The sequence below is a fragment of the Thalassovita taeanensis genome (assembly GCF_900110775.1).
GTDB lineage: Bacteria > Pseudomonadota > Alphaproteobacteria > Rhodobacterales > Rhodobacteraceae > Litorimicrobium > Litorimicrobium taeanense.
The window spans coordinates 1-100,129 of record NZ_FOEP01000015.1 but is presented as its reverse complement, the minus strand read 5'-3'; the positions used below and the strand labels follow the sequence as shown (position 1 = coordinate 100,129).

97 protein-coding genes and 1 tRNA gene are annotated in these 100,129 nt (G+C 58.4%); 38 read left to right on the top strand and 60 right to left on the bottom strand.

From position 1 onward, the window contains the following. Nucleotides 1-322: 322 nt before the first annotated feature. Together BSF79_RS16580 and cysQ are read right to left on the bottom strand one after the other, a co-directional pair. Nucleotides 323-1,123 (bottom strand): 3-deoxy-manno-octulosonate cytidylyltransferase, encoded by an 801-nt coding sequence (locus tag BSF79_RS16580; RefSeq protein WP_090270942.1) that lies wholly within the window; start codon nt 1,121-1,123, stop codon nt 323-325. Then, nucleotides 1,123-1,941, bottom strand: coding sequence for a 3'(2'),5'-bisphosphate nucleotidase CysQ (gene cysQ, locus BSF79_RS16575; protein ID WP_090270941.1), 819 nt, complete (start codon nt 1,939-1,941; stop codon nt 1,123-1,125). Before cysQ ends, BSF79_RS16580 begins: the two co-directional genes overlap by 1 nt. 115 nt (nt 1,942-2,056) lie before the next feature. Between cysQ and BSF79_RS16570 the strand changes: the two genes are divergently transcribed. Continuing rightward, the gene (locus BSF79_RS16570) at nt 2,057-2,878 is read left to right on the top strand and encodes an ABC transporter permease (RefSeq protein WP_090270940.1); all 822 of its coding nucleotides are present in this window, start codon (nt 2,057-2,059) and stop codon (nt 2,876-2,878) included. Here BSF79_RS16570 and BSF79_RS16565 read toward each other — a convergent pair. Then, nucleotides 2,875-3,480, bottom strand: a complete 606-nt coding sequence (locus BSF79_RS16565; protein ID WP_090270939.1) for an alpha-ketoglutarate-dependent dioxygenase AlkB family protein — start codon at nt 3,478-3,480, stop codon at nt 2,875-2,877. The genes BSF79_RS16570 and BSF79_RS16565 overlap by 4 nt on opposite strands. 221 nt (nt 3,481-3,701) lie before the next feature. Here BSF79_RS16565 and dnaK point away from each other — a divergent pair, with 221 nt between their 5' ends. The 3 genes from dnaK to radC all read left to right on the top strand — a co-directional run bounded on the left by dnaK (nt 3,702) and on the right by radC (nt 7,835). Next, on the top strand, nt 3,702-5,615 hold the full coding sequence (gene dnaK, locus BSF79_RS16560) for a molecular chaperone DnaK (protein ID WP_090270950.1): 1,914 nt from the start codon (nt 3,702-3,704) through the stop codon (nt 5,613-5,615). Nucleotides 5,616-5,687: 72 nt separating this feature from the next. Then, entirely contained in the window at nt 5,688-6,839 is a 1,152-nt protein-coding gene (gene dnaJ, locus BSF79_RS16555) for a molecular chaperone DnaJ (protein ID WP_090270938.1), read from the top strand. 231 nt (nt 6,840-7,070) lie between these two features. Further along, nucleotides 7,071-7,835, top strand: a complete 765-nt coding sequence (radC, locus tag BSF79_RS16550; protein ID WP_090270937.1) for a RadC family protein — start codon at nt 7,071-7,073, stop codon at nt 7,833-7,835. On the opposite strand, the gene BSF79_RS16545 is transcribed toward radC, so the two are convergent. From BSF79_RS16545 to secA, 3 genes are all read right to left on the bottom strand, one after another. Continuing rightward, nucleotides 7,832-9,391, bottom strand: a complete 1,560-nt coding sequence (locus BSF79_RS16545; protein WP_090270936.1) for a substrate-binding domain-containing protein — start codon at nt 9,389-9,391, stop codon at nt 7,832-7,834. The genes radC and BSF79_RS16545 overlap by 4 nt on opposite strands. A 26-nt stretch (nt 9,392-9,417) precedes the next feature. After that, entirely contained in the window at nt 9,418-10,419 is a 1,002-nt protein-coding gene (locus tag BSF79_RS16540) for a hypothetical protein (protein WP_139246472.1), read from the bottom strand. A gap of 104 nt (nt 10,420-10,523) precedes the next feature. Continuing rightward, entirely contained in the window at nt 10,524-13,211 is a 2,688-nt protein-coding gene (secA, locus tag BSF79_RS16535) for a preprotein translocase subunit SecA (protein ID WP_090270934.1), read from the bottom strand. Nucleotides 13,212-13,388: 177 nt separating this feature from the next. On the opposite strand from secA, the gene BSF79_RS16530 reads away from it, so the two are divergent. The 3 genes from BSF79_RS16530 to mutT are packed head-to-tail and all read left to right on the top strand — an operon-like array spanning nt 13,389 to nt 15,890. Continuing rightward, a complete protein-coding gene (locus BSF79_RS16530; RefSeq protein ID WP_090270933.1) occupies nt 13,389-14,240 on the top strand; it encodes a peptidylprolyl isomerase in 852 nt (283 codons plus the stop codon). 2 nt (nt 14,241-14,242) lie between these two features. Continuing rightward, nucleotides 14,243-15,469 carry a bifunctional glutamate N-acetyltransferase/amino-acid acetyltransferase ArgJ gene (gene argJ / locus BSF79_RS16525; protein WP_090270932.1) on the top strand — a complete coding sequence of 409 codons (1,227 nt, stop codon included), beginning with the start codon at nt 14,243-14,245 and terminating at the stop codon, nt 15,467-15,469. A gap of 22 nt (nt 15,470-15,491) precedes the next feature. Continuing rightward, on the top strand, nt 15,492-15,890 hold the full coding sequence (mutT, locus tag BSF79_RS16520) for an 8-oxo-dGTP diphosphatase MutT (RefSeq protein ID WP_090270931.1): 399 nt from the start codon (nt 15,492-15,494) through the stop codon (nt 15,888-15,890). Between the two features lie 284 nt (nt 15,891-16,174). Here mutT and BSF79_RS19840 read toward each other — a convergent pair whose 3' ends face one another. From BSF79_RS19840 to pip, 6 genes are all read right to left on the bottom strand, one after another. Beyond that, complete coding sequence (locus tag BSF79_RS19840; RefSeq protein WP_175545359.1) at nt 16,175-16,339, bottom strand: hypothetical protein; 165 nt, start codon at nt 16,337-16,339, stop codon at nt 16,175-16,177. 125 nt (nt 16,340-16,464) lie between these two features. Beyond that, complete coding sequence (gene infB, locus BSF79_RS16510; protein ID WP_090270929.1) at nt 16,465-18,981, bottom strand: translation initiation factor IF-2; 2,517 nt, start codon at nt 18,979-18,981, stop codon at nt 16,465-16,467. Beyond that, nucleotides 18,978-19,610 carry an RNA-binding protein gene (locus tag BSF79_RS16505; RefSeq protein ID WP_090270928.1) on the bottom strand — a complete coding sequence of 211 codons (633 nt, stop codon included), beginning with the start codon at nt 19,608-19,610 and terminating at the stop codon, nt 18,978-18,980. Before BSF79_RS16505 ends, infB begins: the two co-directional genes overlap by 4 nt. Before the next feature lie 25 nt (nt 19,611-19,635). Further along, nucleotides 19,636-21,243: a transcription termination factor NusA gene (nusA, locus tag BSF79_RS16500; RefSeq protein WP_090270927.1), complete on the bottom strand. Its 1,608-nt coding sequence runs from the start codon at nt 21,241-21,243 to the stop codon at nt 19,636-19,638. A 4-nt stretch (nt 21,244-21,247) separates the two neighbouring features. Further along, nucleotides 21,248-21,823, bottom strand: coding sequence for a ribosome maturation factor RimP (rimP, locus tag BSF79_RS16495; protein ID WP_090270949.1), 576 nt, complete (start codon nt 21,821-21,823; stop codon nt 21,248-21,250). Between the two features lie 262 nt (nt 21,824-22,085). Then, the gene (gene pip, locus BSF79_RS16490) at nt 22,086-23,069 is read right to left on the bottom strand and encodes a prolyl aminopeptidase (protein ID WP_090270926.1); all 984 of its coding nucleotides are present in this window, start codon (nt 23,067-23,069) and stop codon (nt 22,086-22,088) included. 49 nt (nt 23,070-23,118) lie between these two features. Here pip and ubiG point away from each other — a divergent pair, with 49 nt between their 5' ends. Continuing rightward, nucleotides 23,119-23,865: a bifunctional 2-polyprenyl-6-hydroxyphenol methylase/3-demethylubiquinol 3-O-methyltransferase UbiG gene (gene ubiG, locus BSF79_RS16485; RefSeq protein ID WP_090270925.1), complete on the top strand. Its 747-nt coding sequence runs from the start codon at nt 23,119-23,121 to the stop codon at nt 23,863-23,865. Between the two features lie 6 nt (nt 23,866-23,871). Here the strand turns inward: ubiG and BSF79_RS16480 are convergent, their stop codons facing one another. Genes BSF79_RS16480 through BSF79_RS16465 form a run of 4 tightly spaced genes read right to left on the bottom strand, consistent with a single transcriptional unit; the run spans nt 23,872 to nt 26,167 of the window. Continuing rightward, the gene (locus BSF79_RS16480) at nt 23,872-24,315 is read right to left on the bottom strand and encodes a MarR family winged helix-turn-helix transcriptional regulator (RefSeq protein WP_090270924.1); all 444 of its coding nucleotides are present in this window, start codon (nt 24,313-24,315) and stop codon (nt 23,872-23,874) included. Next, complete coding sequence (locus BSF79_RS16475; protein ID WP_090270923.1) at nt 24,315-25,145, bottom strand: carbon-nitrogen hydrolase family protein; 831 nt, start codon at nt 25,143-25,145, stop codon at nt 24,315-24,317. The genes BSF79_RS16480 and BSF79_RS16475 overlap by 1 nt, the downstream gene beginning before the upstream one ends. A 5-nt stretch (nt 25,146-25,150) precedes the next feature. Further along, nucleotides 25,151-25,408 carry a glutaredoxin 3 gene (gene grxC / locus BSF79_RS16470; protein WP_090270922.1) on the bottom strand — a complete coding sequence of 86 codons (258 nt, stop codon included), beginning with the start codon at nt 25,406-25,408 and terminating at the stop codon, nt 25,151-25,153. Nucleotides 25,409-25,444: 36 nt separating this feature from the next. Then, nucleotides 25,445-26,167: a ComF family protein gene (locus BSF79_RS16465; RefSeq protein ID WP_175545360.1), complete on the bottom strand. Its 723-nt coding sequence runs from the start codon at nt 26,165-26,167 to the stop codon at nt 25,445-25,447. Nucleotides 26,168-26,191: 24 nt separating this feature from the next. Here BSF79_RS16465 and BSF79_RS16460 point away from each other — a divergent pair, with 24 nt between their 5' ends. Then, nucleotides 26,192-27,013 (top strand): methyltransferase domain-containing protein, encoded by an 822-nt coding sequence (locus tag BSF79_RS16460; RefSeq protein WP_090270920.1) that lies wholly within the window; start codon nt 26,192-26,194, stop codon nt 27,011-27,013. 59 nt (nt 27,014-27,072) lie between these two features. Next, on the top strand, nt 27,073-28,137 hold the full coding sequence (hemH, locus tag BSF79_RS16455; protein WP_090270919.1) for a ferrochelatase: 1,065 nt from the start codon (nt 27,073-27,075) through the stop codon (nt 28,135-28,137). A gap of 74 nt (nt 28,138-28,211) precedes the next feature. Here hemH and BSF79_RS16450 read toward each other — a convergent pair whose 3' ends face one another. Both BSF79_RS16450 and BSF79_RS16445 read right to left on the bottom strand, forming a co-directional pair. Continuing rightward, nucleotides 28,212-28,394: a hypothetical protein gene (locus BSF79_RS16450; RefSeq protein WP_090270918.1), complete on the bottom strand. Its 183-nt coding sequence runs from the start codon at nt 28,392-28,394 to the stop codon at nt 28,212-28,214. A gap of 149 nt (nt 28,395-28,543) precedes the next feature. Then, nucleotides 28,544-29,146 carry a L,D-transpeptidase gene (locus tag BSF79_RS16445; RefSeq protein WP_090270917.1) on the bottom strand — a complete coding sequence of 201 codons (603 nt, stop codon included), beginning with the start codon at nt 29,144-29,146 and terminating at the stop codon, nt 28,544-28,546. A 164-nt stretch (nt 29,147-29,310) separates the two neighbouring features. Here BSF79_RS16445 and dalA point away from each other — a divergent pair, with 164 nt between their 5' ends. Further along, nucleotides 29,311-29,820: a divisome-associated lipoprotein DalA gene (dalA, locus tag BSF79_RS16440; protein WP_090270916.1), complete on the top strand. Its 510-nt coding sequence runs from the start codon at nt 29,311-29,313 to the stop codon at nt 29,818-29,820. A 10-nt stretch (nt 29,821-29,830) separates the two neighbouring features. Here the strand turns inward: dalA and BSF79_RS16435 are convergent, their stop codons facing one another. The 6 genes from BSF79_RS16435 to hslO form a co-directional block, all read right to left on the bottom strand. Further along, complete coding sequence (locus BSF79_RS16435; protein WP_090270915.1) at nt 29,831-30,325, bottom strand: L,D-transpeptidase family protein; 495 nt, start codon at nt 30,323-30,325, stop codon at nt 29,831-29,833. 76 nt (nt 30,326-30,401) lie between these two features. Then, nucleotides 30,402-31,619: a class I SAM-dependent RNA methyltransferase gene (locus BSF79_RS16430; RefSeq protein ID WP_090270914.1), complete on the bottom strand. Its 1,218-nt coding sequence runs from the start codon at nt 31,617-31,619 to the stop codon at nt 30,402-30,404. Nucleotides 31,620-31,656: 37 nt separating this feature from the next. Continuing rightward, complete coding sequence (locus BSF79_RS16425; protein WP_090270913.1) at nt 31,657-33,492, bottom strand: ABC transporter ATP-binding protein; 1,836 nt, start codon at nt 33,490-33,492, stop codon at nt 31,657-31,659. A 60-nt stretch (nt 33,493-33,552) separates the two neighbouring features. After that, nucleotides 33,553-34,707, bottom strand: coding sequence for a CCA tRNA nucleotidyltransferase (locus BSF79_RS16420; RefSeq protein WP_090270912.1), 1,155 nt, complete (start codon nt 34,705-34,707; stop codon nt 33,553-33,555). Further along, the gene (locus BSF79_RS16415; RefSeq protein ID WP_090270948.1) at nt 34,707-35,306 is read right to left on the bottom strand and encodes a CoA pyrophosphatase; all 600 of its coding nucleotides are present in this window, start codon (nt 35,304-35,306) and stop codon (nt 34,707-34,709) included. Before BSF79_RS16415 ends, BSF79_RS16420 begins: the two co-directional genes overlap by 1 nt. After that, a complete protein-coding gene (hslO, locus tag BSF79_RS16410) occupies nt 35,296-36,294 on the bottom strand; it encodes an Hsp33 family molecular chaperone HslO (protein WP_090270911.1) in 999 nt (332 codons plus the stop codon). The genes BSF79_RS16415 and hslO overlap by 11 nt, the downstream gene beginning before the upstream one ends. Nucleotides 36,295-36,374: 80 nt before the next feature. Here hslO and BSF79_RS16405 point away from each other — a divergent pair, with 80 nt between their 5' ends. Then, nucleotides 36,375-36,809, top strand: a complete 435-nt coding sequence (locus tag BSF79_RS16405) for an NUDIX hydrolase (protein WP_090270910.1) — start codon at nt 36,375-36,377, stop codon at nt 36,807-36,809. On the opposite strand, the gene BSF79_RS16400 is transcribed toward BSF79_RS16405, so the two are convergent. After that, complete coding sequence (locus BSF79_RS16400; protein ID WP_090270947.1) at nt 36,792-38,027, bottom strand: PP2C family protein-serine/threonine phosphatase; 1,236 nt, start codon at nt 38,025-38,027, stop codon at nt 36,792-36,794. The genes BSF79_RS16405 and BSF79_RS16400 overlap by 18 nt on opposite strands. A gap of 217 nt (nt 38,028-38,244) precedes the next feature. On the opposite strand from BSF79_RS16400, the gene BSF79_RS16395 reads away from it, so the two are divergent. Further along, the gene (locus BSF79_RS16395; RefSeq protein WP_090270909.1) at nt 38,245-38,577 is read left to right on the top strand and encodes an Hpt domain-containing protein; all 333 of its coding nucleotides are present in this window, start codon (nt 38,245-38,247) and stop codon (nt 38,575-38,577) included. On the opposite strand, the gene ilvA is transcribed toward BSF79_RS16395, so the two are convergent. Continuing rightward, nucleotides 38,574-39,812, bottom strand: a complete 1,239-nt coding sequence (gene ilvA, locus BSF79_RS16390; protein ID WP_090270908.1) for a threonine ammonia-lyase IlvA — start codon at nt 39,810-39,812, stop codon at nt 38,574-38,576. The two genes, BSF79_RS16395 and ilvA, sit on opposite strands and share 4 nt — an antisense overlap. A gap of 104 nt (nt 39,813-39,916) precedes the next feature. On the opposite strand from ilvA, the gene BSF79_RS16385 reads away from it, so the two are divergent. Next, nucleotides 39,917-41,143, top strand: a complete 1,227-nt coding sequence (locus BSF79_RS16385; protein ID WP_090270946.1) for an argininosuccinate synthase — start codon at nt 39,917-39,919, stop codon at nt 41,141-41,143. 52 nt (nt 41,144-41,195) lie between these two features. Here BSF79_RS16385 and BSF79_RS16380 read toward each other — a convergent pair whose 3' ends face one another. Together BSF79_RS16380 and BSF79_RS16375 are read right to left on the bottom strand one after the other, a co-directional pair. Beyond that, nucleotides 41,196-41,909 carry a sulfotransferase-like domain-containing protein gene (locus BSF79_RS16380; RefSeq protein WP_090270907.1) on the bottom strand — a complete coding sequence of 238 codons (714 nt, stop codon included), beginning with the start codon at nt 41,907-41,909 and terminating at the stop codon, nt 41,196-41,198. Beyond that, nucleotides 41,909-42,817: a D-amino acid aminotransferase gene (locus BSF79_RS16375; RefSeq protein ID WP_090270906.1), complete on the bottom strand. Its 909-nt coding sequence runs from the start codon at nt 42,815-42,817 to the stop codon at nt 41,909-41,911. The genes BSF79_RS16380 and BSF79_RS16375 overlap by 1 nt, the downstream gene beginning before the upstream one ends. A 165-nt stretch (nt 42,818-42,982) precedes the next feature. On the opposite strand from BSF79_RS16375, the gene msrA reads away from it, so the two are divergent. Continuing rightward, nucleotides 42,983-43,645, top strand: coding sequence for a peptide-methionine (S)-S-oxide reductase MsrA (msrA, locus tag BSF79_RS16370; protein ID WP_090270905.1), 663 nt, complete (start codon nt 42,983-42,985; stop codon nt 43,643-43,645). Here the strand turns inward: msrA and BSF79_RS16365 are convergent. Then, nucleotides 43,642-44,517: a ribokinase gene (locus BSF79_RS16365; RefSeq protein ID WP_090270904.1), complete on the bottom strand. Its 876-nt coding sequence runs from the start codon at nt 44,515-44,517 to the stop codon at nt 43,642-43,644. The genes msrA and BSF79_RS16365 overlap by 4 nt on opposite strands. Before the next feature lie 18 nt (nt 44,518-44,535). Next, nucleotides 44,536-46,791, bottom strand: coding sequence for an NADP-dependent malic enzyme (locus BSF79_RS16360; protein WP_090270903.1), 2,256 nt, complete (start codon nt 46,789-46,791; stop codon nt 44,536-44,538). A 166-nt stretch (nt 46,792-46,957) separates the two neighbouring features. On the opposite strand from BSF79_RS16360, the gene mutS reads away from it, so the two are divergent. Then, nucleotides 46,958-49,576 (top strand): DNA mismatch repair protein MutS, encoded by a 2,619-nt coding sequence (gene mutS / locus BSF79_RS16355; protein ID WP_090270945.1) that lies wholly within the window; start codon nt 46,958-46,960, stop codon nt 49,574-49,576. Between the two features lie 6 nt (nt 49,577-49,582). Here mutS and BSF79_RS16350 read toward each other — a convergent pair whose 3' ends face one another. Both BSF79_RS16350 and hrcA read right to left on the bottom strand, forming a co-directional pair. Beyond that, a complete protein-coding gene (locus tag BSF79_RS16350; protein ID WP_090270902.1) occupies nt 49,583-50,146 on the bottom strand; it encodes a nucleotide exchange factor GrpE in 564 nt (187 codons plus the stop codon). A gap of 9 nt (nt 50,147-50,155) precedes the next feature. Beyond that, nucleotides 50,156-51,220, bottom strand: coding sequence for a heat-inducible transcriptional repressor HrcA (gene hrcA, locus BSF79_RS16345; protein WP_090270944.1), 1,065 nt, complete (start codon nt 51,218-51,220; stop codon nt 50,156-50,158). A gap of 114 nt (nt 51,221-51,334) precedes the next feature. Here hrcA and rph point away from each other — a divergent pair, with 114 nt between their 5' ends. Genes rph through BSF79_RS16325 form a run of 4 tightly spaced genes read left to right on the top strand, consistent with a single transcriptional unit; the run spans nt 51,335 to nt 54,157 of the window. Then, complete coding sequence (gene rph, locus BSF79_RS16340; protein ID WP_090270901.1) at nt 51,335-52,051, top strand: ribonuclease PH; 717 nt, start codon at nt 51,335-51,337, stop codon at nt 52,049-52,051. Further along, entirely contained in the window at nt 52,044-52,652 is a 609-nt protein-coding gene (rdgB, locus tag BSF79_RS16335) for an RdgB/HAM1 family non-canonical purine NTP pyrophosphatase (RefSeq protein WP_090270900.1), read from the top strand. Before rph ends, rdgB begins: the two co-directional genes overlap by 8 nt. Next, nucleotides 52,645-53,802, top strand: a complete 1,158-nt coding sequence (gene hemW / locus BSF79_RS16330; protein WP_090270899.1) for a radical SAM family heme chaperone HemW — start codon at nt 52,645-52,647, stop codon at nt 53,800-53,802. The genes rdgB and hemW overlap by 8 nt, the downstream gene beginning before the upstream one ends. 1 nt (nt 53,803) lies before the next feature. Continuing rightward, nucleotides 53,804-54,157, top strand: a complete 354-nt coding sequence (locus tag BSF79_RS16325; protein ID WP_090270898.1) for a YbaN family protein — start codon at nt 53,804-53,806, stop codon at nt 54,155-54,157. On the opposite strand, the gene BSF79_RS16320 is transcribed toward BSF79_RS16325, so the two are convergent. The 7 genes from BSF79_RS16320 to hemJ form a co-directional block, all read right to left on the bottom strand. Further along, nucleotides 54,147-55,058: a ParB/RepB/Spo0J family partition protein gene (locus BSF79_RS16320; RefSeq protein ID WP_090270897.1), complete on the bottom strand. Its 912-nt coding sequence runs from the start codon at nt 55,056-55,058 to the stop codon at nt 54,147-54,149. The two genes, BSF79_RS16325 and BSF79_RS16320, sit on opposite strands and share 11 nt — an antisense overlap. 13 nt (nt 55,059-55,071) lie before the next feature. Then, nucleotides 55,072-55,881, bottom strand: a complete 810-nt coding sequence (locus tag BSF79_RS16315; RefSeq protein ID WP_090270896.1) for a ParA family protein — start codon at nt 55,879-55,881, stop codon at nt 55,072-55,074. Continuing rightward, complete coding sequence (gene rsmG, locus BSF79_RS16310; protein WP_245776436.1) at nt 55,874-56,479, bottom strand: 16S rRNA (guanine(527)-N(7))-methyltransferase RsmG; 606 nt, start codon at nt 56,477-56,479, stop codon at nt 55,874-55,876. Before rsmG ends, BSF79_RS16315 begins: the two co-directional genes overlap by 8 nt. Beyond that, on the bottom strand, nt 56,479-58,356 hold the full coding sequence (gene mnmG, locus BSF79_RS16305) for a tRNA uridine-5-carboxymethylaminomethyl(34) synthesis enzyme MnmG (RefSeq protein WP_090270894.1): 1,878 nt from the start codon (nt 58,354-58,356) through the stop codon (nt 56,479-56,481). The genes rsmG and mnmG overlap by 1 nt, the downstream gene beginning before the upstream one ends. 3 nt (nt 58,357-58,359) lie before the next feature. Beyond that, the gene (mnmE, locus tag BSF79_RS16300; protein ID WP_090270893.1) at nt 58,360-59,646 is read right to left on the bottom strand and encodes a tRNA uridine-5-carboxymethylaminomethyl(34) synthesis GTPase MnmE; all 1,287 of its coding nucleotides are present in this window, start codon (nt 59,644-59,646) and stop codon (nt 58,360-58,362) included. Between the two features lie 30 nt (nt 59,647-59,676). Beyond that, complete coding sequence (gene rho, locus BSF79_RS16295; RefSeq protein WP_090270892.1) at nt 59,677-60,948, bottom strand: transcription termination factor Rho; 1,272 nt, start codon at nt 60,946-60,948, stop codon at nt 59,677-59,679. A gap of 118 nt (nt 60,949-61,066) precedes the next feature. Next, complete coding sequence (gene hemJ / locus BSF79_RS16290) at nt 61,067-61,516, bottom strand: protoporphyrinogen oxidase HemJ (protein WP_090270891.1); 450 nt, start codon at nt 61,514-61,516, stop codon at nt 61,067-61,069. Nucleotides 61,517-61,938: 422 nt separating this feature from the next. On the opposite strand from hemJ, the gene BSF79_RS16285 reads away from it, so the two are divergent. From BSF79_RS16285 to dnaQ, 4 genes are read left to right on the top strand one after another with little or no spacing between them, the layout of a single operon-like run. After that, a complete protein-coding gene (locus BSF79_RS16285; protein WP_090270890.1) occupies nt 61,939-62,538 on the top strand; it encodes a Maf family protein in 600 nt (199 codons plus the stop codon). Further along, on the top strand, nt 62,535-63,368 hold the full coding sequence (locus BSF79_RS16280; RefSeq protein WP_090270889.1) for a shikimate dehydrogenase: 834 nt from the start codon (nt 62,535-62,537) through the stop codon (nt 63,366-63,368). The genes BSF79_RS16285 and BSF79_RS16280 overlap by 4 nt, the downstream gene beginning before the upstream one ends. Beyond that, nucleotides 63,365-63,958, top strand: coding sequence for a dephospho-CoA kinase (gene coaE, locus BSF79_RS16275; RefSeq protein ID WP_090270888.1), 594 nt, complete (start codon nt 63,365-63,367; stop codon nt 63,956-63,958). Before BSF79_RS16280 ends, coaE begins: the two co-directional genes overlap by 4 nt. Further along, the gene (gene dnaQ, locus BSF79_RS16270; RefSeq protein ID WP_090270887.1) at nt 63,951-64,646 is read left to right on the top strand and encodes a DNA polymerase III subunit epsilon; all 696 of its coding nucleotides are present in this window, start codon (nt 63,951-63,953) and stop codon (nt 64,644-64,646) included. Before coaE ends, dnaQ begins: the two co-directional genes overlap by 8 nt. Here the strand turns inward: dnaQ and secB are convergent. Next, on the bottom strand, nt 64,643-65,134 hold the full coding sequence (gene secB / locus BSF79_RS16265) for a protein-export chaperone SecB (RefSeq protein WP_090270886.1): 492 nt from the start codon (nt 65,132-65,134) through the stop codon (nt 64,643-64,645). The two genes, dnaQ and secB, sit on opposite strands and share 4 nt — an antisense overlap. Nucleotides 65,135-65,190: 56 nt before the next feature. After that, entirely contained in the window at nt 65,191-65,667 is a 477-nt protein-coding gene (locus BSF79_RS16260; protein WP_090270885.1) for an FxsA family protein, read from the bottom strand. A 106-nt stretch (nt 65,668-65,773) separates the two neighbouring features. Here BSF79_RS16260 and BSF79_RS16255 point away from each other — a divergent pair, with 106 nt between their 5' ends. From BSF79_RS16255 to BSF79_RS16245, 3 genes are read left to right on the top strand one after another with little or no spacing between them, the layout of a single operon-like run. Then, entirely contained in the window at nt 65,774-66,430 is a 657-nt protein-coding gene (locus BSF79_RS16255) for a Tim44/TimA family putative adaptor protein (protein ID WP_090270884.1), read from the top strand. Then, on the top strand, nt 66,427-67,461 hold the full coding sequence (gene mltA, locus BSF79_RS16250) for a murein transglycosylase A (protein WP_090270883.1): 1,035 nt from the start codon (nt 66,427-66,429) through the stop codon (nt 67,459-67,461). Before BSF79_RS16255 ends, mltA begins: the two co-directional genes overlap by 4 nt. Then, nucleotides 67,458-68,039 carry a Smr/MutS family protein gene (locus BSF79_RS16245; protein ID WP_090270882.1) on the top strand — a complete coding sequence of 194 codons (582 nt, stop codon included), beginning with the start codon at nt 67,458-67,460 and terminating at the stop codon, nt 68,037-68,039. The genes mltA and BSF79_RS16245 overlap by 4 nt, the downstream gene beginning before the upstream one ends. A 30-nt stretch (nt 68,040-68,069) precedes the next feature. On the opposite strand, the gene BSF79_RS16240 is transcribed toward BSF79_RS16245, so the two are convergent. The 3 genes from BSF79_RS16240 to hslV all read right to left on the bottom strand — a co-directional run bounded on the left by BSF79_RS16240 (nt 68,070) and on the right by hslV (nt 71,093). Next, complete coding sequence (locus BSF79_RS16240) at nt 68,070-69,101, bottom strand: alpha/beta hydrolase (RefSeq protein ID WP_175545358.1); 1,032 nt, start codon at nt 69,099-69,101, stop codon at nt 68,070-68,072. A gap of 130 nt (nt 69,102-69,231) precedes the next feature. Next, nucleotides 69,232-70,539, bottom strand: a complete 1,308-nt coding sequence (gene hslU / locus BSF79_RS16235) for an ATP-dependent protease ATPase subunit HslU (RefSeq protein WP_090270880.1) — start codon at nt 70,537-70,539, stop codon at nt 69,232-69,234. After that, a complete protein-coding gene (gene hslV / locus BSF79_RS16230; protein WP_090270879.1) occupies nt 70,536-71,093 on the bottom strand; it encodes an ATP-dependent protease subunit HslV in 558 nt (185 codons plus the stop codon). The genes hslU and hslV overlap by 4 nt, the downstream gene beginning before the upstream one ends. Nucleotides 71,094-71,150: 57 nt before the next feature. On the opposite strand from hslV, the gene BSF79_RS16225 reads away from it, so the two are divergent. Further along, entirely contained in the window at nt 71,151-72,104 is a 954-nt protein-coding gene (locus BSF79_RS16225; protein ID WP_245776435.1) for a hypothetical protein, read from the top strand. Nucleotides 72,105-72,155: 51 nt separating this feature from the next. Here the strand turns inward: BSF79_RS16225 and trxA are convergent, their stop codons facing one another. The 8 genes from trxA to regB form a co-directional block, all read right to left on the bottom strand. After that, nucleotides 72,156-72,476, bottom strand: coding sequence for a thioredoxin (trxA, locus tag BSF79_RS16220; RefSeq protein WP_090270877.1), 321 nt, complete (start codon nt 72,474-72,476; stop codon nt 72,156-72,158). Between the two features lie 56 nt (nt 72,477-72,532). Then, entirely contained in the window at nt 72,533-75,910 is a 3,378-nt protein-coding gene (gene addA / locus BSF79_RS16215; RefSeq protein ID WP_090270876.1) for a double-strand break repair helicase AddA, read from the bottom strand. Beyond that, the gene (gene addB / locus BSF79_RS16210) at nt 75,910-78,846 is read right to left on the bottom strand and encodes a double-strand break repair protein AddB (RefSeq protein WP_090270875.1); all 2,937 of its coding nucleotides are present in this window, start codon (nt 78,844-78,846) and stop codon (nt 75,910-75,912) included. Before addB ends, addA begins: the two co-directional genes overlap by 1 nt. Next, a complete protein-coding gene (locus BSF79_RS16205; RefSeq protein ID WP_090270874.1) occupies nt 78,839-79,531 on the bottom strand; it encodes a nucleotidyltransferase family protein in 693 nt (230 codons plus the stop codon). The genes addB and BSF79_RS16205 overlap by 8 nt, the downstream gene beginning before the upstream one ends. Further along, the gene (locus BSF79_RS16200) at nt 79,507-80,532 is read right to left on the bottom strand and encodes an aminoglycoside phosphotransferase family protein (RefSeq protein ID WP_090270873.1); all 1,026 of its coding nucleotides are present in this window, start codon (nt 80,530-80,532) and stop codon (nt 79,507-79,509) included. Before BSF79_RS16200 ends, BSF79_RS16205 begins: the two co-directional genes overlap by 25 nt. Continuing rightward, complete coding sequence (tsaE, locus tag BSF79_RS16195; RefSeq protein ID WP_090270872.1) at nt 80,529-80,999, bottom strand: tRNA (adenosine(37)-N6)-threonylcarbamoyltransferase complex ATPase subunit type 1 TsaE; 471 nt, start codon at nt 80,997-80,999, stop codon at nt 80,529-80,531. The genes BSF79_RS16200 and tsaE overlap by 4 nt, the downstream gene beginning before the upstream one ends. Before the next feature lie 40 nt (nt 81,000-81,039). Next, entirely contained in the window at nt 81,040-82,587 is a 1,548-nt protein-coding gene (locus tag BSF79_RS16190; RefSeq protein WP_090270871.1) for a PAS-domain containing protein, read from the bottom strand. Nucleotides 82,588-82,657: 70 nt separating this feature from the next. Next, nucleotides 82,658-84,055 carry a sensor histidine kinase RegB gene (gene regB, locus BSF79_RS16185; protein WP_090270870.1) on the bottom strand — a complete coding sequence of 466 codons (1,398 nt, stop codon included), beginning with the start codon at nt 84,053-84,055 and terminating at the stop codon, nt 82,658-82,660. A 93-nt stretch (nt 84,056-84,148) separates the two neighbouring features. On the opposite strand from regB, the gene BSF79_RS16180 reads away from it, so the two are divergent. Next, entirely contained in the window at nt 84,149-84,778 is a 630-nt protein-coding gene (locus BSF79_RS16180) for an SCO family protein (RefSeq protein WP_090270869.1), read from the top strand. Between the two features lie 80 nt (nt 84,779-84,858). After that, nucleotides 84,859-85,410: an ActR/PrrA/RegA family redox response regulator transcription factor gene (locus BSF79_RS16175; RefSeq protein ID WP_090270868.1), complete on the top strand. Its 552-nt coding sequence runs from the start codon at nt 84,859-84,861 to the stop codon at nt 85,408-85,410. Between the two features lie 158 nt (nt 85,411-85,568). Here the strand turns inward: BSF79_RS16175 and BSF79_RS16170 are convergent, their stop codons facing one another. Both BSF79_RS16170 and BSF79_RS16165 read right to left on the bottom strand, forming a co-directional pair. Beyond that, on the bottom strand, nt 85,569-86,054 hold the full coding sequence (locus tag BSF79_RS16170; RefSeq protein WP_090270867.1) for a GNAT family N-acetyltransferase: 486 nt from the start codon (nt 86,052-86,054) through the stop codon (nt 85,569-85,571). After that, on the bottom strand, nt 86,051-86,647 hold the full coding sequence (locus BSF79_RS16165) for an HD domain-containing protein (RefSeq protein WP_090270866.1): 597 nt from the start codon (nt 86,645-86,647) through the stop codon (nt 86,051-86,053). The genes BSF79_RS16170 and BSF79_RS16165 overlap by 4 nt, the downstream gene beginning before the upstream one ends. Nucleotides 86,648-86,769: 122 nt before the next feature. Between BSF79_RS16165 and BSF79_RS16160 the strand changes: the two genes are divergently transcribed. The 3 genes from BSF79_RS16160 to BSF79_RS16150 all read left to right on the top strand — a co-directional run bounded on the left by BSF79_RS16160 (nt 86,770) and on the right by BSF79_RS16150 (nt 89,097). Further along, nucleotides 86,770-87,102, top strand: coding sequence for a hypothetical protein (locus BSF79_RS16160; protein WP_139246471.1), 333 nt, complete (start codon nt 86,770-86,772; stop codon nt 87,100-87,102). Nucleotides 87,103-87,153: 51 nt separating this feature from the next. After that, on the top strand, nt 87,154-88,578 hold the full coding sequence (ahcY, locus tag BSF79_RS16155) for an adenosylhomocysteinase (protein ID WP_090270864.1): 1,425 nt from the start codon (nt 87,154-87,156) through the stop codon (nt 88,576-88,578). A gap of 177 nt (nt 88,579-88,755) precedes the next feature. Continuing rightward, nucleotides 88,756-89,097, top strand: a complete 342-nt coding sequence (locus tag BSF79_RS16150) for a DUF2853 family protein (protein WP_090270863.1) — start codon at nt 88,756-88,758, stop codon at nt 89,095-89,097. A 239-nt stretch (nt 89,098-89,336) separates the two neighbouring features. Here the strand turns inward: BSF79_RS16150 and BSF79_RS16145 are convergent, their stop codons facing one another. Further along, the gene (locus BSF79_RS16145; protein WP_090270943.1) at nt 89,337-91,154 is read right to left on the bottom strand and encodes a polysaccharide biosynthesis protein; all 1,818 of its coding nucleotides are present in this window, start codon (nt 91,152-91,154) and stop codon (nt 89,337-89,339) included. Nucleotides 91,155-91,586: 432 nt separating this feature from the next. Between BSF79_RS16145 and glmM the strand changes: the two genes are divergently transcribed. Then, entirely contained in the window at nt 91,587-92,927 is a 1,341-nt protein-coding gene (gene glmM, locus BSF79_RS16140) for a phosphoglucosamine mutase (RefSeq protein WP_090270862.1), read from the top strand. Nucleotides 92,928-92,929: 2 nt separating this feature from the next. On the opposite strand, the gene BSF79_RS16135 is transcribed toward glmM, so the two are convergent. The 5 genes from BSF79_RS16135 to tsaD are packed head-to-tail and all read right to left on the bottom strand — an operon-like array spanning nt 92,930 to nt 96,126. Further along, nucleotides 92,930-93,325, bottom strand: a complete 396-nt coding sequence (locus BSF79_RS16135) for a DUF1761 domain-containing protein (RefSeq protein ID WP_090270861.1) — start codon at nt 93,323-93,325, stop codon at nt 92,930-92,932. Nucleotides 93,326-93,377: 52 nt separating this feature from the next. After that, nucleotides 93,378-93,797: an EVE domain-containing protein gene (locus BSF79_RS16130; RefSeq protein ID WP_090270860.1), complete on the bottom strand. Its 420-nt coding sequence runs from the start codon at nt 93,795-93,797 to the stop codon at nt 93,378-93,380. Continuing rightward, nucleotides 93,797-94,069, bottom strand: a complete 273-nt coding sequence (locus BSF79_RS16125; RefSeq protein ID WP_090270859.1) for a YciI family protein — start codon at nt 94,067-94,069, stop codon at nt 93,797-93,799. Before BSF79_RS16125 ends, BSF79_RS16130 begins: the two co-directional genes overlap by 1 nt. Then, a complete protein-coding gene (locus tag BSF79_RS16120) occupies nt 94,070-95,032 on the bottom strand; it encodes an NAD(P)H-dependent glycerol-3-phosphate dehydrogenase (protein WP_090270858.1) in 963 nt (320 codons plus the stop codon). It lies immediately after the preceding gene. Beyond that, nucleotides 95,029-96,126 carry a tRNA (adenosine(37)-N6)-threonylcarbamoyltransferase complex transferase subunit TsaD gene (tsaD, locus tag BSF79_RS16115; RefSeq protein WP_090270857.1) on the bottom strand — a complete coding sequence of 366 codons (1,098 nt, stop codon included), beginning with the start codon at nt 96,124-96,126 and terminating at the stop codon, nt 95,029-95,031. The genes BSF79_RS16120 and tsaD overlap by 4 nt, the downstream gene beginning before the upstream one ends. 73 nt (nt 96,127-96,199) lie before the next feature. Here tsaD and BSF79_RS16110 point away from each other — a divergent pair, with 73 nt between their 5' ends. The 4 genes from BSF79_RS16110 (at nt 96,200) to BSF79_RS16095 (ending at nt 99,792) form a co-directional block, all read left to right on the top strand. Continuing rightward, entirely contained in the window at nt 96,200-96,898 is a 699-nt protein-coding gene (locus BSF79_RS16110) for a uroporphyrinogen-III synthase (protein ID WP_090270856.1), read from the top strand. A gap of 68 nt (nt 96,899-96,966) precedes the next feature. Continuing rightward, the gene (locus tag BSF79_RS16105) at nt 96,967-98,151 is read left to right on the top strand and encodes a COG4223 family protein (protein WP_090270855.1); all 1,185 of its coding nucleotides are present in this window, start codon (nt 96,967-96,969) and stop codon (nt 98,149-98,151) included. Between the two features lie 13 nt (nt 98,152-98,164). Then, nucleotides 98,165-99,670, top strand: coding sequence for a heme biosynthesis protein HemY (locus BSF79_RS16100; protein WP_090270854.1), 1,506 nt, complete (start codon nt 98,165-98,167; stop codon nt 99,668-99,670). A gap of 46 nt (nt 99,671-99,716) precedes the next feature. Beyond that, nucleotides 99,717-99,792, top strand: a tRNA-Thr gene (locus BSF79_RS16095). Nucleotides 99,793-100,129: the final 337 nt, after the last annotated feature.

Sequence of the window (100,129 nt, the reverse complement as noted above, 5' to 3'; positions counted from 1 at the left end):
CCGACACGACATCGGACCCTGAACACCCCCAGCAAAGGCCGCCACCCGTCGCTGCACCCACGCAAACCACCATTCTGTAACCATTAGCCTTCCGGCCAACAGATTACAGTATGGAAAACCACCGTCAGCGAAAAAATGTATACAGAAAAGGCGGCGCCAAGGCCAGCCAGACGGGTAATTTCTGCCTCCAAGTGCCGACTCTGTTAGAGTCACCCGTTCAGCGGGTTTGAGCCTGCAAAAATTCGCGCATCCGCCCGGCCGGGCTGCGCGCCAATGGCTCTCGACAAGGGTGGCTGGGCACAACGCTGACCGCCGGTCAGCGTCACTCCATTCCCATCTCGGCCATCATTGCCTCGATCCGGGGCACGTCTTCGGGGTTGTTCAGCTCCCAGAACTGCCGCCCGCGCGCCTCGACCTCGACACACAGAACCGTGCGGTCATTCTCCATGAACCGCAGCTGCTCCAGCCCCTCCAGCGTTTCCAGCGGGCCGCTGTCCCATTCGGGATACTCCGCCAGCGGGCCGGGCCGATACGCATAGACCCCGACGTGGTGAAACACCGGCGTGTCCTCGGCATCGTCATACCGGCGCGAGGTGAATGGAACCACTTCCTTCGAGAAGTACATTGCGTGTCTGTTCCGGCTGAAAACCGCTGTCGTGCCGCCGACGCGCCCCGCCTTGCGATCGTCCAGAAACCCGTTCAGCGCCCGGCCATCGCAGCGCAAGACCGGCGTTGCCACCCCGGCCTCGGGATCGGCACGCAGCCCGTTGATCAGATCCTCGACAAACCAATGCGGCGTCAGCGGCGCATCGCCTTGCAGGTTCACCACGATCTCGAACCCGCCGCCCAGCGCCTGCGCCGCCTCGGCGCAGCGCTCGGTGCCATTGGCGCAATCGACCGAGGTCATCACGACGTCGGCCCCGAATGCGTCGCAATGCTCCTTGATCCGGTCGTCGTCCGTCGCCACCACAACCCGGTCCACACCTCCGACCAGACAGGCCGCTTCCCATGATCGGCGGATCAGGCTTTTCGCCACACCGCCCGCGCCCGTCAGCTCGGCCAAAGGTTTCGCAGGATACCGCGTCGACGCATAGCGCGCCGGAATAACAACCAGCACCGACATTACGCGTCTTTCAGCGCGACACTGGGCGCATAGGCAATGAAGAACGGATTGGCATAGCCATCCTTGCCGTACTTCAGCGTGCTGTGATCGTCGAACCGCACCACTTTGCCGCCCGCCCCGTTCAGCACCGCATGACCTGCCGCCGTGTCCCACTCCATCGTGCGACCCACGCGCGGATAAATATCCGCCTCGCCCGTCGCCACCAGACAGAACTTCAGCGACGATCCCGCGCTTTTCATGTCCTTGACCGCGTATTTGCCGATGTAATCATCCGTCGCCTGATCGCGGTGCGACTTGCTGGCCACCACCATCAGCGCCGCATTGTCCGCCGCGGACACCCGGATCGGGCTGATCGCGCCCATCACCTGCTTGTCCAGCGCCCCGACCTCCTCGACCGAGGACCCGTCGGCCAGCGTAAAGAACATCCGGCCCTTGGCGGGCGCATAAACCACCCCGCGCGTCGGCACGCCATGCTCGACAAAGGCGATGTTCACCGTGAAATCGCCGCGCCGGTGCACGAATTCCTTGGTGCCATCCAGCGGATCGACGATCAGAAACGTATCCGCTGTTTCGCCATGGGTATCCGCCTGCTCCTCGGTCACCAGCATGACATCCGGGAACGCCGTGCGCAGCCCTTGGGAAATCAGCGCGTCCGCCGCCTCGTCTGCCGCTGTCACCGGACTGTCATCGGATTTGGTTTTTACTTCAAATTCGTCAGAATTATAAATTTCCATGATCTTGTCACCGGCCTCAAGCGCAAGTCGACGCATCTCAACGGTAAGTTTTTCGTAGTCCAAATCATCTCTCCTGATCGTCATCGCGCCCGCACCGCGGATTTGTTGATTAAATCGCACAAACCCCTTATGCTGCTACGATAACCGAACAGCAACAATTCGCTGTCATAATAACCGCACAGAGCGGAGCAGTGTACGAATGTTCTATCATACCAGACGCGAATCCGGCCTGGCCTCGGCAATCACCATTGCCGAGCTGATCTATCACAGCGTTGCCCGCAAGATCCGCAAAACCCACGGCAACGCCATCATGTCCATCGTGACCAACCTGCTTCAGCTGGTGGTCTTCGTCATGGCCTTCTACGTGATGTTCTCGCTGCTCGGGCTGCGCTCCTCGGCGGTGCGGGGTGACTTCCTGCTCTACCTGATGTCCGGCATCTTCCTTTATATGACCCACACCAAAACGGTCACCGCGGTGGTCGGGTCCGAAGGGCCGACATCACCGATGATGCTGCACGCGCCGATGAACACGATCATCGCCATCGCCGCCTCTGCTCTCAGTGCACTCTATATTCAGATCCTGTCGCTCGCGCTGATCCTGTTCATCTACTACGTTGCCGTCACCCACTTCGTGATCGACAACGCCGCCGGGGCCTTTGCCATGCTGATGCTGGCATGGTTCAGCGGGCTGGCCGTTGGCATGGTGCTTCTGGCGCTGAAACCATGGTTCCCCGATGTGATCGGCATCGTCGTGCTGATTTACCAGCGCGCCAACATGATCGCCTCGGGCAAGATGTTCCTGGCCAACTCGCTGCCGACATTCATGCTGAACCTGTTTGACTGGAACCCGCTGTTCCACTGCATTGATCAGGCGCGCGGCTTTACCTTCATCAACTACACGCCGCGCTACAGCTCGATCAGCTATCCGATCATCGTTAGCCTGGTGATCCTGATGATCGGCCTGATGGGCGAATTCTATACGCGCCGCAACTCCTCGATCAGCTGGTCCGCCCGCCGCTAATCCACCACCCGACAGGTCAGATTGATCCGCCCGCCCCGCGGCAACAGCGACGATGACCCGAACCTGATCCGGTCCACCCCGTGATAGGACAGCCGCGCCGCTCCCCCCATCACCACCACATCGCCCGAACTCAACCAAACCGATTCGCTCTGCCCGCCGCGCGTGGTGTTGCCGACCCGGAACAACCCGTCATCGCCCAAAGACACCGACAGAACCGGCCAGTCGAAATTGGCCTCGTCCTTGTCCTGATGCATCCCCATCCGTGCGCCCTCGCCGTAAAAGTTGATCAAGCAGCAATCGGGCAGGCGTGCGGCACTGACCAGATCGCGCCAGATCGCCAGAACAGCCTCGGGGATGGCGGGCCAAAGGGCACCCGTCGGGTGCCGATCCTCGTACCGATATCCCCTGCGATCGGAAAACCATCCGTATTTCCCCGCCGCACTCATCCGCACCGTCATCGGCTTGCCATAGGGCGTGTCGGGCGAAAACAATGGCGCCTGCGCGATCACTTCGCGCAGCGCCCCGACCAGATCGGCCTGCGCCGCCCCGTCCAGCCAACCTTTGTAAACGTCGACCCCGCGCAGCGTCAGCTTTGCCACCATTCCCGCCCCCTTTTCGCTCGTTCCGACACTATGACGCATAAATTAGACCAAATTTGCAAAAACCTCGTTCGCTGGGCGCTTGCAGGGCCACGAACCGCTCCTTATATACGCCCAGAAGCGTGATGAACCGGGAACGGCGCATCGCTAAATGGGATCGGGGAAGGATGCCGCAACGGGTCCAGTCCTCGTGCAATCGCCTTGAATTGAAAGGGATCGAAAACATGGCCAAAGTCATCGGTATTGACCTCGGAACGACCAACTCCTGCGTTGCCATCATGGATGGTTCGCAACCCCGCGTGATCGAAAACGCTGAAGGTGCACGCACCACGCCGTCGATCGTCGCATTCACAGATAACGAGCGCCTTGTGGGCCAGCCGGCGAAACGCCAGGCCGTGACCAACGCCTCGAACACGATTTTCGGCGTCAAGCGCCTGATCGGTCGCCGCGCAGATGATGCGCACCTGGCGAAAGACAAGAAAAACCTGCCCTTCGCAGTTGTCGATGGCGGCAACGGCGATGCATGGGTCGAAGCCAAGGGCGAAAAATACAGCCCCTCGCAAATCTCGGCCTTCATCCTCGGCAAGATGAAAGAAACCGCTGAATCGTATCTGGGCGAAGAAGTGACGCAGGCCGTCATCACCGTTCCCGCCTATTTCAACGACGCTCAGCGTCAGGCCACCAAAGACGCGGGCAAGATCGCCGGTCTCGAAGTGCTGCGCATCATCAACGAGCCGACCGCGGCTGCGCTGGCTTACGGCCTCGACAAATCCGAAACCCACACCATCGCGGTCTATGACCTTGGCGGCGGTACCTTCGACGTGACCATCCTCGAAATCGACGATGGCCTGTTCGAAGTGAAATCCACCAACGGCGACACCTTCCTGGGTGGCGAAGACTTCGACATGCGCATCGTCAACTATCTGGCGGACGAGTTCAAAAAAGAGCACGGCGTTGACCTGACCAAGGACAAGATGGCCCTGCAGCGTCTGAAAGAAGCCGCCGAGAAAGCCAAGATCGAACTCTCCAGCTCCAGCCAGACCGAGATCAACCAACCGTTCATCTCGATGGACGGCTCGACCGGTCAGCCGCTGCACATGGTGATGAAGCTGACCCGCGCCAAGCTGGAAAGCCTCGTCAGCGACCTGATCAAAGCGTCGATCAAACCCTGCCAGGCCGCCCTCAAGGACGCGGGCCTGTCGGTCGGTGATATTGACGAGGTTGTTCTGGTCGGCGGCATGACCCGTATGCCCCGCGTCATCGAAGAAGTGACCAAATTCTTCGGCAAAGAGCCCCACAAAGGCGTCAACCCTGACGAAGTCGTCGCCCTCGGCGCGGCCATTCAGGCCGGCGTTCTGCAAGGCGACGTCAAGGATGTGGTCCTGCTCGACGTGACCCCGCTGTCGCTGGGCATCGAAACGCTGGGCGGTGTCTTCACCCGCCTGATCGACCGCAACACCACGATCCCGACCAAAAAATCGCAGATCTTCTCGACCGCCGAAGACAACCAGAACGCCGTGACCATCCGCGTGTTCCAGGGCGAGCGTGAAATGGCGCAGGACAACAAGATGCTGGGTCAGTTCAACCTTGAATCGATCCCGCCCGCACCGCGCGGCTTGCCCCAGATCGAGGTGACATTCGACATCGACGCCAACGGCATCGTGTCGGTCGGCGCCAAGGACAAAGGCACCGGTCAGGCCCAGAACATCACGATCCAGGCCTCTGGCGGTCTCTCCGATGAAGACATCGAGAAAATGGTCCGCGACGCCGAGGAAAATGCCGACGCCGACAAGGCGCGCAAGGAACTCGTCGAAGCCAAGAACCAGGCCGAAAGCCTCATCCACTCGACCGAAAAAGCGATGGAAGAGCATGCCGACAAGGTGGACCCGACCACCATCGAAGCGATCGAACTGGCCATTGCCGCGCTTAAGGACGAGCTGGAAACCGACAACGCCGACAAGATCAAATCCGGCGTTCAGAACGTGACCGAATCGGCCATGAAACTCGGCGAGGCGATCTATAAGTCCAGCCAGGACGAGCCCGGCGATGAACCCACCGCCGCAGATCAGCCCGGATCGGGCGACGACGACATCGTCGACGCCGATTTCGAAGATCTGGACGACCAGAAGCGCTCGTAAGCGGTACTCGGAACCTCTTGGGGCCGGTCCTAACCGGGCCGGCCCTTACCGTTCCCAATAGGGGGATCCCCAATGGCAAAACGTGACTATTACGACGTACTCGGCGTGGCCAAAAACGCGTCCGCCGACGAGTTGAAAAAGGCATACCGCACCAAGGCCAAAGAGCTTCACCCGGACCGCAACGCGGACAATCCCGACGCCGAAGCTCAGTTCAAAGATGCGAACGAAGCCTACGAAGTGCTCAAAGACCCCGAGAAGAAAGCCGCCTATGACCGCTATGGCCACGCCGCCTTTGACGGTGGAATGGGCGGCGGCGGGCGTCCCGGTGGCAGCTATGGCGGCGGCAATCAGGGCGACTTCTCCAGCGCGTTTTCCGACGTGTTCGACGACCTGTTCGGCGACATGATGGGCGGGCGCGGTGGTGGCCGTGGGCGCGCATCGCGCGGGGCTGACCTGCGCTATAACCTGCGTATCACCCTCGAAGACGCCTACTCGGGCCTGCAAAAAACCATCAACGTCCCGACTGCGGTCAAATGCGAATCCTGCGACGGCTCTGGCGCCGAAGGCGGCGTCGAACCCACCACCTGCCCCACCTGCTCTGGCATGGGCAAGGTGCGCGCGCAGCAGGGTTTCTTTACCGTCGAACGTACCTGCCCGACCTGTTCGGGTCTGGGTCAGATCATCAAGAACCCCTGCAAATCCTGCGGTGGTCAGGGGCGTACGCAAAAAGATCGCGCGCTCAGCGTCAACATCCCCGCCGGTGTCGAAACCGGCACCCGCATTCGCCTTGCCGGCGAAGGCGAGGCTGGCATGCGCGGCGGCCCCTCGGGCGACCTCTATATCTTCATCGAGGTGCGCAAACACGAGCTGTTCGAGCGTGAAGACAATAACCTGTTCTGCCGTGTGCCGGTGGCAATGGCCACGGCCGCGCTTGGCGGTGACATCGAAGTGCCCACCATCGACGGTGGCCGCAGCCGGGTGAAAATTCCCGCCGGGTCACAATCGGGTCGGCAGATGCGCCTGCGCAGCAAGGGCATGCCCGCTCTGCGTGGTGGATCGCATGGCGATATGTTCATCGAACTGGCCGTCGAAACCCCGGTCAACCTGACCTCGAAGCAAAAAGAGCTGCTGCGAGAGTTCGAAGACCTGTCAGAAGACAACAACCCCGAGAGCAAGACCTTCTTCTCCTCGGTCAAAAGCTTCTGGGATTCGATGAAGGGCTAAGCAAGCCCTCCGTAACATCCAAAATCAAAAACGGCGTCCCTAAGTGGGCGCCGTTTTTTTGTGTCGATCCGCCTGTGTTAACCCTTTTTGCCGCCGATGCCACGCGTACAGGCGGTGCACGCCCGGTGCACAGGGGGTGCACAGCGATCACACCGCCAAACCCGCGCTTTTCGCAGCGTTAACCTCGGCTGCGTTAACCAATAATTCACCCTCCGGGCGCAGCATCCCGGCATGAGCCCGCCGCGCGCCTTCACCGAATCGCCCATGCCGCTGTTTGACAGCGACGAGGTCGTCGTGCCTGCGCCGCGTCCTGCGGGTCGGGTGCCGTCTTACATGGCTGATCACCGCAAGCGCCTGCGGGATCGGTTCCTGTCCGGCGGCGCGGCGGCCCTGCCGGATTACGAGATGCTGGAACTGGTGCTTTTCCGCGCTATTCCGCGTCAGGATGTCAAACCCCTTGCCCGGCAACTGCTTGATACCTTTGGTGATTTCAATCGCGTCCTCTCTGCCGCGCCCGCCCGTCTGCGCGATGTCAAAGGCGTCGGTGATGCTGTCATCACCGAGCTGAAGATCGTCGAAGCCGCCGCGCATCGCCTTGCCCGCGCGCGGGTTCTTCAGCGCCATGTGATTTCCAGTTGGGATGCAATCCTGGATTACTGCCACACCACCATGGCCCACCGCGACACCGAACAGTTCCGCGTGCTGTTTCTTGATCGCAAGAACGTGCTGATCGCTGACGAAGAACAGGCGCGCGGCACCGTTGATCACGTCCCCGTCTACCCGCGCGAGGTTGCCAAGCGTGCCCTCGAACTCAACGCCTCTGCCTTGCTGTTGGTGCACAATCACCCCTCTGGCGATCCCACCCCGTCCACGTCAGATATTTCCATGACAAATCAGATCGTTGCCGCCTGTCAGGCGCTTGATATCACGCTGCACGATCACCTGATCGTCGGCAAGTCGCGCGAACTCAGCTTCCGCGCCGAGGGTCTGATCTAGCGCAGCCACACCTCGACCCGCCGGTTCACCTGCCGCCCCCAGGCGCTGTCGTCGCAGGCCATGGGCATCGCCTCGCCAAAGGCATCGACCTGCATGTCCAGCCGCTCGAAATTCGCCGTCTCCGCCGCCTTCGTGACTGCTTCGCGCACCGCCTCGGCCCGGCGCAGCGCAATCGCCTGATTGGCGCTCGCAGGCCCCTCGCCGTCGCTGAACCCCACAAACAGCAACCGCCGCGTGTCATAGGCCCCCGATTCCAGCGCCTGCGCCAGTTGCGCCACGTTCGACCGCGATTGCGCATCCAGCCGCGCCGACCCGGTCTCGAACCGAAACGTCGTGGTCAGCCGCCGCATCTCGCCCAGCACCTGCACCATCCGCTGCAATTCGGCCAGACCAATTTCGTCACCAGACCGCGCGATGGCATTGGCAAACCGATCACCTTGATCATTAATGGAAATCTCTTCCACCCCCTGATCCGTGAACCCCGCCCGCCGGATCACAAGTTGCGCCGATTCCGAGCGCGTAAAACTCAGAAACTCCCGCGCGACTTTGGGCAACCGCCGGGCAGGCAAATACAGAAACATCGGCGCAGTCAGCGGATAATCCTCGGTCTTGATCGTCTTGCGTTCCGCTCCCAGCGCAAACCCGCAACGCCCGCTCAATGCCACCGGCTTGGCATTGCCGATCTCTGTCACACTGGCCAAGCCAATGCCAAACGGGTCCGCCACCACGGCATCAGCCAATGCCTGATCGCTGAGATGCCGCACCGAATCCGCAGTTATCGCCTTGCCCACCGGCCCCAACAGTCGGTCCTCGACCGCCTGACCCAAGCCCGCCTTGCTGTCGCGCACATGCACCGTGATCGGCGCGTCCGGCCCGCCCAGTTGCGCCCAGTTGCTGATGTCACCGGAAAACACCTGCGCCAGGTCAGGCGTGCTGATCCGGTCCAACGGATTGCCCGGCGACAGGATCGGCACCAGCGCATCCAGCGCCAAAACCCTGCTGCGACCAGCAGCCCGCAGATTGCCCAACCCGGCCTCGCGCGCCAGCCACGCCTCGTTTTCGCGCACCTCCCGTAACGACATCACCAGATCAGCCTCATTCGCCAACAGGTCGGCAAACCCTTCGTCTGTATTGCTTTTTCGAATGTGAAACCGCGCGGTCACCTTTTGCGTCACGCGGTCGGTCAGGATGAATTCCGAATGGCTGTCGTCCTTGACCTCACGGGTCAGCGCGTGGCCGGATTTCTGGGCAAAAACCTCGATCAGCGCCGGCAACAGCACCTCCCCCATCGAGGCCGCGCCCGAGATCGAAAGCTCGGCCACATAGTCCTCAAGACTGGGGCAACCGGGGCCTTCACATTTCACGCCCGACCCATCCACGGTCAACTCGCCATAGATCGTATCAAGCCGGTAATACTCGCCATCGAACCCAAGCAACGTGCCCGAGATCTCGACCGTCTCGTCTTGCGAGATCAGCGTCACATCCTGGGCCCAAACTGGAACTGAAAACCCTAAAAGAAAGAGTGCGGCGAAAACCGCCGCACGCACCGTAGCCATAAATCAATACCCCGGATCGACACGAATTAGTTGCTGGCGATCTTCAGGTCTTGCAGCAGGTTTTTCAACACCAGAAAGTCACCAACCGCATCGCAATCCGGCATCGACAGCTCAACGTCCTGAACTTGCATCGTTCCGTCGTCGTTCAGCTGCATCGCCTGTGCCGAAACATCGCGGCCGCAGTTTTGCGTGTTGACCTCGGCCTCGACCTGCAGATCGACATCGCCCGCGCGCGCCGCAGTGCCCGACGGAAAGGTATAGACCTCGGCGCGCAATCCGCCCTCAAGCTCGGGATCGCCAAGCCGGGTCAGGAATCCACCCGCGCCGTGTGCGGCCTCTTCTGCCGATCCCGTATGCTCGAACCAGATATGGCCTTTTTCACCGTATTGCGCACCGTATTCCATCGCGTGCAGGTGCAACCCGCTGTCACCAGCCCATTGCACAACGACTCGGTCGTAATAGGCAAGCGACGCCACCTCGGTATGTGCCACGGCACCCATGCCGTTTCCGAAATCGGCGATGAAAACCGCCTGCTCGGACAGCGCCGGCACGGTCAGCGTCCGTGTGCCATCGACCCCCGTGACGGTCGAAAACATCATGCTGTTGTGATGGATCGTCACGCGTGCGTTCGCCAAACAATCAGCCGCTATATCAAGGCGCACCATTCCTGCCACCGATGGTCTGGCGGTCATTTCAGGCTCGCAGACAGCTCCGAATTCCGGCTGGCTTTGATCCTGCGCCAAAGGCTGCATCGTTGGGGCGCTTGCCGCGACAGTGCGTACCGGCATCGAAGGAAGATCCAGCGCGGCCCGCGCTTCTTCTGGCGGCACCGGCAAGGCCGAGGTATGCGCGACCTCGGTCAGCTGCATGGGCGAGGCCACATCCGGCGTTGCGATGGGGGCCGGTGTCATCGGCACCGCCGCGATCGTCCGGGGATCCGGCTCGACCGAAGACTGCATGACATAACCAATGGCTATCGCCATCGAAACCGAGCCGCAGGTCAAAAAGAACCGATTAGAAAGTGACATAACTGCCTCCGAACGCAAAACCGCCTAACAAGACGTTAATCATTCGAAAAGGGCAGCTATGTGGCGCTCACGCGGAACCATTCTGGCAACGCGCGAGCAGTTTGTCAGGCCAACTTTCCGTGGCAGTGCTTGAACTTTTTGCCCGATCCACAGGGGCAAGGCTCGTTCCGCGCCGGGTTTCCCCAAGTCGTGGGATCATTTTCGTCGAACCCTTCGGCCGCCGGTGCCGCTGCGCTTTTCTCTGCGGCGGGGGGCTGCATCGCGGCTTGCTGTGCCATCATCTGCTCAACCGCTGCGCGCTGCTCTTCTTCGCTCTGCGGGCGGATATGTGCCAAATTCTGGGTCACATCCTCGCGCAAGCTGTCCAGCATCGATTCGAACAACTGGAATGCCTCGGCCTTGTATTCGTTCAGCGGATCACGCTGCGCATACCCGCGGAACCCGACAACCGACCGCAGATGCTCAAGCGTCAGCAGATGCTCACGCCACTTGGTGTCGATCGTTTGCAGCAGGATATGTTTTTCGATCATCCGCATGGTGTCGGGACCGAACGCCGCTGCTTTGCTGGCCATCATCTGATCGGCTGCATTCTCAAGCCGCTCCGTGATCACCGTGTCATCCACGCCCTCTTCGGCTGCCCACTCGATCACCGGCACATCAATGCCCAGCTTTTCGATGCAAGCGGCATACAGCCCCTCAGCATTCCACTGATCGGCATAGGTCTTGGGCGGAATAAAGGTGTCGACCAGATCGTCGATCACCTGATGCCGCATGTCCTGCGCGATTTCTGACAAATCGGCTGCTTCCATGATTTCGCGACGCTGGGTGAACACCACCTTGCGCTGCTCGTTCATCACGTCATCGAATTTCAGCAGCTGCTTGCGGATGTCAAAGTTGCGCCCCTCGACCTTGCCTTGCGCGCGCTCCAACGACTTGTTCACCCAAGGGTGAATGATCGCTTCGCCTTCCTTCATGCCAAGCGTCGCCAGCACCTTCTCCAACCGCTCCGACCCGAAAATCCGCATCAGGTCATCTTCCAGCGACAGGAAGAACGACGACCGGCCCGGATCACCCTGGCGGCCCGACCGACCGCGCAGCTGGTTGTCGATCCGGCGGCTTTCGTGGCGCTCGGTGGCCAGAACGAACAAGCCGCCCGCTTCCAGCACCTTGGCCTTCTCATCGGCATGTTCCGCTTCGATCTTGGCGCGCACCTCATCAGGGTGCACGTCAGGATCGGCGGCCATCGCCTCCAGCACCTTCAACTCGACGTTGCCGCCCAGCTGAATGTCGGTGCCGCGCCCGGCCATGTTGGTGGCAATCGTCACCGCGCCGAACTTGCCGGCATCGGCTACGATCTGCGCCTCTTTTTCATGCTGGCGTGCGTTCAGAACGTTGTGCTCAATCCCTGCGGCGGTCAGCAGCTGGCTGAGGAATTCCGACTTTTCGATCGAGGTCGTCCCCACCAGAACCGGCTGCCCCTTGGCATGCGCTTCTTCAATCGTCTTAACCACGGCTTCGAACTTCTCGCGCCCGGTGCGGTACACCGCATCGTCATCATCCACCCGCGCAATCGGACGGTTGGTCGGCACTTCGATCACGCCCAGCCCGTAAATCTCGGCAAATTCCTCGGCCTCGGTCAGCGCGGTGCCGGTCATGCCCGACAGTTTATTGTACAGCCGGAAATAGTTCTGGAACGTCACCTGCGCCAGCGTCACGTTTTCCGGCTGGATATTGCAGCCTTCCTTGGCCTCGATCGCCTGATGCAAACCGTCCGACAACCGCCGCCCGGCCATCATCCGGCCAGTGAATTCGTCGATCAGAACCACATCGCCATCGCGCACGATGTAATCCTTGTCCTTGGTAAACAGCTTATGCGCCCGCAGACCCTGGTTGATATGGTGCACCAGCGTGGTGCTTTCGGGATCATACAGGTTCTGCCCCTCGGGCAGCAAACCGCGTGTCACCAGCAACTGTTCCAAGAACTCGTTGCCCTCTTCGGAAAACGTCACATTGCGGGTCTTTTCGTCCAGCGTGAAATGCTCTTCCGTCAGCTCTGGGATCAGCTTGTCGATCGCCAGATACATATCCGACCGGTCCTGCGCCGGACCGGAAATGATCAGCGGCGTGCGTGCCTCGTCGATCAGGATGCTGTCCACCTCGTCGACAATCGCATAGTGATGCGAACGCTGGTTCATCTCGGACAGTTCGGATTTCATGTTGTCGCGCAAATAATCGAACCCAAGCTCGTTATTGGTCGCATAGGTGATATCGGCGGCATAGGCCGCCTTCTTCTCGTTCTCGGGCTGCTGCGGATACACCACCCCGGTGCTCAGCCCCAAAGCGCCATAAACCTTGCTCATCCACTCGGCGTCACGCCTGGCCAGATAATCGTTGACCGTGACGATGTGCACACCCTCATGCGTCAGCGCATTCAGATAGGCCGGGAACGTCGCCACCAACGTCTTGCCCTCGCCGGTCTTCATCTCGGAGATATTGCCCTGATGCAGGAAAATCCCGCCCATCAGCTGCGTGTCAAATGCCCGCAGCCCCAGCGCCCGCTTGGCCGCCTCGCGACAGTTGGCAAAGGCTTCGGGCAGCAGCGCATCAAGGCTTTCGCCGCCGATCGCGCGCTGCGACAGCTCGGCTGTTTTTTCCTTCAGCCCCTCGTCGGTCAGCTTCTCAAACTCGGGTTCCAGCGCGTTGATCTGCTCCACAAGCGGGCGCGTCGCCTTGATCTTTCGGTCATTGGCCGTGCCAAAGACCTTTTTGGCAAGAGTTCCGAAACCCAGCATGTTCTATCCGATCCGGTCGTTGACATCATCGTGCGCGGCATCTGCTTGCCGCCCGTAACCACACAGAATAAAACGAGTGCGAAAACCAGCAGCCAAAATGCCTCAAAGCGATGTAAGCGGCGGCTGGTGCAGTGTCAACGTCGCGGGCCCAAGGCGCGCCATCAAAGGACCAAACTCATGTCAAAACGTCTCACATATCTGTCAGGTGCAGTGCTTTCACTGTGCATGGCCCTGCCCCTGGTCGCCGAAGAGACACCCGGTATCGACACGGTCGTCGCCACAGTCAACGGTACGACAATCACCTTGGGGCATATGGTCCAGATGCGCCAACAGCTACCCGAGCAATATCAGGCGCTGCCCGACGAGATCCTGTTCAGCGGTATTCTGGATCAGCTCGTGCAACAGACCCTCCTGCAGCAGTCGCTGACCACGCCCGAGCCCGCACGCGTGCGCGTCGCACTTGATAACGAGCGTCGCGCCCTTCTGGCCGGCGAAGTGCTGGACGGCATCGCCACCACCTCCGTCAGCGACGAGGCCCTGCAAGCAGCATATGACGCGCAGTTCTCCTCTGCTGACCCGGCCACCGAATACAACGCCTCGCACATCCTGGTCGAAACCGAGGAAGAGGCCATCAAGCTGGCCGAAGATCTGCGCGCAGGTGCGGATTTCGCCGAGATGGCCAAGACCCACTCCACCGGCCCCTCCGGCCCGAATGGCGGCGAACTGGGCTGGTTTGGCCCCGGCATGATGGTCAAACCCTTCGAAGATGCCGTTGTCGGCATGGAAAAAAGTCAGATCTCCGATCCGATCAAAACCCAGTTCGGCTGGCACGTGATCAAACTGAACGACACCCGCCTCAGCGACGCCCCCGCGCTGGACGAGGTCCGCGCCGAGCTTGAATCCGAACTGCAACGCAAGGCCATCGAAACCCACATCGCCGAGCTGACCGCCGCCGCCGCCGTCGACAAATCCGCAGGCACCGCGCTTGATCCCGCAATTCTGCGCAACGACGCCGTTCTGGAGAACTGAGAATGGGCAAAATCACCAAGCGGTCGCCGCTCGCGCCTGCGGCCTTCCCTGCGCTGCCGGTGATCGACGGCGTGACCTTTGCCGCGGCGCAGGCCGGCGTGCGCTATCAGGGCCGCACCGATGTGATGCTGGCGCGCCTTGCGCCCGGCACAACGGTCGTGGGCACCTTCACCCGCTCGGCCACCCGCTCGGCCCCGGTGCTGGACTGTCAGGCCAAGATCGGCGGCGCGTCTGATGGCGCGGCCGCGATCATCGTGAATTCGGGCAATTCCAACGCCTTCACCGGCAAAAACGGCGTGGTCTCGACCCGCGCCGTCACATCCGCCGTCGCCACGACTCTCGGAATTGACGAAGCGCGCGTGTTCTCGTCCTCTACCGGCGTCATCGGTGAACCGCTGCCACACGATCGCATTACCGCCAAACTGGCAGAGCTGGCCGACAACCTGTCCCCCGACGGGATCGAACAGGCCGCCAACGCCATCATGACAACCGACACCTTCCCCAAAGGCGCCTGCGCCGAGGTCCAGATTGACGGCAAAACCATCAAAATCGCGGGCATCGCCAAGGGCTCCGGCATGATCGCACCGGATATGGCCACGATGCTGGTCTATATCTTCACCGACGCACAGGCCGACCGCGCCACACTTCAAACCCTTCTCTCAGGTCTGACCGATGTGACCTTCAACTGCATCACCGTTGACAGCGATACCTCGACCTCCGACACCCTGCTGCTGGCCGCCACCGGCGCGTCCGGCGTCTCGGTTGATGGCAACGCCGCCTTCGCCGACGCCTTGCACGGCGTTATGCTCGACCTCGCGCATCAGGTCATTCGTGACGGCGAAGGCGCCACCAAGTTCGTCGAGATCGCCATCACCGGCGCCGCCACCGATGCTGACGCCAAAACCCACGCCATGGCCATCGCCAATTCGCCGCTGGTCAAGACCGCCATCGCCGGCGAGGACCCCAACTGGGGCCGTATCGTCATGGCCATCGGCAAATCCGGCGCCGCCGCTGATCGTGACCTTCTGTCGATCCGCTTCGGCGATGTTCTGGTCGCCGAAAACGGCTGGGTCTCGCCCGGATACGACGAAGCCCAAGCCGCCGCGCATATGAAAGGCCAACACCTGAACATCAGCGTTGACCTTGGTCTTGGCAGCGGAAAATCCACGGTCTGGACCTGCGATCTGACCCACGGCTATATCGACATCAACGCCGATTACCGTTCGTGACCTACAACCGGAAGGTGCGCCCATGAAAACCGTCCTCGTCTCGGCCGTCGCCCTGATTGACGCAGATGGGCGCATCCTTCTGGCCCAACGCCCCGAAGGCAAATCCATGGCGGGCCTGTGGGAATTTCCCGGCGGCAAGGTTGAACCCGGCGAAACACCCGAGCAGGCCCTGATCCGCGAATTGCAAGAGGAATTGGCCATTGATACCTGGTCCAGCTGCCTTGCCCCGCTCACCTTCGCGTCGCACAGCTATCCCGATTTTCACCTGTTGATGCCGCTGTTCGCCTGCCGCAAATGGCAGGGCATTCCCGTCGCGCAAGAGGGTCAGACCCTGAAATGGGTCCACGCGCGCGACCTCAGATCCTATCCAATGCCCCCCGCCGACGTGCCTTTGATTCCCGTTTTGCGCGATTGGCTCTGAACGCCTGCGCAAATTTTCAGCAAAGCCGACGTTTTTTCTATCCTTTCGGCTAAGGGCGCACAAAATAATTTTCTCATTCGTATATTTTGGCAATATTGTGTCATTTTTTTGTATGTTTTGTTTACCGCGATGGTCTATCTTGGTTCTACGTCAAATCGTTGGGGAGGACTTGACATGTTGAGAACCATAGTTATCGGAAGCTGCGTTTCCGTTCAGGGCACATTCGTTCGCGGACTGCCGGATGGGAAAATTCTTGTTCGCGTTGGCGAGCGTGAGTTTGCAGGTCAGCCGGTGCCGACGCGCGCCGCCTGAAACACTCTATCGAACAGATAGAAAAACGGGGCAGTCACTCGCTGCCCCGTTTTCTTTGGAAAACGCCCAAACTCAAATTCGTAACCAGATACTTCAACGTGGCGCCGCTTGCAGGTGACGCCCGGCAGTGCCCGCATGCGCGCTCCCATATTCTCAGCTAACTTGGCCGTCTGCAGGCCTGTGCTGCTCTCGAAAAACCAAAACGCCCGCGCCACAGAATGGCGCGGGCGTTTTGTATACGTCCCGAAGCAGTAAGGCCCGCTTAGTCCAGCTTGCGCACGACTTCTTCGCGCTCGAAAATCTCGATGACATCGGCAGGGCGGATATCGTCGTAATTCTCGAAGGCCATACCGCATTCCTGACCCGAAGTGACTTCCTTCACCTCGTCCTTGAAGCGCTTCAGTGTCTTCAGCGTGCCTTCGTGGATCACCACATCGTCACGCAGCAGGCGAACACCAGCCGACCGGCGGGCAACACCCTCGGTCACGATACAACCAGCAACCTTGCCGATACCCGTAACCTTGAAGACTTCCTTGATCGTGGCATAACCGATGAACTTCTCACGGATCTCGTTGCTCAGCAGACCGCTGGCCGCCGCTTTCACGTCATCCACAAGGTCATAGATCACCGAATAATACCGGATCTCCACACCCTTCTGGTTGGCCGTGTTCCGCGCGCTGGCGTTGGCCCGCACGTTGAAGCCCATGATCGGTGCGCCGCTGGCCTCGGCCAGACCCACATCGGTTTCGGTGATTGCACCAACACCCGAATGCAGAACCCGCACACGCACTTCGTCGTTGCCGATTTTGTCCATCGCCTGAACGATCGCCTCGGCAGAACCCTGAACATCGGCCTTCACAAGGATCGGCAGTTCGTCCACGGTTTCATCCGCCTTGGCCTTGGCCATCAGCTGCTCCAGCGTGGTCGCCGCACCGGCAGCCGCACGTTTTTCCTTGGACATATCCGCACGGTAATCCGCGATCTCACGCGCCTGTGCTTCGGTCTCGACCACGTTCAGAACATCGCCCGCTTCAGGCGTGCCGTTCAGGCCCAGAACTTCGACAGGAACCGACGGACCGGCCTCTTTCACCCGATCACCCTTGTCGTCGATCAGCGCGCGAACCTTGCCCCACTGCTCACCCACAACAAAGATATCACCTTGGCGCAGCGTACCTTTCTGCACCAGAACCGTGGCAACCGGACCGCGACCCACATCCAGCTGCGCCTCGATCACAGCGCCTTCGGCATTGCGATCAGGGTTGGCTTTCAGCTCCAGAATCTCCGCCTGCAGCGCGATGGCTTCCAGCAGTTGATCCAGGCCCTTGCCGGTCTTGGCCGAAACTTCAACGTCCTGCACGTCGCCGGACATCTCCTCGACCACCACTTCGTGCTGAAGCAGATCCGTGCGCACTTTTGTCGGGTTCGCCTCGGGCTTGTCGACCTTGTTGATCGCCACAATCATCGGCACGTTGGCCGCTTTGGCGTGGTGGATCGCTTCGATCGTCTGCGGCATCACAGCGTCATCCGCCGCAACCACCAGAACCACGATATCGGTCACATGCGCGCCGCGGGCCCGCATCGACGTAAACGCCGCGTGGCCGGGTGTATCCAGGAACGTCAGCAACGCGCCATTGTCGGCTTTCACCTGATAGGCACCGATGTGCTGCGTGATCCCACCAGCTTCGCCCGCAACCACCTTGGCATGGCGGATCGCATCCAGAAGCGAGGTCTTACCATGGTCAACGTGACCCATGATCGTGATCACTGGCGGACGCGGCAGCAGCTCTTCCGGCTTATCTTCGATATGCTGGATCACATCTTCCACATCGGCGTCCGACACGCGAACCACCTTGTGGCCGAATTCCTCGATGATCAGCTCGGCGGTATCGGCATCAATCGTCTCGTTCTGCGTGACCATCATGCCGCTCTGCATCAGCGCCTTCACAACGGCCCCAACACGTTCCGCCATCCGGTTTGCCAGCTCAGACACAACAATGGTCGGCGGCAACTGAACATCACGGACCACCTTTTCGCGATCCATCGCTCCGCCCATCGCCTTCTGACGCGCACGCTCCTGCTTGCGCTTCATCGCGGCCATGGATTTCTGACGACCACCTTCGCCGCCCGAAAGCGCCTGATTCAGCGTCAGCTTGCCAACACGACGACCATCGTCAACGCGTCCCTTGCCACGACGATCCTGCGCCTCGGCCTCGCGCTCTTTTTTGCGCGGCTGAGTCGACGACGGCGCGCCACCCGAAGGTGCCGGACGGGCGCGCGGCGCGGCAGTGCCTTCTGCAGGTGCAGCAGCCTGTGTGGCGGCATCTACAGCAGCACGCTTGGCCGCATCTTCCAGGTCTTTAGCCTTGCGGGCCTCTTCCTCGGCCTTGGCGGCCAGGGCGGCAACGCGCTCGCGCTCTTCGCGCTCCTTGGCTTCCATTTCCTCGCGGCGGCGCTTGCGATCTTCTTCGCGGGCCTTTTCGTCGGCGATACGCGCTGCGGCTTCGTCAGCCTCACGGGCTTTCGCCGCCTGAAGGGCGCGCAAACGGCGCTCCATCTCTGCGTCGGAAATCCCGGCAGGGCGCTTGGACGGATCGCCCAGCGCGGGGTTAGACATCATGCCGGTCTTGCCTGCACCAGGCTTGGGAACCACAACGCGCTTGCGCTTGGTTTCCACCACGACGTTCTTGGTGCGGCCATGGCTGAAGCTCTGCTTCACATTGCCCGCACGGGGGCCTCCACCGTGGACACCCAAAGTCTTTTTACCGTCGTTATCGCTCATCTGGCTTTTTTATCCTTTCCGGCGCTCGTTTCGCCGTCCGAAACGCGCAGACCCTTAAGTCTTGCGGCCTCATTTACAACACGTTCGGTCAAACCGCCAGCGCCTAGCGCCACGTGAATTACAGTTTGTCGCCCAAACGCCATTCCCAGCTCATCCGCCGTAAGCCATCCGATGAAGGATCCGAAATGCGGCGTGCTGAGTTTTGACTTGCCCCGACCCGAACCATCAATGGCCTGAATCAGCACTTCAGCCTGTTCTTTGGACAACCAGTCCTTGACCTTTTCATACCCGGCGACGGCCAAACCGCCCTTGCGGGCAAGGCTGATCAGATCGACCACGCGGCGTACCATCATCTGCTCGACCACGTCAGGCAGATTGTCCGGCACCGTCACCGGCTGCTTTGCGGCGCGGGCAAACAAACCTTTGCTCGACGCCCGCTCCAATGCCTTGCGGTCCGCAGCCACCCAGATACCGCGCCCGGGCAGCTTTTCCATCAGATCAGGCACGATCTGCCCGTCCGGACCGACCACAAAGCGGATCAGCCCATACTTGGGCTGAACTTCGCCAGTGGCGATGCACTTGCGCTCTGAACCGTCTTCCCGGTCCTTGGTTTTTCCGCCGCGCGTCATCCGCCGAACCCCCCGAAGCCTGCGATCAGGCCTCGGCTTCCTCTTCAACGCCTTCGGCTTCTTCAGCCTCCAGCTCGGTCGGATCAACCCAACCCAACAGCACGCGGGCCGTCATGATTAGGGTCTGCGCTTCGTCCAGCGCCATGTCAAACTTCTCCAGCAGACCCTCATCCTTGACCCGCTCACCATCGACCGTGGTCCAGCCGCCGGCCAGTTCCCAGTCGGCACAGGTCGCGAAATCTTCCAGCGTCTTCACACCATCTTCGGCCAGCGCCTCGATCATCTGCGGGGTCAGCCCCTCGAAATTCACCAGACTGTCTTCAACGCCCAACTCGCGTGCATGTTCCAGCGCGACCTTGGCCTGTGTTTCCAGATGTTCGCGGGCACGTGTCTGCAACTCGCCTGCTGTGCCTTCATCCACACCGTCGATGACCAGCAGCTCTTCCAGCTCGACATAGGCGACTTCTTCAAGGTTGGTGAACCCTTCGGAAACCAGCAGCTGAGCAAAGAACTCATCCAGATCCAGCGCGTCCATGAACAGCTTGGTACGCTCTTCGAATTCCTTCTGACGGCGCGCCGATTCGTCGGACTCGGTCATGATATCAATGTCCAGTCCGGTCAGCTGCGACGCCAGACGCACGTTCTGACCACGGCGACCAATCGCCAGGCTCAGCTGCTCATCGGGCACCACAACTTCGATCCGCTCGGCGTCCTCATCCAGAACCACCTTGCTCACCTCGGCGGGCTGCAATGCGTTCACTAGGAAGGTCGGCACATCTTCGTTCCACGGGATGATGTCGATCTTTTCACCCTGCAATTCGTTCACAACCGCCTGAACCCGGCTGCCGCGCATACCCACACACGCCCCGACCGGGTCGATCGAGTTGTCATAAGACACGACAGCGATCTTCGCGCGCGATCCCGGATCACGGGCCACCGCCTTGATCTCGATGATCCCGTCATAGATCTCGGGAACTTCCATCTTGAACAGCTCGGCCATGAACTGCGGATCGGTGCGGCTCAGGAAAATCTGCGGCCCGCGGGCCTCGCGGCGCACATCCTTGATATAGCACCGCACACGGTCGTTCGGGCGATAGCTTTCGCGCCCGATCTTCTCGTTGCGGCGCAGGATCGCCTCGCCACGGCCCACGTCAACGATGACGTTGCCATATTCTTCACGCTTGACCACGCCGTTGATGATCGTGCCGGCACGATCCTTGAATTCTTCGTACTGACGGTCACGCTCGGCTTCGCGCACCTTCTGCAAGATCACCTGCTTGGCAGACTGCGCCGCAATCCGGCCCATCTCGACCGGGGGCACTTCCTCGACATAGGTGTCGCCAACCTTGGGCTCGGCCATATACTGCTTGGCCTGCTGAACGGTAAGCTCCGACTGGTAGTTCTCCAGCTCTTCGTCCTCAACGACAGTCCGCACGCGGGTAAACGTCGCCTTGCCGGTCTTGCGGTCGATATGAACGCGAATGTCCATCTCCGAGCCGTAGCGGCTCTTGGCAGCCCGTGCCAGCGACTCTTCCATCGCCTCGACCACCAAACCGGGGTCGATCATCTTTTCGCGGGCAACGGCCTCGGCGGTTTGCAGCAGTTCCAGCTGATTTGCGGAAGTGATGGCCATGGTCTCAGTCCTCCTGGGAACCGTCGTCGGTTTCGATTTCGTCAAAATTGTCGTCGTTCAGCGTGCCCGCTTCCTTGCGTTGCCGCAGCATCTCGCGGATCAGCTCGTCAGTCAGCACCAGCTTGGCATCGGTCAGCCAGTCAAACTCCAGCCCGACCGTACCCTCTTCGATATTGATCAGCACCTCGGTGCCTTCAACCCCGGCCAGCTCGCCTTTGAAGCGGCGGCGCCCGTCAATCAGATCAGCGGTTTCGATCTTGGCCTCATAGCCCTCGAAGGTCTCGAAATCCTTCAGCCGTGTCAGCGGCCGGTCGATACCGGGGCTGGAGACCTCCAGAATATACTGATCCAGGATCGGATCTTCAACATCCAGAATGGCGCTGACTTCGGTGCTGATCCGCGCACATTCGTCCACCTCGATCCCGCCCTCGGGGCGCTCGGCCATAATCTGCAACGTATGGGTCTTGCCGCCCATCAGGCGCACACGGACAAGTTCAAACCCCATGTCCTCAATGACAGGGGTGATGATCTCGGCCAGACGGCGATCAATCGCGGCTTTGGCTATCAGGTCGTTGGTCATCATCTTCCAGACACAAAAAAACGGGCGCGCGGCCCGTCGATCTTTCCCGGTGGTGCGTCAGAGGTCCGACACGCCGCTGTTGGAAGCCATATACGCCCTCGGGTCCGAGTCTGCAAGGGCCATCTGCCCAGCGCGGTTGCCGCAGTCATTTCCGCCCGTTGCCACAAAGGTTAACGCCGCCCCGGCTGCCCGGCCGTGCACGGGGGGCGCACACCCGGTGCACAGGTTGTGACAGGGCAAAATCGCCCCATCCCGCCACGTCTTAGGCCAACGACCGCTCCTCGGCGATCCGGTCCATCACCCGCACCAATTCGGCGCTGATACCGGGTTCCGACAGCGCGTGCCCGGCATTGCGGATCATCTGCAAATCCACGTTTGGCCAGCGTTCCGCCAGCTTCCACGCCGACACAGGCGGGCAGATCATGTCATATCGCCCCTGCACGATCACACCGGGGATATGCGCGATTTTCTCCATATGATCAAGGATTTGGCCGTCACGCTCCAGAAATGCCCCGTGGGTAAAATAGTGGTTTTCCAGCCGTGAAAATGCTCGCGCATATTCGCCTGGGCTGTCGCCCCCTGCGCCGTTCGACTGCACGGACGCCAGCGCATTTTCCCACTCGGCCCAAGCCTTGCCGTATTTGGTTTCCACCGCCAAATCGCCTGAAAACAAACGCTTATGATAGGCCGCGATCAAATCCCCGTGCTCGTCCTCCGGGATCAGGTCGACAAACCGCGCCCAGGTCTCTGGCCAGAATTTCCCGGCCCCGCCGCCATAAAACCAATCCAGCTCGGATTGCGTTGCCAGAAATACCCCGCGCAGGATCAGCCCGCTGACCGCCTCGGGATGCGCCTGCGCATAGATCAGCGCCAGCGTCGCCCCCCAGCTGCCGCCGAACACGATCCAGTCCTCGATCTCAAGCGTCGCGCGGATCAGTTCGATATCGTTAACCAAATGCCACGTAGTATTGGCTTCAACACCGGCATGAGGCCGCGACCGTCCGCACCCGCGCTGATCGAACAAGACGATCCGATAAACTTCCGGGTCGAAATATCGCCGCATCGCCGGGCTGCATCCGCCGCCCGGCCCGCCATGAAACACAACCACGGGCAGCCCATTCGGATTGCCTGATTGCTCAAGATATATCTTGTGCCCATCGCCAACATCCAGCATCCGCTGATCGAACGGGTCGATCGGCGGGTGCAAATAGTGGACTGCGCGCTTTTGGCCTGAGAATTTGTCCATGACTGTCCTATATACAGGGTTACGTCAAAAAGAGCACATGGAGAGCAGAATGCAAGCCGCTCAGACCACAGTTGATCCAGCGGAAGTCGCCAAATTCGAGGCGATGGCCGCCGAATGGTGGGATCCAAAGGGAAAATTCAAGCCGCTGCACATGCTCAACCCCTGCAGGTTGGACTATATCACACGCCAGATCGCCGGGGAATATGACCGCGACCTGACCGCCCAGAAACCGTTCAAGGGTCTGAGGTTGCTCGATATTGGCTGTGGCGGCGGGCTTTTGTCCGAACCGATGGCCCGGCTTGGTGCCACCGTGGTCGGCGCCGATGCCGCCGAAGGCAACCTGCCCGTCGCCCGGATCCACGCCGAACAGTCTGGTTTGGAAATCGATTATCGCCACACCACGGCCGAGGCGCTAGCCGCCGCAGGTGAACAATTTGACGTCGTTCTGAACATGGAGGTGGTCGAACATGTGGCCGATCCGCAGGCCTATCTGACCGCCTGCCAGCAGCTTCTGAAACCCGGCGGGCTGCACATCTGCTCAACCATCAACCGCAATTCCAAAAGCTTTGCCGTGGCCATCGTTGGCGCCGAATTCATAATGCGCTGGCTGCCAAAGGGAACGCATGAATGGCATAAATTCATCACCCCAGACGAACTGTTCGCCCTGATCCGCGGTGCCGGGCTGGACCCGGTGGATCGCAAGGGATTCGTGTTCAACCCGATCAGCTGGCAATGGTCGCTCTCAGATCGTGACCTAAGCGTGAACTATGTCACCGCCAGCCTGAAACGCGGCTGACCCGGCTCAGTTCTCATCCTCAAGCCGGATCCGCAATTCGCGCAGAATCGGTAGGGCGGCGCGCACTTTTTCGTCGCCCATTTCGCTCACCAGATCCGAAATCATCGGAGAGATCGCCGCCAGCGCCGCATCCCGTGCCTGCCGCCCTGCGGGGCTGATCGCCACCATCTTGCGGCGCGCGTCATCCCAATCGGGCCGGATATGCACATAGCCTGCCCATTCCAGCTTGGATAACGTGTTGGTCATCGCCCCGCGCGTGACATGAAAACTCTTCGCCAATTGCGCCGGGCTACGCTCCACCGACGCGCGCGCCAGATGGTTCAGCACCGAAAAATGCGAGATCTCCATCCCACGCGGCAACACCCGTGTCAGCCGGTTGCGCACCAACTGATCCGCGATCAGCAATTCGCTGAACAGCGCAATGGCAAGGGAATTACTGGCGTCATTCATCAGGGGGCGTCAAACTCTCGGTCGTGGGTCAGCGAAGGCACGCGGCCCCGCGCTTGTGTCACAGCCGACGGATCAAGATCAACAAAGCTGACCCCCGGCTCGGTGCCCGCGTCGACCAGAACCTCGCCCCATGGCGCCACGGCCAGACTGTGGCCATGCGTGCTGCGCTTATGTCCGGTGCTGCTGGCATGGCGACCGGTCTGCGCCGGAGCAAGCACATAACACCCTGTTTCGATGGCGCGCGCCCGCAACAACGGCTCCCAATGCGCCGCACCGGTGACCGGCGAAAATGCCGCCGGAACCGTCAGGATCTGCGCCCCGGCCTTGGCCAACGCCCGGTGCAAATACGGAAAGCGGATGTCATAGCATACGGTCATACCCACTCCGCCAAAGGGCGTCTGCACGCAAACAGCACGCGTTCCGGGCCGATAGCCCGCTGATTCGCGATAGGTTTCGGTCTCGGATACCTGCACGTCAAACATGTGGATCTTGTCGTACCAGCCCGCAATCTGACCATCCGGCGCAATCAGGAACGACCGGTTGGCAAACCGCCCATCCGCATCATCGGTCTTAAGTCCAAGCGAGCCGATCAGCAGCCAAAGGCCCAGCTCTTTCGCATCCGAGCGCAGCGCCGCAAGGGTCTGGTCCTGCTCCTGCGGGCGCAGCACCTCGTTCTGCCGCGTGCGGCTGCTGGACAGGCAATTGGTCACTTCGGGGGTCAGAACAAACCCCGCGCCACCCTCGGCCGCCTGACGGACAAATCCGCGCGTGACCGGCAGGTTTACCTCGGGATCATCCGAAACGTTCAACTGAACCAGTGCTGCGCGCATCCTCTTCACCCCGCCAGAAGCGCGTCGAGCTTGCCCGCGCGATCAAGTGCATACAGCTCATCGCAGCCACCTACATGCGTGTCACCGATAAAAATCTGCGGCACGGTCCGCCCGCCATTGGCGCGCTGGATCATCTCGGGCTTGCGGGTCGGGTCGGCCATGACGTCGATCTCGGAAAAGCTCACGCCTTTCTGGGTCAACAGCCGCTTGGCCGAATGGCAAAAGCCGCAAAACGGCGAGGTATAGATTTCAACAGGCTGCATATCCGGTTCCCAATTTGTCAGAAGCTTGTCTGAAATTTAGGGCCCCTTGGCAACACGCGCCAGTGCCAGAACCGAAACTTCACTTGCATTCGCCGCCAAACAGGCGTCACCACAGGCGGAAAACGTGGCTCCAGTGGTCATCACATCATCAATCAACAGCACATGACGGCCCGCAATCGAACCGCTGCGGCGTGGATGCGGCATGATGCTTTCCTGAAGCGCGGCGAACCGCTGTTCCAGCCCCTGCCCCTTGAGCGTTGTCGTCCGTCGATGGCGGACCAGCAGATCCGGGCAGTATTCCAGCCCCGCCAGGCGCGCAAAGGCATGCGCCAGCAGCGCCGCCTGATTGAAGCGGCGTTTGATCATCCGGGTCCAGTGCAGCGGAACCGGCGCCACCAACATATCCGCCGCTAAGATCGGGCCGGCCGCGTTCAGCATCCAGCGCGCCGCCGGATGGGCGATGTCGTGCCTGTCGCCGTGTTTCAGCGCCAACGTAAGCTTGCGACCGTTGCCATCATACATCAGCGCCGCGCGCCCTCGCTGCCAGGGACGCGGTAACGCCATGCAATCGTCGCACAGTTCCACCTCGCCATCCGACTCGCCCGGAAGCGGCGTGCCGCACACATCACAGGTCAGCCCGCCGATAAACGGCGTGTCGCGCCAGCAAGGGCCACACAGCCCGAACTCGCTGTCCACCATATCACCGCAACACAAACACCGCGGCGGATAAACAAGACGCAAGGCTGTTTGAAGTTTCAGCGCGCCCACACTAGTTTCACCTCCATGACACACGCCCCCAGACTGACCGACCGCAAGGCCCTGCTTCGCAATCGCGCCCGCGCCGCGCGCAACCCAGCGCTGTTCCTGCATGAAACCGCCGCCGAAGAGCTTCAGGATCGGCTCTCGATGGTTAACAGGACGTTTACAACGCCCGCGATTGTTGGGGGTTTTTCCGATTTCTGGCAAACCGCCCTGCCTGACGCGCACTGCGTCGACGACACAGACGTGTTGGATCTGGAGGAGGGCGCGCATGATCTGGTGGTTCATGCCCTGTCGCTGCACTGGGCCAATGACCCGGTTGGGCAACTGATCCAGTGCCGCCGCGCGCTCAGGCCCGATGGGCTGTTTTTGGGCGTCGCCATGGGTGGTCAAACTTTGGCAGAGCTGCGCGCCGCACTGGCCGAGGCCGAGACGGAAGTAACCGGCGGCCTGTCGCCGCGCGTGGTTCCGATGGGCGAAATCCGCGACCTTGGTGCTTTGCTGCAACGGGCGGGGCTGGCGCTGCCGGTGGCCGACAGCCTGCCCCTGACCGTCAGCTATCAAACCCCGCTGCACCTGATGCACGATCTGCGCGCCATGGGCGAGACCAATGCGCTGGACGCTCGCCTGCGACGCCCCACACGCGCCTCGGTGTTGCGCCGTGCGGCTGAAATTTATCAAACCGCCCATTCCGACACCCAGGGCCGTATCCCCGCAAGTTTCGAGCTGATCTTTCTGACCGGCTGGGCCCCGGATGAAAGCCAACAAAAACCCTTGCGCCCTGGTTCGGCTGTTTCACGGCTGGCGGATGCGCTTGGGGCACAGGAAAACATCTTGCCGGATTGACGAACGCCACACGACCTTTATTTCGAACCGTAATATCCACTCAGACAGAAGAGACCCCGATGCTGGACGCGACCCCCAAAGCCACCTGCCCCGCTCACGCACCGGCGGACCACCCGAAAATTCCGGCTGAAAAGGTCGGTATTCTTCTTGCCAACCTCGGCACGCCGGACAATTACGATTACTGGTCAATGCGCCGTTATCTGAACGAATTTCTGTCGGATCGCCGCGTAATTGATTACCCCCGGTGGAAATGGCAGCCGCTGCTTCAGTTAATTATCCTGACAAAACGCCCCTTCAGCAGTGGCAAAGCCTATAAGTCTATCTGGAACGAGGAGCAGGGCGAAAGCCCGCTGATGACGATCACCAAGGATCAGACCCGCGCCTTGTCAGCCGAGATGCAGACACGGTTTGGCGATCAGGTGATGGTTGATTTCTGCATGCGCTATGGCAACCCTTCGACCGACTCCAAGGTCAGGGCGATGGTTGAAGCGGGATGCACCAAAATCCTGTTTTTCCCTCTGTACCCGCAATACGCCGGTGCGACCTCGGCCACCGCGAATGATCAGTTTTTCCGTGCCCTAATGAAGGAGACGCGCCAGCCCGCCGCGCGCACAGTGCCCGAATATTTCCAGCACCCCGCCTATATCGAGGCTTTGGCGCAGTCGGTCGAACGTGGCTATGCCGACATTCAGGATCGTCCGGATCTGTTGATTGTATCCTATCACGGGATGCCACAGCGGTATCTGATGGAGGGCGATCCCTATCATTGCCAATGCCAGAAAACCACGCGTCTGCTGAAAGAGCGGCTGGGCTGGGCGGATACCGAAATCGCGACAACGTTCCAGTCAGTCTTTGGACCCGAGGAATGGCTGAAGCCCTATACCGTCAAGGAAGTTGCGCGGTTGGCCAGCGAAGAAGGCAAGAAAAAGATCGCGGTCATCGCCCCGGCCTTTTCCGCCGATTGCATCGAAACGCTGGAAGAGATCAACGAAGAGATTCGCGAAAGCTTTGAGCACGCGGGCGGCGAGCAGTTCACGTATATCCCATGCCTGAACGACGATCCGGCACATATCCACGCCCTGAGCGAAGTGATCACCGAGAACCTGAAAGGTTGGCTGGGCTGATCTTTTCAGGCTACGAACAAAGAAAAAGGCGGTGGATTACCACCGCCTTTTCCCTTTTTAGATGCTGCAACTACTTAGTTGGATGCAACTGCGGCAACGACTGCCAGCAGTACCAGCGGAACAAGAACACCACCAGCAGACGAGCTGGAAGCTTCTTCAACGATAACCGGAGCTTCGATAACGGGCTCAGCCATGGAACCGGCAAAAGCGGTCGAAGCAGCGGCAGTCAGAGCAGCAGCGAGAACGAATTTTTTCATAGTAGTACACTCCAGATATTCGCCTGACGTTTATGCCATAACGGCACGCCAGGCACCCAAGACTTACCTCGTAACTCTGTCTAAACAACAATGAGGTACAATTGCAAATGCAAGTTAGCTCCCGCTTTGCTCGGCTCGACACGATGTCGTCAAATTAGCAACACTTGCGTGCCTACATTGGTCAGCGAAAACAACTCGGCAATATGTTCATTGTAAAGACCGATACATCCGTTCGAGGATCGCCGCCCGATCTTGCGTGTGTCATGAGTGCCGTGAATACGGTAATAGGTCCAGCCCAGATACAACGCGTGGGTGCCCAGTGGATTGTCCGGGCCTGCAGGAACAAAGTCGGGCCACTCAGGGTTGCGCAGCTTCATCGACGGGGTCGGACGCCATTCGGGGCCTTCGACCTTGCGCACGACATCGGTGCGACCACGGCGGGTTAGGTCATCCGTCAGCGGCACGCTGGAGGGGTAGAGTTTATAGACCGATTCGTCCTCGGACCAGTAATGCAAGGCACGAGAATCGATATCGACAAGAATCGCCCCTCCCTCAAGCGAGGTGAAATAGGGCCGCCAGTTCAACGACCTGAAGCTGGAAATATTGCGGCGCACCTTCTGCGACAAATCCCGTTCGACTTCGACGGTATGAGCACCATCAAGATCCTGCGCCAGCGTCGGCGTGCCCAGCAATGCGGTCGCACCCACCAGAAAATGCCGTCGGCTCAGGTCCGTAAGCGGTTTAAAAGTCATATCAGCCTCCAAAATCCGCTGCACTCGCGGTATTGGTGCATATTATTGCGCGAAAGCCGCAGTCGCAAATCAAACTGCTGCCAATTCGCAAACTCACGCCGATGTGGGTTTGAAACACAACGCTGCGCGGGATAGAGCAGTAGAACAAAATTGGGTGATGAAATATGCTTCGTCTTACTGGTCTTCTCCTTGTCTCTGCGCTTGCCTTATCGGCCTGCTCCGAATCGACAACCACAATTGGCGCCGACGGCAAACCGCTGCCGCGCCTTTATCGGATCAGCAACGCGAACGCGCCTAAGGTTCAGTTCCGGATGCTGGATTCAGTTAACGCGCTGCGACAGGCATCAGGCGCAGGCCCTGTTCAACTGGACGCACAACTGAATGCCGCCGCCGCCACCCATTCACGCGATATGTCGGTACAAAACCGGCCGTGGCATTTTGGCTCTGATGGTTCATCGCCTTTGGATCGGGTGCGCCGTGTCGGGTATATTGGCCAGATGCTGGGTGAAAACATCTCGGAAACCTATGAGACCGAGATTGAAACTCTTGGGGCGTGGATGGAAGACGATGGCACGCGCCGCGTCATTCTGGACAAAGACGCGGTGAATATGGGCTTTTCGTGGTTCCAGGAATCGAACGGTAAAATCTGGTGGACTCTGATTATGGGCAGCTAAGCCCATATCTTTACGGATAGATCGAAATCGGAGTTCCGTCACGGACCATGGCATAGATCTCTTCGATTTCCCGGTTCGACACCGCGATACAACCAGCCGTCCAGTCGCGCCCGCCCTTGCGGTTTTTCCGGGGGCGGCCGTGAATAAAGATATCACCGCCGGGTCGCTGGCCCACAGCCAGCGCGCGCGCGCGATCCTCTGTGTTGGGGTAAGAAATGCCGATGGACAGGTGAAATTCGCTGTTCGGATTGCGCCGGTCAATACGGTACTGACCCTCAGGTGTTTTACCGTCGCCCTCAACACTCTTGTGCCCGCTTGGGGCAAAGCCCAACCCGATATCATAGCTTTTCAGTGCAGATTCATTGCTCAGCAGGTGCATCTTGCGATCCTGCTTGAAGACAACAACCCGCGTCACCTCGGGGCCGGAGTAGCGTTGGAATTTCGACGCACAGCCCGCAAGCCCCAATAGCATCACACCGATCATCACCGCTCTGAAAATACGCATCACACCTGCCCGTATCCGTTTTTGGCATAATATCCGATTTTTGCGCACAGGTGTAGAGCCTCACCTTCACTCACACCTAAGTGAGCGAAAATCGCGCCACCAATTCAATATGGCTGGACCAACGAAACTGATCCACGACCTGCACCCAGCTCAAAGAATACCCAGCGTCGACCAAAATCTTGGCATCACGCGCAAATGTAACCGGGTTGCATGAGACAAAAGCAATCACTGGCACAGTTGAGGCGGCCAGTTCGCGCACTTGCGCCTCAGCCCCCGCGCGGGGTGGGTCGATCACAACCGCATCCATTTTGCGCAACTCGTCAGGCATCAAGGGACGGCGAAACAGATCGCGCCCCTCATGCGTGACTTTCTTAAGCCCAACGGCCCGACGCCAGCCCAGATCCAGCGCCGCAATCATGTCTTTGTCGCCTTCAACCGCATGTACCTCGGCCCGCTCGGCCAGAGGCAAGGCAAAGGTGCCGCAACCGGCAAACAAATCGGCGATATGATTTGCACCGGCCACGATCTCTCGGATCGCGCCCAGCAATGCCGCCTCTCCATCCGGCGTGGCCTGAAGAAAAGCGCCCGGTGGCGGAACAACCGCTGCTCGGCCAAAATGCTGTGCGGGCGGCTCGCGCTGACCGACAACCTCATCGTCCCATGACAGGCGCGCCAGCTTGCTGGCCTCGACCTCTGCTGACAGATCGATCCGCAGTTGCCCATCCAAAGGCTTGCCTCCGGTCACCGCCAGATCCAGCCCAACGGTGGAAAGTGTGGCCAAAACGCTCAGCTCACCCTTGCGGCTTCCACCGATCACAGCCAACCGCTCAGCAACCGGGATCGCCGCCAAAAGATCGGGATGCAGAAGCTGACAATCGGGGATTTGCACAATCACATCCGATGCGCGGGCGTGAAATCCGGCCATCGCGCCTTTCTTGGTGCGTCGCACCGACAGGCTGGCACGACGGCGGGTTTTGGGGGCAGAGGTCAGAACCGGACGGAGCGACGCCTCGATGCCCTGCGCAGCCAGCGCATGGCGGACAATGTCCACCTTCCAGTCAGCCACAAACGCATCTGACCCATGCTGAACCTGACAACCGCCGCAGCTTTTGTAGTGCCGACAAGGTGCCGCGACGCGCTGATCTGACGGGGTAATAATGCGAATATCTGTCAGGCGTGTGCCATCCAGCGTACCGGTAACAACCTCGCCCGGCAGGGTCAGTGGCGCAAAAACCGGGCCTTCGGCAATGCCGTCGCCCTGATGCCCCAGACGTGTGATTGTATACTGTTCCATGCGCCCAGATACCGCGCTGCGGCCCGTGCCGAAAGCCCTATTCTGCGACGTCGCCCATTCCGATGAACCCGCCCGACTGCTTATCCCAGTATCGTGCATACAGTCCGCTCGCCGCCAAAAGCTGCTCATGCGTGCCCTGCTCGACAATGCGGCCCTGATCCAGAACGATGATCCTGTCCATTTGCGACAGGGTGGACAGCCGGTGCGCGATCGCCAGAACCGTCTTGCCCTGCATGACCCGCTCCAGCGCGTGCTGGATGGCCGATTCCACCTCGCTGTCCAGCGCGCTTGTCGCCTCGTCCAACACCAGAATAGGAGCATCTTTCAGGATGGCGCGCGCCAGCGCAATCCGCTGCCGTTGCCCACCTGACAGCTTGACACCGCGTTCGCCCAGATGTGCTTCGTACCCTTTGCGCCCCATGTGGTCGCGTAGAGTGAGAATAAAATCATGCGCCTCGGCTTTTTTCGCCGCAGCGAACATCTCAGCCTCGGTGGCATCCGGGCGCCCATACAGGATATTGTCGCGGGCCGAGCGGTTGAACATCGCGGTTTCCTGCGTGACCATCCCAATCTGCCGCCGAAGGCTTTCCTGCGAGACGGCGCGCAAATCCACCCCATCAATCGACAATGCACCCTCTTCGGGATCATAAAGCCGCAGAAGCAGGGCCACCAAAGTCGATTTCCCCGCCCCTGACGCCCCGACGATTCCCAGCTTTTCGCCCGGCGCGATACTTAGCGTAATGTCGCTGACGCCACCAACCGCCCGGCCATAGGCAAAGCTGGTATGATCAAACAGGATCGCCCCCTGCGGCACCTTCAGGTCTTTCGCATCGGGGGCATTTTCAAGCCGGACACGCGGCGTCAAACTGTGCATCCCGTCCTCGATCTCGCCAACGCTGGCGTAAATCCCCATCAGAGCAAAGCTGACCCAACCGGTCATCTGCGCGATACGGATAGAAACCGACCCCGCCGCAACGATATCGCCGGTGCTGGCTTGTCCGTTCGACCAAAACCACAGCGTGCAGCCGATCAAAAGCACCGGAAGCAGCCCCGCCAACGTCATCAGTGCCAAGCGGAACACCGCCGCCAGCCGACCAAAGTCCAACGCCTTATCCCGGAACCTGCCCATCGCGGCCAAAGCCGCACGATCCTCGTGGTCGGCATGTGCAAAAAGTTTGACCGTTTTGATGTTGGTAATCGTATCCACCACCTGCCCCGACACCATCGCGCGCGCGCCGGCACGGCCTGCCGCACGCACCCGGACCCGCGGCAGGAACCAACGGATCAGCAGGAAATACCCGCCGAGCCAGACCAAAAATATCAGGGCCACCCGACCATCAATTGCCAGCAGCAGGGCCACCGCCCCGAACAAAGAGGCAAGCGCAAATGCCACGACGTTGATACTTTCAACCGCAACCTCGGTAATCGCGCTGGCCGCCTGCATCTGTTTCTGTGCGATCCTACCCGCAAAATCGTTGTCAAAGAATTCAACCGATTGGCCCAATGTCCAACGATGCAGGCGGGACAGAACCAAGGGGTTGATATTTGGCCCCACAATCACCGAATTCGCAGCCGAGGACAGACCAAAGATCAATGGACGCGCGATCAAGAAAAACAACGCACCCCCGATGAGCAAACTCAAATTTCCGCCAACGAAATACGCCGTAGGGTCGCTATCTGCGACGCTGTCAACGATCAGCCCCATAAGCAGCGCAGTTCCCGCCTCAAGACCGCCCGCAAGACATGACAGAAACGCCGCCAAACTCAGCGCGCGCCAGGAATCCGCCAGCGCCCACCGGATGAAAGCCAATAGGGTCTGTGGCGGGGGGCCGTTGGCATGGCCGAAAGGATCAATCAGGGATTCAAATTTCATGCGGTTCTGTCTACTCTTCTGCTTGGGAAGAGATAGCACCCGCCCCCCAAGAGCAAGGGGTCAGTCGCCGGAAAGTAATTGCTTTCGTGTCAGTGCAAAGCCGGAATTGATCCAAGCCCCCTCAAGCTGCTTGAGCCGCACACCCAGTTCGGGCCCCTGAAGTGCGGGCATCAAATCTGCGGCACGTACAGGGAATACAGCGGTCGATCCGCGTTGGGCCGCCTCGATATCTGCAGGCGAAATCAGCATCTCAAACATCGCGGCCCGCAGCACGACAATGCTTCGCGCCAAGTCAAAGCCATGCTTATAGCCAAGCTCGGCCGCAGCCTGCCCCGAACCGATGCCGGCAGACAAAACCCCCAATGCCTTTTCCCGCGCGTTGGATAAACGCAGCCTTTGCGCGACGTCCTGCCCACCCAGGCAGGCCAACCGCCGCACAGTGTCAGGCGCGATACCGTTTTCGGATTCCAGATGTACCAACACGGAAAGCGCACGATCGTCACAGCCGGGCAGCAGCATTCCCAACACTCCGGCAGCGCGCATAGCGGCGACGGCGGGGGCAGGATCGGGGGCAGCCAACAGCTTACACATTTCAGCGCCGATCCGCTCTTTCGACAGGCCGGAAAGCCCATCAAGGTTTCCCGCAATCGCAGCCAAGCCTTCGGCATCCAGACCGCCCGCCGGATCGCCGTACCAAGCGTGAAAACGGAAAAACCGCAGGATGCGCAGATAGTCCTCGCGAATACGTTGCACGGGGTCTTCAATGAACCGCACATACCGCGCGTGGAGGTCCGACAGCCCCCCCAGCGGGTCCAGCACCATCCCAGAAGGATCAGCATATAGCGCATTCATAGTGAAATCACGTCGGCGCGCGTCATCCTCAATCCGGTCGGAATACGCGACGACTGCTCGTCGTCCATCAGTTTCGACATCGCGCCGAAACGTCGTGATTTCGTGCGGAATATGCCCCGATACCACCGTGATGGTGCCGTGATCGATGCCGGTGGGCACCGCACGCAAACCGGCCTTCTCTGCCACCGTCATCACCGTTTCGGGTTTGGCATCGGTTGCGATATCTATGTCGCTGACCGGCGCACCAATGAGGGCATTGCGAACACAGCCACCCACGAAATAGGCCTGAAACCCGGCGTCGGTCAGGACCGAGCAAACCTTTTGCGTTTCCTTGCAAGTGATCCAGTCCGCCGTGATCCGCATTATCCCGCCATTCGATCCGCCAACCCGCGCAAAATCCGCGCCGTCGCGCCCCAGATATAGTAGGGGCCGTAAGGCACGACGAAATAGTGCCGCCTTTGCCCACGCCATTGGCGCGACTGAACAAGATAATTTGCTGGGTCCGCCAAATGGGTCAACGGCACCTCAAAGACTTCTTCAACCTCACCGGGTTCAGACACCGGGCGGAACGCCGGATCGACCCGAGCCAGAACTGGTGTCATCGTAAAGCTGGTGACGGTTTCATGGCACGGAAACGTGCCTAGAACCTGCGTCATGTCAGGATGCAAGCCGACCTCTTCATGCGCCTCGCGCAACGCGGTCGCAATTACATCCGAGTCGCCTTCGTCTTGTTTACCGCCGGGGAATGCAATCTGCCCCGGATGGTGCCGAAGCGCTGAGGACCGCTTGGTAAGGATCACCTGCACGCCGCCTGCCCGCTCGACAAACCCGATCAGGACCCCGGCGGGGCGCAGGCTGCGCCCCTCGGGTAGGATCACATCGGGGTTTAGGTCAAAATCAGAAGATGACGAACTGACCCTCCCCAACGCGGTAATCACACCGCTCAGCGGATCAGGCACTATCACCCCGGTCCCCACTCGCTTCAAACCCGACTGTAGCCGGGTCCAGATCGTAATGCGCACTGCAAAACTGACAATCTGCGGTGACACGCCCCTCTTCGGTGGTCATCGTACTGATGTCGCGGGCGGAGTAAATCGACAGGCTTTCACGCACGCGCTCTTCGGAACAGGTGCACCCAAACCGAACGGGCTGGGCATCAAAAACGCGCGGTGCTTCTTCGTGGAAGAGCCGCACCAGAAGATCGGTAGGAGCAACCCTTGGCCCGATCATTTCCAGCTCGTCCACTGTATCCAACAGAATATTGACCCGCGACCAGTTTTCAGCCTCATCCCCGTCAACAAGATCGCGGGCATGAATCAGCCCCGCGTCGCCAGTTGCCTCGTTGCCCTTGGCAAACGGAGAAGCCTTGGGCATGTGCTGCAACATCACACCGCCGGCGCGCCAATATTCGGGCACACCACGCTCGCGCGATTTGCCAAAGCTGAGTTCGAACCGAGTCGGCAACTGCTCGGACTGGGCGAAATACGCTTCCGCGCAGGCCCCCAACGAGCCGCCCGCTAGCGGGGTAATCCCTTGATAGGGCGTTGTGCCCTGACCCTGATCGATCAAGACAGCAAAATATCCTTCCCCCATTTGATCAAACGGCACTCCGTCGGTCAAACGATCGGCGTCAAAGCTGGCATATGCTCGAATGCGCGCTGGCTCACCTTCGGCTTGGGGGCCATAATAATCGGTGGCAATCATTCGTACCGGACCGTTTGATTGCACCTGAAGCGACAACTTCCAGCGCAGCTTGATCGTTTGCCCGATCAAAGCCGTGAGGAGAGCCATTTCAGCCACCAATGCCTCAACCTGCGGCGGATAGTCGTGCTGCTTGAGAATGCCGTCCAATACGCCGTCAAGCCGCGCGACGCGCCCGCGCGTGTCAGAGTTGTCCAGTTGGAACGGCAATACGGTGTCGTCCCAAGCGAGTTTTGTTCCAAGGGTCATGGGGTTTCCTTATGCGCCATGTTTTGGCATACCGCGTCAATATAGGCGGGGCAAGGCACACTCCAAGGGCATAGGTTCAGATGATCCGACGATTTGGGACACCCCCGGAAAACGGGCGCAGCTATCGGCTAAGGCCGGGTGCCTATGCAATCCTTGCTTTGGACGGGCAAGTGTTGCTCACCCACCAATCCAGCCCAGCCCCGGAATTTCAATTGCCCGGCGGTGGGATAGACCCTGGTGAATCTTCTGCTGCAGCACTTCACCGCGAGGTGTTTGAAGAAACCGGTTGGTCGATTGCACGCGCCCGGCGACTGGGTGCATTCAGGCGTTTCACATATATGCCTGAATACGATCTTTGGGCAGAAAAGCTCTGCTCCATCTATATGGCCCGCCCAGTGCGCCAACTTGGCAGCCCATCCGAAGCAGGCCATCAGGCGGTCTGGTTGCCACTGGAGGCGGCTGTTGTCGCCCTAGACAATCCGGGTGATCAGCATTTTTTATCCCGCCTGCTCTGACGGGCCGCGAAATTCCAGCAGAATCGCCGAGATATCATCCGGGAAATCTTCGTGCCCTGCATGATCGGCCAAACGCCAGACCAGTGCCTCAAGCATCGCGGATCCTTTGATTTCCTTCAGGTCGCTCAATATGGTCATCAGCCCTTCATCATCCAGCATTTCGCCACAAACATCGGGACACTCAGTCACACCGTCTGACTGAATAACTAACCTGTCACCTGGCTCGAGGGTCAGCTCGGATTGATCAAACTGGGCTGCCTCAAACAGGCCGACGGGCATCCCGCCCACGCCCGCCATGAAGGTCGACCCGTCGGCGCGCTGCACCACAGGATGCGGATGCCCAGCCTGCACCATAACCACGCGCCCGGTGCTCAGGTCGACATCTGCAAGCAACAGAGTAAAATAGTGCTCAGTTTCCATTTCCTCCAGTACAATCCGGTTCAACCTTCCGACAACATCCGAAGGTGGCAAAGCTTGATAACTTCCATCCTCCTGTATACGCAGTGCAATGTTGTGATCGGGAGCAGCTGATGACAGATACCCCGCCAGCCGGGCCGTCATCAGCGCCGAACTGATCCCATGACCCGACACATCAATCGCAAACAGCCCGATACGTGTCGCGCTTATCGGAAAAAATCCAACCAGGTCACCACCAACATGGCCGCTGGACCGCAAAAGCAACGACACCTGAGCCGCGCCAAAATCGCGATGCTGCTCGCGGATGAGAGATTGCTGCAGCTTCTTCGCCTCGATCAAATCACTATCCAAGGCGTCGTAAAGGGTCTGCAACTGTTCCAACGTTGTACCGATCAGCTTGTTCTTTTCGGTCAGCTCCCGCTCCATTTGAAGAATACGTTCACCGGCATTGATCCGGGCTCGCAACTCGGCGCCGTTGACTGGTTTAGTCAGAAAATCATCAGCCCCGCAATCCAGCCCTTTGGCGACAGCCTCCTTCTCGCTTTTGGAGGTAAGGAGGATGAAATACCCATAACTTTCGCGCGGCATCTGTCGAAATGTCTGACAAAATTCCAACCCATCCATCCCAGGCATCATCCAATCACTGAGCACCAGATCGGGTGGGTTTTCGGCGCATTTTTCCAACGCATCCTCGCCAGACTCCGCCTCGGTGACGACATAGCCCCAGCGCACAAGTGACGCTGACAGGATCCGCCTTTGCAAACGACTGTCGTCCACAATCAGAACATGCCGAATCGCCATGCTGTCCTGTTCTTCCTGTGATGTTTCGGGGTGCGGTGCAGACAAAGAATGCTCCTGAAATTCGAGGGCCGTGCAAACGCACATACTGGCGAAGGTCTAGCGAAGCGCCTTTAACAACACGTAAAACATCAAATCCAATTGATTTTCTGCTGATCATTCAGGGGTTGTTAAGGTCCACAACTCAGACTTGCCATGTTGCCACAGGCAGGAGCTGACGATGATAGACTGGAGTAGAGTGGAGGAGTTGCGCACCGAAATTGGTGTCGACGATTTTGATGAAGTGGTCGAGTTGTTCTTGGATGAAGTTCACTGCGTCGTTGAGCGCCTACGCGGTACGTTCGAACCTGACACCTTGGAAAGTGATTTACACTTTCTCAAAGGAAGCGCGCTGAACCTAGGATTCAGCAGCTTTTCAGAGCTATGTCACGCGGGCGAAAGGCGGGCGGCCAACGGACATCGCGATTCAATCGACTTGCCCGAAATTCTGGCCTGCTTCGATCAATCGAAACAAGTTTTCACAAACGAGTTGCCCAACAAGTTCGCGGCCTAGATCAGGAATTCCGACAGGGTTTCATCGCCGGTAATGTCGCGATAAACAAAGCCCGCTTGAGCCAGACGGTCAAACAGCGCAGTAAAATTTGCCGCCTCGCGGGTTTCAATCCCGATCAGAACCGAACCGAAATTCCGTGCAGACTTCTTGAGATATTCAAACCGGGCAATATCGTCTTCGGGTCCGAGGATGTTGAGGAACTCTTTCAGCGCACCGGGCCGCTGTGGCAACCGGAGGATGAAATATTTTTTGACACCAGAGTAGCGTAGCGCCCGCTCTTTCACTTCTGGAAGGCGCTCGAAATCAAAGTTCCCGCCAGATGTCAGGCACACGACAGTTTTTCCGCGAATAGCCTCGGCCACATCGGTCAACGCATCAATCGCGAGCGCGCCAGCTGGCTCCAGAACGATACCCTCGACATTGAGCATCTCGATGATCGTCGTGCAAATCCGGTCTTCGGGGGCAAGTACCACATCAGCAACAGACACATCCTTCAAGCGCTCGAACGTCTTGCGGCCAATACAGGCCACGGCCGCGCCATCGACAAAGGTGTTAATCTTATCCAGCGTCACCGGTTTCCCGGCCTTTAGCGCGGCTTGCAGGCTCGCGCCACCCAGCGGTTCGACAAACGTATAACGAACATCGCGGCCAAGATAGCTCCGCACACCAGCAGACAGGCCACCGCCGCCCACGGGCAGCAAAATATGGTCGGGCTCTCTGCCCAATTGCCTGGCAATTTCCACCGCAACGGTGGCTTGCCCCTCGATCACGTCGTTGTCATCGAAAGGCGATAGGAAATGCGCCCCTTCGCTTGCACAAAATTGCTGCGCGGAGGCAAGAGTGTCGTCAAAATAATCGCCCGTTAGACGAATCTCGATGTTGTCTCCGCCGAATATCCGGGTTTTCACAATCTTCTGCTGCGGTGTTGTCACCGGCATGAAGATTACGCCTTTTACCCCAAAATGGCGGCACATGAAGGCCACGCCCTGCGCATGGTTGCCAGCGCTTGCGCAAACAAACAACGCCTTATCTGGATCTTCCGCCAGAACCTTGCGCATCGCATTCAGCGCACCACGAATCTTATAGGATCGCACCGGCGACAAATCTTCTCGCTTCAGCCAGATGTCGGCCTGAAACCGTTCAGAGAGATGTGCGTTGCGCTGCAACGGTGTTTCAGGGAAAACCTCACGCATGGCGTGCTCGGCTATCCGGGCGTTGGCTTGAAACTGTGTCATCGGGATTGTGTGGCGCAGCTTGGCCGCCTGTGCAAGCCCCTGCGCTTGCCTCGGGGCAGAAAACCCGATAAGCGCCGAAATATGTCCGAAACAAGGGGAAAATGATGTCCGCGCCCAAGAAAGTCGTGCTGGCCTATTCTGGCGGCCTCGATACGTCGATCATCTTGAAATGGCTTCAGACCGAATACGGTTGTGAAGTTGTGACTTTCACCGCCGATCTGGGCCAGGGCGAAGAGCTGGAACCTGCGCGCCAAAAGGCTGAACTCTTGGGGATCAAGCCCGAGAACATCTTTATTGAAGATGTCCGCGAAGAGTTCGTGCGCGATTTCGTGTTCCCGATGTTCCGCGCCAATGCGCTGTATGAGGGGCTGTATCTGCTGGGCACCTCAATCGCGCGACCGCTGATTTCCAAGCGTCTGATCGAGATCGCCGCCGAAACCGGGGCCGATGCAGTGGCCCACGGTGCGACCGGCAAAGGTAACGATCAGGTACGGTTCGAGCTGAGCGCCTATGCGCTGAACCCTGATATCAAGGTCATCGCACCGTGGCGCGAGTGGGATCTGTCCAGCCGCACCAAGCTGTTGGAGTTTGCAGAGCAGAACCAGATCCCTATCGCCAAAGATAAACGTGGCGAGGCGCCGTTCTCAGTTGATGCAAACCTGCTGCACACATCGTCCGAAGGCAAGGTTCTGGAAGATCCCGCGCAGGAAGCGCCTGATTATGTCTATCAGCGCACGGTTCACCCCGAGGATGCGCCGAACACACCAGAATATGTTGAGATCGGGTTTGAAAAGGGCGACGCCGTCAGCATCAATGGCGAGGCGCTGAGCCCAGCCACAGTTCTGACCAAGCTGAACGAACTGGGCGGCAAGCATGGTATTGGCCGTCTTGATCTGGTCGAAGGCCGGTTCGTCGGGATGAAATCTCGCGGGATCTATGAAACGCCCGGCGGTACCATCCTGCTTGAGGCACACCGCGGGATCGAACAGATCACGATGGATCGCGGCGCTGGTCACCTGAAGGATCAGCTGATGCCGCAATACGCCGAACTGATCTATAACGGTTTTTGGTACAGCCCTGAGCGTGAGATGTTGCAGGCTCTGATTGACAAGAGCCAGGAGCACGTCACCGGCACCGTCCGGCTGAAGCTGTATAAGGGTCTGGCGCGCACGGTTGGCCGCTGGTCCGATCACAGCCTGTATTCCGAAGCGCATGTGACATTCGAAGATGATGCCGGCGCGTATGATCAGAAGGATGCAGCGGGCTTTATCCAGCTGAACGCGCTGCGGCTGAAGCTGATTGCCGCACGCAATCGCCGCTTGAGCAAATAAGAGCCAAACCCTACGAAACTCAGCCCACCACGCGCCTGTCGCGTGGTGGGCTTCACAGCTTTAGCGCGGCCAAACGCTCGTAATGCGGCAAGGCGCGCGCAGCCAAATCTGCCGCAGCACCCGAAAGTTTTGGCAAGTCGCCCTCTGCTGCGGCGAAGCTGGTTGAACGGTGGACCGCCCCGTACCAATGCGCGGCCCAAACGCCGTCATCAGGATGCCCACCTTCGGGCCAATGCAGCATAGCAGGGTCAAACGGCAAGCTGATCGCATCACACAATTTTTTCAGCATGGCCTCAGGTTCGCGGCGAATTTCACCACTGTCAATTATGATCGGCGTTTGACCCAACTCGACAACATGATCGAATAACTCTGTTTGTTGGGCAAAGCCGATATCTTCAAGCGTGGGATAGTCATACTTTTTCGCAAAGCTGGCGACAACGCGGGCTGGGTGGCGGATCAGGAATACATTCACGACGTCAGCCATCCAGCCGCGCGGAATGCTTGGGATCATGTGCTGCGTCATGTGTTTCTGATAGTAATGCGCCCTGCCCTTCGGCACCGGACCACGCAAGACGCCTCCAACCTCCGCAGCATCGCGTGATTGCGAAGCGAGTATCTGCCCGCGCATCGGGTGGTCAAGTCCAGTCTTACCCAGATAGGCGGCATAGAACGGCTCGTCGACCACCGCAAAATCTGCACGTGCGCCGAAGGCGTACATCATGGCCGTCGAAAGATTGCGCGGCCCAGACCACATAGCGATACGCATCAGGCCGTTTCCCGCTGGATCAGAGCCCTATAAAGCTCGCGCAACCGGAGCGTAACTGGCCCCATTTCCCCGCTGCCGATCTGACGTCCATCGATTTCGGAGACTGGCGTTTGTGCGCCGAACGTGCCGGTCAGAAACGCCTCATCGGCGCCATAGGTATCTACGAGCGAGAAGTTGCGCTGGAACACCGGAATGGCATTCTCCCGGCACAGATCAATCACCTTCTGCCGGGTGATCCCGTTCATGCAGTAATCGCCTGTGCTGGTCCAAACCTCTCCCTTGCGGACGATGAAAAAATTGCAGGCGTTGGTCGTATTCACGAATCCATGTACGTCCAGCATCAACGCTTCATCAGCACCCGCTTTTTCAGCGGCGATACATGCCAGAATACAGTTCAGCTTGGAGTGCGAGTTCAGTTTTGGATCCTGTGTCATCGGCAGGCCACGCAGATGCGGGACCGTGGCAAGCCGAATGGGGCGCGGGATTTTCGGCTGCGAATGCTCCATGATGATCGTGACGGTTGGACCAGATTTCGAAAGGGATGGGTGCTGAAACGGGCGGGATTTCACGCCCCGCGTCACCATCAGGCGTGCATGCGCATCCGTCGTCATTCCGTTGGCCTTTTGAGTGTCCGTCAACGCCTGGATCACGGCGTCACGGGTCATGTCAATATCAAGATCAATCGCTTTTGCCGCCTCGAATAACCGATCGATGTGTTCAGTGAGAAAAGCCCATTTTCCGTTATAGAGCCGCAAACCTTCCCAGACGCCATCGCCCAGCATGAAGCCACTATCATAAACCGAAACGACCGCCTGCGCCTTGGGCACGATCTTGCCGTTCAGGTAGATTAGAATAGCTTCGTTGCGGGCGTCTTCCTCGGCTTGGTGTGTGGTCAGTTGATCTGTCATCGGGGGCTCCTGTTTGCACAAAGGCTAGGCCTCTTGCTTGGGATTGAAAATCCCCGTCGAACCCTGTGGGGCTGCTCACATCACGTCACCCTTATGTGACATCTGATTGCAGAGCTTGGCACAGCCTATTCCGGTGGGGCATCCTTGCGACATGGAGGACGTACCATGTTGAAGCTCGGAAATCTCAAACCCCTACTCCTGACGGTTGCCATTCTAATTGGTCTGGCCGTGCAAGGCAGTCGCGCTCACGCCGCTGGCGTCGAGGTGCTAACAGTAGCAGGCGGGTGTTTTTGGTGCGTCGAGGCCGACTTTGAGAAGGTCAAAGGCGTACGTGAGGCAATTTCTGGCTATACGGGCGGAAAGTCAACGAACCCCACATACAAGCAGGTATCTAGAGGTGGAACCGGCCACTATGAAGCCGTTCAAATTCGCTTCGACCCGGAGATTGTTTCGCGTGAAGCTTTGCTTGACATGTTCTTCCGGTCCGTTGACCCTACGGATGCCGACGGGCAGTTCTGCGACCGTGGCGACAGCTACCGCACTGCCATTTTTGTGTCTAACCCTGCAGAAAGGGCCCTTTCCGAAGCGGCAACGGCCGAGGCCCAAACAGCATTGGGGCAAAAAATTGTGACCCCGATCCTCACTGCAGGAAAGTTCTACAAGGCCGAATCCTATCATCAGGATTATTATAAAGGCAGCAATATTGTGCTAACCCGGTTTGGCCCGGTGACACAATCAAAGGCCTATAAGAAATACCGCGCCGCCTGTGGTCGCGATAAGCGCGTAAAGCAACTTTGGAGCAAAGCTGCGCCGTTTACTGGGGGCTAACCCAGATCTAGGACCTCTTTAAGGTCTGGTATTACATCGGCCGTCCCGTACCGTGTGACCATCAGTGCGGCGGCCTTGGCTGCCAGACGAATAGCGTCTGGCATCGTCATACCCCGATCAAGCGCCGCTAGAACATAGCCCGTAAAAGTATCGCCTGCGCCCGTCGTATCCACCGCAGTCACCGGAACGGCGGGAAAGTGTTGCGGCACCCAACCGGCAGACCTGTCATAGAGCGCGCACCCGTCTGCGCCAAGGGTCACGATGACGGTGTCGACCCCCATATCAGCAGACGGCATTAAGCCTGTCGCAAGGTGAAGCTGCGCCATCTCGATCTTGTTGAGAATCAGAATATCAAGAAACGGCAGAACAGCACCAACGCTTTCGGTTGAAAACGGCGCGGCAGCATAAGCGATCCGAAGGCCCATTTTCGACCCTGTTTCAGCGGCAAAGGCCTGCTGACTGGTTTCATTCTGCATCAACAGGATATCACCCTGCTCTGCCTCTGTTAGCGCAAGGCCGACGGCATTTTGAGAGATGTTCATATTCGCACCAGGAAACAGGACAATCGCATTTTCCCCCCGTGAATCTAGCGTGATGATCGCGTGCCCCGTTGCAGTGTCGACGGTTTGAATCCGCCTGGTATCGACGCCATATTCCGTCAGCCGCTCCACGGCCCAGGCTCCGTCAGACCCGACAGCGCCAATATGGGCAACATGCGCAGCTGCGCGGGCGGCCGCGACAGACATGTTTGCGCCCTTGCCACCTAAACCTCGTGTCAAATCGGTTGCGGCAATCGTTTCACCGGGGCCCGGCAGATGCGGGACCCGATAGAAGTAATCTGCGTTGATCGACCCAAGATTCCAGATTGCCATCGCAGGTTCCTTTTCAGATCATCCGACCTTACACGCTGCCAGAACAGCCATATTTAGAATATCATTGGCGGTCGAGCTGGACGAGCAGATCTGAATTGATGCGTCAACGCCCGACAGGATCGGACCGATCACCGTGGCCCCTGCCATTTCCTGCATCAGTTTGACCGAAATCGACGCTGAATGCCGCGCTGGAACCACAAGAATATTGGCCGGGCCGGTCAGACGCTGAAAAGGATAGGAAGCTTGCGCTTTGATATTCAATGCTACATCGACCGTCATTTCACCTTCAAACTCGAAATCCACGCCGCGCTTTTCCAGAACTTTTGGCGCGAGGTGCATTTTCTCGGCGCGCTCTGAAACCGGATAGCCGAATGTCGAAAAACTGACGAAAGCGACACGGGGCTCAAGCCCCAGATGGCGTGCGACTGCCGCAGAGCGTTCGGCGATATTGGCCAGATCCTCTTCGTTCGGCCACTCATGCACCAACGTGTCAGCAATCAGCACGATCCGCCCTTTGTGCAGAATCGCGGTCACCCCAGCTGCCCCGCGCTTCGCATCGGCATCAAATACATGATTGATCAGTTCCAGCACATGCGCGGATTTGCGCGTGGCCCCAGTGATCAAGCCGTCACCATGCCCATGCGCCAACATTAGAGCGGAAAATACGTGGCGATCTCGTGCGGCAAGCCGGTGGATATCGTGCCTATCATATCCCTTGCGCTGAAGCCGCGCATAGAGAAAATCCTTGTAGACATTCAGGTGCCGGGAATTGGCCGCATTGACCACCTCCAGTTCGCGCACAGCGTCCCCCATACCTGCGGCTTCCAGCTTCTCTTTCACATCGCTTTCGCGCCCGACAACCAGAGCCTTACCCAGCCCGGAACGCTGATATTGCACGGCAGCGCGCAAGACGCGGGGATCGTCCCCTTCGGCGAAAATCATCCGTGCCTGCGCAGCACGGGCGCGGGCGTGAATACCGCGCATAATGCTTGCTGTCGGATCCATCCGTGATTTCAGGTTCAGCTCATAGGCTTCCATATCAATGATCGGACGGCGCGCGGCACCTGTGTTCATACCTGCACGCGCAACGGCAGGCGGGATACGATGGATCAGACGCGGGTCAAACGGCGTTGGGATGATATAGTCGCGCCCAAACGACAGATTCCGCCCATAGGCCATTGCAACCTCGTCCGGCACGTCTTCGCGCGCCAGCTCTGCCAGAGCTTCTGCGCAGGCGATCTTCATCTCATCGTTGATAGCGCGCGCGTGAATATCCAGTGCACCGCGAAAAAGATACGGAAAGCCCAGAACGTTATTCACCTGGTTCGGATAATCTGATCGCCCCGTAGCCACAATCGCGTCGGCGCGGACGGCGTGTGCCTCTTCCGGCGTGATTTCAGGATCGGGGTTGGCCATGGCGAAAATCACCGGATTGTCGGCCATCGACAGCACCATATCTGGCGTAACAGCACCCTTTACCGAAACGCCCAGAAACACATCGGCATCGACCATCGCCTCTTCCAAGGTGCGCTTATCAGTTCGCGCGGCATGGGCGGATTTCCACTGGTTCATCCCCTCGGTCCGACCCTGATAGATCACACCTTTAGTATCACACATAATGCAATTGTCGTGCTTGGCGCCCATCGTCTTGATCAATTCAAGGCAGGCAATCCCAGCAGCCCCAGCACCGTTCAGAACGATGCGGCAATCCTCGATTTTCTTGCCCGAAATATGCAGAGCGTTAATCAAGCCGGCAGCACAAATCACAGCTGTTCCGTGCTGGTCATCGTGGAAGACGGGGATATCCATCTCTTCTTTCAAGCGCTGCTCGATGATGAAACACTCGGGCGCTTTAATATCTTCAAGATTAATACCACCAAAGGTCGGGCCCATCAGTTTGACCGCGTTGATGATCTGCTCGGGGTCTTCTGTGTCCAACTCGATGTCGATGCTGTTGACATCGGCGAACCGTTTAAACAGAACAGCCTTGCCCTCCATCACCGGTTTTGAGGCCAGAGCGCCCAGATTGCCCAGACCCAAAACGGCGGTCCCGTTCGAAATCACTGCAACCAGATTGCCCTTGTTTGTATAATCGTAAGCAGTTTCCGGGTTTTCCGCGATCGCTTCGCAAGGCACGGCAACGCCGGGCGAATAGGCCAATGACAGATCACGCTGTGTGGTCATTGGGACTGTGGCAGTGATTTCAAACTTGCCCGGGGTGGGCTCAAGGTGAAATGCAAGCGCCTCTTCCGGCGTAACTCTGTTCTTGGTCATATTGATCGGGCCTGTAACTAAGGGGGCTTGTGCCTCATACAGTGCTATTGCGCTCGCCTCAACAGAAACACGTTTTTCGCCTTTTACAGCCGGGTGGGGGTTTGTAAGGTTCGCCGAACTTAACTGGGGGATGAACGTGACCACCACAAGCGCTGCCATGACGCCAATGATGGCGCAGTTTCTGGACATCAAAGCCGCGCACAAAAATGCGCTGCTATTTTACCGGATGGGTGACTTCTATGAAATGTTCTTCGATGATGCCGTTGCGGCGGCGGAAGCGCTGGACATTGCCCTGACCAAACGCGGCAAACATCTGGGGCAGGATATTCCTATGTGTGGCGTTCCCGTGCACTCCGCCGAAGGATACCTGCTGTCGCTGATCCGCAAAGGATTTCGCGTTGCCGTATGCGAGCAGATGGAAAACCCGGCCGAAGCCAAAAAGCGCGGCTCGAAGTCGGTGGTGCACCGCGAAGTTGTTCGTCTGGTCACACCAGGCACCTTGACCGAAGAAGCGTTGCTGGAGGCGCGGCGGCACAATTTCCTGTGCGCCTACGCTTTGGTCCGGGATGAGGCCGCCTTGGCATGGGCCGATATTTCCACCGGCGAATTTCATGTCATGCCGCTTCCGCCCATTCGGCTTGGTCCAGAACTGGCGCGGCTGATGCCTTCTGAAGTGATCGTTCCTGAGGGCAGTGAGCAAGAACTGGCAGAAACAGTGACTGAATCCGGTGCCGCACTGACACCACTGGGCCGCGCGGCGTTCGACAGTACCGGATCTGAAAGACGGCTTTGCGACTTGTTCGAAGTCAGTTCGCTAGATGCCTTTGGACAATTTTCACGCCCCGAAATATCGGCCATGGGCGCGATCGTTGAATATCTGGAGATTACGCAAAAAGGCAGGCTTCCGCTTTTGCGCACGCCCCAACGCGAGGCGCAATCACGTGTGATGCAAATTGATGCCGCCACGCGCCGTAATCTGGAGCTGACCCACGCCCTGAACGGTGGGCGTTCAGGGTCGCTGCTGTCAGCCATTGACCGAACCGTGACCGCAGCAGGAGCGCGCCTGCTAGAGCGTCGCCTTTCCAGCCCTTCCCGAGTGTTGGAGGTGGTGCAGGCGCGTTTGGATTCAGTAGAGTTTGCAGTGCAAAAGACACGCATCACCGATCTGCTTCGTGACGACCTGCGCAAGGTGCCGGACCTTGACCGCGCGATGTCACGGCTTGGGCTTGACCGGGGCGGCCCGCGCGATCTTGCTTCCATTCGAAACGGGTTGGAACAAACGCTGCAAATCGCTGCGCGGCTGGATCAAGCCGCCCTGCCCGCTCTTCTGGTGCACGCGACCAAAAGCCTTGTTGGGCACGACGTGCTTCTGGATTTGCTGGATCAGGCGCTTATCGCCGAACCGCCATTGCTAAGCCGCGACGGCGGTTTTATCGCGCCCGGCTATGATGAAGAGCTGGATGAAATGCGGCAACTGCGCGACGAGGGGCGTGGTGTGATCGCTCAGATGCAGCAAGAGTACGCGACACAGACAGGCATTTCCACGCTCAAGATCAAGCACAACAATGTCTTGGGCTATTTTGTCGAGGTGACCTCGACCCACGCAGACAAAATGCTGTCTGCGCCGCTATCCGAGACGTTCAAGCACCGGCAAACCACCGCCAATCAGGTTCGCTTCACGACCGTCCCCCTTTCAGAGATGGAAACAAAGATCCTCAACGCCGGCGGGCGAGCTGTTGAAATCGAAAAGCGGCTCTATGAAAGCCTGAAAGCTGCCATTCTGGACCAAGCTGATCAAATTGGGGCAGCGGCGCGCGGCCTTGCGGAGATTGATCTTGCGACCGCCCTGTCCGACTTGGCGCGGGCCGAAAGCTGGACGCGGCCCACTGTGGATAGCAGTCGCAAGCTGGATATCCGGGGCGGGCGCCATCCGGTTGTGGAACTGGCGTTACGCAAGCAAGGAGGCGGACCATTCATCGCAAACGACTGCTCTCTGGCGGACGGATCTGATGGGGCAGATATTTGGCTGCTAACCGGCCCGAACATGGCTGGTAAATCAACCTTTTTGCGGCAGAACGCGCTGATTGCCCTACTGGCGCAGATGGGAAGCTATGTGCCCGCACGCAAGGCGGATATCGGGATGGTCAGTCAACTGTTCAGCCGCGTCGGTGCTTCAGATGATCTGGCGCGCGGGCGCTCGACCTTCATGGTCGAGATGGTTGAAACAGCAGCCATCCTCAATCAATCCGATGATCATGCTTTGGTAATTCTGGATGAAATCGGGCGCGGCACAGCAACCTATGACGGGCTTTCCATTGCCTGGGCCACGCTGGAGCATTTGCACGATGTTAACCGTTGCCGCGCACTGTTTGCGACCCACTACCATGAGCTTACCAGCCTCGCCGGCAAGTTGCCCGGCGTGGAAAATGCCACCGTCGCAGTGAAGGAGTTCGATGGCGACGTGATATTCTTGCATGAAGTGCGCAAGGGGGCCGCCGACAGGTCATACGGCGTGCAGGTAGCCAAGTTGGCCGGGCTGCCCGACGCGGTCGTTGCACGTGCGCGCGTAGTTCTGGAGGCGCTGGAAAAAGGTGAACGAGAGGGTGCAAAGAAGGCGACCCTGATCGACGATCTTCCATTGTTTTCGGCGGTTCCCGCATCGCCCGCTCCGAACCCGAAAACGAGCAAGGTCGAGGAGCGCTTGGCGCAGATCCTCCCGGACGAGTTGTCGCCGCGGGAGGCCCTGCAATTATTGTACGAGCTGAAAGATACGGCTCAATCGTAACCGTACTTAGCCTGCCGGAGTGGACGACACCCCGACCTGTGCAGGGCGCAGCAAACGGTCGTGCAGCATGAAGCCTTCGGTCGAAACCTGAATGATATCACCAGCAACTGTATTCGGTACGGGAGCGTCAAACATCGCCTGATGGTGCAGCGGGTCGAACTTGTCACCCACCTGTGGCGCGATCAACGTGATCCCGTGCTTCTTGAATACGTTCAAAAGCTCTCGCATCGTCAATTCTACGCCTTCCAGCAGAGAACCAAAGGCCTCACGCTGCTCGTCTGTTGCGGCTTCCAATGCACGCTTCATATTGTCGTACACCGGCAACATGTCACGCGCCAGCTTTGACCCACCGTAATTTTCCGCCTCGCGCCGGTCCTTTTCGGACCGCTTGCGTGCATTCTCTGCGTCAGCGAGCGCGCGAACAAATTTGTCTTTGTACTCATCACGCTCTGCGCGTAGCGCATCAAGCTCCAGCTCTTCGTCTGAAAACTCGGTCATGTCCTCGGCATAGGTCTCTGCCTCGGCGGCTTCGATATCGTCGAGAAAGTCGTCATTTTTGGCCATTGCCACAATCCACCTCTAGCTCCGGTCAGACATCAGTTTGCCAACCAGTTGCGCCGTGTAATCCACAATCGGCACAATTCGTCCATAGTTCAGGCGCGTGGGCCCGATGACCCCAACCGCACCGATAATCTTACGATCAGCGTTCATATATGGAGAGACCACCAAAGAGGAACCCGAAAGTGAGAAAAGTTTGTTCTCGGAACCAATAAAAATGCGCACACCGTCGCCCTGTTCGGTCAGATCCAGAAAATCGGCGATGTCCCGCTTTCGTTCAAGATCATCAAACAGGGTTCTTATCCGCTCAAGGTCCTCTTCCCCGCCCTCTGCCTGAAGCAAATTTGATCGGCCTCGCACGATCAACCTTTCGTGGCGCTCGCCTTCATCCTCCCAGACAGCCATGCCGCTTTCCACCAGATCGCGGGCCAACCCGTCAATCTCTTGCCGACGCACAAGTATCTCGTGCCGAATAGCGGTACTGAGATCAGATAGCGTTTTGCCCTCGATCAGAGAGTTTAGGAAATTGGCCGCCTCGCGCATAGACGAGGGGGTTTGCCCGGCAGGAGGTGTGAACAGCCGGTTTTCAACGTTGCCATCCGCAAATACCAAGACAACAAGCGCCCTGTCTTGCGCGAGCGAAACAAATTCAACATGCTTGATCGGTGCTTCGCGCTTGGGCGCCAAAACCAAAGACGCACCGCGCGTGACGCCAGAGAGAGCCGTGCTGACCCGATCCAAGAGCCCACCAACATGATGCGCATTTGCGTTGAGCGTTTCATCAATTTTTTGCCGATCCTGGACGTCAAGATCGCGAACCTCCAGCAGACCATCTACAAACATGCGCAGGCCCATTTGCGTGGGTACGCGCCCGGCAGAAATGTGCGGGCTTCCCAGAAGCCCCATATGTTCCAAGTCCTGCATGACATTTCTGATTGTCGCGGCGCTGACTTGTTCGTTCATGGACCGTGTAAGCGTACGCGACCCCACTGGGTCTCCGCTTGCAAGATAGCTTTCGACCACGCGCCGGAAAACCTCGCGCGAGCGGTCGTTCATCTCTTCCAGAATGTTCGCGCCTTCTTTCATAATCATCATCCCATCCAGTGGGCCATTAAAGAGGATGAGCCGCAAAGGTCAATCGGGCTTGCACATAGGCCCGTAGGGCCTGTATCTCCACCGGCAAAGCAAAAGGGGATCACCATGCGGCCGTCCGGAAGAAATCTAAGTGAAATGCGCGCAGTTTCAATCGAAACCGGCGTGACGAAACACGCGGAAGGCTCTTGCATGATCCGCATGGGCGACACCCATGTTCTTTGTACTGCCACGATCGAGGATCGCGTACCACCGTTTATCAAGGGCTCTGGGCTGGGATGGGTTACGGCCGAATACGGAATGCTGCCCCGATCCACGACAAGCCGGATGCGCCGCGAAGCTGACATGGGGAAGCAAGGCGGAAGAACTGTTGAAATTCAACGTCTTATCGGAAGGTCTCTGCGCGCGGGCGTTGATCGGGTCGCGTTGGGCGAGCGCCAAATCACGGTGGACTGTGACGTGATACAGGCCGATGGCGGCACGCGTTGCGCGTCGATTACCGGCGGTTGGGTCGCGCTGCGTCTTGCCGTGGACAAGCTGATGAAAACTGGGCAGGTTACAACTGATCCGCTGATCGAGCCCGTCGCAGCGGTAAGCTGCGGTATCTATGCAGGTCAGCCGGTGCTTGATCTGGACTATCCCGAGGACAGCGAGGCCGGGGTTGACGGAAACTTCATTATGCTGGCGAGCCACCGCCTGATAGAAGTGCAGATGTCGGCCGAGGGCGCAACGTATTCCCGCGACCAAATGAACCAGCTTCTGGATCTGGCAGAAAAGGGTGTGGGCGAATTGGTAGCGGCGCAAAGGACAGCAGTCGATGCGTAAATTCACGGGCGATAAGCTGATTCTGGCGAGTCACAACGCTGGAAAGCTGCGTGAAATTTCTGAACTGCTTGCGCCCTTTGGCATCACCATCTCTTCTGCCGCCGAGCATGGGCTGGAAGAGCCGGACGAGACTGAAGACACCTTCGCGGGGAATGCCCGTCTTAAGGCGCATTTCGCGGCCCAAGCCACAGGGCTGCCAGCGTTGTCAGACGACAGCGGTATCACGGTTGAAGCTCTGGACGGAGCACCCGGTGTCTATACTGCGGATTGGGCAGAAACACCAAACGGCCGCGACTTTCCTATGGCAATGGAAAAAGTTTGGACTCTGCTGGAAGCGAAGCGAGCCCTCCTTCCCCGGAACGCGGCCTTTCACTGCACCCTTTGTCTGGCTTGGCCAGATGGGCATGATGAAGTTTTCGAAGGTCGTGTAGACGGGCAAGTCGTCTGGCCTATGCGTGGGCAGAACGGGTTCGGGTTTGATCCCGTCTTTTTGCCAAATGGAGAGGTCGAAACCTTTGGCGAAATGGATCCCGCACGCAAGCATCGCATGAGTCATAGAACAGACGCCTTTACTAAGCTCGTTCAGGGTTGCTTTGGCTGAGGATTGGGAACAAGGAGGCTTTGGCCTTTATATCCATTGGCCTTTTTGTCAGGCCAAATGCCCCTACTGCGACTTCAACAGCCATGTGGCTCGCGAGGTCGATCAAAGGCGCTGGCTCAAAGCCTATATTTCTGAAATTGACAGATATGCGGCTTTGGTGCCGCATCGTGTCCTGACCTCGGTCTTCTTTGGCGGCGGAACGCCCAGCCTGATGAACCCTGACGTTGTGCATGGCGTTCTGGATCGTATTCGCCATCACTGGCCCGTCGCCAATAGTTTAGAGGTCACATTAGAAGCCAACCCGGGATCGGTCGACGCCGGTCGGTTTCGAGGGTATGCCGACGCCGGCGTTAATCGCGTGTCCATGGGCATTCAGGCTCTAAACAACGCCGATTTACGCCGTTTGGGCCGTATTCACACCGTCGAAGAAGCCCGCGCGGCGTTTGATATCGCACGTTCTCAGTTCGAGCGTGTCAGCTTTGACCTCATCTATGCTCGTCAGGACCAAACTCTGGACGCGTGGAAAGACGAACTGAAACAGGCGCTCTCCATGGCGATTGATCACCTTTCCCTTTACCAATTGACGATCGAGAGCGGTACCGCATTTGGGGACAGGTATGATCGCGGTCTTCTGCGCGGCCTCCCCGAAGACGACATTTCAGCTGACATGTATATTGCCACGCAAGACATCTGCGGCACCGTCGGCATGGAAGCCTATGAGGTCTCTAACCACGCCAAACCAGGCGCGGAGTCGCGACACAACAATATATACTGGCGCTATGGCGATTATCTTGGCATCGGCCCAGGTGCTCATGGCCGCATGACGCTCAATGGACAGCGCCATGCGACCGAGGCATGGTCGAACCCCAACAAATGGCTGGAGCGGGTCGAGCAAGGAAACGGGGAAAAGTTACTCCAACGTATAGAGTTGCGCGATCAAGCCAGCGAGTTCCTGATGATGGGGCTCCGACTTTCTTCCGGGATTGATATCCATCGCTACGAAGCCTTGTCCGGAAGCCCCTTGAATCCCACCAACGTGAGCTATCTTGAGGATCTTGGGATGCTTCAATCTCGAAGCGGCATGGTTTGCGTCACACCCTCTGGGCGCATGGTCTTAAATGCTGTTCTAAAAGAACTATTGGCGGATTGAGATGAGACTGATCTGGGGTATTTTAGGGCTAGTTAGTGTCGGATTTGGCTTGGTCGGAGTATTTCTTCCGTTGCTACCCACAGTCCCCTTCATGCTACTCGCGGCATTTTGCTTTGCGAGATCAAGCGAACGGATGCATGCATGGCTGATCACTCATCCGGTGTTCGGGCCGTCGATCCTAGATTGGCAAGAACGAGGTGCAATTCAACCAAAAGCAAAGAAAATTGCGACCGTATCCATCGTATTTGTCTTCGCAATATCTTTGATCATGGGACTCAAGCCCATGATCTTGATAATTCAGGCTGTGACTCTCGCTTCCGTGCTAGTGTTTATCTGGAGCCGCCCTAGCGCATAGCCGACAGCATTCGACACAACTCATCCAGCTCATCAAGAGATCCATAAGAAACAGTCACTTTTCCCGATTCTTGACCGGGATCGTGATCAATTGAGATCTTCATTCCAAGCGCGGCCGAAAGATCACCCTCCAGCGCACGCGTATCAGCGTCTTTATTCACCTGTGGCTTAGGGGCATTCCGCGGCATGCTTTCGTCGTCAAAAATATTACTCACGGGTTTCTTGGCGAGCTTTTCAGTATCCCTCACAGACAAGCCTGAATGAATGACCTTTTTTGCCAGCGTGACGGGATCATCCGACGTAATCAATGCACGCGCATGGCCGGCGGTTAGTTTCCCGTCGCGCACGTATTCCTGAACCTCATCTGGCAACTGAAGCAGGCGCACCAAATTCGCAATATAGCTGCGACTTTTTCCCAGAACATCAGACAGCTTTTCCTGAGTGTGGCCAAACTTTTCCATCAGCTGCTTATATCCAAGCGCCTCTTCCACTGCGTTCAGATCCGAACGCTGAACGTTTTCGATGATGGCGATTTCAAGAACTTCGGTATCATTAAAGTCCCGTACAATCACCGGAATCGTATGCTGCATCGCCATTTGCGCGGCACGCCAGCGTCGTTCCCCTGCTACAATCTCGTAAATTTCAGCATTTCCCGGCTTTTGCCTGACGATCAGTGGCTGAATAATCCCCTTTTCTCTGATCGAGGCCGCAAGCTCCTCCATTTGGTCCTGGGTGAACGTACGACGAGGCTGATCGGGATTCGGCTGCACCCTCTCGATCGGAACCATAAGGTCTGCGCGGCGTGCCTGCGTTGACTCCGGTGCGGCCTGCGGGGAAACGTCCGCCATCAACGCAGAAAGTCCGCGACCCAAGCCTCGGGTTTTTTGAATCTTATCGGTCATATTTTCTCCTGCGTCACGCTACCGCGCGAATATTTTTCGACAGCAATTCCTGCGCGAGCTGCAAATACGCCCGAGCACCCTTGGAGTTTGGATCATAATCCAAAACCGAAACCGCATAGGATGGTGCTTCGCTGACGCGCACATTGCGCGGAATCACGGTGTCAAACACCAATTCACCAAGGTTGCTGCGCGCGTCAGCTTCCACCTGTTGCGAAAGATTATTCCGAGCATCATACATTGTCAGAACAACTCCTTCAATCCGAAGCGCCTTGTTCGCGGTTTGCCTCACCTCGCGAATTGTCAGCATTAGTTGTGACAAGCCCTCAAGCGCGAAAAACTCTGACTGAAGCGGAACGAGGACAGAATGCGCAGCCACCATTGCGTTAACCGTCAGTAGGTTGAGCGAAGGAGGACAATCGATCAGAATAAAATCGTAAGCGTAGCTGTCCATCGCGTGCTGCCGAAGCGCATCATACAACAGGAAGCTTCTCTTCTCATTTGAAATCAACTCGATATCCGCCGAGCTTAAATCTACCGTAGCAGGAACAATGCTCAGACCTTCTGTTTTCGTGGGCTGAATGACGCGACCAAGATCGATGTCCTCCAGAAGAAGTTCGTATGTCGTGAACTCTCGGTCTTCGGTTTCGATCCCGAGGCCTGTGGAAGCATTCCCTTGTGGATCGAGGTCAATAATCAGCACCCGGCAGCCCTTAGAGGCCAAAGCGGCACCCAAATTTATCGTAGTGGTCGTTTTCCCAACGCCGCCTTTTTGATTTGCAACTGCGATAATTTTGGGGCTGGGCGGGCGAGTTGGATCAGACATTTCGGATATTCCATACCTTTAGAACAACGGCACCAGAGTCTGTTTTACTAGTATTACGCTCCACCTCAAATGACCATGACGTCTGCGCATCATGAAGCTCTTTTTCCCAGCTTTCGCCCTTTAGAAATAGAGCTGTGCCTGTAGATTTTAGGTGACGCGCCGCGAAGCCCACCAAGGTCGTCAAGTCGGCAAGCGCCCTGGCTGAAACAACGTCAACATTTAGGGGTTCCAGCGCCTCAATTCTTGCGTCAAGAACCTGCACCGCTATTCCAGTCTCGCGCGCCACGGTGCGTAAAAATGCCGCTTTTCGTTGGTCGCTTTCTACCAGTGTAACAGCCAATTCGGGCGTCTTTTCAGCGGCAAGAATTGCGACAACAAGCCCCGGAAATCCCCCTCCACTTCCAAAATCTGCCCATGAGCCTGCGCCCTCGTGTATCTCACGGAAAATTTGCGCGGAATCCAAAAAGTGTCGGCCCCAAATATCCGCAATCGTGGATTTTCCGACAAGGTTAATTTTTGGGTTCCATTTCTCCAACACTGCAGCATAGATATTTAGCCGCACTATTGTTTCACGTGAAACATCCTGCCCAAGCAAAATCACGCAATCTTCTCTCTTTTTGCCTGCCGCAGCTTCGCCAGAAGCAGCGTTAGAGCGGCTGGTGTCATTCCTTCGACACGGCCTGCCTGCCCCAAGTTTTCCGGCCTCGCGCGCCCCAACTTCACTTTGAGCTCATTCGACAGCCCATCTATCGCATCGAAATCGAATGTTGGCAGGATTTTATGCTGCTCATCCCGCTTTACCGCATCCACATCACGCTGCTGGCGCTCGATATAGTTTGCGTAAAGCGCATCCTTTGCAAGCTGGTCTCTGGCTTCGTCATCGATATCAGATAGCCCAAGATCCAATTTCAGCAAAGTCTCAAAGCCAACGTCAGGGAAAGCCAGAATTTGAAACGGCGAGCGGCGAGCACCGTCCTGCTTAACCGCTAAACCAGCATCAGCCAACTGACGAGACGAATAAGTCGTGCTTTGTAAACGTGACTTTCCCGCCTCAAGTCGCTCCATCTTATCTCTAAACTGGGCACGCCGGGTCTCGCCAACACACCCCAACTCCAACCCCTTTGGGGTGAGTCTCTGATCAGCGTTATCCGCACGGAGCGAGAGCCGAAATTCCGCGCGCGAGGTAAACATTCGATATGGCTCAGTAACCCCACGAGTCACTAGGTCGTCCAACATCACACCAATATAGCTGTCTGCGCGGCTAAAAGTTATTGTATCTCTTTTCAACGACTCCGCAGCCGCGCTCAAGCCGGCGACCAAGCCCTGGGCAGCAGCCTCTTCATATCCCGTGGTCCCGTTGATTTGCCCAGCTAGGAATAAGCCAGAAACAGACTTCACGGCCAAGCGCGTATCAAGCGCCCGCGGATCGACAAAGTCATATTCTATCGCATATCCTGGCTGCATGATTTCTGCCTTTTCAAGTCCGAATATAGAACGCACATACTCGCACTGGACATCTTCAGGCAAAGACGTAGAGATCCCATTTGGATAGACCGTATAATCATCAAGACCTTCGGGTTCCAAAAAAACCTGATGGGAAGCTTTGTCTGCAAATCGAACGACCTTATCCTCGATCGATGGACAATAACGTGGACCTACCCCTTCAATATGTCCGCCGTACATTGCCGAACGGCTTAGGTTCCGTTGGATAATTTCGTGCGTGTGCTCGTTGGTATGGGTAATTCCGCACGAAACCTGACGAACAAACGGCGCGCGGGAAAGGAACGAAAACATCACTGGGTCGTTATCCCCCGGTTGCGTTTCAAGCTTGTCCCAGTCAATCGTTCGCCCATCAAGGCGCGGTGGTGTCCCTGTCTTCAATCGTCCGAGAGGCAAGCCAAAGGCATCTATGCGCTCGGCCAGTTTGACTGAAGGGCGATCCCCCATACGCCCTCCGGGGCGTTGTTTGCTTCCAATATGGATCACACCACGTAGAAAAGTTCCGGTTGTAAGCACTACAGAAGCTGCCGAAACTTCACTCCCATCAGCCAGTACCACCCCGGAAACGCGTGTGCTTTCGATCAGAAAGTCTACGACCTCGCCTTCCAAAATTGTCAGTTTTTCCTGACTTTCGGTTACTGCAAGCATAGCTTCGCGGTAGAGTCTACGATCTGACTGCGTTCTAGGCCCTTGCACCGCGGGGCCCTTTCTTCGATTCAGCAACCGAAATTGAATACCCGAAACGTCAGCTACGCGGCCCATCACGCCATCCATCGCGTCAATCTCGCGCACCAGATGGCCTTTTCCCAACCCGCCGATGGCGGGGTTGCACGACATCACGCCAATACCAAGCTTTGTTAACGTTATAAGTGCGGTGCGAGCGCCCATGCGTGCAGAAGCGTGCGCGGCCTCTGCACCCGCGTGACCGCCACCAACAACGACTACATCGAAGTCGAATTGTTTCACGTGAAACACTCCTCACTTTCCAACACAAAAGCTGGAAAAAATCTCATCTAACAGGTTTTCCACATCGACACGACCAACAAGAGAATCAAGTGCTCGTATGGCAGTTCGAAGCTCTTCCGCTGCGATATCTGTCATATCTTCCTCCATTGACACCAAGCCGAGAGAGTTATTCATTGCTTCGACCGCACGAACCATTGCCAGCCGGTGACGTTCACGGGTAGCAACACCGATTGAAGCAGCACGCAACGATAAACGACACGAGATTTTTTCTATCAGATTCGCGATGCCTTCGCCACTAAGCCCTGAGATCGCGCCATCTTTATTTAACAACAGATCCGCTTTAGCTCGAAGAATAATATCATCTGGCTGAGGTTCAAAATCTGGGCGCTCACCCCCTTCGACCAAAAACACTCTTAGATCCGCCTGAGCAGCTCTTTGCCTCGCCCGTGCGATCCCGATCTCTTCTACCTTGTCTCGCGTATCGCGCAACCCGGCGGTATCAAGCAAAGTTACCGGTAGCCCTGCGAGATCCATACGAACCTCGATCACGTCACGCGTGGTTCCGGCGTATTCCGAGGTTATTGCAGCTTCTCGTCCAGATAGAGCGTTCAACAAGGTAGATTTACCTACATTTGGTGCCCCAACAATTGCGACCTCAAATCCCTCTCGAACGCGTTCGGCTGATTTTACGCCCTCGATTTCCGAAATCAATGCGGCCAATGTGCCATTGAGAAGACTTTTTACTTCCGGCGATACATCAACCGGCACGTCCTCATCTACGAAGTCTATCGTCGCTTCCAACAACGCTGCAGCACGTATCAAATCTCGTCGCCAAATTTCTGCGCGCTTGCCAAGATCTCCGGACAAAACACGAAGGGCCTGCCGACGCTGAGCTTCGGTTTCGGCATCGATAAGATCAGCAAGCCCTTCAACCTGCGCCAAATCCAAACGCCCGTTTTCTAGCGCACGTCGGGTAAATTCGCCTGGTTCTGCTGTACGTAGCCCTTCCATGTCTCCAAGTGTTTTTAACACTGAGGCAACGACTGCGATGCTACCATGTAACTGAAATTCGACTACGAGCTCTCCGGTGAAGCTTGATTTGTCGGGGAATGCCAATACCAACGCTTCATCGAGACGAACGCCCTGGGGATCTTTTAGAACACGCAAACCAGCGACTCTGCTCTGGGGCAAAGATCCTGCCAGCTCGCGCCCAGCCGCATGCGCTAAAGGACCGGAAACGCGGATCACCGCGACACCAGCCTTACCATGCGATGTGGCAAGGGAAAATATCGTATCCATTTATTTTATCCTGTTGAATTACAACAGAAATTACCCATTCATCGAGTCGAAGAACTCGCTGTTTGTCTTGGTTTGCTTCAGCTTGGAGATCAGGAATTCAATCGCGTCAGTTGTTCCCATCGGATTAAGAATACGACGCAAAACGAAGGTTTTTTGCAGGTCCTTTGGATCGACCAGCAGCTCTTCTTTTCGGGTTCCGGACTTAAGAATGTCCATCGCCGGGAAGACACGTTTATCCGCAACCTTACGATCTAGAATGATCTCGGAGTTGCCAGTGCCTTTGAATTCTTCGAAGATCACCTCATCCATCCGGCTGCCTGTGTCGATCAGAGCGGTGGCGATGATAGTCAACGAACCGCCCTCTTCGATATTTCGCGCTGCACCAAAAAAGCGCTTCGGTCGCTGCAGCGCATTAGCATCCACGCCACCTGTCAGCACTTTACCCGACGACGGCACAACAGTGTTGAACGCGCGCCCCAAGCGTGTGATCGAATCCAGAAGAATAACAACGTCGCGTTTGTGCTCGACCAAACGCTTCGCCTTTTCAATAACCATTTCCGACACAGCAACATGGCGCGTTGCAGGCTCATCGAAGGTCGAGGATACAACCTCTCCTTTCACCGAACGCTGCATATCGGTCACTTCTTCAGGCCGCTCATCGATGAGCAGAACAATCAGATAGATCTCAGGGTGGTTCACCTCGATGGACCGGGCGATATTCTGCAACAGAACTGTTTTACCGGTCCGCGGCGGAGCCACGATCAACGACCGCTGGCCTTTACCGATGGGTGCAACCAAATCAATGATCCGTGCAGAGCGGTCTTTGATCGTGGGGTCTTCGATCTCCATCTTAAGCCGCTCGTCAGGGTAAAGCGGCGTGAGGTTATCGAAGGCGATCTTGTGACGTGCCTTCTCAGGATCTTCGAAGTTGATACTCTCTACCCTTGTCAGGGCGAAATAGCGCTCTTCTCCCTCAGGTGACTTAATTACGCCTTCAATCGTGTCACCGGTCCGCAACGCGTGCTGGCGGATCATCTCTGGTGAAACATAAATATCGTCTGGGCCGGGAAGATAGTTTGCCGAAGGCGATCGTAAAAATCCAAACCCGTCCTGAAGAACCTCAAGAACACCATCGCCACCAACGATCCAATCCTCATCCGCCATTTCGCGCAGAATCTGAAACATCATCTCGCCCTTACGCATGGTAGAGGCGTTTTCGATCTCAAGCTCTTCAGCCATAGAAAGAAGGTCTTTGGGGCTTTTTGCCTTAAGCTCGGACAGATTGAGGCGTTCTTCGGTCATCGGAATATCCTAGATCAGCCGACAAGCGGCATGCGATCATTTTTGTCATGGAAAATAGTCCCCCGAACGGGGGCTTGACCCGCGATATATGCTCCCCCGCAGTGTGAGTCAATTCCGATCAGAATTTCACCACAACGGACAGAACAATCAACACCATCAGCACGGTCGGGACTTCGTTCATCATTCGGTATTGCCGCCCGGTGAAACGGTTCTGCCCAGTGCTGAAATCCTTGCGCCGACGGCCCAGCCATTCATGGCACCAAGTCATACCGAGAATTCCAACCAGTTTGGTGTATGGCCAGACCGAGGACCAATCCACTATTCCTGGCGTTAACACTAAGGTCAGGCCAAATATCCAGGTGGTAATCATGGCCGGCGTCATAATTACCTTAAAAAGCTTCTCTTCCATAACCTGATAGGTCACGTCCAACTGATCGCCTGCGAACGATTTCTCGGTATGGTAGACAAAAAGCCGAGGCAAATAGAACATCCCTGCCATCCATGAAATCACGGCCATGATATGGATGGATTTCGTCCATGGATACAAGGTGGCTAGGATATCGCCCATGAGTTCTCTCATTCTCGTGTTCAGTCTTACTTAATAATAATTAAAGAAAAGAGAAAGGATGATGATGATTTAGGTAGGTCAAAAACCGGGGATTACCTATTTTTCCTGTGGCTTACCAACAGACAACTTCGAATGTTGATAACTTTTTTATTTTGGCTGTATTGTCCGTGTCAAAACCTAAATTTGTATTTAGTATCAAAATTCTAGCATCCTGGACGACGGTTAAGAGAATGGGGATAAATCGTGAAGAAGTCCGGAAAAACAGCATTTTCGCACGTACAGAGAGTTATCCTTACCCCAAGGGTATAACTGGAGAGCTATCGACCCGGAAAGTGGCGAAAAACTGTGCCTTGCAATGATGGCGTTAAATATCCAGTAATCATCCCTAACGTACAGTTTCCACTATCCACTGGATTATCCACATGCCGCAACGTCTGGTCCTTGCCTCTGGCTCTGAAATCCGTCAGCGGCTGCTGCGGAATGCGAATGTCCAGTTTGATGTAGAGGTCGCGCGCGTAGATGAAGATATGCTGCGCCGTTCCCTATGTTCTGAAGGTGCAAAGCCGCGCGATGTTGCAGATGCGCTGGCCGAAATAAAGGCGTTGAAAATCAGCGAAAAAAACCCGGGTGCGTTGGTGATCGGCTGTGATCAGGTGCTGGATTTTGATGGCAAGATAATGTCAAAACCGCAAACAGTCGACGAAGCGCATGCCCAACTGACCGCGTTGCGGGGTCAGCGCCACAGTCTTTTGTCCGCAGCTGTGATCTGCGAGGATGGGCAGCCCATATGGCGTCATGTCGGACATGTGCGCCTGAGGATGCGGGAATTTTCCGATGATTACCTCTCGGGCTATCTTGATCGGAACTGGCCTGAGATACGGCATTGTGTTGGAGCTTACAAATTGGAAGAAGAAGGCGTCAGGTTGTTTTCTCGGGTCGAAGGCGACTATTTTACAGTACTGGGCCTGCCCCTATTCGAACTCCTATCCTATTTGACGCTACGCGGAGAGCTGCAAACATGACACAGCAACATATCCCACTCGCTGGCGTGATCGGATCGCCTATCGCGCATTCTAAGTCTCCACAACTGCATGGATATTGGCTGAAAACTCATGGTATCGCGGGTCACTATATCCCGATGGAGGTCGCGCCCGAGGATCTTGAAACCGTTTTGCGGACCCTGCCCAAAATGGGGTTTGTCGGGGTGAATATCACGGTCCCGCATAAAGTCGCTGTTTTGGATATTGCCGATCTGGTGACAGATCGCGCAACGCTGATCGGGGCTGCAAATACGCTGATTTTCCGCCAGGATGGAAAAATCCACGCGGATAACACTGATGGGTACGGGTTCATCGAAAACCTCAAGCAGAATGCGCCCAACTGGGACCCAACCGCTGGCCCTGCTGCGGTTATGGGGGCGGGTGGCGCCGCGCGCGCGGTTGTCGCCTCGTTGCTTGATGTGGGTGTGCCAGAAATCTTGTTGTCCAATCGGACGCGTATCCGGGCCGAGGTTTTGCAACAGGATTTTGGTGCGCGGGTGAGAGTCGTAGATTGGGTGAAAGTCGGCAATATGCTGGAAGAGGCGGTCACGGTTGTGAATACCACTTCGCTTGGGATGATCGGAAAGCCTGAATTGCGCGTGCCGCTTGATGGCTTGCAAAAAGGCGCTTTAGTCACTGATCTTGTATATGCCCCGCTTCAGACCCGCTTGTTGCGCGAAGCTGAGGAAATGGGCTGCGTCACGGTCGACGGATTGGGAATGCTGATCTATCAGGCGGTTCCCGCTTTCGAGCGCTGGTTTGGTCACCGACCTGACGTTGACGCCAATACGCGCGCGGCCGTTCTACGATGACGTTTAAGCTTGGGCTGACCGGCTCCATTGGGATGGGAAAATCGACAACTGCCAAGCTTCTGGCCGAGGCAGGCTGCGAGATCTGGGACGCAGACGCAGCTGTACATCGTCTCTATTCCACCGGGGGACGCGCAGTTGCCCCGATGCAGGCAGCATTTCCGCAAGCGGTCGAAAACGGTCAGGTCTCGCGTGAGCGTCTGAAGAATATCATCAGCGCGGATCCGACAGCCCTCAAAACTATTGAGGCGATAGTGCATCCCCTTCTCGCTCAGGATCGCATTGATTTCGTTGCAAACGCGACGGCCGATATCCTTGTATTCGATGTGCCGCTGATGTTTGAAACCGGAGGTGACAAACGCATGGATGCCGTGATAGTCGTCTCTGTTCCGGCGGAAACTCAGAGAAAACGGGTCATGGAGCGTGGTACGATGACCACTGAGCAGTTTGAAACCATCCGGTCCAAGCAGATGCCAGATGCCGAGAAGCGCAAACGTGCCGATTACGTCCTGGTCACCGATACGTTCGAGCACGCCCAGGCCCAGGTGAAAGACATATTGGCGGATATTCGCGGGAAGATGACCCATGCGTGAGATCGTACTGGACACCGAAACCACCGGGTTCGAGCCGGATCAGGGCGACCGGATCGTCGAGATCGGCTGCGTCGAGTTGTTCAATCACATGCCGACAGGGCGCACTTTTCATGAATACATCAATCCCGAACGCGCAATGCCGAAATCCGCGTTCGAGGTTCACGGTTTGGGTGATGATTTCCTTCGTGACAAACCGGTATTCGCAAAAGTCGGGCAAAAGTTTCTCGATTTTATCGGCGATGCCAAGCTGGTGATCCACAACGCGGCCTTCGATATGAAGTTCCTGAATGCCGAGTTGAAGTGGATGAAGCTTCGTCAGCTACCGTGGGAGCAGGCAATCGATACGCTGGCCATCGCCCGCAGAAAATTTCCTGGGTCCCCTGCTTCGCTTGATGCGCTATGCCGCAGGTTTGGGATCAATAACGCATCGCGTACGCTGCACGGGGCGTTACTCGATTCCGAAATTCTGGCAGAGGTGTATCTGGAACTGATTGGTGGAAGGCAACCTGATTTTGCCTTGTCCGCCGCCAGCAGCACTCCCAGCACGCCCACGACACTTAAGGATGACTGGCGGCCAATGCCCCGGCCAACCCCGCTTCCCTCACGCCTGAGCGAAAAAGAAGCTGCCGCCCACACGGCCTTTGTCGAGGCGATGGGCGACGGCGCGCTTTGGAAAAAGCTGTCTTAGGAAACCGGAGTGGCCGGTTGTTCGCTGGTCTGACGGCGTGCCAGCTCGGCGCGGTACAGCTGCATGAAGTCGATATTATCAAGGTTCAGTGCCGGGAAGCCACCATCACGGGTGATGTCGCTAACGATACGGCGTAGGAACGGGAACAACATGCGCGGGCACTCAATCAGCAAGAAGGGGTGCATCTGATCTTCTGGCACACCTTCAACGTGGAATAGACCCACATATTCCAGTTCCAGAAGGAACAGCTTGGTCGCGCCATCTTTTGAGCTGGAATCAACAACAAGTTTGATCGTCACTTCGTACTGATGTTCTGCTGCGCGCTTTTTCGCGTCCAGATTGACCTGAACTTTCACGTCCGGCTGGACTTCGCCCTGAGCGCCCTTCTGTGCCAGAATATTCTCGAAAGACATATCCCGGATAAATTGGTTCAGAACGTTCATCTTGATCGCAGTACCCTGCGGCTGCGCAGCACCATTTTCAGCCATTTTACTCTCCTAGGAATGTGTGTTGGACGAATCTCTAGCAGGACACAGCGCGCCCCTCAATGCTTGGTCCAGCCAGATGGGCGGTGAGTGGGTTTTTTCACAGGATCTACCTCGAAAAACTCACCATCAATCACTTCGGGATCAGCGGACGGACGAAAATCCCGCCCGCCCATGCTGAAGGTCTGCACCCTTACACGTTTGCGAAAATATTGGAAAACCGCAGTTCTGATACCTGGCACCAAAAGCGCAAACCCGAGAGCATCGGTGAAAAAACCAGGCGTGAGCAATAAAACGCCTGAAACAAGAACCATTGCGCCATGCGCCAACGGCTCGGTCGGATCGCTTAACTGCGAAAATGAACGTTGTAGATTCCCCATCGCCTGTCGGCCCTGTGCGCGCACCAACCAAGTGCCAAGAATGGCGGTCAAAACAACAATTCCCAAAGTGGGCCAAGTGCCAATCACCCCGCCAACCTGAATGAACAAAGCGATCTCGATGATCGGAACGGCAACAAATGCCAGAAACAGCCACATATCTATGTCCTCCAGTAGCCTGCATGCGGTGGACTTGACCGCCAGTAGCACCTACATAAGGTCAAGTAATGGGGGTTTCCATGGCCCCACTGTTCAAGAGGATTTCATGAACTCGCCCATTTTGCAGCTTTTGGTGCTAGCCGGCATCGCGGTTTTCCTGATTTTACGTTTGAAAAGCGTTCTGGGAACGCGTGATGGTTTCGAAAAACCCTCCGCCCCCAAGATCGCAGAAAAACCTCTCCGGCGTGCCAATCTTGAAGTTATCGAAGGCGGTCAGGATCGCGATATCACCGATCATGCGCCCGAAGGAAGCGAAACAGCCCGCGTGCTTGGCGCGATCAAACGGATCGAGCCAAGTTTCAATGTGGCTGAGTTTCTACAAGGCGCGCGCGGCGCCTATGAGATGATCTTGATGGGATTTGAGCGCGGAGATCTCGCCGAGATCAAGCCTTTCCTTGATCAAGACGTCTATGAAAGCTTTGCCGAGGTCGTCGAAGCACGGCAGGCACAGGGCCTGCATATTGATGCTGAATTTGTCGGTGTGCGCGAAATGGCGCTGGATAACGCTGAACTGAGCGCTGGCAACACGGCCGAGATTTCGGTGCGCTTTGTTGGTGAAATGACCTCTGTTGTGCGCAACCGCGCTGGAGATGTTGTCGAAGGCAAACCGAACGAGATCAAACGCCAGAAAGACGTCTGGACCTTCGCCCGCACGTTGGGCACCGACGATCCCAACTGGCAGTTGGTCGCCACGGGCGAATGATCCGGGCGCTGGCGGTAGCGCTGGCAGGCTTATTAATGACTGGATCAGCCAATTCTGCGGAGCCCACCTATCAAATCTTTGATTTCAAGGATTTGATAGGATGGGAAGCCGACGACCATGATGCTGCGCTACGTGTTTTTCTGAACACGTGCCCAGATCTGGAAGATCCCGATTGGGCGTCACTTTGCGCTGTGGCGCAAAATATCAGCAGCGCAAAGGCCTTTTTTGAGCTATTCTTCCGGCCGGTCCTCATTCAAGATGGGACTAAGCCCCTATTTACCGGCTATTTCGAACCAGAGCTTGACGGCGATACAGCGCCATCAGACCGCTTTCGTTTTCCCGTTTACAGGATACCGAGCGAAGCGCGGGAAAATTCGGTTTGGCTATCCCGACGCGAGATTGAAACCTCTGATACATTGCGCGGCCGTGGTTTGGAGATTGCTTGGGTGGATGACCCGGTCGAGCTGTTCTTTCTACAGATACAGGGGTCTGGGCGGATAAAACTGCCCAGCGGCCGCCACATCCGGGTCGGATATGCCGGTGCCAATGGTCATCCCTACCGTTCGATCGGTGTCGAATTGATACGGCGTGGCATATACAAACCACATCAGGTTTCGGCACAGGTCATAAAGTCCTGGGTACGCCGCAACCCGGTGGATGGGGCGGAGTTGCTGCGGCACAATCCATCGTATGTCTTTTTCCGAACGGTCAATCAGGTGCCCGCTGACGAAGGGCCGCTTGGGGCGATGAACCGTTCTGTCACGGAAGGGCGCAGTATCGCGGTTGATCCCGCATTTACGCCATTGGGCGCTCCGGTTTGGGTCGAAAAGGCAGGAAAACTGCCGATGAACCGTCTGATGATTGCTCAAGATACTGGATCAGCCATCAAAGGGGCGCAGCGCGCCGACATATTTCTTGGAACCGGTGATACCGCCGGTCGAGTGGCGGGCAAGCTGCGCGATTCAGGAAAGATGTTGGTGCTTCTTCCGATTCAGCGCGCCTTTGCCTTGCTACCGGAGGGGGGCGAATGACACGCCGTCGTCTGCACCCAGACGAGGTTGAGCTTTGGCGGCAGGTCGCGGAAACAGCGGACCGCTTGCATCCAGAACATCAGAGATTTGAAGCGCCTAAACCAAATCCAAAACCTCATAAAACACCGCGCGCGCGCCTGCCTGACTTCACGGTCGGCCAGATGTCGAAGCCAGCCGGTGTGCAAAATGATCTGATGCCGGGTTTGTCCGAACGCCTTTCCAAGGCGCCGGTAAGGATGGATCATAAGGCTTTTGGAAAAATGAAGCGCGGAAAACTTGTTCCTGAAGCGCGGATCGATCTGCATGGCATGACCCTTGATCGTGCCCATCCGGCGTTGACCGGGTTTATCCTGCGCGCGCATTCCAGCGGTAAACGGTTGGTTCTGGTTATTACTGGCAAGGGAAAAACCAAAGAGGATGATGGCCCCATTCCGATCCGTCGCGGAGTATTGAAGCACAACGTTCCGCAGTGGCTAATGATGCCGCCGCTTTCCGCAGTGGTCTTGCAGGTAAGTGAGGCACACCTGAGCCACGGCGGCACGGGCGCGTACTACGTTTACCTCCGGCGCCGCGGGTAGCGTGCCGCCGGTACGCAGGCAGCACAGCCCTTAATTGATCAGAAGAAGCGGCGACAAGATCAGCTGCGTTGCGTTCTTCGCGGTAATGACTGTACCGGGCAACAAGCCCGATTTACCGGCTTGGTCGGATTGGAACGTGTCGCTAAGAGCGCCACTGTCACTGAGAAGCGAGATCAGAAGTGGCGAGGTGCCCACGGTGAAGTGGCGAGTTCCGCCCTCTTGAGCAGAAAATTCGCTGACATCGACCAGCATCACCGGAAGTTCCTCGAGTACGCTTGCATCGGTCAGTGCGCCCAGTCGCTGCCCATCGCCATTGATCCGGCCCGAAAGCTGCAGGGCGCGGTCTCGCGAAGAGACAAAGATTGCAAAGGGTTGTGGCAGATGCCGCATGCGGTGCGCCTGCGTCTTGAACACCTCAACATCAAGGTCGGGCGAGATCAACACCACACCGCCCAGTACCCGGTCGGACCAGCCTGGGGTCGCGATTTCGATCTGTCGCAGGGTCTCCATCACCAGCATCGTGCCCAGCGAGTGGCCGACCAGAACGATCCGACGCGGGCCGGCGGCGGCGACCTCTTTGAGCATATGCTCCAAGCCGTCACGGGCGAAAAGCACGCTGTCGCGATCATATGTATAGGCAAGCGGATTGGCCATGCTCGGCCAGGAATAATGCACTGCAAGACCGGGAAGATCGAAGTCGTGCTTGATCTGCGCGGTACGGAACAGCCCGTCAAGGAAGCTATTATTATAGCCATGTACGTAGATGAACACATCCCGCTCATTCGCAGATTGTGCTTTGAGCGCGGTAGAAATGGCGCGACGGAAAGCACCGTCATCACCATAGTTTTGGCGTCCGGTCACCGTGAACTCACGCGAGGGATCTGCCCGCCGGTGGTTTACGCGGATCTTGCCGTCGACATGGTTTGGTGGAATCGCGACATCTACGGCGGCAAAGCTGAGGGTTTCGCTGCGCTCGGGGCCAAACCAACCTTCGTCAGTAGGCGCGCGCAGGCTGGCCACATAAGTGCGCACAACGGTGCCCAACTCTGCCGCTTCGGGCACAACGATGACCCTTGCGCGGTCGGCGCAGGCGGTGAGTAGAAAAAGAGCAGCGAATAACACACCTGCTGATCGCACCAGAGATCCTCCGCAACACAGTCACGGCGGGAATACAGGTCAATGCGGCGCTGTGCTAGAGCACATATCGGCTGAGGTCGGATGATTTCAGCAATTCGCCAAGGTTTGCGTCAACAAAGTCACGGTCGACAGTCACCTGCTGGCCGGAACGGTCGGGCGCGTTGAAAGACAGCTCTTCGAACACCCGCTCCATAACAGTATAGAGACGCCGGGCACCGATGTTTTCGACTGACTGATTCACGTCTGCCGCGATCTTTGCCAGCGCCGCGATGCCATCGGGGGCGAAGTTTACGATCACCTCTTCGGTTGCCATCAGCGCGGTATATTGCAGCGTCAGCGCATTGTCGGTTTCCGTCAGGATGCGTACAAAATCATCCTCGGTCAACGCGCGCAGTTCCACCCGGATTGGCAGACGCCCCTGCAGTTCCGGCAGCAAGTCCGAGGGCTTTGCGATATGAAATGCCCCGGAGGCGATGAACAGGATATGGTCGGTTTTCACCGGCCCGTATTTCGTGGAAACCGTGGTGCCTTCGATCAACGGAAGCAAGTCACGCTGCACACCTTCGCGGGACACATCGCCGCCACGCGCCTCTGCTCGGGCGCAAACCTTGTCAATTTCATCAAGAAAAACAATGCCGTTCTGTTCGACCGCTTCAACTGCGGCGCGACTAACGGTTTCGTCGTCCAAAAGCTTGTCTGCCTCTTCGCCGATCAGAACTTCATAGCTTTCCGCAACGGTCATCTTGCGCCGCACAGTGCGCCCGCCGAAGGCTTTGCCGAAAATGTCACCCAAGTTCATCATGCCCATCTGGCCGCCGGGCTGACCGGGAATGTCCATCATCGGCATCGGGTTGGAGCTGTCGGCCAAGTCCAGCTCGATCACGGTGTCGTCCAGTTCGCCGGTTTTGAGCTTCTTGCGAAACAGGTCGCGTGTGCCTTCGCGCGCATCTTCGCCGGCAATGGCCGTGATCACGCGTTCTTCGGCAGCCCGCTGAGCGTTGGCTTTTACCTCGTCGCGCATGGTGTCGCGGACCATGGCAATGGCGCTGTCAATCAGATCGCGGATGATCTGTTCGACATCACGACCGACATACCCGACCTCGGTAAATTTGGTGGCCTCAACTTTGATGAAAGGCGCGCGGGCAAGCTTCGCCAAACGGCGGCTGATTTCGGTTTTGCCAACACCGGTCGGTCCGATCATCAGAATGTTTTTGGGATATACCTCGTCGCGCAGATCGTCCGACAACTGCTTGCGGCGCCAGCGGTTACGCAGGGCGACAGCAACGGCGCGTTTGGCGTCGGCCTGTCCGATGATAAAGCGGTCAAGTTCGCTGACGATTTCGCGGGGGGTCAGATCGGTCATTTGCTGATGCTTTCCACGGTCAGGTTGCCATTGGTATAGACGCAGATATCGGCGGCAATCGCCATTGCTTTGCGGGCGATCTGTTCGGCGCTCAATTCGCTGTCCATCAGTGCGCGCGCTGCAGCCAGAGCGTAGTTGCCGCCCGAGCCGATCGCCGTCACGTCATGTTCGGGCTCCAGAACATCCCCTGCCCCGGTGATGACAAAAATATCGGTGCCATCGCTGACGATCAGCATGGCTTCAAGCTTTTGCAGGTATTTATCGGTGCGCCAGTCTTTGGCCAGCTCAACACTGGCGCGGGCCAGTTGACCTGGCGTGGCTTCAAGTTTGGTTTCCAGACGTTCAAGCAGGGTAAATGCATCGGCAGTCGATCCGGCAAACCCTGCGACGATCGCGTGCCCGCCGGGGGTCAGGCGGCGCACCTTGCGTGCAGTGCCCTTGATCACAGTCTGCCCAAGCGACACTTGCCCGTCGCCTGCGATCACAACCTGACCGTCTTTTTTGACGCCAATAATTGTCGTGCCGTGCCAACCGGGAAACTGATCTTCTGCCATACGCGCTCTCCTGTCATTGCTGGCTTATATGGAACCTGCGGGCGGGGCGCACAAGGGTTGGCCTTGTTTGCGCGGCGGTCGGTTGCTAGCGTATCCGTCATGAGTGACGACAGAATATTGCGCATTTTCCTTGAACCGAGCCTGAAATACCGTGCTGAGGCCGGGGACCACAATTTTATAAACAAGATCGCCGACGTGGCTCGTCTGTCCGGGCTTGCTGTCGAATTCTGCGGAAACAGTCTTAGCGAGCGCACAACGGAGCACGAGGGGTATTCGCTGTACCATATGAGCGACCCAACAGGCCCGCGCTCCTTGACGTTTCGGCGCGCGTATCACTATCCGTTTTGGCAAATTGAAAGCGGCGCAAAACGGTGGGAGTGGCGATCGGCAAAAACACCCTTTGATGACGAAGCAGTGAACCCCGACGAGGCGCGACGTTTCTATAAATTTTGGCAAAAGCGATTGTTTGGCGATGCGTTGGGACAGATCAGCCATGATGGTCTGGTCTATGTTCCGCTTCAGGGCCGCCTGAGCGAGCGACGATCTTTTCAGACCTGCTCACCCATGGAAATGCTGGCTGCGGTGTTACAGCATGATCCTGTCCGTCGCGTGTTCGCCACGCTTCACCCCAACGAGGTCTACTCCGCCTCGGAACTGGCTGGGCTTGACGCGCTTTGCGCACGGTTTCCACGACTAAGTTTGCAAACCGGCGGAATGGAAGAAATGTTGGCGCGCTGCGACTACGTCGTGACACAGAACTCCAGCGCGGCCTTCAACGGGTATTTCTTCGGTAAACCCTGCATCCTGTTTGCGCGGGTTGATTTCCATCATATCGCCGCCAACGTGTTTGACTTGGGCCGCGACGAGGCGTTTCGTGCCATGTCCGCTCCCCTGCCCGATTTTGCAGCCTATCTGTGGTGGTTTTGGCAAGAGATGTCGATCAATGCGGGTCGGCCTGAAGCCGAACACAAAATCCATGCCGCGCTGCGCCGCGGTGGTTGGCCAATATAAAAAACCCCGGAGCGAAGGCCGGGGTTTTCCAAATCATTCAGCAGCGAAGGATCAGATCGACTCTTTGATCCAGCTTTGAAGCGCCGCTTTGGGCGCGGCGCCGGCGCGGTTTGACACAACCTGACCGTCTTTGAAGATGAACAGCGCGGGAATGCCGCGTACGCCCATTGCCGCGGCGGCGTTGGGGTTGCTGTCAACGTCCACTTTGGCAATCTTGACTTTGCCTTCAAATTCTATCGCCAATTCTTCCAGCGACGGACCGATCTGTTTGCATGGACCGCACCATTCGGCCCAGAAATCCACCACAACGGGGATGTCTGAATTTTTCACTTCGGCGTCGAAGGTATCGTCGGTGACGGCAACGGTGGCCATTGGCTTTCTCCTGAAAGATGGGTTTGGAAGAAACCTATGGGTCGATCCGGTCAGCGTCAAGACAGGCTAGTGGCTTCCAGTGCCGCAGTCACAAGATCGTGCGGCAGGTCCATAAGTGTCGCGGTTCGGGTCCACAGGATCGCGGTCTTGATCTCCCGACCGGGATAAATCTGTGCCAGCGCATGGACATAAGCCCCCATCTGCCGCAGCAAACCATCAGGACACAGCGTGGCTGAAGAAGGCACAATCGCATTGGATTTGAAATCTACCGCCAGAACCGATTTCTCTGAAATCAGCAGCCGATCGATTACACCGTGTACACGGCGACCACCCAAGCCAGAGATATTGGCCGAAACCGGAACTTCGGCCAGCGCTGAAGGATCGAAAAGATGAGCCAACACAGGGTTTGAAAGAACCTGTATCGATTCGGACAAAAGAGATGGGAGATCGGCGCCCTCGAAAGGGTCAGCCTCGGCCTGCAACAGACGTTGTGCCAGATCCGGCCAATCCTGTTTTGGTGCGGTGGGTAGATACTCCAACAGAGTATGGATCAGCCGCCCCCTCAGCTTCGCCGCGTCTTCGTCCAGCCCGGCCTCACCCGGCAAGGCCTTGGCACCGCCCAGGTCAGAGGGGCTAAGCGTTGCGACAGCAGGCTCTGGAAGACGTGCGGGGCACGTTGCGAAATCCGGAAGGACTGGGTCTGGCAATTCGTGCATATCCGTGGCGGCACGCACTGGCCCGGACCAATCGCCATGGCTGATCCGCAATCCCGGACCGAAAGGAAACTCCGTGATCTCTGCCCCCAATCGCTGCATTGCCGAGCCTATTTTGTCGTGCCAGCTTTGTCCGTCGCTGCCCAATTCGCCCGCAGCAGCCACAATCAGCCATTTTTCCGCACGGGTCATGGCGACATATAGCAGCCGATCACGCTCAGCCTCTTGCGCTGCAATCATCTCATCCCGCGCCTGCCGCAACAGGTCCGGCATCTGACCGCTTGCTGTTTTCCACAGCACCGTGCCTTGGTGCGTCAGGATTTCATCCCGAACCTGCACCGTCCGTTTCCCTGTGTCGGGCAGTATCACGACCGGCGCCTCAAGGCCCTTGGCGCCATGCACTGTCATCACTCGGATCCGGTCGCCCGCGCTGTCCATTTGACGTTTGATTTCAAGATCGTCCGTTTCCATCCACTGCAAAAACCCGGTCAGACTGGGAATGGCGCTACGCTCATATGAAAGGGCCTGCGCCAGAAACGCGTCGATCCCATCTTCAGCCTCGCTTCCCAACCGCGCCAGCAATTTTCGGCGGCCATCGTGGCGGGTCAAGATGCGTTCGATCAGATCGAAGGGGCGCAGAAAATCCGTGTTTCGGCGCAGATCATCCAGCACCGCCATGACACTAGGAAACTCTTCACGACGACGGCGCAGGGTTTCCCACAAATGAATTTCGATGCGCCCATGTGCCAGATTAAACAACTGTTGCTCGTTCCAGCCGAACAGTGGGGACTTTAGCGCAACTGCCAACGACAAACTGTCTTCGGGTGTCGCAAGAAATGACATCAGTGCCGCAAGGTCTCGCACGGCCAGTTCAGCACCAACCTTCAGCCGGTCAGCCCCCGCAATCGCCAGCCCCTGTTCTTTGCACGCGCGGATGATTTCCGAAAACAAGGCGGACCGGCGTTGCACAAGTATCAGCACATCTCCGGGGGTCATCGGTCGCATTTCATACCGGCCAGTGTTGCCCTGTTCAGCTGGAACAGGCTCTTTCCGGTCGATCATCGCCTTTATCTGCTGCGCGATCCGGTCAGCAAGAAGAACAGCGTGATGCTTTTGCCCAAGACGATCAATTGGGGAATCCCATTCGTCTTCATCTTTTTCGTTGTCGGCCTCGATCACGGGCCACAGATCAACGCGACCGGGCATATCGCTTTTGAATGTGCGATGCTCGGATCCATCATGAAAACCCGATGCGCTGCGCCCGCGAAATGTTTCATCCACGAGATCAAGGATCGCATGGGATGACCGGAAAGAATATTGCAGCTCCAGTGATGCGAGAGGCCGATCGGTATGCCCAAGTCGCTCGTCGAACTCGGCCTGCATCCGGTCAAATTCGCGCGGGTCCGCGCCCTGAAATGAGTAGATCGACTGCTTCTTGTCGCCCACCACAAATATCGTGCGTGCGACATCTGATCTGGCACCAGAGCCGCTTGTGAACTCCTGCGCCAGAAGTTCGATGACCTTCCATTGTGCAGGACTGGTATCTTGTGCTTCGTCCACAAGAATATGGTCGATCCCGCCGTCCAGACGGTACAAAACCCACGCGGCCACCGCAGGGTCGGTCAACAGGTCCCGCGCCTTTAGGATCAGGTCGTCAAAATCTAACCAACCGCGCAGCTGTTTGCTCTGCTCATAGGCGGGCAGGAAAATGCGGGCAAAATCATGCAGGGCAGCGGTCTTTTGTGCCGCAGCAAGCGCCAGTCGCGTGTTGCGAGCGCTTTCAACCCGCAGCATCCAGGCCTCAACCTTGGGCAAAAGCGTGCCCATGGATTGTTGTGTTTTCTTTGTGGGAAATGACCCTATCTTGGCGCCATACGGTGATTTCGCTTTCTCGCCATATAGAAATACGGCTTCGAGATCGCTCAGCGCCTGATGATCAAGCTTTGCGATCTGCCGCAGCTTGTCTGCTGCCTTTACGTCGTTGGCGGTGCCTCCCTCAAGCGCGCGGATCAGGTTGCTCAGCAGATCCTGTTCGTCTCCTAAAAAGACCTGAGCGCGCAGGGCTCCCTCGTCAAAATCTTCTGGCAGATCAAATAATGTCAAGCACCCGGCCCGATCCAGCGGCTCGGCCAATTGCGCGCGCCGGTTGACCAATGCGGCAGTCAAACTCTCGAAATCTTCGCCAGTGAAATACCATGCAGCGCGCTCAACGACTTGGCGATCCGGGCCATCGGCCATCTCTTGCACGATTTCGGCCCGTAGCAACGCCGCGGCTCGATCTTCCATTTCTGAAAACTGCGGGCTAACGCGGGCCTCAAGCGGGAATCGCCGAAGCAAAGACGAGCAAAACGAGTGGATCGTCTGGATTTTCAGCCCGCCGGGTGTTTCGATCGCACGAGCAAATAAGGTGCGCGCATTTCGCAAATCATCTTCGCTGATGCCGCCGGGAACGCCCAGTTCCAATAGCTGCTCGCGCAGCTTGGCGTTCTCCAGCATGGCCCATTCACCCAGCCGCTTGAACAACCGGTTCTGCATCTCACTCGCTGCGGCCTTGGTATAGGTCAGGCAAAGAATATGCTGTGGCTGCACCTTTTCCAGCAGCAGCCGGGCGACACGATCTGTCAGAACGCGGGTTTTACCGGAACCGGCATTAGCAGAAAGCCAGGTCGAGCTGTCGGGGCGTGCGGCTTGAACCTGCCGCTCGGTTGCCTCATTGCGCATCAGCTCAACTCCTCGGGTGTCGGGTCGGTGGTGATGTCCCATTCCCCAAAGCGCGACAGCTGATCGTAGTCAGAAATATCCGTATCACGAAATAGCGCCCGGCGCGCAGTATAGCCCTGTTCTGGGGTGAAATAGGCCCCGATCAGCTTTTCAAATCGCGTCCAAATGCGGTCTGCGGATTCCTCCTCAAGCGGCGCCAGAACTTCTTTTACGCCGCCCCCCAGCCCAATGAATACGGCACGCGCTACCTCGGCCGGACCGATCGCGCGGAACCCGCCTTGCTCTAACATCGCGGCCTCAAGCAAAAGCTGAACGTCGAACTTGATCTGCTGCGGCTGGGTCGGTGGCGCGCCGGTTTTGTAGTCATAGATGTGCGCCCGCCCGGTTTGGTCCATATCAATCCGGTCCGCCCTGCCGACCAACGTGAAATTCAAGCCATCAAGTGAAAGCTCGGCCCTTTCCTCAAAATAGGTCGGTGTGGCCAACAAACGGCGACTGTGTTCGGACGCAACAAACGGCTCTGCGATCCTCGCGATCCGTGCGGCCCATAAGGCGCGCGCATCTGACCATGGCACGTTTTCGGTCAACACGGCGTCTGACAAGGCAAGTAGCCGCTCAGACGTAAGCGCGCTTGTATCTGTTAGTGTATCACGAATGAACCGCTCCAATATTGCGTGGGTCACGATCCCGCGCAATAATGCGTCCGGCGCGCTCATTAAAGGATCCAGCGGGCGCAGACGTAAGACGTGGCGGGCATAGATCGCGTATGGATCGCGTATCAACCGCTTGATTTCGGTCACCGACAATTTGCTTGGCCGCGCACCTACTGGCGGGCGCGGAGAGGGGCGCGGCGCGGCGGGGGTTTGCCCGGGCTCTTCCAGCTTGCGCGCCATGGCCAGCCAATGCTGTCCGCGCCGCTTCGCCGCGCCTAACGCATCCGGGCCGCCCTGATCTGGCAGACCGCTCAGCAAATTGGTCATTCGGTTCAGCCAGCGTGAGGCGACTGTTTCAGCATCGTCCGACCGAACCGAGCGCGTCAGCCACACCTCGCGTGCGCCAATTGCCTGCTGGAAATCATGCGCTGACAGGCCGATGCGGCGCTCGGGGAGCAACAGGCCCGCATCAAAGCGCATCCGACGGTTCAGCCACGGATCGGGCGCTGGCATTTCGGGCCAGCTGCCTTCATTCAATCCACCAAGGATCACCAGATCAGCGCCCTGAACGCGCGCCTCGAGTGTACCCCAGATCAGTATCCCGGGATGCGGGGTGTCGGGGTTGCGTACCTCAGCTCGTGACAGAATCGCGCCGAACAGGTCCGCATAGTCTCTGGCCGACATTTGTCCGCCATACTCGGCCTCGCGTTGCAGTTCCTGTACGGTTTCCTGCGCCTTGCGACCAGCATCTTCCTTCCAAAGCTCAGAGGTTTCGGCATGTTTGCCGCCTCGTGCTATCATCTCGGCCAGATCGAGATGTGCGGAAAGCCGCACAGCCAGACGCTCGGGCTCGGATGTATCCTTGCCGACGAAACATCTGACGATCCATTCCGCCCATCCCACGGCATACTCGTGTTTGTGCGCCGCACCCCATGCCAGCAGCGTCTCAGCATCTGGAAAAGGCACGCCTTTGCGCCGGATAAACAGCTCCAGCTCGCGGGTCAGCAACAGATGCGGCCCACGATCAGAACCGGAATGGGTCAAGGGGTGCATCAGCAGGGTCAGTAACGCCTCGGCCGTCAGTTTCTGGTGAAACAGAGCCGAAATATGGCGCAAAAACCGCCCCGGTGGCGACAATTGCAACGGTGTGCCGGCGCTATCGTCGGGCACGATGTTCCACCGATCCAGAGCAGAGGAAACCTGCCGCGTCAGCATCCGATCCGGGGTGATCAATGCCGCTGTCTGGCCTTCCTCGGCGGCTTGCCGCAACCGCAGCGCAATCGCCAGCGCCTCGTCTCGTTTCGACGGTGCTTCGATCATCGTCACGTCCTTCATGGCGCTTGGAAGATCATGCAGGTGCGGCCCGTCAGACAGCCATTGATCGGTCACTGGCGCTGGCCGCAATGCCAGCGACACCAGCCGGTTGCGCGCCGGGTTTGGCGGCGGGGTTTCGCCCCAGCGCCGCACGTCGCTCGGCTCTATGCCAAGCTCGACCATCAGCTTCCGAAATCTGTATTGGGGATGGTCTTCGGCGGTCAAAGCCTCGTCCAGATCCTTCCACGCGGCATGTGGCATATCAAAGTCATAGCCCGGCAGAATGATCGCACCTTGAGGCAGGCTGGCTACGGCCTTCATCAGCAACATCGTTGTGCCGCGAGACCCGGTCGAGCCGGCGACGATCACAGGCTCACTTGGTGGCTCGAGCTGCCATTGTGCGCATAGCGATTCGATCACCCGGCGCTGTCGGGTCTCGCCATCGGGGGCCTCTTCAGTTTCGCCAAAATAGTGCTGGACGATGCCCAGAAAGCTGAGCGCGCGCTTCCAGTGTCCAGATTCATCCGAGACGTCAAGCTGTCGCAACACGTCGGGTGCCACGCCTTCGCTGTGCAATTCGCTCATCAGCTCGGCAAGGCTGTCGGCCAGATCATAAAGCGAAGCGCGTGGCGCAAGATCTGGCTGACTGTCCAACAGAGTCGAAGCCAGCTGTGCGATTTCAAGCCGCCGTCGCAAAGGGGGGGCAGCCGACGGGATGGCGGCCGACAGGATATCAGGCGCGGGGCCGGTCACCAGTTCCACCTGTGGCAACAACAGCGCGGGCCCTGCATCAAACAGGTCGCGAATGCGCCGCGCCATGCGCCGAGTATTCACCAGAAACCGAACCCGCGCCAGCGCATCAGGGGGCATACCGGTTTGCGCCAGCATCAATCCTTGCACCAGCACGGCGGGAAAATCCGCTCCTGCGGGAACACCAAAGACGCGTGGCTTGCCCGACGGTTCAAACACCTGTGTATCCGATCATTTTCTCGGCCAGCGCGATGCCTTCGGGGCGGCCAACATCGCACCAGTTCCCCGGATAGCTTAGCCCGAAAAGCCGCCCTTCATCCAGCATCCGGTTCCAAAGCAAGTTCAGCGAAAACGTGGTGTCTTTAATCTTGCTCAACTCATCGGTTTTGAGGATCTGAACCCCACCATATACTTGACCCGGGCCGCGGGTCAGCCTGCCGTGCGGGTCAGACAGGAAATCTCCGGTTCCGGCGTGGCCGACAGCGTTTTCGCGCGGAATACAAATCAGCAGCGCGTCCATCACCTCGGGATTCCAGGCATCCTCCAGCAGGCGTAGCGGATTGGGTCCCAACCAAACGGCATCGGTATTCATGGTAAATACCGGCCCGGTCCCCAGCTTCGGCAACGCGGCGCGTAGGCCGCCGCCGGTTTCAAGAATTTCAGGCTCTTCGAGGGACAGGTCAACGTTGCGCCCTGCTAGATGGTTGATTAGCGCCTTGGGCTTATAGTGCAAATTCACAACTGCCCGCGCCGGCGCATAGTCATCGACCAGACCGAGCGCGTGATCAATCAGCGGCTTGCCCGCAACCGGGATCATCGGCTTGGGCTGCTCGGCGGTCAGCGCGCCCATCCGAGTGCCGAACCCGGCGGCGAACAGCATTACAGCGTCGGGACGGTGGCGCATTGGTCTTTGAGCCTTTGCAACAGTTCCGGCGTGGGCGCGGGAAGGGTTTCATGAATTTTGCTTGCCACGGGTGACAGAGCGGGATGTTCCAGATCACGCATCAAATGCGCCCAGACGCGGGGGATCAGATCAACATAATGCGGCTTTCCATAGTGCAGCGACAGCCGGGCGAAAACGCCGAGGATACGCAGATTTCGCTGCGCCCCCAACACGGCATAGGCGGCGCCGAAGCGTGTGGCATCCATGCCGTCAGCGCGCACATATCGGGCGATCATCGCGGCTTCGATCGCGGCAGGAACATCACGGCGGGCATCTTGCAGCATCGACACCAGATCATAGGCGGGATGGCCGGTCATGGCATCTTGAAAGTCCAGCAGTCCGACACGAGCCACGCCAATCCGTTCGGGTAACCAGAGCAGGTTTTCGGCGTGGTAGTCGCGCTGAATCAAGACAGATTGGTCAGGGGCATGCTGTGTCAGAACCGGCAAAAAGGCAGTGCGAAAACGAGCCTCAGAAATGTCATCCGCACCGTTGGTACCACGCAGATACCATCGCCAGGCGAGCGCCGCCATATCCGCCATGATCTCGGGCGTATATGGCTTCAGCCCAACAGGGGGGGCAGCGCGATGAAGCTGTAAAAGCACATCGGTCGCGGCCTCGTACAAAGGGGTTTCCAACGAAGGCTCTTGCGGGATCACGCGGGCGAAAAGGTCATCCCCCAGGTCTTCCAGCAGCAAAAACCCGTGTTCGGCATCCTCGGCTAGGATCCGAGGTGCGCTAAGCCCAAGGTCACCCAGATAGCACGCAATTTTAACAAACGGCCGTATATCCTCGCCCTTCTCGGGGGGGGCATCCATCAGAACGGCGGTCTCGCCGTTTGCGGCATTCCGCAACCTTTCATAGCGACGGTTCGAAGCATCGCCAGCCAGCGGTTCGCGCGGCACACCGGCCCAAAGAGTCGTGTCGAGAAACGCATTGGCCAAGGTGGTGCGGTTGGTCATGTGGCAATGTCTTTCAGCTTGTCCGCCCATTTCGGATGGGACCAGGATGCAGTCAGGCGGCGCGTATCGTCGGCGCCCGGTTCGAGTGTCAGGTGCAGAGCATCTGACGGTGTCAGTTCGGCCAAGCGGTCTGGCCATTCGATCAGGCAAACGGCGTTGGCAAAGGCGTCTTGCAATCCCAGTTCCGCAGCCTCGTCCAGACCACTAAGCCGATAAAGGTCTGCGTGCCAGACCTCAAAGCCGGGGCCGTCATAAATCTGCACCAAGGTGAAAGTCGGGGATGGAACATCCTCGGGCGTGGGCAACAAGGATTGAATCAGCGCACGAGCAAAATGGGTTTTACCGGCGCCGATCCCGCCTTCAAGCAGGATAACGTCGCCTGCGGCCAGTTTTGGCGCAAGAGAAACCCCCAGCGCGCTGGTGGCGTCGGGCGAAGGCAGATCAAGAATGACAGGGCTGTTCGGCATGGTGCGAGATTACCCGGATGCGCGCGCCCTGCAAGCAGCTTCAGGCGGTTTCGACCTGCGCAACCTTGCCTGTTGCCTCGGCCGCCGGGCTGAACATGACCATGGTGGCCCCGGCGTTGATTGGCACAAACCGACAGTTCAATGGGCGACCATCGTTCAGGGTGATCGAAGCGCCCCATTCATTTCGGTCGCAAAAATCGACGACGAAGTCGCGCACATCTGCCCAGATTGACGTGTTCTGACATTTTTCTTGCCAATGACGGGATGCGTCGCGCACAGAAACCTCTGCAAAACAGCTGTCGGGGTCGATCCCCCAAAGCGTGCGATAGGCGAGATTGGAAAAGGTCAGCTGACCACCTGAGGAAAAGACCGCAATGGCGGCGTCCAGATGATCGAGTACGGACTGACCCAGTTCCAATTCCGAGCGGAACCGGCGGGTCAGGGAAATTTCGGCGCTGATATCTTCGAACAGAAAGGCAATTGCCCCGTCTGGATGCGGGCGGCCGCTCACCCGGTAGGTCAACCCAGATGGCAGGCTCCAGGTTTCGTAGTATCGCCCATCGGCGGCGGCCACGACCAGATCGGTGATCTCATCCCGCCACGAATGATAGTTCTTCGGCTCAGGCATCATCCGATTGTCACGCAACCGATCAAAGAAGCTCAATAAGTTGGGTCGCGCGCTGAGGAAATCTGCTGACAAGCCGGTCAGGTCAATCAGCGCCGGGTTGAACAGGGCAAGCTGTCTTTTGCGATCAAAAATTGCCAGTCCGATGGACAATTGTGCGAAAGTCTTGGTCAGGGTCTGAACAAAGTTGCGCTGCGCGATTTCGGCCTGAACGACAGCATTTACATCAGTGGCATAGTGCATCTTGTGGTCGCCTGTTTGCACGGTGCAAACGTCGAACCAAAGGTTTTCATTGTCCTCTTGCACAACCAGGGTCATGCGGCTGCGAGCGGTCGCGGGCGGTTTGAAGTCTGGCAAGTCAAACAGACGGGGCAAGCCGGTCTTGGCGGCACCGCTGCCGCAAACGCCGGTCAGGTTTTCATAAGCCGTATTGGCCCACGAGATCGCGCCGCCGTCATCGGATTGCCAGATAGGATAAGGCGCACCCTGCACGGCGCTGCGCAGGGTTTCAAGCTGTGCTTGTTGCAGGCGCTGGCGGTGAAGGTCTGCTGCCGTATCGGTATTATCACTATCGTCATCCAACAGTGTCACCCGTGTCAGGCCTTTGACGTTTTCCAACACGACTTTTGAGCGCGGCCCAAGGTCAGCAGAGGCCAGTGTCAGGCTGGTTTGATCCTGAGGCAGAGGCTCATTCTCGGGAAATTCCGGAAACCGGGGCGCAAGACACATACGCAGGCGCAGCCAGTCTGAGGCGGTCTCGTCATGGTTATCCTGTATCAGACGATGCGCGGATTCGGTGGCGTTGATCAGCTCAGAGCCATCAAACAGAAAACTTGCGGCACCTTGTTCCCCAAGTGGTGCGGCGGCTTTGCCAGAGCCTGTCCAGACAAGACCCAAGACCGCAAGGCCGGCCGTTATGCCCGATACTGCACAAACAAGAATAACCGATGATAAATCGAGCATACCGCTCTCCAAACAACGCCCGCGTAGGTTGTGGGGAAGTCGTTAACAAATGGTAAACAGAACGGCGTTATCAGATCTCCAAAGGTCGATTTTTCCCAATAGGAACAGCATTTTCCCCGCCTTTTGCGTCGATCTTGCTGCGGGGCCAAGTTACCTCGACAACGGCACCGCATTTTTCGGGCTGAGCTGTCCGGGAAAGATGGGGGTCGCGGCCATTGGCGAAGCTCAGCTCGGCGCCGGATCTTTCAAGCAGGGTTTTGGCGATGAACAGGCCAAGGCCCATACCTTCGTATTCGGGCCGGGTGGCGCTGTCACTGGCAGAGCGTCGGCGGCGCATGAAGGGATCGCCGATCCGACCGATCAGGTGGGGCGGGTAACCTTTCCCGTCGTCCATGATGCGCACCCAAACGGTATCGTCGTTCCAATCCGCTTCGACCCACACATTGGCGTCGGCAAAATCCACTCCATTCTGGATCAGATTGCGCAGGCCGTGAATGATCTCGGGTCTGCGCAGGATCGAAGGCTGCGAAGCGGGTGTATTGTGGCCGGAAATCTCTTGAAAGTGAATTGTTTTGCCGCGGCCGGTGTGTGGCTCGGCGGCTTCAAGCAAAACCGCGGTGAGCGGGGCTTGGCGCATGTGCAAGTCATCTTTGCCGATCTGGCCCATCGAATGCAGAATGTCGCGGCAGCGGTCGGCCTGTTCACGGATAAGGCGGGCATCTTCCTGTAGCTCGGGCCGACCTTCCAGATCTTCGATCAGTTCGCCGCTGGCCAGTTTGATCGTTGCCAGGGGTGTGCCCAGCTCGTGCGCTGCGGCGGCTACGACGCCGCCGATATCGGTTAGCTTCTGTTCGCGCGACAAGGCCATATAGGTGGCCTGAAGCGCGTCGGACATTGCGTGCATTTCCACTGTGACGCGGCGTGAATAGATACCCATAAACACGATGGCGATCACGATGGCGATCCAGTTGCCGAATACAAAAGTATCCGGAATGCGCATGACAAAGCCCTCTTCCGTGCGCAGGGGCAGGTGAAATTCGGCCAGTAGTGTGACAACCAGAATGGCGGTGATACCCATGAACACGGTCGAGCGCAGGCTCAGAGCCGAGGCCGATACCGTCACCGGGCCAAGGATCAGGATCGAAAACGGATTGTGCAGCCCGCCGGTCAGATACAACAGCAGCGCGAGCTGAAGCAGATCAAACAGCACCATCAGCAGGTTTTCGTTCTCTGTCAGGCGTTTGCTTTCGGGAAAGATGAACACCGCGACCAGGTTGCCCACAACCGATACGCTGATCACCAGCAGGCACAGGCTAAGTTCAAGCTGGAGGTTGAACAGCTCTTGCGCGACAAAAATTGCGCTCAGCTGACCAATGATGGCGCCCCAGCGCAAGAAGGTGATTGTGCGCAGCTTGATCCAGTTGCCGCGCTGTGCGCCTTTGAGCATTCCGAAGCTGGTGTCTGTCATCTGCGCTGCTTCGCCCCGTTGAAGTTCTGGTTCCAATGTTAAATATGCACTGTAACTTGATTAATAACCACCCGATCCCAGGAAGGCAGTCTTATGAACCGCACCGTTATCGCAACCGTTTCTGCATTGGCTATTGCGGCCCTTCTGGGGGCGACCTGGTATCTGACCAGAAGCAGCGGAACGCAGGACAAATACGCCGCGTGCCGCAGCAGCGCCGTGGCCGGCGGGGCCGCCATTGGCGGGCCGTTCACATTGGTGGATGAAACCGGCAAAACGGTTACCGACAAGGATGTGATTGATCAGCCGTCGCTGGTGTATTTCGGGTATACGTTCTGCCCGGATGTCTGCCCGCTGGACAATGCCCGCAACGCCGAGGCGATCGAGATTTTGGAAAGCCGTGGCACGATCGTGAAGCCGGTGTTCATCTCGATCGACCCGGATCGGGATACGCCCGAACTGCTGGCGGATTTCACCGATTATCTGCATCCGCGCATGGTTGGGCTGACCGGCACACCAGAGCAGGTCAAGGTGGCAAGCCAAGCCTATCGCACCTATTACAAGAAACACGAGCCGGAGGCAGGCGACGAGGACTATTACCTGGTTGACCACTCGACCTTCAGCTATCTGGTGTTTCCAGACGAAGGGTTCATCGAGTTCTTCCGCCGCGACATCACCCCGGAACAGATGGCTGATAAAGTTCAATGTTTCATGGATGCGCGCTAGCCTAGGGGAAAATTTGACGCAGGACGATCTGCGCTATAGAAGCGTGGGAAACTCATAGCGTCGCCCGTAGGAGAAATTGCATGGCTGAGCGTCAACAGGAGATCGGTGAGGACAAATCGCTTTTGCTTCTGGATGACGATGAGCCGTTTCTGAAGCGGTTGGCAAAGGCGATGGAAAAACGCGGTTTTGAAGTGGAAACTGCGGGATCTGTGGCGGCGGGCAAGGCCATCGCGACCGCGCGTCCGCCGGCTTTTGCTGTGTGTGATCTGCGGCTGGAGGATGGCAACGGCTTGGACGTGGTCGAGGTTCTGCGCGAAAAGCGGCCTGATTGCCGGATTGTGGTTCTGACGGGATACGGCGCGATTGCAACGGCTGTGGCGGCGGTCAAGATCGGGGCCACGGATTATCTGTCGAAACCTGCGGATGCCACCGATATCACCAATGCTTTGCTGGCCAATGGCGACGATCTGCCGCCGCCGCCCGAGAACCCGATGAGCGCGGATCGGGTGCGGTGGGAGCATATCCAACGGGTGTATGAATTGTGCGACCGCAACGTGTCGGAAACGGCGCGGCGGCTGAACATGCACCGGCGTACGCTTCAGCGGATATTGGCGAAGCGTTCGCCGCGCTAAGATTCGGGAAAAATCCGGAAAAATGCGGGGGTGATTATTGTGCACCGCCCGTGCACCCCCTGTGCACCGCAGGGGTGCTGCGAGCCGTGTTAACCTTTGCGAGGCTTGTTGGGGTGGGACGCCTCCGGCGGGAGTATTTTTTCAGAAAGAAGCCGGGGTCAGAGGGTGAAGCGTTTGCGTACCCTGTCGACGCGGAGGCCATTTGCGAGCTGAACGCCGGTTTCGGTTTTGTAATCTTCAAAACCGCGACTTTGGTAATAGGCGAGCCCGCCGGTATTGTCGGCGCGGATGGTGGCGTTGATCCAGTCATAGCCGAGGTTGCGGGCGGCCTGTGCGGTGGCGCGAAACAGCGCGGAGCCGGTGCCGAGGCCGGTTTTCCCGATACCGACGAAGGTGGCGATGTCGGCGGCCTGCGGCGGGAGTTTGGCGTGAGGCGCGATCCACTGAAACCCCAGAAGGGTGCCGCTGTCGTCTTCGGCGATGTGCCAGGCCGAGAGATCGGGGGCACGGGCGATCCAGTCCAGAATATCGGTGCGGGTGACCGGAGTGGTCAGCGCCGTGGTGCCGCCTTGGGCAATGATCGCGTTTAGCAGCTCGGCCATGGCGGCGGCATCGAGGGCACCGGCGGCGCGGATATGGATCATGGCATTTGTTCCAGCAGGGCGTGGTGACGGGCGGTGAAATCATTGCGCGCCTCGACCGGAGGGCGCAGGCGGATCGAGAGGTCGGCGATCAGGGACGGGGTGGGCCTGCCGAAAAGTTTGCCGGCCTCGGTGATGGAGAAGCCTGCGATCTGAGTGGCCTCCATCCAGGCGCTGATCTTGTCGGCGGCTTTGATTTGTTTCTTGATGGCGACGGGCAGCGCGGCGGGCAGGCCGAAGCGGATATGGATGGCAGCGGTCAGTCGGTCATCAAGTGCGCCATAAGAGGGCCCGACGGCAGATTTGACCGGGCTGATCATGTCACCGATCACGTATTCGGGCGCGTCGTGCAGCAGGGCGGCGAGGCACCATTTGACCGGGGCGGCGGGGTTGAGCCGGGCAAAGAGGGTTTCGACCAGAAGCGAGTGTTCGGCGACGGAATAGGCGTAGTCGCCCAGCGTTTGCCCGTTCCAGCGCGCAACGAAGGCGAGGCCGTGGGCGATGTCCTCGATCTCGATATCCATCGGGGTTGGGTCCAGCAGGTCGAGCCTGCGACCCGAGAGCATACGTTGCCAGGCGCGGGGTTGTTTGGGCATCGGGTGATCCTGTCGTGTCGTATGCGTCTTGCCTAAGCGGTTGGGGCGGTCGTGTAAATCATCGGGTTGCGGGCGAGTGGAACCAACGGGCGTTGGCGGCGTTGGGTTTGCAGGAGGCGATGATGAGACAGCTTTTTGCAGGATCACTTTTGATGTTGGCCAGTGTGGCGCAGGTGGGGCATGCCGAACAGGTTTGCGACAGCCGCGATGTGTTGGCGGCATCCTTGATCGATTGGTACGGCGAAACCTTGCAGGTCGAAGTGGCGGGTCCGGCGGGGCGGGTGGAAATCTGGGCCTCGGACCAGACCGGCACGTGGAGCCGGGTACGCGTTGACACGGCGCGCGGTGTGGCCTGTGTGATCGAAACCGGGGACGGTTGGGATGGTCAGCCCGCTGGCGGAGTGCCCTATGCTGGTCTGGAGCGCGCTGAAATGAGCCAGGTTCTGGTCAGGTAACAGCCCATCGGCGCGGATTGGCGGATTGTGCCGAAGGCTTGGGAATGGTAGATGCGCGTGACCTTTCCAGGAGCTGAGACTGTGAGCAACGATTACATCATCAAGGATATCGCGCTGGCCGCATATGGCCGCAAAGAGCTGGATATTGCCGAGACGGAAATGCCGGGGCTGATGGCCTTGCGGGCCGAATATGGCGAGGCGCAGCCGCTGAAGGGCGCGCGGATTGCCGGGTCTTTGCATATGACGATCCAGACGGCGGTTTTGATTGAAACGCTGGTGGCGCTGGGCGCGGATGTGCGCTGGGCCTCGTGCAACATTTTCTCGACGCAGGATCACGCGGCGGCAGCGATTGCCGAGGGCGGCACACCGGTGTTCGCGATCAAGGGCGAGACGCTTGAGGAATACTGGGACTACGCGGACAAGATTTTCCAGTTCGCCGAGGGCACCTGCAACATGATCCTGGACGATGGCGGCGACGCCACGATGTATGTGCTGATGGGCGCGCGGGTCGAGGAGGGCGAGCACGATCTGATCGCCGTGCCGACATCCGAGGAAGAGGAATACCTGTTTGCCCAGATCCGCAAGCGGATGGCGGAAACGCCCGGTTGGTTCGTCAAGCAGCGCCATGCCATTCAGGGCGTGTCGGAAGAGACCACCACCGGCGTGCACCGTCTGTACAAGATGATGGAAAAGGGGCATCTGCCGTTCCCGGCGATCAACGTGAACGACAGCGTCACCAAGTCGAAGTTCGACAACAAGTATGGCTGCAAGGAATCGCTGGTTGATGGCATTCGTCGCGCCACCGATACCATGATGGCCGGCAAGGTCGCGGTTGTTTGCGGCTATGGCGATGTTGGCAAAGGCTCGGCCGCGTCACTGCGCGGCGCGGGTGCGCGCGTGAAGGTGACGGAAGTTGATCCGATCTGCGCGCTTCAGGCGGCGATGGACGGGTTCGAGGTTGTCGTGTTGGAAGATGTCGTGACCTCGGCCGATATTTTCATCACCACCACCGGCAACAAGGACGTGATCCGCATCGAGCATCTGCGCGAGATGAAGGACATGGCGATTGTTGGCAACATTGGCCACTTCGACAACGAAATTCAGGTGGCCGCGCTGAAGAACCACAAGTGGACCAACATCAAGGATCAGGTGGACATGATCGAGATGCCTTCGGGCGCGCGCATCATTCTGCTGTCGGAAGGCCGGTTGCTGAACCTTGGCAATGCTACCGGGCACCCGAGTTTCGTGATGTCGGCGTCGTTCACCAATCAGGTGCTGGCGCAGATTGAGCTGTGGACCAAGGGCGACGAGTATAGCAACGAAGTGTATATTCTGCCCAAGCATCTAGACGAGAAGGTGGCGCGGCTGCATCTGGACCGGATCGGCGTGAAGCTGAGCAAACTTTCGCCCGAGCAGGCCGAGTATATCGGCGTGACGCCGGAAGGCCCGTTCAAGCCGGAACACTATCGGTATTGATCCGATTATGATCGTCAGGAAGCCGCCCCGTTGAGGGCGGCTTTTTGCTGTCTGATCTAGGGGGAAAAGCCGTGGAAATTTTTCCTTTGTTACATTCAATTTCGGCGATAACCTTTGGTTGCGCCTGAAAGGGACAGTGGACCAAAACAAAAAAGCCAGAGTGGCGGGAGATTTCTGATGGGAAAACGGGACGATCTGATTGCGCAATATGCGGATGATCTGCGGAACAAGTGCGGCATGGAGCCTGACATGGCGTTGCTGACCAAGGTCACGATCGGTTGCGGGCCTGCGATCTATAACGCAGATGCGTCGACCGTGGCAGGTTCGCAGCCCGCCGAGCTTGAGACAGTCAAGAATAATTTCCTGATCAAGAAGCTGGGTCTGGAAGATGGGCCGGCGCTGATGGAGGCGATCAATTCGGTGATCGAGACCTATGGCAAGTCCGAGCGTAACAAGTACCGCGCTGTTTTCTATTACCTGCTGACCAAGCATTTTGGCAAAGAAGCCGTTTACGGCTAAGCGTTTGTTTGTGGTTCGAGTGCTGCGCCCGTCAATTTTGGCGGGCGTTTTTCATTTGAACGAGATTTGATGTACTTGATGTTTGGACCTGTGGCCAACAGCGGTTACAAAGATGAAGTACCGAGTCAGGACGGCCGGAACCCTAATCTGAGTTTCACGTGTGGTGTGTAGGGAGCACGTGGGGAAGCGGAGGGTTCGGCTTTGCCGGTCCCTCCGCCTATTTTTACCTCATCGACGTACTATTCGTTCGACAGGTTGAGGCGTGGCCCGGTTGGCGAGCGGCCTTCGATCCAGCGATCGAGCAAGGCGCGGGCGGCCTTGTCGTCGCGGCTTTCGATGATGCGCCGCAGGTCTTTCATCACATTGGCCATTTCAAGCTCGGACAGGTGGGATTCCTGTGCGCGCATGATCTTTGGATGCGGCGTTGTGATCATATCGGGGCTTATCAGCAGTTCTTCGTGCAGTTTTTCGCCGGGGCGCAGGCCGGAATAGGTGATCTCGATATCGCCGTTTGGGGTGTCCTGGTCTCTAACACTCAGCCCGGCGCCTTCGATCATGCGGCGGGCGACGTCGCGGATGGCAACGGGCGCACCCATATCGAGCACCAAAACATCGCCACCCTGCGCGATTGAGCCGGCCAGAAGCACCAGGCGCACGGCTTCGGGGATGGTCATGAAGTAGCGTGTGACCTCGGGGTGGGTGACGGTCACGGGGCCGCCGCGGGCGATCTGGTCCTGAAACAGCGGCACGACCGACCCGCTGGAGCCAAGCACGTTTCCGAACCGCACCATCGAAAACACGGTGTTGGGCGAGCGGGTGGCGAGATCCTGAACGATCAGTTCGGCCAGACGTTTGGAGCAGCCCATGGCGCTGGTCGGGCGCACGGCCTTGTCAGAGGAGATCAGGGTGAAGCGGGCGACGCCGGCGCGCTTGGCCTCATCCGCAAGAATACGGGTGCCAATGACGTTGTTGCGCAGGCCTTCGACCATGTTGCACTCGACCATCGGCACATGCTTGTAGGCGGCGGCGTGAAGCACGACGTCGATCTTGTACTGCTTGAGGATGTGGCGCATCAGCGAGCGTTCGCCGATGGAGCCAAGCACCGGCACGATGGGGACGGGGCTGCGCAGATCGGACAGCTCTTTATCGATGGCATAGAGCGCCAGTTCGCTGTGATCCAGCAGGACAAGGCTTTGCGGGTTGCAGGTCAGAAGCTGTCGGCAGATTTCCGACCCGATAGAGCCGCCGGCGCCGGTGACCAGAATGCGACGCCCGTGATAGGTATCGCTGACGCCGGGCAGCTCTTTTTCAAGGCGGTTGCGGCCAAGAAGGCTGGCCATCTGCATCTGCGGCACGGACCGCGCGGTGTCGCCGATTTCGATCAGGTCGGCGAAGGAGGGAAGGGACAGGACCTCGCAGCCCATTTCGCGCAGGCTGCGGGCGATGCGGGCCTGCACCGGTTGGCTGACCGAGGGCATGGCAATCACCACCCGGTCGATGCGTTTCTGAACGATCAGGTCGGGTACCTGTACCGGGGCATAGACGGTCAGACCGGACAAGGTCAGGCTTTGCAAGGTTGGGTTGTCATCGACAAAGCAGACCGGTTCAACGGCGTCGTCGGTGGCGAGGGCGGCGGCGAGCTGTTGCCCGGTCTGGCCGGCGCCGTAAATCAGCACCCGTTTGCGCGTCTTGCCATGACGATAGACTGCGAGGACGATATCGCGCAGCACCTGCCGCGAGCCGACGGAGAGGATCAGAAAGCTGGAGGAGAACAGAACGCACCCGGCAGGGGTAATCTGCGACTCCGGCAGGATCGCCATCACCGCCCCGATCAAGCCAAGGGCCATCGCCACGGCGGCAGTCTGACCCGCGCTGCGCATCTGATACGCGTTCAGCCGTACGCGGTGCAGCCCGGTCACCACGATCATGGCGACACCCAGCGGCACGAGGATCAGCAGGTGGATACCAATCAGCGACAACAGTCGGGCATTGGGCCAGATGCCGAGAACCAGCGCCTGAGAGACCGTGAAGGTCAACGCAATCCAAAACGCATCCATTGCGAGAAAAATCAGGCTCTTTTGCTTGCGTGTGAAGGCGATCGCGCGTGCATATAGGGCATTTAGCAGGGCGTTTTTCAGTTCGTAATTCACTGTCGGTCCTATATATTTCCAGGGACGCTCCGGAATAATCCAGCCTTATCAAGTAATACTCTATGTCGGCAAAGTACCGTCGCGCCGGGCCGAGATTCGAGCAAGAGCGCGCTTACCGTAGGGTTGGCGTGTTGCGGGAACGCTTATCTATTGCACCAATCCTGAAATGTATGCCGCAAAATTGGGCAGAAAAGACGCGCATTTGAGACTGATATAGGCGGAAGATTTGCCCAGACGGCGCAAGAGGCACTGCCCGCAGGCAAAAATGCCAAGCTGGACTAACGCTTGTGGCGGGCTTAGACAGGGTGAACCTTTGATCTGCTACCGGGCCCAGCAAAAATGACACGATCTCTTTTCGGCACTGACGGTGTTCGCGGCAGGACCAATACCTATCCTATGACGGCCGAGCTGGTGATGCGGTTGGGCGCGGCGGCGGGGCGTTATTTCCGGCGCGATCAGCAGGAACATCGCGTGGTGATCGGCAAGGACACGCGGTTGTCCGGCTATATGATCGAAAATGCGCTGACGGCGGGGTTTACTTCGACCGGGATGAACGTGCTGTTACTTGGGCCGATCCCGACGCCGGCAGTTGGGTTTCTGACCCATTCAATGCGTGCGGATGTGGGGGTGATGATTTCAGCCAGCCACAATCCGGCCTATGACAATGGTATCAAGTTTTTCGGGCCAGACGGGTTCAAACTGTCGGATGAGGCCGAAACCGAAATTGAGGCGATCCTGAGCAAGGGCGTCACTTTGGCGGCACCCGAGAATATTGGCCGAGCAAGGCGGATTGACGACGCCATGGGCCGCTATGTTGAATATGTAAAGACGACCTTTCCCAACAAGCTGCGGTTGGATGGGCTGCGGGTGGTGCTGGATTGCGCCAATGGCGCGGCGTACCGCGCAGCGCCGAATGTGCTGTGGGAACTGGGCGCCGAGGTGATCCCGGTTGGGGTCAGTCCGAATGGGCACAACATCAACTCGGATTGCGGATCGACCAGCCCCGAGGCTGCTGCGCGCAAGGTGCGCGAGACGCGGGCCAATCTGGGGATCTGTCTGGATGGCGATGCGGATCGGGTGATCATTCTGGACGAAACCGGCGCCGTGGCCGATGGCGATCAGATCATGGGGTTGATTGCGTCGAACTGGGCCCGTGAGGGGCGGTTGGCGGGCAATGCTCTGGTCGCGACGGTGATGTCGAACCTGGGGCTGGAGCGGTTTTTGAACAGCCAGAATATCGGGTTGGAGCGCACCGCCGTGGGCGACCGATATGTTGTGGAAAAGATGCGGGCCGAGGGATTCAACCTGGGCGGAGAGCAGTCGGGCCATATCGTGATGACCGATTATGCCACCACCGGCGACGGGTTGATCGGGGCGCTACAGTTCATGCGCTCAATGGTGGAAACCGGCAAAAGCGCCAGCCAGCTGACGCAGGTCTTTGACCCGGTGCCACAGATCCTGCGCAACGTGCATTTCGCCCCCGGCAAAGCGCCGCTGGCAACAGATTGCGTGCAGGCCGCCATCGCCGAGGGCGAAAAGCGGCTGGGCGCGGGCGGGCGGTTGTTGATCCGCAAGTCAGGGACCGAGCCGTTGATCCGCGTGATGGGCGAAGCCGAGGATCAGGCGCTGTTGGACGCGGTAATCACCTCGATCTGCGATGCGGTCAGCTCGGTCAGTTGACCCTAGAACAGGGTCAAAACCAGCCCGATAATGGCACTGCCGATCGTGGTATAGCCGCCGTCGATCAGGATCAGCTTTAGGGGACGCATGCCGAAGGCATAGCAGGTCGTCAGCCAGGGCGTGGCCAAAAACAAACCGATACCAAGCCCCGCGACAAAGCCCGCGCCGGGGGTGCTGACACCGCTGAGCACCAGGACGTGCCGCATCATGCCCGCGACCAGAACGGCGGCACAAAAGGCGACGATATAGGGGATTGGGTTCGTTCCGTTTTTGGGGCGACCGGCCTCGTTCGTTTCGATCCCGGCAGCCTGCATCCATGGCTTGGAAAGCGCCATATACCACAGCGCCCCGAACGCATAAGAAGCCACGGCGGCGGCCAGAACGGACATGTATTGCATTGTATTTCCCCCAATATTGCGCGGGCAGGATGGCGCAGTTGGGGCGATCTTCCTATAGCGAAACGCCCGCGGCGGCGCAGATTATCTGCCATTCGTCGTCCGTGACCGGTTGCACGGACAGGCGGGAATTGCGGACCAGCACCATTTCGGACAGGCGCGGATCGGCTTTGATGTCATCCAGCGTGACGGGGGTTTTGACGGGGATCAGAGCCTTGATATCGACACACTCCCAGCGCGGATCGTCGGTTGTGCTGTCGGGGTGGGCGGGGGCGCACACCTCGACCAGACCGACGATGGCGCGCTGCTTCTGCGAGTGGTAGAAAAAGCCGCGATCGCCGACGGCCATTTCGCGCATGAAATTGCGGGCCTGATAGTTGCGCACGCCGTTCCATTCCTCGCCCGCGTCGCCCTTGGCCATCTGGTCGTCCCAGCTCCAGGTTTCGGGTTCGGATTTGAACAGCCAGTAGCGCATCAGCCGATGACCTTTTTCCATTCGATCAGTTCAACATTGGCAAACAGACCGGCCTTTGCATAGGGGTCATTTGCGGCCCAGCTTTCGGCACCGGCCATATCGGCGACATCCAGGATCACCAGCGAGCCGATCATTTGCCCGGCGGCATCCAGCAGGGGGCCGGCTTGGGCCACAACGCCGGTCGCGTCGATATAGGCCAGGTGATCCGCACGGTTGGCTTTGCGGGTCTCAAGCGCGTCGGGTTTATCGCGGGCAATCAGGGCAATCAGCATTCATTCCTCCTTGAGGGGTCGGGACAGCAACATATCCATGGCTTGCCGCAGCTTGAGCGTTCCGTCAAGCAAGGCGACGACGGCGGCGGTGATTGGCATGTCGATCTTCATGGTCCGGGCGCGGGTCAGAACGGCATGGGCGGTGGCGGCGCCTTCGACGGTGATCGTGGGGTCAAAGGTGGCATTGCGGCCCAAAGATTGCCCAAAACGGTAGTTTCGGGACTGTTCCGAGGTGCAGGTCAGGGTCAGGTCGCCAAAGCCGGACAGGCCCGCCAGCGTTTCGGGCTGCGCGCCAAGCGCCAGCGCCATACGCTGCATTTCGGCATAGCCGCGGGTCATCAGCGCGGCGCGGGCGCTTTCGCCCAGACCGGCGCCCATGACGGCCCCGGCGGCGATGGCGATGACGTTTTTCAATGCGCCGCCAAGTTCGGCCCCGGTGGTATCTGTGGTGCGATAAATCCGCAGGTTGGGCGTTGTTAGAGCCTTTTGCAGGGATTTTCCGACCTCTGCTTCGGCGCAGGCGAGGGTCAGTGCGGTGGGCAGGCCCTGCGCGATGTCGCGGGCAAAGCTGGGGCCGGTCAGAATGGCAGGAATGCTGTCGGGGACAAGATCGGACAGGATGGCGATAGGGCCGAGGCCGCTGGAAAGTTCAACGCCTTTGCAGCAGGCGACAAGCGTGCGACCGGAAAGGGCTGCGCGGTGCGCGATCAGCATGTCGCGCAGTTTTTGCATCGGGACCGAGACCAGAACCGGGGTTTCGGGTGGAATAGAGCCTATGTCAGCGGTGATTTGCAGGCTATCGGGCAGAGGAATGCCGGGCAGGCGCAGGGCGTTTTCGCGGCTTTGTTGCATCAGCCGCGCCTGTTCGGGATCGCGCGCCCACAGCAGCACCGGTGTGCCGGTGCTGGCGAGCGAGATGGCAAGAGCAGTGCCGAATGCGCCGGAGCCTGCGACCGTGATCATGCTTTCGCGCCTTTCTTGCCCGAGCCAAGCAGGGCCGGGCTGGTTTTATCCAAGGGCCAGCGTGGGCGGGCGGCGAGGGTCATGTCATCCTGCCCGCCTGCGCGAAACCGTTCAAGTCCGGCATAGGCGATCATCGCGGCATTATCCGTGCACAGCGCCAGAGGTGGGGCGGTGAAGGTGACGCTGTTTTCGGCGCAAACAGACTCTAACATAGCGCGAATGGCGGTGTTTGCCGCGACCCCGCCGGCGACGGCAATGGTGGGCGTCGCGGGGTGTTCGAACAGGTAGAGCGCCAGCGCGCGGCGGGTTTTTTCGGCCAGAACGTCGGCCACGGCGGCCTGAAATCCGGCGCACATATCGGCGCGATCCTGCGGTGTCAGCCCGCCTTTTTCGGCGATCACCTGATCGCGGGTGCGCAGCAGGGCAGTTTTCAGCCCGGAAAAGGACATATCGCATCCGGGCCGATCCAGCAGGGGACGGGGAAAGGCAAAGCGTTTGGGGTTGCCGTTCAATGCCTCGGCCTGAACGGCGGGGCCGCCGGGCTGTGGCAGGCCAAGCAGGCGGGCGGTTTTATCGAAGGCTTCGCCGGGGGCGTCGTCGATGGTGCCGCCGAGGCGGGTGAAATCCTCGGGGCCGCGCACGATCAGGAACTGGCAATGACCGCCGGACACCAGCAGCATCAGATAGGGGTAGGCGGTCTGATCGGTCAGGCGCGGGGTAAGCGCGTGGCCCGCCAGGTGGTTGACGCCGATCAGTGGCTTTCCGGTGCCTGCGGCGATGCCCTTGGCGCACATCACGCCGGACAGCACTCCGCCAATCAGGCCGGGCCCGGCGGTGACGGCGATGGCGTCGATGTCGGACAGGGTCATCTGAGCCTCGGTCAGGGCCTGCCGAACGCAGATATCGAGCTTTTCGGCATGGGCGCGGGCGGCGATTTCGGGCACGACGCCGCCAAAGGGGCTGTGCAGTGCGGTTTGCCCCAGCACGACGGAGGACAGGATTTGCGCCGGGGCGCCGGACGCCTGACGCACGATCGCGGCGGCGGTATCATCGCAGCTGCTTTCCAGTCCGAGTATGGTCAGGGTCTTGGTCATGGTCCTGCCCGTTGCAACACAAGTAGGGGGCAGGTAACACCGGTTGCATGTTCAAACAATCCCGGCGCGTGAAATGGCTGTGACGATCTTGCTGACCCGGCCCGAGGAAGACGCCGCCCGTTTCGCCGAAGCGGTGCGGGCGCGGTTGGGTGCGGGAGTGCGGATCATACTGTCGCCGGTGATGAGGATTGTTCAGGGTGGTGATGTGCCGGATGCGGAGCGGCTGATCTTTACCTCGCGCCATGCGGTCACGGCGGCGGGGCCAGGCCGGGGGCGGCGGTGCTATGCGGTGGGCGAGGCCACCGGGCGTGCGGCGCAGGCGGCGGGATTCGATGTGATTTCGGCAGGCGGCGACGCCGAGGCGTTGATCCGGCGGATTTTGGCCGATGGCGAAGTGGGGCCGTTGCTGCACCTGCGCGGCGAGCACGCGCTGGGTGAAATTGCCGGGCGGCTGACGGCGGCGGGATGCGAAACACACGAGGCGGTGGTGTATCGTCAGGTCGAAACGCCACTGTCCGAGCAGGCGAAAATGGCATTGAAGGGGGAAAACCCAGTTATAGTGCCCCTTTTTTCGCCGCGCAGCGCACGGTTGTTTGGCGCCGGGCATCTGGGGCACGCGCCGGTTCTGGTGGCCGCGATGAGTGAACAGGTGGCGGGCGCGCTGGCTGGCGTGCCGCTGGCGGGGCTGGAGGTGGCCCGTACGCCGGATGCAGAGGCGATGCTGGATGCGGTAGAGAGACTGATGGCCGCAGCCACCCGGCTTGAGGGTTAACCGCGCGCAACGTAAGCTAATTTCATCGCCGAATTGGTTCTGAACAGGATTCGAAAGGATTGTTACAGGTGTCTGACTCGAAAAAACCCACGGAAAACCCCGAGGTAAAGCCCGAAGATATTGCGGATGCTGTAATCGTCGAAGAGTCGGATGAGGCGGCGGAGACGCCTGAGGAACCCGAAACCGAAGCGCCGGTTGAGCTGACGGAGCCTGAAGATACGGCGGACGAGGTCCATGATGCAGAGCCAGCGCCGGAACCGGAACAGCCCAAGCCGACCCCTGCGCCGACACCTGTGGTTGTTCGGCGTGTTGGGTTCGTGCCGACGCTTCTGGGCGGCGTGGCGGCGGCGGCGATCGGGTTTGGGGTGGCGCAATATGTGCTGCCTGACGGATGGTTTGGCGCAGGCAACGACGAGTTGAAGGCCGAGTTGACAGCGGCGATGCAGGCGCAGGCCGAGGCCGACGATCAGCGGCTGGCCGCGTTGGAGGCCCGACCGGACCTGTCGGCACGGATTGAAGCGGGCGAACAGGCGCAGACCGATCTGGTGGGGCGTCTGGACGGTTTGGCGGCAAGCGTGGATGAATTGAGCGCCCGGTTTACGGAACTGGAGATGCGGCCAATTGCGGAGGGGGCCTCGGCCTCGGCTGTGGCGGCGTATGAGCGCGAGTTGAAGGCGGTTCAGGATGCAATGGCAAAGCAGCGCGCCGAGATCGAGGCGATGGCGCAGCAAGCCGCCGAACAGGAGGCAAACGCCGAGATGACCGCGCATCAGGCGATGCTGCGTTCGGCTGTGTCGCGGATACAGGTGGCGCTGGATACCGGTGCGGGCTTTGCCGAGCCTTTGGGGGATTTGCTGGCCTCGGGGGTGGACGTGCCAGCGGCGTTGAAGGATGTGGCCAACGAAGGCGTGCGGTCGATGCCGCAATTGCAGGCCAGTTTCCCGCAAGCCGCCCGTGCGGCGCTGTCGGCCGCGCGCAAGGCCGAAGGCGGTTCGGGAGATATCGGGTCGTTCCTGCGCAATCAGCTGGGCGTGCGATCATTGGCCCCCAAAGAGGGCAACGATCCCGACGCGATCCTGTCGCGAGCCGAGGCGGCGCTGGCCGAAGGGCGGTTGACCGATACGATGGCCGAGCTGGAGGCGCTGTCCGAAGAGGGGCGTGTTGAGCTGACCGGCTGGATGGCGCAAGCCACCTCGCGGGCGCAGGCGGTGGTCGCCGCAGAGGCGTTGGGCCTGCAAGTGATGTCGAACTGAAGGGGAAACGGGAATGCTTTGGTCACTGATAAAGATTGTCGTTTTCGTTGCCTTGGTTGCAGCGGCGGCGCTTGGCGCGGCTTATCTGTTGGAAATGGAAGGCGGGGTTCGGATCGCCTTTGGCGGGATCGAGGTCAACCTGACGCCGCTGAATGCGGTAATTGGGCTGCTGGTGATGCTGGTGGCCTTGTGGCTGTTGCTTAAGCTGGCGTCGTTGGCGGTGGCACTGCTGAAGTTCCTGAATGGCGATGAAACGGCTTTGTCGCGCTATTTCGATCGCAACCGCGAGCGCAAAGGGTTTCAGGCGCTGTCGGAGGGGATGATGGCGCTGGCCTCGGGAGAGGCGCGGCTGGCGATGGCCAAGGCCAGCAAGGCCGAGAAATACCTGGGCAAGCCTGAGCTGACCAATCTGCTGACGGCGCAGGCTGCGGAAATGGCCGGGGACCGCAAAAAGGCCGAAGAAGTGTATAAACGGCTGCTGACCGATGACCGCACGCGGTTTGTCGGCGTGCGCGGGATCATGAAGCAGAAGCTGGCGGATGGCGACACGGGAACCGCGCTGAAGCTGGCGGAAAAGGCGATTGCGCTGAAGCCCAAGCATGAGGAAACGCAGGACGTTCTGTTGAAGTTGCAGGCGCAGGCCAAGGATTGGTCCGGCGCACGCAACACGCTGAGCATGAAGTTGAAATACGGCATGCTGCCGCGCGACGTGCACAAGCGGCGCGATGCGGTTCTGGCGCTGTCAGAGGCCAAGGGCGTGCTGGACGAGGGCAAAAGCATAGAGGCGCGGGAAGAGGCGATCGAGGCCAATCGCCTGTCGCCCGACCTGATCCCTGCCGCGGTTTTTGCGGCGGCGGGATATGTCGAGAAGGGCAAGTTGCGGCATGCGGCAAGTCTGCTGAAAAAGGCCTGGGATGCCCAGCCGCACCCCGATTTGGCCGCGGCCTTTGCGGCGATCGTGCCGGATGAGACCCCGCAGGAGCGTTTGAAGCGGTTTCAGCCGTTGTTGAAGATCCACCCGGATCACCGCGAGACCCGGCTGTTGCTGGCCGAGCTGAACATCGCCGCCGAAGATTTCCCCGCCGCGCGCCGCGCCTTGGGGGAGCTGATCGAAAGCGACCCGGACTCGCGGGCGCTGACGATTATGGCGGCGGTCGAGCGTGGCGAAGGCGGATCGGATGCCGTGGTCAAGGGTTGGCTTGCCCGCGCGCTGAATGCGCCGCGCGGCCCGCAATGGGTCTGTCAGAACTGCCACAATATCCACCGGGAGTGGGTGCCGGTCTGCGAAAATTGCCAGTCGTTCGATACGCTGAGCTGGCAAGCGCCGCCCGAAGCCCAAGCGACAACGACCACAGGCGTGGCGATGCTGCCGCTGATCGTCGGTGCTGTCGAGGACAAGTCTGCCGGGTCCGAACCGGAGGAGCCTGTTGTCGATGAGCCCGAGGTGATTGACGCCGAGATCGTTGACGAGCTTTCGGAAGATCAAGGCGAGGTGGAAGAGGCCAAGCCGGAAAAATAGATCTTTTCCAGCGCAAAGCGGGGTGCTATAGCCCCGCTTCATCAAGGCCGCTGTAGCTCAGATGGTAGAGCACGTCATTCGTAATGATGGGGTCGGGGGTTCGAGTCCCTTCAGCGGCACCACTTGATTTTTTCAGACCTCCAATGACATCCGCGCCTTGTTTGACGGGCGGGTGGATGGCCAAGTGCCTGACCTTCGGGTCGGGCTGTCTGTGTTTGCTTCGCGGTTTCTGTGCCTTGCTGCCGCAGATTGCGCTGCGTTGGTGCGAGGGTCAGCAAATTTCGCAAATCCCCTTGCATAAAATCAAATATTAATTAGAAAAGCGTGAGGGTTGAGGTGCCGCGGGGTGCTTTGTGCGATGATGGTTGTAAAACGCGGATCAATAATGGGCCACAGAAGCGGCTGCGCATTGCAGTTGTAGCGGAGTAAAATTCCGCCAGTTTGTGTCCTTCGTTTAGT

What these genes read in the sequence shown, in the direction of transcription:
- BSF79_RS16580 (WP_090270942.1), bottom strand. Translation starts at nt 1,123, where the DNA reads ATGTCGGTGCTGGTTGTTATTCCGGCGCGCTATGCGTCGACGCGGTAT.
- cysQ (WP_090270941.1), bottom strand. Translation starts at nt 1,941, where the DNA reads ATGACGATCAGGAGAGATGATTTGGACTACGAAAAACTTACCGTTGAG.
- BSF79_RS16570 (WP_090270940.1), top strand. Translation starts at nt 2,057, where the DNA reads ATGTTCTATCATACCAGACGCGAATCCGGCCTGGCCTCGGCAATCACC.
- BSF79_RS16565 (WP_090270939.1), bottom strand. Translation starts at nt 3,480, where the DNA reads ATGGTGGCAAAGCTGACGCTGCGCGGGGTCGACGTTTACAAAGGTTGG.
- dnaK (WP_090270950.1), top strand. Translation starts at nt 3,702, where the DNA reads ATGGCCAAAGTCATCGGTATTGACCTCGGAACGACCAACTCCTGCGTT.
- dnaJ (WP_090270938.1), top strand. Translation starts at nt 5,688, where the DNA reads ATGGCAAAACGTGACTATTACGACGTACTCGGCGTGGCCAAAAACGCG.
- radC (WP_090270937.1), top strand. Translation starts at nt 7,071, where the DNA reads ATGAGCCCGCCGCGCGCCTTCACCGAATCGCCCATGCCGCTGTTTGAC.
- BSF79_RS16545 (WP_090270936.1), bottom strand. Translation starts at nt 9,391, where the DNA reads ATGGCTACGGTGCGTGCGGCGGTTTTCGCCGCACTCTTTCTTTTAGGG.
- BSF79_RS16540 (WP_139246472.1), bottom strand. Translation starts at nt 10,419, where the DNA reads ATGTCACTTTCTAATCGGTTCTTTTTGACCTGCGGCTCGGTTTCGATG.
- secA (WP_090270934.1), bottom strand. Translation starts at nt 13,211, where the DNA reads ATGCTGGGTTTCGGAACTCTTGCCAAAAAGGTCTTTGGCACGGCCAAT.
- BSF79_RS16530 (WP_090270933.1), top strand. Translation starts at nt 13,389, where the DNA reads ATGTCAAAACGTCTCACATATCTGTCAGGTGCAGTGCTTTCACTGTGC.
- argJ (WP_090270932.1), top strand. Translation starts at nt 14,243, where the DNA reads ATGGGCAAAATCACCAAGCGGTCGCCGCTCGCGCCTGCGGCCTTCCCT.
- mutT (WP_090270931.1), top strand. Translation starts at nt 15,492, where the DNA reads ATGAAAACCGTCCTCGTCTCGGCCGTCGCCCTGATTGACGCAGATGGG.
- BSF79_RS19840 (WP_175545359.1), bottom strand. Translation starts at nt 16,339, where the DNA reads ATGCGGGCACTGCCGGGCGTCACCTGCAAGCGGCGCCACGTTGAAGTA.
- infB (WP_090270929.1), bottom strand. Translation starts at nt 18,981, where the DNA reads ATGAGCGATAACGACGGTAAAAAGACTTTGGGTGTCCACGGTGGAGGC.
- BSF79_RS16505 (WP_090270928.1), bottom strand. Translation starts at nt 19,610, where the DNA reads ATGACGCGCGGCGGAAAAACCAAGGACCGGGAAGACGGTTCAGAGCGC.
- nusA (WP_090270927.1), bottom strand. Translation starts at nt 21,243, where the DNA reads ATGGCCATCACTTCCGCAAATCAGCTGGAACTGCTGCAAACCGCCGAG.
- rimP (WP_090270949.1), bottom strand. Translation starts at nt 21,823, where the DNA reads ATGACCAACGACCTGATAGCCAAAGCCGCGATTGATCGCCGTCTGGCC.
- pip (WP_090270926.1), bottom strand. Translation starts at nt 23,069, where the DNA reads ATGGACAAATTCTCAGGCCAAAAGCGCGCAGTCCACTATTTGCACCCG.
- ubiG (WP_090270925.1), top strand. Translation starts at nt 23,119, where the DNA reads ATGCAAGCCGCTCAGACCACAGTTGATCCAGCGGAAGTCGCCAAATTC.
- BSF79_RS16480 (WP_090270924.1), bottom strand. Translation starts at nt 24,315, where the DNA reads ATGAATGACGCCAGTAATTCCCTTGCCATTGCGCTGTTCAGCGAATTG.
- BSF79_RS16475 (WP_090270923.1), bottom strand. Translation starts at nt 25,145, where the DNA reads ATGCGCGCAGCACTGGTTCAGTTGAACGTTTCGGATGATCCCGAGGTA.
- grxC (WP_090270922.1), bottom strand. Translation starts at nt 25,408, where the DNA reads ATGCAGCCTGTTGAAATCTATACCTCGCCGTTTTGCGGCTTTTGCCAT.
- BSF79_RS16460 (WP_090270920.1), top strand. Translation starts at nt 26,192, where the DNA reads ATGACACACGCCCCCAGACTGACCGACCGCAAGGCCCTGCTTCGCAAT.
- hemH (WP_090270919.1), top strand. Translation starts at nt 27,073, where the DNA reads ATGCTGGACGCGACCCCCAAAGCCACCTGCCCCGCTCACGCACCGGCG.
- BSF79_RS16450 (WP_090270918.1), bottom strand. Translation starts at nt 28,394, where the DNA reads ATGAAAAAATTCGTTCTCGCTGCTGCTCTGACTGCCGCTGCTTCGACC.
- BSF79_RS16445 (WP_090270917.1), bottom strand. Translation starts at nt 29,146, where the DNA reads ATGACTTTTAAACCGCTTACGGACCTGAGCCGACGGCATTTTCTGGTG.
- dalA (WP_090270916.1), top strand. Translation starts at nt 29,311, where the DNA reads ATGCTTCGTCTTACTGGTCTTCTCCTTGTCTCTGCGCTTGCCTTATCG.
- BSF79_RS16435 (WP_090270915.1), bottom strand. Translation starts at nt 30,325, where the DNA reads ATGCGTATTTTCAGAGCGGTGATGATCGGTGTGATGCTATTGGGGCTT.
- BSF79_RS16430 (WP_090270914.1), bottom strand. Translation starts at nt 31,619, where the DNA reads ATGGAACAGTATACAATCACACGTCTGGGGCATCAGGGCGACGGCATT.
- BSF79_RS16425 (WP_090270913.1), bottom strand. Translation starts at nt 33,492, where the DNA reads ATGAAATTTGAATCCCTGATTGATCCTTTCGGCCATGCCAACGGCCCC.
- BSF79_RS16420 (WP_090270912.1), bottom strand. Translation starts at nt 34,707, where the DNA reads ATGCGGATCACGGCGGACTGGATCACTTGCAAGGAAACGCAAAAGGTT.
- hslO (WP_090270911.1), bottom strand. Translation starts at nt 36,294, where the DNA reads ATGACCCTTGGAACAAAACTCGCTTGGGACGACACCGTATTGCCGTTC.
- BSF79_RS16405 (WP_090270910.1), top strand. Translation starts at nt 36,375, where the DNA reads ATGATCCGACGATTTGGGACACCCCCGGAAAACGGGCGCAGCTATCGG.
- BSF79_RS16400 (WP_090270947.1), bottom strand. Translation starts at nt 38,027, where the DNA reads ATGGCGATTCGGCATGTTCTGATTGTGGACGACAGTCGTTTGCAAAGG.
- BSF79_RS16395 (WP_090270909.1), top strand. Translation starts at nt 38,245, where the DNA reads ATGATAGACTGGAGTAGAGTGGAGGAGTTGCGCACCGAAATTGGTGTC.
- ilvA (WP_090270908.1), bottom strand. Translation starts at nt 39,812, where the DNA reads ATGACACAGTTTCAAGCCAACGCCCGGATAGCCGAGCACGCCATGCGT.
- BSF79_RS16385 (WP_090270946.1), top strand. Translation starts at nt 39,917, where the DNA reads ATGTCCGCGCCCAAGAAAGTCGTGCTGGCCTATTCTGGCGGCCTCGAT.
- BSF79_RS16380 (WP_090270907.1), bottom strand. Translation starts at nt 41,909, where the DNA reads ATGCGTATCGCTATGTGGTCTGGGCCGCGCAATCTTTCGACGGCCATG.
- BSF79_RS16375 (WP_090270906.1), bottom strand. Translation starts at nt 42,817, where the DNA reads ATGACAGATCAACTGACCACACACCAAGCCGAGGAAGACGCCCGCAAC.
- msrA (WP_090270905.1), top strand. Translation starts at nt 42,983, where the DNA reads ATGTTGAAGCTCGGAAATCTCAAACCCCTACTCCTGACGGTTGCCATT.
- BSF79_RS16365 (WP_090270904.1), bottom strand. Translation starts at nt 44,517, where the DNA reads ATGGCAATCTGGAATCTTGGGTCGATCAACGCAGATTACTTCTATCGG.
- BSF79_RS16360 (WP_090270903.1), bottom strand. Translation starts at nt 46,791, where the DNA reads ATGACCAAGAACAGAGTTACGCCGGAAGAGGCGCTTGCATTTCACCTT.
- mutS (WP_090270945.1), top strand. Translation starts at nt 46,958, where the DNA reads ATGATGGCGCAGTTTCTGGACATCAAAGCCGCGCACAAAAATGCGCTG.
- hrcA (WP_090270944.1), bottom strand. Translation starts at nt 51,220, where the DNA reads ATGAAAGAAGGCGCGAACATTCTGGAAGAGATGAACGACCGCTCGCGC.
- rph (WP_090270901.1), top strand. Translation starts at nt 51,335, where the DNA reads ATGCGGCCGTCCGGAAGAAATCTAAGTGAAATGCGCGCAGTTTCAATC.
- rdgB (WP_090270900.1), top strand. Translation starts at nt 52,044, where the DNA reads ATGCGTAAATTCACGGGCGATAAGCTGATTCTGGCGAGTCACAACGCT.
- BSF79_RS16325 (WP_090270898.1), top strand. Translation starts at nt 53,804, where the DNA reads ATGAGACTGATCTGGGGTATTTTAGGGCTAGTTAGTGTCGGATTTGGC.
- BSF79_RS16320 (WP_090270897.1), bottom strand. Translation starts at nt 55,058, where the DNA reads ATGACCGATAAGATTCAAAAAACCCGAGGCTTGGGTCGCGGACTTTCT.
- BSF79_RS16315 (WP_090270896.1), bottom strand. Translation starts at nt 55,881, where the DNA reads ATGTCTGATCCAACTCGCCCGCCCAGCCCCAAAATTATCGCAGTTGCA.
- mnmE (WP_090270893.1), bottom strand. Translation starts at nt 59,646, where the DNA reads ATGGATACGATATTTTCCCTTGCCACATCGCATGGTAAGGCTGGTGTC.
- rho (WP_090270892.1), bottom strand. Translation starts at nt 60,948, where the DNA reads ATGACCGAAGAACGCCTCAATCTGTCCGAGCTTAAGGCAAAAAGCCCC.
- hemJ (WP_090270891.1), bottom strand. Translation starts at nt 61,516, where the DNA reads ATGGGCGATATCCTAGCCACCTTGTATCCATGGACGAAATCCATCCAT.
- BSF79_RS16285 (WP_090270890.1), top strand. Translation starts at nt 61,939, where the DNA reads ATGCCGCAACGTCTGGTCCTTGCCTCTGGCTCTGAAATCCGTCAGCGG.
- BSF79_RS16280 (WP_090270889.1), top strand. Translation starts at nt 62,535, where the DNA reads ATGACACAGCAACATATCCCACTCGCTGGCGTGATCGGATCGCCTATC.
- coaE (WP_090270888.1), top strand. Translation starts at nt 63,365, where the DNA reads ATGACGTTTAAGCTTGGGCTGACCGGCTCCATTGGGATGGGAAAATCG.
- dnaQ (WP_090270887.1), top strand. Translation starts at nt 63,951, where the DNA reads ATGCGTGAGATCGTACTGGACACCGAAACCACCGGGTTCGAGCCGGAT.
- secB (WP_090270886.1), bottom strand. Translation starts at nt 65,134, where the DNA reads ATGGCTGAAAATGGTGCTGCGCAGCCGCAGGGTACTGCGATCAAGATG.
- BSF79_RS16260 (WP_090270885.1), bottom strand. Translation starts at nt 65,667, where the DNA reads ATGTGGCTGTTTCTGGCATTTGTTGCCGTTCCGATCATCGAGATCGCT.
- BSF79_RS16255 (WP_090270884.1), top strand. Translation starts at nt 65,774, where the DNA reads ATGAACTCGCCCATTTTGCAGCTTTTGGTGCTAGCCGGCATCGCGGTT.
- mltA (WP_090270883.1), top strand. Translation starts at nt 66,427, where the DNA reads ATGATCCGGGCGCTGGCGGTAGCGCTGGCAGGCTTATTAATGACTGGA.
- BSF79_RS16245 (WP_090270882.1), top strand. Translation starts at nt 67,458, where the DNA reads ATGACACGCCGTCGTCTGCACCCAGACGAGGTTGAGCTTTGGCGGCAG.
- hslU (WP_090270880.1), bottom strand. Translation starts at nt 70,539, where the DNA reads ATGACCGATCTGACCCCCCGCGAAATCGTCAGCGAACTTGACCGCTTT.
- hslV (WP_090270879.1), bottom strand. Translation starts at nt 71,093, where the DNA reads ATGGCAGAAGATCAGTTTCCCGGTTGGCACGGCACGACAATTATTGGC.
- trxA (WP_090270877.1), bottom strand. Translation starts at nt 72,476, where the DNA reads ATGGCCACCGTTGCCGTCACCGACGATACCTTCGACGCCGAAGTGAAA.
- addA (WP_090270876.1), bottom strand. Translation starts at nt 75,910, where the DNA reads ATGCGCAATGAGGCAACCGAGCGGCAGGTTCAAGCCGCACGCCCCGAC.
- BSF79_RS16205 (WP_090270874.1), bottom strand. Translation starts at nt 79,531, where the DNA reads ATGCGCCACCGTCCCGACGCTGTAATGCTGTTCGCCGCCGGGTTCGGC.
- BSF79_RS16200 (WP_090270873.1), bottom strand. Translation starts at nt 80,532, where the DNA reads ATGACCAACCGCACCACCTTGGCCAATGCGTTTCTCGACACGACTCTT.
- tsaE (WP_090270872.1), bottom strand. Translation starts at nt 80,999, where the DNA reads ATGCCGAACAGCCCTGTCATTCTTGATCTGCCTTCGCCCGACGCCACC.
- BSF79_RS16190 (WP_090270871.1), bottom strand. Translation starts at nt 82,587, where the DNA reads ATGCTCGATTTATCATCGGTTATTCTTGTTTGTGCAGTATCGGGCATA.
- regB (WP_090270870.1), bottom strand. Translation starts at nt 84,055, where the DNA reads ATGACAGACACCAGCTTCGGAATGCTCAAAGGCGCACAGCGCGGCAAC.
- BSF79_RS16180 (WP_090270869.1), top strand. Translation starts at nt 84,149, where the DNA reads ATGAACCGCACCGTTATCGCAACCGTTTCTGCATTGGCTATTGCGGCC.
- BSF79_RS16175 (WP_090270868.1), top strand. Translation starts at nt 84,859, where the DNA reads ATGGCTGAGCGTCAACAGGAGATCGGTGAGGACAAATCGCTTTTGCTT.
- BSF79_RS16170 (WP_090270867.1), bottom strand. Translation starts at nt 86,054, where the DNA reads ATGATCCATATCCGCGCCGCCGGTGCCCTCGATGCCGCCGCCATGGCC.
- BSF79_RS16165 (WP_090270866.1), bottom strand. Translation starts at nt 86,647, where the DNA reads ATGCCCAAACAACCCCGCGCCTGGCAACGTATGCTCTCGGGTCGCAGG.
- BSF79_RS16160 (WP_139246471.1), top strand. Translation starts at nt 86,770, where the DNA reads ATGAGACAGCTTTTTGCAGGATCACTTTTGATGTTGGCCAGTGTGGCG.
- ahcY (WP_090270864.1), top strand. Translation starts at nt 87,154, where the DNA reads ATGCGCGTGACCTTTCCAGGAGCTGAGACTGTGAGCAACGATTACATC.
- BSF79_RS16150 (WP_090270863.1), top strand. Translation starts at nt 88,756, where the DNA reads ATGGGAAAACGGGACGATCTGATTGCGCAATATGCGGATGATCTGCGG.
- BSF79_RS16145 (WP_090270943.1), bottom strand. Translation starts at nt 91,154, where the DNA reads ATGGATGCGTTTTGGATTGCGTTGACCTTCACGGTCTCTCAGGCGCTG.
- glmM (WP_090270862.1), top strand. Translation starts at nt 91,587, where the DNA reads ATGACACGATCTCTTTTCGGCACTGACGGTGTTCGCGGCAGGACCAAT.
- BSF79_RS16135 (WP_090270861.1), bottom strand. Translation starts at nt 93,325, where the DNA reads ATGCAATACATGTCCGTTCTGGCCGCCGCCGTGGCTTCTTATGCGTTC.
- BSF79_RS16130 (WP_090270860.1), bottom strand. Translation starts at nt 93,797, where the DNA reads ATGCGCTACTGGCTGTTCAAATCCGAACCCGAAACCTGGAGCTGGGAC.
- BSF79_RS16125 (WP_090270859.1), bottom strand. Translation starts at nt 94,069, where the DNA reads ATGCTGATTGCCCTGATTGCCCGCGATAAACCCGACGCGCTTGAGACC.
- BSF79_RS16120 (WP_090270858.1), bottom strand. Translation starts at nt 95,032, where the DNA reads ATGATCACGGTCGCAGGCTCCGGCGCATTCGGCACTGCTCTTGCCATC.
- tsaD (WP_090270857.1), bottom strand. Translation starts at nt 96,126, where the DNA reads ATGACCAAGACCCTGACCATACTCGGACTGGAAAGCAGCTGCGATGAT.
- BSF79_RS16110 (WP_090270856.1), top strand. Translation starts at nt 96,200, where the DNA reads ATGGCTGTGACGATCTTGCTGACCCGGCCCGAGGAAGACGCCGCCCGT.
- BSF79_RS16100 (WP_090270854.1), top strand. Translation starts at nt 98,165, where the DNA reads ATGCTTTGGTCACTGATAAAGATTGTCGTTTTCGTTGCCTTGGTTGCA.